Origin of the sequence: Kutzneria kofuensis (assembly GCF_014203355.1) — a bacterium.
GTDB lineage: Bacteria > Actinomycetota > Actinomycetes > Mycobacteriales > Pseudonocardiaceae > Kutzneria > Kutzneria kofuensis.
Genome location: NZ_JACHIR010000001.1, coordinates 1,029,252 through 1,144,196 on the forward strand (window position 1 = coordinate 1,029,252; position 114,945 = coordinate 1,144,196).

At 70.9% G+C, this 114,945-nt stretch carries 107 protein-coding genes and 2 riboswitches (2 of these 109 running past the window's edge); of the genes, 51 read left to right on the forward strand and 56 right to left on the reverse strand.

Going from position 1 to position 114,945, the window contains the following annotated elements:
* Positions 1-964 carry the 3' portion of a phospholipase C gene (locus BJ998_RS04670; RefSeq protein ID WP_246488518.1) on the forward strand. Its footprint begins 641 nt before the window's first position, so 964 of the gene's 1,605 nt are visible here — the last part of the coding sequence; its start codon lies beyond the left edge, outside the window; its stop codon occupies positions 962-964.
* A 90-nt stretch (positions 965-1,054) separates the two neighbouring features.
* On the opposite strand, the gene BJ998_RS04675 is transcribed toward BJ998_RS04670, so the two are convergent.
* Positions 1,055-1,939, reverse strand: coding sequence for an N-acetylglucosamine kinase (locus BJ998_RS04675; RefSeq protein ID WP_184858797.1), 885 nt, complete (start codon positions 1,937-1,939; stop codon positions 1,055-1,057).
* A 60-nt stretch (positions 1,940-1,999) separates the two neighbouring features.
* Between BJ998_RS04675 and BJ998_RS04680 the strand changes: the two genes are divergently transcribed.
* Positions 2,000-3,862 carry an ABC transporter ATP-binding protein gene (locus BJ998_RS04680; RefSeq protein ID WP_184858799.1) on the forward strand — a complete coding sequence of 621 codons (1,863 nt, stop codon included), beginning with the start codon at positions 2,000-2,002 and terminating at the stop codon, positions 3,860-3,862.
* Here BJ998_RS04680 and BJ998_RS04685 read toward each other — a convergent pair.
* Positions 3,859-4,002: a hypothetical protein gene (locus tag BJ998_RS04685; RefSeq protein ID WP_184858801.1), complete on the reverse strand. Its 144-nt coding sequence runs from the start codon at positions 4,000-4,002 to the stop codon at positions 3,859-3,861. The two genes, BJ998_RS04680 and BJ998_RS04685, sit on opposite strands and share 4 nt — an antisense overlap.
* A gap of 29 nt (positions 4,003-4,031) precedes the next feature.
* On the opposite strand from BJ998_RS04685, the gene BJ998_RS04690 reads away from it, so the two are divergent.
* The 3 genes from BJ998_RS04690 to BJ998_RS04700 all read left to right on the forward strand — a co-directional run bounded on the left by BJ998_RS04690 (position 4,032) and on the right by BJ998_RS04700 (position 5,743).
* Positions 4,032-4,322 carry a hypothetical protein gene (locus tag BJ998_RS04690; RefSeq protein WP_184858803.1) on the forward strand — a complete coding sequence of 97 codons (291 nt, stop codon included), beginning with the start codon at positions 4,032-4,034 and terminating at the stop codon, positions 4,320-4,322.
* 241 nt (positions 4,323-4,563) lie between these two features.
* Positions 4,564-5,187 (forward strand): hypothetical protein, encoded by a 624-nt coding sequence (locus BJ998_RS04695; RefSeq protein WP_184858805.1) that lies wholly within the window; start codon positions 4,564-4,566, stop codon positions 5,185-5,187.
* Between the two features lie 145 nt (positions 5,188-5,332).
* The gene (locus BJ998_RS04700; RefSeq protein WP_184858807.1) at positions 5,333-5,743 is read left to right on the forward strand and encodes a glyoxalase superfamily protein; all 411 of its coding nucleotides are present in this window, start codon (positions 5,333-5,335) and stop codon (positions 5,741-5,743) included.
* Here BJ998_RS04700 and BJ998_RS04705 read toward each other — a convergent pair whose 3' ends face one another.
* Together BJ998_RS04705 and BJ998_RS04710 are read right to left on the reverse strand one after the other, a co-directional pair.
* Positions 5,744-6,907 carry a serine hydrolase domain-containing protein gene (locus BJ998_RS04705; RefSeq protein WP_184858809.1) on the reverse strand — a complete coding sequence of 388 codons (1,164 nt, stop codon included), beginning with the start codon at positions 6,905-6,907 and terminating at the stop codon, positions 5,744-5,746.
* Positions 6,904-8,331: an alpha/beta fold hydrolase gene (locus BJ998_RS04710; RefSeq protein WP_184858811.1), complete on the reverse strand. Its 1,428-nt coding sequence runs from the start codon at positions 8,329-8,331 to the stop codon at positions 6,904-6,906. The genes BJ998_RS04705 and BJ998_RS04710 overlap by 4 nt, the downstream gene beginning before the upstream one ends.
* A 221-nt stretch (positions 8,332-8,552) precedes the next feature.
* Between BJ998_RS04710 and BJ998_RS04715 the strand changes: the two genes are divergently transcribed.
* Positions 8,553-8,882: a MazG nucleotide pyrophosphohydrolase domain-containing protein gene (locus BJ998_RS04715; protein ID WP_184858812.1), complete on the forward strand. Its 330-nt coding sequence runs from the start codon at positions 8,553-8,555 to the stop codon at positions 8,880-8,882.
* 524 nt (positions 8,883-9,406) lie between these two features.
* Here BJ998_RS04715 and BJ998_RS04720 read toward each other — a convergent pair.
* Both BJ998_RS04720 and BJ998_RS04725 read right to left on the reverse strand, forming a co-directional pair.
* Complete coding sequence (locus tag BJ998_RS04720; protein ID WP_184858814.1) at positions 9,407-9,967, reverse strand: CGNR zinc finger domain-containing protein; 561 nt, start codon at positions 9,965-9,967, stop codon at positions 9,407-9,409.
* Positions 9,968-10,123: 156 nt separating this feature from the next.
* Positions 10,124-11,965: a pectate lyase-like domain-containing protein gene (locus BJ998_RS04725; RefSeq protein WP_184858816.1), complete on the reverse strand. Its 1,842-nt coding sequence runs from the start codon at positions 11,963-11,965 to the stop codon at positions 10,124-10,126.
* A 283-nt stretch (positions 11,966-12,248) separates the two neighbouring features.
* On the opposite strand from BJ998_RS04725, the gene BJ998_RS04730 reads away from it, so the two are divergent.
* Positions 12,249-12,959, forward strand: a complete 711-nt coding sequence (locus BJ998_RS04730) for an alpha/beta fold hydrolase (protein WP_312889927.1) — start codon at positions 12,249-12,251, stop codon at positions 12,957-12,959.
* Here BJ998_RS04730 and BJ998_RS04735 read toward each other — a convergent pair.
* The gene (locus tag BJ998_RS04735) at positions 12,938-13,264 is read right to left on the reverse strand and encodes a nuclear transport factor 2 family protein (RefSeq protein WP_246488520.1); all 327 of its coding nucleotides are present in this window, start codon (positions 13,262-13,264) and stop codon (positions 12,938-12,940) included. The genes BJ998_RS04730 and BJ998_RS04735 overlap by 22 nt on opposite strands.
* 22 nt (positions 13,265-13,286) lie before the next feature.
* Entirely contained in the window at positions 13,287-13,997 is a 711-nt protein-coding gene (locus BJ998_RS04740) for an SDR family NAD(P)-dependent oxidoreductase (RefSeq protein ID WP_184858822.1), read from the reverse strand.
* A gap of 260 nt (positions 13,998-14,257) precedes the next feature.
* Between BJ998_RS04740 and BJ998_RS04745 the strand changes: the two genes are divergently transcribed.
* The 4 genes from BJ998_RS04745 to BJ998_RS04760 all read left to right on the forward strand — a co-directional run bounded on the left by BJ998_RS04745 (position 14,258) and on the right by BJ998_RS04760 (position 16,896).
* Positions 14,258-15,349 (forward strand): IS701 family transposase, encoded by a 1,092-nt coding sequence (locus tag BJ998_RS04745; protein WP_184860234.1) that lies wholly within the window; start codon positions 14,258-14,260, stop codon positions 15,347-15,349.
* Between the two features lie 259 nt (positions 15,350-15,608).
* Complete coding sequence (locus BJ998_RS04750) at positions 15,609-16,085, forward strand: nuclear transport factor 2 family protein (RefSeq protein WP_184858824.1); 477 nt, start codon at positions 15,609-15,611, stop codon at positions 16,083-16,085.
* Positions 16,082-16,600, forward strand: coding sequence for a mycothiol transferase (locus tag BJ998_RS04755; RefSeq protein WP_184858826.1), 519 nt, complete (start codon positions 16,082-16,084; stop codon positions 16,598-16,600). The genes BJ998_RS04750 and BJ998_RS04755 overlap by 4 nt, the downstream gene beginning before the upstream one ends.
* A complete protein-coding gene (locus BJ998_RS04760; protein WP_184868430.1) occupies positions 16,600-16,896 on the forward strand; it encodes a DUF1905 domain-containing protein in 297 nt (98 codons plus the stop codon). Before BJ998_RS04755 ends, BJ998_RS04760 begins: the two co-directional genes overlap by 1 nt.
* Here BJ998_RS04760 and BJ998_RS04765 read toward each other — a convergent pair.
* The gene (locus BJ998_RS04765) at positions 16,893-17,780 is read right to left on the reverse strand and encodes an NmrA family NAD(P)-binding protein (protein ID WP_184858828.1); all 888 of its coding nucleotides are present in this window, start codon (positions 17,778-17,780) and stop codon (positions 16,893-16,895) included. The two genes, BJ998_RS04760 and BJ998_RS04765, sit on opposite strands and share 4 nt — an antisense overlap.
* Before the next feature lie 70 nt (positions 17,781-17,850).
* Between BJ998_RS04765 and BJ998_RS04770 the strand changes: the two genes are divergently transcribed.
* Positions 17,851-18,690: a LysR family transcriptional regulator gene (locus BJ998_RS04770; protein ID WP_184858830.1), complete on the forward strand. Its 840-nt coding sequence runs from the start codon at positions 17,851-17,853 to the stop codon at positions 18,688-18,690.
* 79 nt (positions 18,691-18,769) lie between these two features.
* Here the strand turns inward: BJ998_RS04770 and BJ998_RS04775 are convergent, their stop codons facing one another.
* Complete coding sequence (locus BJ998_RS04775; protein ID WP_184858831.1) at positions 18,770-19,135, reverse strand: YciI family protein; 366 nt, start codon at positions 19,133-19,135, stop codon at positions 18,770-18,772.
* Positions 19,136-19,357: 222 nt separating this feature from the next.
* Between BJ998_RS04775 and BJ998_RS49015 the strand changes: the two genes are divergently transcribed.
* Positions 19,358-19,771, forward strand: a complete 414-nt coding sequence (locus BJ998_RS49015) for a nuclear transport factor 2 family protein (protein WP_184858833.1) — start codon at positions 19,358-19,360, stop codon at positions 19,769-19,771.
* Here BJ998_RS49015 and BJ998_RS04785 read toward each other — a convergent pair.
* Complete coding sequence (locus BJ998_RS04785; protein WP_184858835.1) at positions 19,746-20,441, reverse strand: alpha/beta fold hydrolase; 696 nt, start codon at positions 20,439-20,441, stop codon at positions 19,746-19,748. The two genes, BJ998_RS49015 and BJ998_RS04785, sit on opposite strands and share 26 nt — an antisense overlap.
* Positions 20,442-20,500: 59 nt before the next feature.
* Between BJ998_RS04785 and BJ998_RS04790 the strand changes: the two genes are divergently transcribed.
* Positions 20,501-21,445, forward strand: coding sequence for a helix-turn-helix transcriptional regulator (locus BJ998_RS04790; RefSeq protein WP_184858837.1), 945 nt, complete (start codon positions 20,501-20,503; stop codon positions 21,443-21,445).
* A gap of 108 nt (positions 21,446-21,553) precedes the next feature.
* Positions 21,554-22,405, forward strand: coding sequence for an LLM class flavin-dependent oxidoreductase (locus tag BJ998_RS04795; protein WP_184858839.1), 852 nt, complete (start codon positions 21,554-21,556; stop codon positions 22,403-22,405).
* An 18-nt stretch (positions 22,406-22,423) separates the two neighbouring features.
* Here BJ998_RS04795 and BJ998_RS04800 read toward each other — a convergent pair whose 3' ends face one another.
* Entirely contained in the window at positions 22,424-23,119 is a 696-nt protein-coding gene (locus tag BJ998_RS04800; RefSeq protein WP_184858841.1) for a class I SAM-dependent methyltransferase, read from the reverse strand.
* Positions 23,120-23,176: 57 nt separating this feature from the next.
* On the opposite strand from BJ998_RS04800, the gene BJ998_RS04805 reads away from it, so the two are divergent.
* Positions 23,177-24,220 carry a Gfo/Idh/MocA family protein gene (locus tag BJ998_RS04805; protein WP_221337874.1) on the forward strand — a complete coding sequence of 348 codons (1,044 nt, stop codon included), beginning with the start codon at positions 23,177-23,179 and terminating at the stop codon, positions 24,218-24,220.
* A gap of 46 nt (positions 24,221-24,266) precedes the next feature.
* On the opposite strand, the gene BJ998_RS04810 is transcribed toward BJ998_RS04805, so the two are convergent.
* Positions 24,267-24,680, reverse strand: coding sequence for a helix-turn-helix domain-containing protein (locus tag BJ998_RS04810; protein ID WP_184858845.1), 414 nt, complete (start codon positions 24,678-24,680; stop codon positions 24,267-24,269).
* Positions 24,681-24,764: 84 nt separating this feature from the next.
* On the opposite strand from BJ998_RS04810, the gene BJ998_RS04815 reads away from it, so the two are divergent.
* Complete coding sequence (locus BJ998_RS04815) at positions 24,765-25,220, forward strand: MarR family winged helix-turn-helix transcriptional regulator (RefSeq protein ID WP_312889929.1); 456 nt, start codon at positions 24,765-24,767, stop codon at positions 25,218-25,220.
* Between the two features lie 698 nt (positions 25,221-25,918).
* Positions 25,919-27,061 carry an oxygenase MpaB family protein gene (locus BJ998_RS04820; protein ID WP_184858846.1) on the forward strand — a complete coding sequence of 381 codons (1,143 nt, stop codon included), beginning with the start codon at positions 25,919-25,921 and terminating at the stop codon, positions 27,059-27,061.
* 154 nt (positions 27,062-27,215) lie between these two features.
* On the opposite strand, the gene BJ998_RS04825 is transcribed toward BJ998_RS04820, so the two are convergent.
* From BJ998_RS04825 to BJ998_RS04865, 9 genes are all read right to left on the reverse strand, one after another.
* On the reverse strand, positions 27,216-28,322 hold the full coding sequence (locus BJ998_RS04825; RefSeq protein WP_184858848.1) for an NAD(P)-dependent alcohol dehydrogenase: 1,107 nt from the start codon (positions 28,320-28,322) through the stop codon (positions 27,216-27,218).
* Positions 28,319-29,161 carry an SIR2 family NAD-dependent protein deacylase gene (locus tag BJ998_RS04830; protein WP_184858850.1) on the reverse strand — a complete coding sequence of 281 codons (843 nt, stop codon included), beginning with the start codon at positions 29,159-29,161 and terminating at the stop codon, positions 28,319-28,321. The genes BJ998_RS04825 and BJ998_RS04830 overlap by 4 nt, the downstream gene beginning before the upstream one ends.
* Positions 29,149-29,991, reverse strand: coding sequence for a protein-ADP-ribose hydrolase (locus BJ998_RS04835; protein WP_221337875.1), 843 nt, complete (start codon positions 29,989-29,991; stop codon positions 29,149-29,151). Before BJ998_RS04835 ends, BJ998_RS04830 begins: the two co-directional genes overlap by 13 nt.
* 2 nt (positions 29,992-29,993) lie before the next feature.
* Complete coding sequence (locus tag BJ998_RS04840; RefSeq protein WP_184858852.1) at positions 29,994-30,749, reverse strand: nuclear transport factor 2 family protein; 756 nt, start codon at positions 30,747-30,749, stop codon at positions 29,994-29,996.
* A gap of 170 nt (positions 30,750-30,919) precedes the next feature.
* Complete coding sequence (locus BJ998_RS04845) at positions 30,920-31,300, reverse strand: hypothetical protein (RefSeq protein WP_184858854.1); 381 nt, start codon at positions 31,298-31,300, stop codon at positions 30,920-30,922.
* Positions 31,297-32,247 carry a metallophosphoesterase family protein gene (locus BJ998_RS04850; RefSeq protein WP_312889930.1) on the reverse strand — a complete coding sequence of 317 codons (951 nt, stop codon included), beginning with the start codon at positions 32,245-32,247 and terminating at the stop codon, positions 31,297-31,299. Before BJ998_RS04850 ends, BJ998_RS04845 begins: the two co-directional genes overlap by 4 nt.
* Entirely contained in the window at positions 32,244-32,657 is a 414-nt protein-coding gene (locus BJ998_RS04855; protein WP_221337876.1) for a cupredoxin domain-containing protein, read from the reverse strand. The genes BJ998_RS04850 and BJ998_RS04855 overlap by 4 nt, the downstream gene beginning before the upstream one ends.
* A gap of 21 nt (positions 32,658-32,678) precedes the next feature.
* Positions 32,679-33,338 carry a QcrA and Rieske domain-containing protein gene (locus BJ998_RS04860; protein ID WP_184858856.1) on the reverse strand — a complete coding sequence of 220 codons (660 nt, stop codon included), beginning with the start codon at positions 33,336-33,338 and terminating at the stop codon, positions 32,679-32,681.
* Entirely contained in the window at positions 33,335-33,877 is a 543-nt protein-coding gene (locus BJ998_RS04865) for an RNA polymerase sigma factor (protein WP_312889931.1), read from the reverse strand. Before BJ998_RS04865 ends, BJ998_RS04860 begins: the two co-directional genes overlap by 4 nt.
* Positions 33,878-33,989: 112 nt before the next feature.
* On the opposite strand from BJ998_RS04865, the gene BJ998_RS04870 reads away from it, so the two are divergent.
* The 3 genes from BJ998_RS04870 (at position 33,990) to BJ998_RS04880 (ending at position 37,807) form a co-directional block, all read left to right on the forward strand.
* Positions 33,990-35,165 (forward strand): MFS transporter, encoded by a 1,176-nt coding sequence (locus BJ998_RS04870; protein ID WP_312889932.1) that lies wholly within the window; start codon positions 33,990-33,992, stop codon positions 35,163-35,165.
* 189 nt (positions 35,166-35,354) lie between these two features.
* The gene (locus BJ998_RS04875; protein ID WP_312889934.1) at positions 35,355-36,587 is read left to right on the forward strand and encodes a GGDEF domain-containing protein; all 1,233 of its coding nucleotides are present in this window, start codon (positions 35,355-35,357) and stop codon (positions 36,585-36,587) included.
* A gap of 95 nt (positions 36,588-36,682) precedes the next feature.
* A complete protein-coding gene (locus BJ998_RS04880; RefSeq protein WP_312889935.1) occupies positions 36,683-37,807 on the forward strand; it encodes a DUF3500 domain-containing protein in 1,125 nt (374 codons plus the stop codon).
* Positions 37,808-37,892: 85 nt separating this feature from the next.
* Here BJ998_RS04880 and BJ998_RS04885 read toward each other — a convergent pair whose 3' ends face one another.
* Positions 37,893-38,645, reverse strand: a complete 753-nt coding sequence (locus BJ998_RS04885) for an SDR family oxidoreductase (protein ID WP_184858860.1) — start codon at positions 38,643-38,645, stop codon at positions 37,893-37,895.
* A gap of 179 nt (positions 38,646-38,824) precedes the next feature.
* Here BJ998_RS04885 and BJ998_RS04890 point away from each other — a divergent pair, with 179 nt between their 5' ends.
* The 3 genes from BJ998_RS04890 (at position 38,825) to BJ998_RS04900 (ending at position 40,594) form a co-directional block, all read left to right on the forward strand.
* On the forward strand, positions 38,825-39,259 hold the full coding sequence (locus BJ998_RS04890; RefSeq protein ID WP_312889936.1) for a cupin domain-containing protein: 435 nt from the start codon (positions 38,825-38,827) through the stop codon (positions 39,257-39,259).
* Entirely contained in the window at positions 39,256-39,615 is a 360-nt protein-coding gene (locus BJ998_RS04895; RefSeq protein ID WP_184858861.1) for a cupin domain-containing protein, read from the forward strand. Before BJ998_RS04890 ends, BJ998_RS04895 begins: the two co-directional genes overlap by 4 nt.
* A gap of 109 nt (positions 39,616-39,724) precedes the next feature.
* Positions 39,725-40,594 (forward strand): sigma-70 family RNA polymerase sigma factor, encoded by an 870-nt coding sequence (locus tag BJ998_RS04900; protein WP_184858863.1) that lies wholly within the window; start codon positions 39,725-39,727, stop codon positions 40,592-40,594.
* Between the two features lie 30 nt (positions 40,595-40,624).
* Here the strand turns inward: BJ998_RS04900 and BJ998_RS04905 are convergent, their stop codons facing one another.
* Entirely contained in the window at positions 40,625-41,515 is an 891-nt protein-coding gene (locus BJ998_RS04905; RefSeq protein WP_221338455.1) for a methylenetetrahydrofolate reductase, read from the reverse strand.
* A gap of 32 nt (positions 41,516-41,547) precedes the next feature.
* Positions 41,548-41,689: riboswitch (cobalamin riboswitch) on the reverse strand.
* A 92-nt stretch (positions 41,690-41,781) separates the two neighbouring features.
* On the reverse strand, positions 41,782-44,094 hold the full coding sequence (gene metE / locus BJ998_RS04910) for a 5-methyltetrahydropteroyltriglutamate--homocysteine S-methyltransferase (protein ID WP_184858866.1): 2,313 nt from the start codon (positions 44,092-44,094) through the stop codon (positions 41,782-41,784).
* Positions 44,095-44,213: 119 nt separating this feature from the next.
* Positions 44,214-44,436, reverse strand: a riboswitch (cobalamin riboswitch).
* A 61-nt stretch (positions 44,437-44,497) separates the two neighbouring features.
* Between metE and BJ998_RS04915 the strand changes: the two genes are divergently transcribed.
* Complete coding sequence (locus BJ998_RS04915; RefSeq protein WP_184858867.1) at positions 44,498-45,385, forward strand: TIGR01777 family oxidoreductase; 888 nt, start codon at positions 44,498-44,500, stop codon at positions 45,383-45,385.
* On the opposite strand, the gene BJ998_RS04920 is transcribed toward BJ998_RS04915, so the two are convergent.
* Both BJ998_RS04920 and BJ998_RS04925 read right to left on the reverse strand, forming a co-directional pair.
* Complete coding sequence (locus tag BJ998_RS04920) at positions 45,282-45,746, reverse strand: hypothetical protein (protein WP_184858869.1); 465 nt, start codon at positions 45,744-45,746, stop codon at positions 45,282-45,284. The two genes, BJ998_RS04915 and BJ998_RS04920, sit on opposite strands and share 104 nt — an antisense overlap.
* A 374-nt stretch (positions 45,747-46,120) precedes the next feature.
* Positions 46,121-46,876: an enoyl-CoA hydratase/isomerase family protein gene (locus BJ998_RS04925; RefSeq protein WP_184858871.1), complete on the reverse strand. Its 756-nt coding sequence runs from the start codon at positions 46,874-46,876 to the stop codon at positions 46,121-46,123.
* A 168-nt stretch (positions 46,877-47,044) separates the two neighbouring features.
* On the opposite strand from BJ998_RS04925, the gene BJ998_RS04930 reads away from it, so the two are divergent.
* Positions 47,045-47,473, forward strand: coding sequence for an SRPBCC family protein (locus BJ998_RS04930; protein WP_184858873.1), 429 nt, complete (start codon positions 47,045-47,047; stop codon positions 47,471-47,473).
* Here the strand turns inward: BJ998_RS04930 and BJ998_RS04935 are convergent.
* The 4 genes from BJ998_RS04935 to BJ998_RS04950 form a co-directional block, all read right to left on the reverse strand.
* A complete protein-coding gene (locus BJ998_RS04935; protein WP_184858875.1) occupies positions 47,466-50,159 on the reverse strand; it encodes an AAA family ATPase in 2,694 nt (897 codons plus the stop codon). The genes BJ998_RS04930 and BJ998_RS04935 overlap by 8 nt on opposite strands.
* Positions 50,160-50,239: 80 nt before the next feature.
* A complete protein-coding gene (locus BJ998_RS04940) occupies positions 50,240-50,848 on the reverse strand; it encodes a TetR/AcrR family transcriptional regulator (protein ID WP_184858877.1) in 609 nt (202 codons plus the stop codon).
* 28 nt (positions 50,849-50,876) lie between these two features.
* Positions 50,877-51,410 (reverse strand): DUF308 domain-containing protein, encoded by a 534-nt coding sequence (locus tag BJ998_RS04945; RefSeq protein ID WP_184858880.1) that lies wholly within the window; start codon positions 51,408-51,410, stop codon positions 50,877-50,879.
* A gap of 80 nt (positions 51,411-51,490) precedes the next feature.
* Entirely contained in the window at positions 51,491-53,191 is a 1,701-nt protein-coding gene (locus tag BJ998_RS04950) for an ABC transporter ATP-binding protein (RefSeq protein ID WP_184858882.1), read from the reverse strand.
* Positions 53,192-53,532: 341 nt separating this feature from the next.
* On the opposite strand from BJ998_RS04950, the gene BJ998_RS04955 reads away from it, so the two are divergent.
* Together BJ998_RS04955 and BJ998_RS04960 are read left to right on the forward strand one after the other, a co-directional pair.
* Positions 53,533-54,201, forward strand: coding sequence for a response regulator transcription factor (locus BJ998_RS04955; RefSeq protein ID WP_184858884.1), 669 nt, complete (start codon positions 53,533-53,535; stop codon positions 54,199-54,201).
* Positions 54,198-55,319, forward strand: a complete 1,122-nt coding sequence (locus BJ998_RS04960; RefSeq protein WP_184858885.1) for a sensor histidine kinase — start codon at positions 54,198-54,200, stop codon at positions 55,317-55,319. The genes BJ998_RS04955 and BJ998_RS04960 overlap by 4 nt, the downstream gene beginning before the upstream one ends.
* Positions 55,320-55,388: 69 nt before the next feature.
* On the opposite strand, the gene BJ998_RS04965 is transcribed toward BJ998_RS04960, so the two are convergent.
* Together BJ998_RS04965 and BJ998_RS04970 are read right to left on the reverse strand one after the other, a co-directional pair.
* Positions 55,389-56,342, reverse strand: a complete 954-nt coding sequence (locus BJ998_RS04965) for a patatin-like phospholipase family protein (protein WP_184858887.1) — start codon at positions 56,340-56,342, stop codon at positions 55,389-55,391.
* A gap of 3 nt (positions 56,343-56,345) precedes the next feature.
* Complete coding sequence (locus tag BJ998_RS04970) at positions 56,346-56,507, reverse strand: hypothetical protein (protein WP_184858889.1); 162 nt, start codon at positions 56,505-56,507, stop codon at positions 56,346-56,348.
* A gap of 220 nt (positions 56,508-56,727) precedes the next feature.
* On the opposite strand from BJ998_RS04970, the gene BJ998_RS04975 reads away from it, so the two are divergent.
* A complete protein-coding gene (locus BJ998_RS04975) occupies positions 56,728-57,132 on the forward strand; it encodes a VOC family protein (RefSeq protein WP_184858891.1) in 405 nt (134 codons plus the stop codon).
* Here BJ998_RS04975 and BJ998_RS04980 read toward each other — a convergent pair.
* Positions 57,104-57,292, reverse strand: coding sequence for a hypothetical protein (locus BJ998_RS04980; protein WP_184858893.1), 189 nt, complete (start codon positions 57,290-57,292; stop codon positions 57,104-57,106). The two genes, BJ998_RS04975 and BJ998_RS04980, sit on opposite strands and share 29 nt — an antisense overlap.
* A 176-nt stretch (positions 57,293-57,468) precedes the next feature.
* On the opposite strand from BJ998_RS04980, the gene BJ998_RS04985 reads away from it, so the two are divergent.
* Complete coding sequence (locus tag BJ998_RS04985) at positions 57,469-57,867, forward strand: thioredoxin family protein (RefSeq protein WP_184858895.1); 399 nt, start codon at positions 57,469-57,471, stop codon at positions 57,865-57,867.
* Positions 57,868-57,869: 2 nt separating this feature from the next.
* On the opposite strand, the gene BJ998_RS04990 is transcribed toward BJ998_RS04985, so the two are convergent.
* Positions 57,870-59,207: an MFS transporter gene (locus BJ998_RS04990; RefSeq protein WP_312889937.1), complete on the reverse strand. Its 1,338-nt coding sequence runs from the start codon at positions 59,205-59,207 to the stop codon at positions 57,870-57,872.
* A 53-nt stretch (positions 59,208-59,260) separates the two neighbouring features.
* Between BJ998_RS04990 and BJ998_RS04995 the strand changes: the two genes are divergently transcribed.
* Entirely contained in the window at positions 59,261-60,091 is an 831-nt protein-coding gene (locus BJ998_RS04995; protein ID WP_184858897.1) for a methyltransferase, read from the forward strand.
* Here the strand turns inward: BJ998_RS04995 and BJ998_RS05000 are convergent.
* The 7 genes from BJ998_RS05000 to BJ998_RS05030 form a co-directional block, all read right to left on the reverse strand.
* On the reverse strand, positions 60,063-62,045 hold the full coding sequence (locus BJ998_RS05000; protein ID WP_184858899.1) for a TOMM precursor leader peptide-binding protein: 1,983 nt from the start codon (positions 62,043-62,045) through the stop codon (positions 60,063-60,065). The genes BJ998_RS04995 and BJ998_RS05000 overlap by 29 nt on opposite strands.
* Positions 62,042-64,072 carry a YcaO-like family protein gene (locus BJ998_RS05005; RefSeq protein WP_184858901.1) on the reverse strand — a complete coding sequence of 677 codons (2,031 nt, stop codon included), beginning with the start codon at positions 64,070-64,072 and terminating at the stop codon, positions 62,042-62,044. Before BJ998_RS05005 ends, BJ998_RS05000 begins: the two co-directional genes overlap by 4 nt.
* Entirely contained in the window at positions 64,072-65,457 is a 1,386-nt protein-coding gene (locus tag BJ998_RS05010; protein ID WP_184858903.1) for a SagB/ThcOx family dehydrogenase, read from the reverse strand. Before BJ998_RS05010 ends, BJ998_RS05005 begins: the two co-directional genes overlap by 1 nt.
* Positions 65,454-66,551 (reverse strand): thiopeptide maturation pyridine synthase, encoded by a 1,098-nt coding sequence (locus tag BJ998_RS05015; RefSeq protein ID WP_184858905.1) that lies wholly within the window; start codon positions 66,549-66,551, stop codon positions 65,454-65,456. Before BJ998_RS05015 ends, BJ998_RS05010 begins: the two co-directional genes overlap by 4 nt.
* 3 nt (positions 66,552-66,554) lie before the next feature.
* Positions 66,555-67,535, reverse strand: a complete 981-nt coding sequence (locus BJ998_RS05020; protein WP_184858907.1) for a lantibiotic dehydratase C-terminal domain-containing protein — start codon at positions 67,533-67,535, stop codon at positions 66,555-66,557.
* Complete coding sequence (locus BJ998_RS05025; protein WP_184858909.1) at positions 67,536-70,226, reverse strand: lantibiotic dehydratase; 2,691 nt, start codon at positions 70,224-70,226, stop codon at positions 67,536-67,538.
* A gap of 119 nt (positions 70,227-70,345) precedes the next feature.
* Positions 70,346-70,591 (reverse strand): thiomuracin/GE37468 family thiazolyl RiPP peptide, encoded by a 246-nt coding sequence (locus tag BJ998_RS05030; RefSeq protein WP_184858911.1) that lies wholly within the window; start codon positions 70,589-70,591, stop codon positions 70,346-70,348.
* Between the two features lie 632 nt (positions 70,592-71,223).
* Between BJ998_RS05030 and BJ998_RS48475 the strand changes: the two genes are divergently transcribed.
* From BJ998_RS48475 to BJ998_RS05045, 3 genes are all read left to right on the forward strand, one after another.
* Entirely contained in the window at positions 71,224-71,739 is a 516-nt protein-coding gene (locus BJ998_RS48475) for a winged helix-turn-helix transcriptional regulator (protein WP_184858914.1), read from the forward strand.
* A gap of 47 nt (positions 71,740-71,786) precedes the next feature.
* Complete coding sequence (locus BJ998_RS05040) at positions 71,787-72,158, forward strand: hypothetical protein (RefSeq protein WP_184858916.1); 372 nt, start codon at positions 71,787-71,789, stop codon at positions 72,156-72,158.
* Positions 72,159-72,629: 471 nt separating this feature from the next.
* Positions 72,630-73,163: a hypothetical protein gene (locus BJ998_RS05045; protein WP_184858917.1), complete on the forward strand. Its 534-nt coding sequence runs from the start codon at positions 72,630-72,632 to the stop codon at positions 73,161-73,163.
* A 118-nt stretch (positions 73,164-73,281) separates the two neighbouring features.
* On the opposite strand, the gene BJ998_RS05050 is transcribed toward BJ998_RS05045, so the two are convergent.
* Complete coding sequence (locus BJ998_RS05050; RefSeq protein ID WP_184858919.1) at positions 73,282-73,725, reverse strand: DUF7144 family membrane protein; 444 nt, start codon at positions 73,723-73,725, stop codon at positions 73,282-73,284.
* A 563-nt stretch (positions 73,726-74,288) separates the two neighbouring features.
* On the opposite strand from BJ998_RS05050, the gene BJ998_RS49020 reads away from it, so the two are divergent.
* On the forward strand, positions 74,289-76,478 hold the full coding sequence (locus tag BJ998_RS49020) for an ATP-binding protein (RefSeq protein WP_221337878.1): 2,190 nt from the start codon (positions 74,289-74,291) through the stop codon (positions 76,476-76,478).
* A gap of 348 nt (positions 76,479-76,826) precedes the next feature.
* Positions 76,827-77,543 (forward strand): ANTAR domain-containing protein, encoded by a 717-nt coding sequence (locus BJ998_RS05060; protein WP_184858923.1) that lies wholly within the window; start codon positions 76,827-76,829, stop codon positions 77,541-77,543.
* An 18-nt stretch (positions 77,544-77,561) separates the two neighbouring features.
* On the opposite strand, the gene BJ998_RS05065 is transcribed toward BJ998_RS05060, so the two are convergent.
* Positions 77,562-78,365 carry an SDR family NAD(P)-dependent oxidoreductase gene (locus BJ998_RS05065; protein WP_184858925.1) on the reverse strand — a complete coding sequence of 268 codons (804 nt, stop codon included), beginning with the start codon at positions 78,363-78,365 and terminating at the stop codon, positions 77,562-77,564.
* Between the two features lie 650 nt (positions 78,366-79,015).
* On the opposite strand from BJ998_RS05065, the gene BJ998_RS05070 reads away from it, so the two are divergent.
* The 3 genes from BJ998_RS05070 to BJ998_RS05080 all read left to right on the forward strand — a co-directional run bounded on the left by BJ998_RS05070 (position 79,016) and on the right by BJ998_RS05080 (position 86,972).
* Positions 79,016-80,188, forward strand: a complete 1,173-nt coding sequence (locus tag BJ998_RS05070) for a methyltransferase domain-containing protein (RefSeq protein WP_184858927.1) — start codon at positions 79,016-79,018, stop codon at positions 80,186-80,188.
* 73 nt (positions 80,189-80,261) lie between these two features.
* A complete protein-coding gene (locus tag BJ998_RS05075; RefSeq protein WP_184858929.1) occupies positions 80,262-82,586 on the forward strand; it encodes an ATP-binding protein in 2,325 nt (774 codons plus the stop codon).
* Positions 82,587-82,934: 348 nt separating this feature from the next.
* Positions 82,935-86,972 (forward strand): S8 family peptidase, encoded by a 4,038-nt coding sequence (locus BJ998_RS05080; RefSeq protein ID WP_184858931.1) that lies wholly within the window; start codon positions 82,935-82,937, stop codon positions 86,970-86,972.
* Positions 86,973-87,112: 140 nt separating this feature from the next.
* Here BJ998_RS05080 and BJ998_RS05085 read toward each other — a convergent pair whose 3' ends face one another.
* Positions 87,113-87,418, reverse strand: a complete 306-nt coding sequence (locus tag BJ998_RS05085) for an SSI family serine proteinase inhibitor (RefSeq protein ID WP_184858933.1) — start codon at positions 87,416-87,418, stop codon at positions 87,113-87,115.
* A gap of 664 nt (positions 87,419-88,082) precedes the next feature.
* Between BJ998_RS05085 and BJ998_RS05090 the strand changes: the two genes are divergently transcribed.
* Positions 88,083-88,577 carry a sigma-70 family RNA polymerase sigma factor gene (locus tag BJ998_RS05090; RefSeq protein WP_184858935.1) on the forward strand — a complete coding sequence of 165 codons (495 nt, stop codon included), beginning with the start codon at positions 88,083-88,085 and terminating at the stop codon, positions 88,575-88,577.
* A 13-nt stretch (positions 88,578-88,590) separates the two neighbouring features.
* On the opposite strand, the gene BJ998_RS05095 is transcribed toward BJ998_RS05090, so the two are convergent.
* Complete coding sequence (locus BJ998_RS05095; RefSeq protein WP_184858937.1) at positions 88,591-89,220, reverse strand: hypothetical protein; 630 nt, start codon at positions 89,218-89,220, stop codon at positions 88,591-88,593.
* Positions 89,221-89,561: 341 nt separating this feature from the next.
* The gene (gene lanKC, locus BJ998_RS05100) at positions 89,562-92,150 is read right to left on the reverse strand and encodes a class III lanthionine synthetase LanKC (protein ID WP_184858939.1); all 2,589 of its coding nucleotides are present in this window, start codon (positions 92,148-92,150) and stop codon (positions 89,562-89,564) included.
* 805 nt (positions 92,151-92,955) lie between these two features.
* Here lanKC and BJ998_RS05105 point away from each other — a divergent pair.
* The 6 genes from BJ998_RS05105 to BJ998_RS05130 all read left to right on the forward strand — a co-directional run bounded on the left by BJ998_RS05105 (position 92,956) and on the right by BJ998_RS05130 (position 98,698).
* Positions 92,956-93,819 (forward strand): SDR family NAD(P)-dependent oxidoreductase, encoded by an 864-nt coding sequence (locus BJ998_RS05105; RefSeq protein ID WP_184858941.1) that lies wholly within the window; start codon positions 92,956-92,958, stop codon positions 93,817-93,819.
* Positions 93,820-94,045: 226 nt separating this feature from the next.
* Positions 94,046-95,074: a helix-turn-helix domain-containing protein gene (locus tag BJ998_RS05110; protein WP_184858943.1), complete on the forward strand. Its 1,029-nt coding sequence runs from the start codon at positions 94,046-94,048 to the stop codon at positions 95,072-95,074.
* A 235-nt stretch (positions 95,075-95,309) separates the two neighbouring features.
* Entirely contained in the window at positions 95,310-96,593 is a 1,284-nt protein-coding gene (locus BJ998_RS05115; RefSeq protein WP_184858945.1) for a beta-ketoacyl-[acyl-carrier-protein] synthase family protein, read from the forward strand.
* Between the two features lie 79 nt (positions 96,594-96,672).
* Entirely contained in the window at positions 96,673-97,884 is a 1,212-nt protein-coding gene (locus BJ998_RS49025) for a beta-ketoacyl synthase N-terminal-like domain-containing protein (RefSeq protein ID WP_184858947.1), read from the forward strand.
* A gap of 67 nt (positions 97,885-97,951) precedes the next feature.
* Positions 97,952-98,215 (forward strand): acyl carrier protein, encoded by a 264-nt coding sequence (locus BJ998_RS05125; protein ID WP_184858949.1) that lies wholly within the window; start codon positions 97,952-97,954, stop codon positions 98,213-98,215.
* A 3-nt stretch (positions 98,216-98,218) separates the two neighbouring features.
* Positions 98,219-98,698 (forward strand): SRPBCC family protein, encoded by a 480-nt coding sequence (locus BJ998_RS05130; protein ID WP_184858951.1) that lies wholly within the window; start codon positions 98,219-98,221, stop codon positions 98,696-98,698.
* Between the two features lie 38 nt (positions 98,699-98,736).
* Here the strand turns inward: BJ998_RS05130 and BJ998_RS05135 are convergent, their stop codons facing one another.
* The 7 genes from BJ998_RS05135 to BJ998_RS05165 all read right to left on the reverse strand — a co-directional run bounded on the left by BJ998_RS05135 (position 98,737) and on the right by BJ998_RS05165 (position 107,240).
* Entirely contained in the window at positions 98,737-99,645 is a 909-nt protein-coding gene (locus tag BJ998_RS05135; protein WP_184858954.1) for an NAD-dependent epimerase/dehydratase family protein, read from the reverse strand.
* 457 nt (positions 99,646-100,102) lie between these two features.
* Positions 100,103-100,684, reverse strand: coding sequence for a hypothetical protein (locus BJ998_RS05140; protein ID WP_184858955.1), 582 nt, complete (start codon positions 100,682-100,684; stop codon positions 100,103-100,105).
* 7 nt (positions 100,685-100,691) lie between these two features.
* Complete coding sequence (locus BJ998_RS05145; protein WP_184858957.1) at positions 100,692-102,632, reverse strand: asparagine synthase-related protein; 1,941 nt, start codon at positions 102,630-102,632, stop codon at positions 100,692-100,694.
* Between the two features lie 254 nt (positions 102,633-102,886).
* Positions 102,887-104,650 (reverse strand): asparagine synthase-related protein, encoded by a 1,764-nt coding sequence (locus tag BJ998_RS05150; protein WP_312889938.1) that lies wholly within the window; start codon positions 104,648-104,650, stop codon positions 102,887-102,889.
* A gap of 625 nt (positions 104,651-105,275) precedes the next feature.
* A complete protein-coding gene (locus BJ998_RS05155) occupies positions 105,276-106,010 on the reverse strand; it encodes a phosphatase PAP2 family protein (protein ID WP_184858960.1) in 735 nt (244 codons plus the stop codon).
* 168 nt (positions 106,011-106,178) lie between these two features.
* Positions 106,179-106,385, reverse strand: coding sequence for a DUF397 domain-containing protein (locus BJ998_RS05160; protein ID WP_184858962.1), 207 nt, complete (start codon positions 106,383-106,385; stop codon positions 106,179-106,181).
* Complete coding sequence (locus BJ998_RS05165) at positions 106,386-107,240, reverse strand: helix-turn-helix domain-containing protein (RefSeq protein ID WP_184858964.1); 855 nt, start codon at positions 107,238-107,240, stop codon at positions 106,386-106,388.
* 712 nt (positions 107,241-107,952) lie between these two features.
* On the opposite strand from BJ998_RS05165, the gene BJ998_RS05170 reads away from it, so the two are divergent.
* The 5 genes from BJ998_RS05170 (at position 107,953) to BJ998_RS05190 (ending at position 111,633) form a co-directional block, all read left to right on the forward strand.
* Entirely contained in the window at positions 107,953-108,444 is a 492-nt protein-coding gene (locus BJ998_RS05170) for a hypothetical protein (protein ID WP_184858966.1), read from the forward strand.
* A gap of 23 nt (positions 108,445-108,467) precedes the next feature.
* Complete coding sequence (locus BJ998_RS05175) at positions 108,468-108,683, forward strand: hypothetical protein (protein WP_184858968.1); 216 nt, start codon at positions 108,468-108,470, stop codon at positions 108,681-108,683.
* A 33-nt stretch (positions 108,684-108,716) separates the two neighbouring features.
* A complete protein-coding gene (wecB, locus tag BJ998_RS05180; RefSeq protein WP_246488522.1) occupies positions 108,717-110,015 on the forward strand; it encodes a non-hydrolyzing UDP-N-acetylglucosamine 2-epimerase in 1,299 nt (432 codons plus the stop codon).
* A 393-nt stretch (positions 110,016-110,408) separates the two neighbouring features.
* Positions 110,409-110,810 carry a helix-turn-helix domain-containing protein gene (locus BJ998_RS05185; protein WP_312889939.1) on the forward strand — a complete coding sequence of 134 codons (402 nt, stop codon included), beginning with the start codon at positions 110,409-110,411 and terminating at the stop codon, positions 110,808-110,810.
* Positions 110,811-111,033: 223 nt separating this feature from the next.
* The gene (locus tag BJ998_RS05190; protein WP_184858970.1) at positions 111,034-111,633 is read left to right on the forward strand and encodes a lamin tail domain-containing protein; all 600 of its coding nucleotides are present in this window, start codon (positions 111,034-111,036) and stop codon (positions 111,631-111,633) included.
* A gap of 136 nt (positions 111,634-111,769) precedes the next feature.
* Here the strand turns inward: BJ998_RS05190 and BJ998_RS05195 are convergent, their stop codons facing one another.
* The gene (locus BJ998_RS05195; RefSeq protein ID WP_184858972.1) at positions 111,770-114,007 is read right to left on the reverse strand and encodes an MMPL family transporter; all 2,238 of its coding nucleotides are present in this window, start codon (positions 114,005-114,007) and stop codon (positions 111,770-111,772) included.
* 143 nt (positions 114,008-114,150) lie between these two features.
* Positions 114,151-114,945, reverse strand: the final stretch of a protein-coding gene (locus BJ998_RS05200) for a type I polyketide synthase (protein WP_221337879.1). Its footprint extends 3,669 nt past the window's final position; 795 of the gene's 4,464 nt are visible here — the last part of the coding sequence; its start codon lies off the right edge, out of view; it ends in the stop codon at positions 114,151-114,153.

Genomic DNA, 114,945 nt, shown 5'->3' on the forward strand with positions numbered 1-114,945 from the left:
GCCCACCACCGACGCGTACACGGTGCAGTCCCCGGACAAGAACGGGATCGGCACCATGACCAACGACCCCGACCCGTTCTACGACGACTGCTCCAACAACAACGGCAAGTCGAGCAACGCCCTGGCCGTCATGCACGGCAAGAACATCGGCGACCTGCTCAACGCCAAGCACGTCACGTGGGGCTGGTTCCAGGGCGGCTTCAAGCCGACCGGCACCGCCAACGGCAAGGCGGTCTGCGGCCAGCAGCACGCCAACGTCGGCGGCAACTCGTCGAACGACTACAGCCCGCACCACGAGCCGTTCATGTACTACCAGTCCACGGCCAACCCGAAGCACCTGCCGCCGTCGTCGGTCGGCGCCATCGGGCACACCGACCAGGCCAACCACCAGTACGACACGTCCGACTTCGACGCGGCGCTGGCGGCGGGCAACCTGCCGTCGGTCAGCTTCCTGAAGGCCGGCGAGTACCAGGACGGCCACGCCGGCTACTCGGACCCGCTGGACGAGCAGCAGTTCATCGTGCGTGAGATCAACCAGCTGCAGAAGTCCAAGGAGTGGTCGTCGACCGCGGTCATCCTGGCCTACGACGACTCCGACGGCTGGTACGACCACGTCAAGCCGCCGGTGGTGAACGGCTCCAAGGACGCGGCGCTCGACCAGTCCGTGCTGTGCGGCCACACCCCGGTGTCCGGTGGTTACGCCGACCGCTGCGGCTACGGCCCGCGCCTGCCGCTGCTGGTGGTGTCGCCGTACGCCAAGACCAACCACGTCGACCACACGCTGACCGACCAGACCTCGGTGCTGCGGTTCATCGAGGAGAACTGGCGGACCGGCCAGATCGGCGACCACTCGTTCGACCAGCGCGCCGGCAGCCTGGTGAACATGTTCAACTTCTGGCAGCACCCGAACGACAAGAAGCTGATCCTCGACCCGAAGACCGGAGCCGTCGTCAGCAACCACTGACCGTGACCGCCTGACGGCTGGCCAGACCTTTGGAAAGGACCATTCCTGACGTTGAACGTCAGGAATGGTCCTTTCACAACATCAGGGCGGTTACAGAAGGTAAGCTAGTTTGGCGGCGCCGCGGGCGCCGTCCTCGGCGGGGCGGGCGGTGAGGCCGAACCGCTCCCGCAGCCCGTCGGTGACCAGGGCCCGCAGCGGGCCCTTGGCCAGGAGCAGGCCGCCGGCCAGCACGGCCTGGCGGTATCCGGCGGCGAGCGGGTCGAGGGCGGCGACCGAGGCCAGCAGCAGGTCGGCGGCCTCGGTGACGATCTCGGCGGCGACCTGGTCCTGCGCGTACAAGGCCGTGACCAGCGGCGCGAGGGTGGACAGCCGCAGCGGCGGCTCGCTGTAGACGGCGGCCTCCAGCGCGGTCACGTCGAGCGGGACGGCCAGCGCGTAGCAGACGACGTCGGCGAGCTTGGTCGGCCGGCCGCGGCCGTCGATCATCCGCAGCACCGCCCGCACCGCCTGCCGGCCGAGCCAGAAGCCGGAGCCGTCGTCGCCGACCAGCCAGCCGTTGCCGTCGACGTGGCGTACGATCCGCCAGTCCCGCAACTCGGCGGCGGCCGCGCCGGTGCCGGACAGCACCAGCACGCCGTCGGGGACGTCGCTGCCGCCGGCGAAGGACACCTCGACGTCGCTGACCAGCCGGGGCGTGACGATGCCCAGCTCGGCGGCCACCCGGGCGACCTCGTCGAGCAGGGGCTGGCCGGCGGTGGGCCCACCGGCGAGCCCGATCACCGCGGCGGTGACCCCGGCGGCAGAATGGTGGCCGAGAGCCTGCCGGAGCGCGGACTCCAGCTGCCGGCCGGCGTTCTCCACGCCGTGCACGACGGGATTGGAGCCGGCGGCCTTGCCGGCGCCGAGCACGACGCCGTCCGCGTCGACCAGCACCGCCCTGGTGTTCGTACCGCCCGCGTCGACGCCGAGATACATGGAATAGAAGAGTAGACGGCCCGGTTCCCCGGTCGTCGGACACACGAGGTCGGGGGGATCATGGATTCCTGGATGTTCATGCGCGGCGCGATGGCTCGGGCGGACGCCCCGAGCCAGGTGCGCCGCGGCACCCTGCGGCGGGTGCTGGAGTTCGCCCGTCCGCACTGGGGCAAGTTGGCGGTGTTCCTCGGGCTGACGGTGGTGGACGCCTTCCTCGCGGTCAGCACGCCGGTGCTGGCCGGCCGGGTGGTGGACTCGATCATCAACCGGGCCGCGCTGGGCGTGGTGGTCGGGCTGGCGGTGCTGATCGCGCTGGTCGCGGTGGTCAGCGCCGGCACCAGCCTGGTGGAGCGCTGGCAGTCGTCGCGGATCGGCGAGGGCCTGATCTACGACCTGCGCCGCGCGGTGTTCGAGCACGTGCAGCGGATGCCGGTCGCGTTCTTCACCCGCACGAGGACCGGCGCCCTGGTCAGCCGGCTCAACAACGACGTGATCGGCGCGCAGCGGGCGTTCACGTCCTCGCTGTCGGGCCTGGTCACGAACGTGATCCAGCTGGCGCTCTCGCTCGGCGTGATGCTGTCGCTGTCGTGGCAGGTCACGCTGCTGGCGCTGGTGCTGCTGCCGGCGTTCCTGCTGCCGGCGCGGCGGATGGGCACCCGGATGGCCGGGCTGGAGCGGGAGGCCGCGGGGCTGAACGCGGCGATGACCAACCAGATGACCGAGCGCTTCTCCGCGCCCGGGGCGACGCTGGTCAAGCTGTTCGGGCGGCCGGCGGCGGAGGCGGCGGAGTTCGGCGACAAGGCGGAGCGGGTGCGGGACATCGGCATCCGGACCGCGATGGCGGCGCGGTGGTTCCTCACCGGCATGTCGCTGCTGCCGACGATGGCGCAGGCCCTGGTGTACGGCGTCGGCGGCTACCTGGCGCTGAGCGGTCAGCTCGCCGCCGGCACGGTCGTGTCGCTGGCGCTGCTGCTGACCCGGCTCTACACGCCGCTGACCGCGCTGGCCAACGCGCGCGTCGACATCATGACCGCCCTGGTGTCGTTCGAGCGGGTCTTCGAGGTGCTGGACGTGCGGCCGATGATCGTGGAGTCGTCGCGCCCGACGCCGCTGCCGGAGGGGCCGGTCTCGGTCGAGTTCGACGACGTCAGGTTCGCCTACCCGTCGGCGGACCAGGTGTCGCTGGCGTCGCTGGAGTCGGTGGCCAACCTGGACACCCGCGGCGGGCAGGAAGTGCTGCACGGCATCAGCTTCCGCGCCGAGGCCGGCCAGCTGGTGGCGCTCGTGGGCTCCTCCGGCGCCGGCAAGTCGACCATGGCGTCGCTGGTCCCGCGGCTCTACGACGTGACCTCCGGCGCGGTGCGGCTGTCCGATGTGGACGTTCGGGAGCTGTCGTTCGACGACGTGCGCGGCGCGGTCGGCGTCGTGACGCAGGACGGGCACCTGTTCCACGACACCATCGAGGCCAACCTGCGGTACGCGCGGCCGGACGCCAGCAGCGAGGAGCTGTGGGACGCCATCGAGCGGGCCCGGCTCGGCGACCTGATCCGGAGCCTGCCCGACGGCCTGGAGACCGTGGTCGGCGAGCGCGGCTATCGCCTCTCCGGCGGCGAGCGGCAGCGGCTGACCATCGCCCGGCTGCTGCTGGCCCGGCCCCGCGTGGTGATCCTCGACGAGGCGACCGCGCACCTGGACTCCGAGTCGGAGGTCGCGGTGCAGGCCGCCCTGACCGAGGCGCTGCAGGGCCGGACCGCGCTGGTGATCGCGCACCGGCTGTCCACCATCCGCGCCGCCGACCAGATCCTCGTCATCGAGGACGGCCAGGTGGTGGAGCGGGGCACGCACGCCGAGCTGATGGCCGCCGACGGCCGTTACGCGGAGTTGCACAACACGCAGTTCCGCGAGCAGCCCTCGGTCGCCTAGGAGCGGGCGCGGTTGTTGGCGTTCGCCAGTAGCCACAGCGCCGCGAAGTTCCCGACCGGCACGGACCCGGCCACGATCAGCGCGGCCGGGTCCGGCCGGTAGAGCGGCATCCGGGCCACGCTGGCGGAGCTGGTGCCCATCGACGAGCACGGGCGCATGGTGTCGCTGGTTGTTCATCGTGTTCTTCGTGCGGGCGTTGAACGACCCGGCGTTGAGCGAGGCGTTCCGCGGCGACGACACCGACGAGCTCGCCGCCTTCTTCACAGGGTTGGACCGGCAGTCCCAGGCCGACGGGACGTCGCCGCCGTGGCCGCATCCCGAGCGGGAGGTGGCGACCCTGATGGCCGTATCAGCAGCCACGAATGTGCGGTTCGGGCGTACTCCATCGGGATTCACCCGATTGCTTTCCATTCGAACCACTCGATTGCATCACTCCGGACGGCCGGATTGGCATTTATAGTGATAGCGGTCGAATATCGGTGAGACCGCAGATTTCGATATGTGGCGCAACGGACGCCCAGCGGCTGCCATAGCCGGGTTGTGGTCGACGCCCGGCATGTCTCGACCAAAAACCAGAAGGAGGACCAAGCGTGCGCGCTACAAGGGCCCTGAAGTCGTGGAGATCCGCCATCGTGACAGTGCTGAGTCTCAGTGCGCTCGCACTGACGACAGCACCTGCCATGGCATCGGGAGACCGGTATGTGAATCTGCACCAGTGCGTGTACAGCAGTGGCACCTACCTCTACACCAACGTGCTGTCCACCACACCCAACACGCCCTTCAACACCGGGACGAACGTCTCGGACACGCGTGACACCGCGGCACAGTGCGGTTCCGCGTCCTCCGGCTGGTCGCTCAACACGGCGAACGTAGCCGTGCAATCCCTGGACCGGGTACGTGGCCGATATCTGAATCTGCACCAGTGCGTGTACAGCAGTGGCACCTACCTCTACACCAACGTGCTGTCCACCACACCCAACACGCCCTTCAACACGGGGACGAACATCTCTCACACACCCGACTCCGCGGTGAAATGCGGTGCCGCGTCCGCTGGTTGGACGCTTAATTCGGCGAACACGGCCGTCCAATCCCTGGATCTGGCCGCCGGGCGGTACCTGAATCTGCATCAGTGCGTGTACAGCAGTGGTAGCTACCTCTACACGAACGTGCTGTCCACCACACCCAACACGCCCTTCAACACCGGGACGAACGTCTCGGACACGCGTGACCCGGTGGCACGGTGCGGTCCCGGGTCCGCCGGCTGGACCCTTAATTCGGCGAATGTGGCCGTGCAATCCCTGGATCTAGCCCCAGGCGCGCCCTGACGAACGAGAGCACACTCCGAAGGGCCGTCGACGGCGTTTGTCGGCAACCCCTTTGTCATCCCCCGCGTCACCGAACGGGCCGCACCTGCCGGGCGCGGCCCGTTCCGGCGCTTCGGCACGGCTACGGTGTGGCAGGGTGGGCGGCGTGGAGCTGAAGCTGGAGCTGGTGTTGCTGCCGGTCACCGACGTGGACCGGGCGAAGGCGTTCTATGCCGACAAGTGCGGCTTCCACGTGCACGTGGACCACCGGGCGGGCGAGAACTTCCGGGTGGTGCAGATGGATCCGCCCGGCTCGGCCTGCTCGATCGCGTTCGGTGTCGGCATCACCGACGCGGCGCCGGGGTCGATCAAGGGTCTGCACCTGGTCGTGACCGACATCGTGGCGGTCCGGGACGAGCTGGCGGCCAAGGGGCTGGAGGTCAGCGAAGTCCGGCACATGAAGGACGGGTGGCAGCCGGGCGTGGACCCCGACCACACCGACTACAACTCCTTCGCGGACTTCGCCGACCCCGACGGCAACACCTGGGTGCTGCAGGAGAAGGGCTACCAGGCGTAGCTACTCGTCCAGCGCCGCGTAGACCCCGTTCCAGAAGTCCAGGTACAGCGGCGAGCTCAGCGGGAACGCCGCCCGCTGCGTCATGAGCACGGCCGTCAGCTCCTCGGCCGGGTCGTTGTGCCACGAGGTGCCGAGCCCGCCGTCCCAGCCGTACCGGCCGGGCGTGGCCCACAGCTGGTCCCGCTTGGTCACGACCTGCACGCCGAAGCCCCAACCACGGTGCTCGCCGAAGAAGCCGGGCCAGAAGCCGTCGTTGGCGTGCTGCTCGGGCGTCAGCTGGTCGGTGGTCATCAGCCGCACGGACGGCCGCGACAGGATCCGCTCCCGGCCGTGCTTTCCGTCGCCCAGCAACATGGTGGCGAAGGCCAGGTAGTCGTCGGCGGTGGAGACCAGCCCGCCGCCGCCCGCCTCGAACGCGGGCGGCTTGCTCCACTGGCCGTCCACGGCGTCGAAGACCTGGCCGTCCGAATAGCTGACGGTGAGCCGGCCGAGGTTCTCGGCCGGCACGTGGAAGCCGGTGTCGATCATGCCGAGCGGCTCGAACAGGTGCTCCCGCATGGCCTCGCCGAGCGTCTTGCCGGTGGCCCGGGCCAGCAGCACGCCCAGGATCTCCGCGCCGACGTGGTACATCCACCGCTCGCCCGGCTGGCTGAGCAGCGGCAGCGTGCCGAACCGGCGCATCCACTCGTCCGGCTCGGGCGGGCCGGCCGGCTGCGGCGGGCCGTCGCCGAGCCCGAGCTGCAACTCCGCCGCCGCGACCTGCACGGGATAGGTGCCGGGCGGCGCGTAGATACCGCCCCAGCCCAGCCGGAACGTCAGCAGGTCCCGCAGGGTGATGGCCCGGTTGGCCGGCACGGTGTCGTCGATCGGGGCGTCGATCGACGTGAGCACGCGGCGGTCGGCCAGCTCCGGCAGCAGCTCGTCGACGGGCTCGTCCAGCCGCAGCCGGCCCTGCTCGACCAGCACCATGGCCAGCGCGGCGGTGATCGGCTTGGTCATGGAGCTGATCCGGAAGATGGTGTCCCGCCGCACGTCCCCGATCACGTCGACGTGTGTCTCGCCGCGCCGGTGGATCACGCTGACCAGGCCGGGGCAGGCGCCGTCCTCGACGTGCCGGCGCAGTGTGTCGTGCAGGCGGGTCAAGCCCGTGCTGGACAGGCTCATCGGGTGAACTCGCCGATCCAGCGTCCGTCCCGCTCCTCGACGGAGACGGCGGAGACGCCGTCGACCGCGAAGCCGTCCATCTGGCTTCGGGTCAGCAGCCATGGCGGCCCGTCCGCGATCGTGCCCTCCTCGCGTGACATCTGGACCACGAACAGCGTGCCGCCGGGCGCGAGCAGGCTGCCGACGGCGGCGCCGGCCTCGGCCCGGACCGACTCGGGCAGAGCCTGCACGGTGAAGATCTCGACGATGAAGTCGAAGGCCCGCAACCATTCCTTCGGCAGGTCGAACAGGTCGGCCACGCGGAAGTCGATGCCGGCGTGCCGCTCGCGGGCCACCTCGATGGCCGTCTCGGAGACGTCGAAACCGGTGGTGGCGAAGCCCTTGCCGGCCAGGAACGCGGCGTCCGCGCCGAGACCGCAGCCGACGACCAGGCCGCGCCTGCCCTCGCCGGAGCGGCCCTCCAGGTACTCGACGAGCATCGGGTGCGGATGCTGCCGGTTCCACGGCATCTCGATCTCGCCGCGCGTGCCCTCGCCGTAGAGACGATCGAACCAGGAGGTGGGCTGACCGTTGGCAATTGCTTGCGCGGCAAGGCGATCGGCGCGGAGGTCCCAGTCCGTCGTGGCCATCTCGGCGATGGCCGCGATCACCTCGTCCCAGGCCCGGGGCGGCATCTCGTGCCCGACCTGCGACAGCGTCCGGAGTTCCGCGCCGGGGATCGCGTCGGCGAGCGCTTTGCCGTGCTCGATCGGGAACAGCGGGTCCTCGTCGCCGTGCAGGACGAGCGTCGGCGCGGTGATCTCACCCAGCCGGTCGGCCCACCGGTCGATGCGCTTGGTCGCGTGGGCGTTGGTGGCGGCCTCGATGTTCTTGGCACGGGCGTGTTCCCGGGCGATGAGCTCGCGCGTGCCGGCTTCGTCGAACGGCACGGACCGCGCGGCGTAGGCCCGCCACGCCGCCACCGCTCGCTCGATCGGATCGGCCGGCTGCTCCGCCGCGAAGTGCGCCCGCAGGGCCTCCGTCGGGCCCGGCAGGTCGTCCGTGCCGGGGCTCGTGGCCAGCAGCGTCAACGAGGCGACCCGGTCGGCGTGGGTGATGCCGATCAGCTGGGCGATCGCGCCGCCCATCGAGATGCCGACCAGGTGCGCCCGCCGCACCCCGAAGTGATCCAGCAGCGCGACGGCGTCGTCGGCCAGGTCGAGCAGCGTGTAGTCCGGCTCACCCACCGGGTAGGTCGTCGACTGGCCGGTGTCCCGCATGTCGTAGCGGATGACGAAGCCAGCGGCCTCGGCCAGCCGCTCGCAGAACTCCGGCTGCCAGAAGTCCTTCGAGCTGCCGGAACCGGACAACAGCAGCACCGCCGGCCGGCCCGGCTCGCCAAAGGTGTCGGCGTCGATCTCGACGCCGTTGACGTTCACGATCATGGTGATCCCCCTTCGTGGCGACCCTATCGCGTGACCCGCGCCACCACATGTCGAACACGTGTTCGAGTTGGTGCTACACTGACGTCGAGGCGGTGATCTGTGAGGGGAAGTCACAGGTCACCGCCTCCCTCATGGGCGAGTCGCGCTCGGAGTGTCTTCTGGGGCCCGGCCCCCAGACCCCCACGCCGCGCCTCCGCCCCGGACTCCGCCAGAATGCGCCGGTGGACATCACTACCGGCAACCTGCGCGACCTGGCCCGCGTGATCGTGGAACACCTGCACACCAACGGTTTCCCGGCCGAGGGCGGTGCGAACCGGCAGGTGCTGGCGCTGGCCGAGGAGTGCGGCGAGTTCGTCGGCGCCTACCGCCGCTGGTCCGGCCAGGCCCGCCGCGGCGGCACCGCCGAGGAGATGCACGCCGAACTGGCCGACGTGGTGATCACGGCCTTCGCCACGGCCGAGGAACTCGGCATCGACCTGGACAAGGTCATCACCGAGAAGGCCAACGTGGTCCTCACCCGCGGCTGGCGCGAGCAGGCGTCGCCTCGGTGACGCCCCACGGCGTGTCGGGGCACCCCCGTCCAGCTCGACGCCGACATGTTCGGCACGGCCCCGCGGGCTATCCGGAACTGAATTTCGACATTTTCGTCACAGCGGGGGCGCACGAAAAAGTTGAATACGCGACGATCAGAAGAGGGAGGGTGACTCACCCCCAGCGGGTCACCCTCCCCCGGCTCGTTTCACCGCAGGGAAACGCTTTTCTGCGATTCGCGAGCCAGTGTAGCCCAGCGCCGAGTCACCGACCACCATCATTCGTCGCACCACTCGCTTCCTGGGACGATGCCAGACCCCGCACCCGACCGGCGCGGCACGACGATTCCACGGCCGCCTTTTGTCGTCACCGGCAATTCGGCAGCTCGAAGCCCATTTCCCGACCGGGTCATCGGGCGCGCCGCAACCATGCGCGACGCGGCACAACACAGGCGTTTTCGTCACACTGGTAAAAAAGGAACGAAGCGTGTCTTACCGCGGCCACCCGGTTCGCGGCGTCGATGAGGGAACCTCCGGAGATCCGGTCACGCGAGCTTGGCGCGTGCCCGGTGGGCCCGCAGGTTCTCCACGTTGCCGCAGACCTTGGTGGCGTGCCAGACGCCGCTGTTGTTCCGGGACCGGTCGAAGAACGCGACCTGGCAGCGGGGATTGCGGCACACCTTGAGCCGCCGCCAGGTGTCGGCCTGCTGCGCGGTCAGCATCTCGATCAGCACCACCGACGACACCAGCCGCGCGCCGGTCCCCCGCGGCTCGACGACCACCCGGCCGTCCTCGTCCAGCCGCAGTGTCGCCGACGACAACTCGCGCGCCGGCTCCGCGCCGGTCACCACGCCCCTGATCTCGTCGCGCAGTGCCCTGACCTGGTCGAGGTCGCGTTCCGTCAGCGTCACCTCGGGCCGCTGCCGGCCCGTCTCCGCCGCCCACGCCGCCAGGGCCCCGTCCAGCCACCCCTGCGCGTCGCCCAGCTCCGCCAGCAGATCCGCCTCGCGCGGCTTGCCCGCCGGAATCGTGTTCAGCAGATCGTGCACGAACCCGAGACCTGCCGGGGCGACGTCCATCTCGTAGCGCCCGTTCGCCGGCCACATGACGACCACCCTCCCACGACGAAATACCCGTCAAGCATACAGTTATTTCGCCGGGCGTTTCGGCGCCACGACGCGGCATCGGTGAGGCCGGGAACGACACGACCGCGCGGGAGAGGACCTCTCCCGCGCGGTCGGCTTTCTCGCGTCAGTGTCGGTTCACGGGTAGTCGGTCACGAAGACCGGCTGGCCGACCTTGGTGGTGTCGGCGGGGCCGCCGACGCCGTTGACGACGTGGTCGATGGTGCCGGCGCTGAGGTTGACGGTCATGATGTGGTGCAGCTTCACCCCCGGCTGGTTCGGGACCTCGAAGCCGTTGGCGGTGTGGATGGTCGGGTTGTTCTGGTTGAACACGTAGACACCGCCGCCGTAGAGGTGGTGGGTCTTCACGTTGTCGCCAACCCTGTAGCCGCCGTAGCCCGGCACGCTGCCGTGCATCCAGTCGGCCTGCGTGGGCGGGTCGTACGGGAGCTCGTTCTGGTACATGATCGTCGTGCCGTCGTTGCCGTTCCAGACGGTGTTGTACGTCTGGAAGTGCTCGACGAACATGCCGGTGGCCGTGACGTGGTCACCGTTGATCACGGCCCCGAGCCGGCCGATGTTGGTGTTCCACCGCTCGGTGTCGGTCAGGTTCTCCACGCCGTGGTCGGCCCGCCACACCCAGGTGTTGTCGATGATCACGTTGTCGCTGTTGACCTGCAGCGCGGTGTCGGCGCTGCCGACGTGCGGACCGCCGACCCGGAAGTACACATCGGACAGTGTCGTGGGGTCGTCGGCGGAGCTGAAGCCGAAGCCGTGCTGCAGGCCGACCCGCAGCAGCACCGGGGACTTCTGGGCGCCGGCGTCGAAGGTCACGCCGGCGACGATCACGCCGGGCACGCCGGCGATGTCCAGCGGAATCGCGCCGCGGTCGGCGGTGAGCGTGGCGTGGCCGAGCCCGAGCACGACGGTGTCGGGCCGGAACACGTGGATGCTCTGGGCGACGTCGTACACGCCGGGCGTGAGCAGAAGGTTCTTGCCCAGCGCCAGTTCCGCGTTGATCAGCCACACCGGGTCGGAGGGCTTGGCGACGAAGAAGTCGGACAGCGGGACGGTCCGCCCGGGCGTCAGACCGTTGGCCCAGGTGACGCCCTTGCTGTTGTGCTGCACGGACGGCACCCGCACGTTGTACTTGCCGTGCGAGTCGACGAAGAGGTACGACTTCTCCCGGCTGGCCGGGGTGGTGTCGAGCGTGGTGTACGGCGGGTTGGGGAATCCGGTCTCGGCCGGCGCGCCGACCACACCGGAGAAGACCTGGTTCCACACGCCGTTGGACCAGCCGGCGATCTCGCTGTTGCGGATCAGCCACTGCTGCTGCGAGCCGTTGGTCACCGACGGCAGCTTGGAGTCGGCGATGAAGCCGCCGCTGGCGTACTGCGGGCCGGCGGTGCAGTAGTCCATCAGCGACAGCCCGCCGCCGGTGACGTCGACCCGCCGCACGGACGCCGCCTGCGACACCGCCCAGAAGTTGGCGGTGGCGCGGCAGCCGTCCTGGCCGGTGGCGTTGATGTTGAGCGAAAGATTGGCCACGGTGCGCCAGAAGTTCACCAGCGCCAGGCAGTTGCTGGTGCCGCCGCCCTCGAGGCACCGGTTGTACGTCTCGATCTTGCCGTTGATCACGACGTCGGTCGGGGACGCGCCGAGGCCGGCGATCTCGGTGTAGTAGCCGACCTTGATCTGCAGCGGTTGGGTAGCGGTGCCGTAGGTCCCCGGCTTGAACAGGAAGGCGTAGCGCTGCGTGCCCATCTCGTTGTCGACCTGCGTGGCGTTGGCCGCGTCCAGCGCCGCCTGGATCTGGCTCACCGGCATCGAGGGATCGAACACGGTCACGTTCGGCCCCAGGTCCGGCGCGCCGCCGGGGTGGAACTGCGGCGCGGGGGCCGCCGTCGCGACGGCGGGCAGGGCCGCCACCAGCGCGATGCCGAGCACGAGCGCCCGGCCGAGTCTTCGGGCCATGGTCATGGATGCGTCCTGTCGTCTCGGGGTCCGACTGAGGTTGGGAACGGGCCGTTCCTCCACTCCGAGTAGAGGAATGGTCCGTTCCCAAACTCGAACGGGTCGATGAGAGCGCTCTCTTGCGACCCGGACGGGTCCGGCTTTTGGTGTTGTGATGGGAGGTTGGCTAGTTCTACCCCGTCGATCGGCCCGGCGCTACGGTCGCCGCGGTTTCCGGTCCGGAACGCCCCTCTGCGGCGTTCGAGTGACTACGCACCGCGACGGCGTGATCACGGCTAGGCTTGACCGGGTGCTCGTTGTCGACCTGCCGACCGTGCGAGTCGGGGACGTGACCATCGCCTACCGCGAGACCGGAACCCCGGACGGGCCCCCGGTGGTGCTGCTGCACGCGATGGCCAGCAGCGGCGGAACCTGGCGCCGCCTGGCGGCATGCCTACCGGACCGTCGGGTCATCCTGCCGGATCTGCGCGGCCACGGCCGGAGTTCCCGCGCGGCCGACTACACGCTGGCGGGATTTCGGGACGACATGGTCGGCCTGCTCGACGAACTGGGCCTGGATCGGGTCGACCTGGTCGGCCACTCGCTCGGCGGCCGCATCGCGTCGATGATCGCGCTGGACAGCCCGGCCCGGGTGCGGCGGCTGGTCCTGGAGGACACTCCCCCGCCACCCCACGAGCCCGGCCCGCCGCCGACCAGGTCGCTGGCCGAACTGGTCACGTGGCGCGCCTTCGACCGGTCGATGGTCCGGCCGGTGATCACGCAGTTGCGCACGCCCGACCCGTACTGGTGGTCGCGGCTGCCGGCGGTCGCGGCGCCGACACTGCTCGTCCACGGCGGCCCCACCAGCCACGTCCGACTGGACCACCTCACCGAGATGACGCGCCGGCTGCCGAACGGCCGGTTGGTCGCCATCGCGGCCGGGCATCGCGTGCACAGCAGATGCCCGGCCCAGTTCCGCGACCTCGTCGTGCCGTTCCTTCAGAGCCGCGACACCTGGTAGTGCCGAATCTTCTCCCCCTCGACCACGACACCGAGCTGCACACTCAAGGTCGGTCGATCGGTGAAGGCGAAGTCGACGCGCAGGTATCCGAGTACCAGGTTCTCGCCGAGCCGGCGCGTCTGGAGGATTTCGTACTCGGCGGTCATGCCGAGCGGTTGGGAACCGTAGTACTCGGCGACTCCCTTGGGCCCGACCGTGTACGGGTGCAGGCCCTGGAAAATGGCGTCCTCGGTGAAGTTCTCGGCCACGCGCTCCGGTTCGTGCGCGTCCACCGCGTTCTTCCACCGGCCCAGGACCGTCGTCAAAACCTTCTCTTCGGCATTCATCTCAGTGCCCCGCGCTCTGGCCGCCGTCGACGTGCAGGATCTCGCCGGTGACGAACCGGTTGTTCTCCAGGTACAGAATGGCGTCGACCACCTCGTCGATCTCGCCCAGCCTACCGATCGGGTGCAGACCGGCGAGGAACTCGTGCGTTTCCGGCGCGTGCATCGGCGTGCGGATGATGCCCAGCGAGACGGCGTTGACCCGGATGTCGCGCGCCGCGTACTCGATGGCCAGGGCCTTCGTCACGGCGTTCAGGCCGCCCTTGGTCAGCGACGCCAGCGCCGAGGGAACCTGCGCGAGGGCATGGTCGACCAGCGTGGTCGACACCGTCACCACGTGTCCGCCGCCCTGCTCCACCATCGCCGCCACCGCCCCGCGGGAAACGTCGAAGAATCCGCGCAGGTTGATGCCGGTGACCGCGTCGTAGTCCTCGTCGGTGTACTCGGTGAACGGCTTGGCCACGAATATGCCGGCGTTGTTCACCAGCGTGTCGATCCGACCGAACCGGGCCAGCGCCTGCTCGACGACCTCGCCGCCAGAACCCGGCCGGGAGAGGTCGGCCTGGATCGCGAACACCTCGGGGTCGTCGGATTCCCCGATGCTCCGGGAAACGGCGACGACCCGGTAGCCGAGCTTCCGATAGGCCGTGACCAGAGCAGCTCCGATACCCTGGGACGCGCCGGTGACAATCGCGACCTTCTGTGCTGTGGTCATTGTTCTGCTCGCTCTCCCTGTCGTTCCACCACCTGACGAGTTCGATGTTGCTCCAACAAGAGAGCGGTTACCACGACCGCTTTTCTAGGCTGTGCTAGTACTACAGCCGCACGGTGTGATACTTGTCGGCGTGTCGTGTTCACGGAGACCGCCGATGCGTGATCGACTTGGGTGTGCCGGACATGGAGCAGGACCTCACGGCCCTACCGGAGACGAACGCGGACGATCGCCTGGCGCGGTGGCGGGCAGGGTTCGAGGACATGTTCGCGCTGGTCGCAGGCCGGTTCGCACAGGCAGACTCACGCCACCGGGCCAGGATGTACCTGCTGGGCTTGCTGTCGGGCGCCGAGCGCAAGAACTCCTGGACGATCGCCGAGCAGGCCGGTGACCTGGCCCCTGACGGCATGCAGCGCCTGCTGAACTTCTACCGCTGGGACGCCGACGCGGTCCGAGACGACCTGCGGGACTACGTGCTGGACCAGATCACTGATCCCACCGGGGTCGTGGTCGCCGACGAGACCGGATTCCTCAAGAAAGGCACCAAATCCGCCGGTGTCCAACGGCAGTACTCCGGCACCGCCGGTCGGATCGAGAACTGCCAACTCGGCGTGTTCTTGACCTACGTGTCGGCCCGGGGGCGGGCGTTGATCGACCGCGAGCTCTACCTGCCCGCGTCCTGGACCGACGACCGCGAGCGCTGCGCGGAGGCCGGGATCGACGAGGATGTGGAGTTCGCGACCAAGCCCGTGCTGGCCCAACACATGCTGGCTCGCCTGCTGGAGGCGGGAAGGGACATCGACTGGTTCACCGCGGACGAGGCATACGGCGACAATCCCGGCCTGCGAACCTGGCTAGAAGACAACGACATCGACTACGTCATGGCCGTTTCCTGCGATCAGCGCTTCACCACCCCGAAAGGCGCTGTGCGGGCGGATGCGTTGGCTCGCAGCGCACCGCGCAAGGGCTGGCAACGCCTGTCGGCCGGTGAGGGCAGCAAGGGGCGCCGGCTGTATGACTGGCTGCTGCTGGACCCGGGCGCGGACGAGCACCTTCTCGTGGTGCGCCGGTCGATCAGCAAGCCGGACGAGTTGGCGTACTACATCTGCCACACCCGCCGTCCCGTGCCGTTGGCAGAACTTGTCCGGGTCGCCGGCAGTCGTTGGGGTGTCGAGGAAACCTTCCAGTTCGCCAAGAACGAGACCGGCTTGGACCACTACCAGGTCCGCAAGTATCAGGCGTGGTACCGACATGTCACGCTGTCGATGCTGGCCGCCGCGTTCCTGGCCGTGACCGCGTCCGCTGAACGCGACCGCGACGCAAAGGGGGCGTCACAGCCGGCCACGAGTGTTTGATCCCGTTGTCGTGCAACGAGATCAGACGTTTGTGGGCCATCCTGACGCGACCGACGCACCCCCGAGCGCACACTGATCGATGGTCGGACTGGCGGCGACTTCATCAGACCCACGCCCGGCGATGCCACTACCAGCGGCAACACCGCAAACATCACAGCCTGCGGCTGTAGTACTAGGCAGAGCCTCCCAACCCACTCACATCCCGCCAACTTCGCGCTCCGGGAAGCCGGGAATGCCCGGTCGCGACGATGATGGACACATGTCCGACGATCACGTGGCGATCCAGAACCTGGTCGCCCGGTACGCGCTCCTCGTCGACACCGGCGACTTCGCCGGCGTCGGTGACCTGCTCGCCGACGCCACCTTCATCGGCGCCAACGGCGACTTCACCGGCCGTGCGGAGATCGCGGCGATGCTCGACGACACCGTCATCCGCTACGAGGACGGCACGCCGCGCACCCAGCACGCCACCAGCAACCTGGCCGTCGAGGTCGGCGGCGACACGGCCATAGCCCGCTCGTACGTGACGATTTTCCAGGCGCTGCCGGACTTCCCGCTGCAGTGCATCGCCGCCGGCCGCTACCGGGACACCTTCGCCCGCCGGAACGGCGACTGGCGGTTCGTCGAGCGACGGGTGACCATCCACCTGGTCGGCGACGTCAGCCGGCACCTGAAGACCGCCCTGGCGGGTTCCGGAAGCGGATCGTCCGGAACTGGTCCTACCGTGTCGCCATGACCGAGGAAGTCCTCACCGAGCCGCCGGTCGCCGGCGACGAGCTCACCACGCTGCTCGGCACCCTGGAACGCAACCGCAAGGTGCTGGCGTGGAAGTGTGCCGACCTGGACGCCGCCGCGATGGCGACGACGATCGGCAGGTCGGCGATCACTCTCGGCGGGCTGCTGCGCCACCTGACCCGCTGCGAGGCGTCGTCCTTCGTGTGGAAGCTCAACGGCGGCCCCGGTTTCACGCGGGCGGAGTGGGACTCCGACTGGGAGTGGTCCGCCGACAGCGACGTCGAGCAGACGTGGCGGGACTGGCGCGCGGCCGTCGAGCGATCACGGCGGCTGGTCGCCGAGGCGATGGCCGACGGCGGCCTCGACCGGGCCAAGGGGCACGAGTCCCCCGGCTGGGGCACGCCCAGCCTGCGCCGGATCCTGACCGACATGATCGAGGAGTACGCCCGGCACACCGGGCACGCCGACCTGATCCGCGAGGCGATCGACGGCCGCGTCGGGGAGGACGCCCCGTGATGGAGTTCAGCTTCAGCGGCGAGATCTGGTACTGGCGCGGGCCGTCGCCGTTCTACTTCGTCACCATGCCCGAGGACCAGTGCCGCGAGCTGCACGAGGTGTCCGCGGCGGTCAGCTACGGCTGGGGCTGCGTGCCGGTGACCGTCACCCTCGGCGACACCACGTGGCGGACGTCCATGTTCCCCAAGGACGGCCGCTACATCGTGCCGCTGAAGGCGAAGGTGCGCCGGGCCGAGGACGTCGACGAGGGCATGGTCGTCGATCTCCAGCTGGAGGTCGACGCCGTGCCGGCCTAGCGCGCGTCCACCGCCGGCTTGAGCACCTCGGCGCACCACTGCCGGAAACTGGTGGGGCTGCTGGATTCGGGGGTGCGCGGCTCGGCGTTGTCCAGGCCCTGGCTCTTGGCCATCGTCATGTCGTAGAAGGCCTGGACCATCGCCTCGGACGCGCCGGAGGCCCGCAGGCCGGCCAGGAAGGCGTCCGGCGGGGTGTGCTCGAAGCGGACGGGCCGGCCGAGCACCTCGGACATGATCGCCACCTTGTCGTTGCCGGACAGGTCTTCCGGGCCGAGCACGGCGACACTGCCCCGGCCCGTCCAGGTGTCGTCGAGCAGCAGCCGGGACGCCGCGGCGGCGATGTCCGCGGTGGCGCAGGTCGGTTCCTTGTGGTCGGCGGCGAGCGGCTCGCGGTACACACCGTCGTCGGCGATGCTGTCGACCTGGCGGAGGACGTTGTCCATGAACGACGGCAGCGCCAGCGACCGGAGATGCACGCCGGTGCTGGCGATGAGGTCGTCCATCGCCAGCGACGCCGTGACGAGGCCGGCCTTGTCGGCATAGGGCGTGCCGCGGCCGAGGGCCGACACGTCGACCACGCGCCGAACGCCTTGGCTGACGATCGCTTCGCAGGCGGGACGGGTGAAGTCGAGGTAGGCGGCGTCGAGGTTCTCCATGCGCCAGTTCGGCGGCGCGAGCCAGAACACCGCGTCGGCGCCGGCGAAGGCCGTGGTGACGACGTCGAGGTCGCCGTGCGTGCCGGGCACGACTTCGACGCGTTCGCGCACGTCGTCGGCGAGTCGGGCGGGGTCGCGCACGATCACGCGGACCTTGGCGTCGCGGTCGAGGAGGTTCCGGACGAGCTTGCTGCCGATGGAACCGGTCGGTGTGGTCACAACGATCATGTCGGCAAGTCAACTGCGCTTGCCGGTTAAACGGAATGACCAATCCGGTTCCGATTGATACCGTGGTGGTATGAGTGATCTGGAGGTGCGGCAGCTCCGGTACTTCGTCGCCGTCGCCGAGGAGCTGCACTTCGGGCGGGCGGCCGAGCGGCTCGGCATGGCGCAGCCGCCGCTGTCCCGCGCCATCCGCGAGCTGGAGCGGCAGCTGGGCGTGCAGCTGCTGGTGCGGACCACCCGACAGGTCGCGCTCACCCCGGCCGGCGAGGTGCTGCTGCGCGACGGCCGCGCCGCGCTCGACGCCGTCGCCGCGGCCGGGCGGCGGGCCCAGCACGCCGGCACCCCGGAGCCGGGGCTGCGGCTGACGCTCAAGGCCGACTACGACGCCGGGCTGCTGCCGCAGATCTTGGCTCTGTACGAGCAGGATCCGGCCGCGATCCCGGTGTCGGTGCACCTCGGCGGCCGTAACGACCAAGCGCCCGCGTTGCGGCAGGGCCGGGCCGACGTCGCCCTGTTCCCGGCCCCGTTCGACGACCGGGACCTCGACTTCGAGCCGCTGCGGACCGAGCCGTGTGTCGTCGCCCTGGCGGCGACGGATCCGTTGGCGGCACGGGAAACGCTGTGCCTCGCCGACCTGGCCGGGCGCCCCGGGCCGGGCGACGTCGACGCCCGCCGGCAGCTGGATCTCGCGCAGATCTTCAGCCTGGTCGAGCTGGGCAAGATCGTCTGGTTCCCGCCGCTGTCGGTCTCGCGGCGGCATGCCCGGCCCGGCATCGTCTACCGGCCGGTCCGCGACCTCGACCCGGTCACGATCACCGTGGCCTGGCCGCGCGAAGCCCGCTCGCCGGCCGTCGCCGCGTTCGTGCGCGCCGCAACGACCGTGGCAAGTCTTGAGGTGGCACACGCGGGCTAGGCACCCGCGCCTGGGAGGAACTGGCCGTCGCCGCGCCGTGAGCTGCGGGCCGGCCGGCGACCGGCCGGCCCACTGACGGTCAGCCCTGCTGGAAGTCCTCGAACTCGACGACCTGCCGCACCTCGACCTCGATCTCGGTGAACAGCGCCGCGTACTCCTGCGCGTAGGCCACGGCCTGCTCGCGGTTGTCGGCGTTGATCAGCGCGAAACCGCCGATGACCTCCTTGGCCTCGGTGAACGGGCCGTCGGTCGCCGTGGTGTCGCCGCTGCGGCTCTTGCGGACCAGCGCGCCCTTCTCGGACGGGTGCACACCCTCGGCGGTGATGAGGATGCCTCGCTCCGTCCAGTCCTGGATCTTCGCGCCCATCTGCTCGATGAACTCCGGGCTGGGGTTCCATGCCTCGGGCAGGCTCTCGTCCATCCGGTGCATCATGAGGAACCGCATGTCGTGCTCCCTGTCGTCAGGTGGCCGGTCGTTCCCGGCCGCTCACATCCGCGTCGAACGGCCCCGCGCCCGATCGACACGTTTCCGCCAAGCACATTCGGACGGGTCCGCCCACCCCCGAGATCCCAGCAGACGACGCCCCGAAAGCCCACATTTCGGACCGCCGCGAGCCCGCGTCAACACGAAGCGGTACCATTCGGCTACCGAGCGTCAGGGGAGATCGTGACTACGACTGATCATGACCGGATCGCCCGCCGGTTCTACGAGCTGCTCGCGGCCAAGGACATCGACGCGTGGATCGAGCTCTGGCACGACGAGGGGCGGATCATCGTGCCCTACCCGCCGGAGGGCTTCGACTCCAGCATCGACGGCCGGGAGCAGATCCTGGCCGCGTTCAAGGGCCTGTTCGCCAACTACGAGTCGTTCCGGTCGACACTGACCGCCGTCTACCCGGCGGCGGACTCCGACGCGGTGTGCGTGGAGTACACCAACCACGCGGTGGTGGCCGGCGGGGTCGAGTACACCAACACCAACATCGCGGTGTTCCGGTTCCGTGACGGCCTGATCATCGCCTACCACGACTACTTCGACCCGCGCCGGTTCCAGGTGGTCATCGACGCGCTGCCGACCGGCTGACCTCGTCGAGCAGCCGGGCGAGCTCCCGGGGCCGGGTGACCATGGGCCAGTGCCCGGAGTCGATGTCCACGTACTCCAGGTGCTCGGCCGCGGCCAGCTCGGCGACCTCGCCGCCGTCGATCCACTTCCTGGCGTCGTCGGGGCTGAACTCCGGGCACACGAGCGTCACCGGCACGTCGAAGCGGCGGTCGTCGCCGTAGCGGACCACGCCGGTGGCCACGCCCTCCGGGACGGGGATCGCGGCGGCGGCCATGCGCTGCCTGGTCTCCTCGTCGAGGTCGACGACGTCCGGCCCCTCGAACGGACCCCAGCCGGGGAAGGGCATCGCGCCGTCGCGGATCTCGAAGAAGCTGGCGTACGGCTGCCCGGCGGAGCTCGGGAAACCGCCGATGAGCACGACCCGGTTCAGCCGCTCCGGCCGCGCGTCGGCGGCGAGCCAGGCCAGCGTGCAGGCGGCGGAATGCCCCACCAGCACGGGATTCTCGGCATCGTCCACAGCGGACAGCACGGCCGCGAGCTGGTCGTCGAGGGTGGCGGCGGTGTTGCCGTCGCCCTGGCCGGGCAGGGGGATGGGCACGGCTCGGTGGCCGAGCGGCTCCAGCGCGGACACGACGTCGTCCCAGACGGTCGACCCGTCCAGCCACAGGCCGGCGGCGAGCAGAATTTCCATGCGCCGCACCCTAGGAGCAATTCCGGACGTTCCGCTTCCGGTTCACCTAGCCTGCTGACGTGACGACCGAACTCAGCCCCACCGCGCGGGCGCTGCGGACCCTGGAGATCCTGCAGAACCGGCCCGGCACCACCGCCGACGAACTCGCCGCGCGGCTCGGCGTGACCGAACGCGCCGCCCGTCGCTACGTCGGCATCCTGCGCGAGGCCGGCATCCCCGTCGAGTCGGTCCGCGGCCCGCACGGCGGCTACCGCCTCGGGCGCGGGATGAAGCTGCCGCCGATCGTCTTCACCCAGGCGGAGGCGTTGGTGCTGGTCATGGCCGTGCTCGACGGACAGCCGCCCGGCGACGACCTCCTCGGCGGGGCGCTGGGCAAGGTCATCCGGGCGTTGCCCGACAGCGTCGGCCGGCAGGCCGCCGCGCTGCGTGACCATGCCTCCGCCGCGCCGGACCGGGGCCGCGCTCGGCCGGATCCCGCCACCACCAGCGCGCTCGTCGCCGCCGTCGCGGCGAGCCGGCGGGTGGTGATCACGTACCGCAGCGAGGTCGGCAACGAGTGGTGCACCGAGGTGGACCCGTGGGCGGTGGTCGTCCGGCACGGGCGCTGGTACCTGCTGTGCCATTCCCATCGGGCCGACGCCGTGCGCACGTATCGGATCGACCGCGTCCTGGCCCTGGAGCAGACCCCGCACGCGTTCGAGCCGCCCGAGGGCCTCGATCCCGTCGCCTCGTTGGAGGAGAACCTCGGCGCCGGCTGGCAGTTCCCGACTCGCGTCGTCTTCGACCTGCCGCCGGAGAAGGTCGCGCCGTGGATCGGCGGGCCGATGGGACGGCTGGAGCCGCTGGGCGACGGCTGCGTGCTCATCGGCAGCACCAACAACCCGACCATGTACGCCCAGGAGTGGCTGGCGAACGTGTCCATCCCGTTCCGCGTCGAGGGCGGGCCGGAGCTGCGCGCCGCCATGGCGACGCTCGTCGCACGGTTGGCCACCTCTCTCCGATGACGTCCGCACAGGCCGCGGAAGGCGGCGATCCCGAGTACTGTTACCCTGTCAAAACAGTCACTAATATTTACCATTGAGCTCTCAACTTTTGCTGAGGAGCATGGCGCGATGAAGATCGGCATCGGACTCCCGAACCAGGTGCGCGACGTCGACCCGACGGTGATTCCGACCTGGGCGGCGCGCGCGGAGCGGGCGGGCTTCTCGTCGGTGGGCACGATCGGCAGGATCGCCTACCCGGGCGTGATCGACACCGTGGCGCTGGCCGCGGCGGCCGGCGCGACCAGCACGATCGGCCTGATCAGCAACATCATGGTGGCCACGGTGTGGCCCGGGACGCTGCTGGCCAAGGAGCTCGCCGGCATCGACGGAGTTTCGGGCGGCCGGCTCACGGTCGGCATCGGCGTCGGCGGCCGACCGGACGACTTCGTCGTCGACGGCCTCGGCCCGAAGGGCCTCGGCAAGCGCATCGACAAGGACCTGGAGGCCTACCGCGCGCTGTGGACGGGACAGCCGGTCGGCGGCGGGGACAACCCCGGCGTGCCGGCCGGCACCCGCGAAGTGCCCATGCTGCTCGGCGGCACGGCGCCGGTCTCGTTCACCCGGATGGCCAAGTGGGGCCGGGGTTACATCGCCGGCGGGGTGCCGGCCGCGTATGCCGCCGGCTTGTTCGACCAGGCCCGCGCCGCGTGGCGGGAAGCCGGCCGGGAGGGTGACCCGCGCCTGGTCGCGATCGGCTACTTCGCGCTCGGCGATCCCGACAGGGGCCGCACGAACCTGCGCGACTACTACGCCTTCGCGGACGACTACGCCGAGCAGGTCGCGACCGGCATGAGCGACAGCGCCGAGGCGCTGCGGGCGGTCGTCGCCTCGTTCTCCGACCTCGGCACCGACGAGTTCATCTTCAACCCGGGCACCGACGACCTCGACGAGATCGAGCGCCTCGCGGAAATCGTGCTGTGACAACGAAGGCCGGGGGCACTACGCCTCCGGCCTTCTCCGGAACAGCGCCGTCCACAGGAACGGCGCGCCGAAGTGCGGGGAGTCGGCGGGCTGTTCCCGCATCAGCCGGAGCTCGACCTCGTCGAGATCGGCGAAGATCCAGCGCAGCGACTCGGGTGTGTAGCCGATGCCGCCGTCCAACACCGGGGTTCGGTAGAAGTCGTCGTCGGGACGGCTGGAGCCCTCGTCGGTGGTGAAGCACGTGAGGGCGAAATGGCCACCGGGGGCCAGCGCGCGGTCGAGCAGCGCCAGGTAGCTGATCCGCCGGTGCGGCGGCAGGTGGTGGAAACAGCCGGAGTCGTAGATCAGGTCGTACGGGCCGTTCGCGGCAAACGCGTCACCGCAACGGAAATCCACCGCCACCCCGGCCTCGCGCGCCCGGTCCCTCGCCCAGGCGATGGCCGTGGACGACAGGTCGACGGCGTCCACGTCGAAGCCTTTCGCGGCGAGGTGGACGGCGTTGCGGCCCGGCCCGCAGCCGACGTCCAGGGCCCTACCGGGACTGATGAGCCCGCGGTCCAGGTACGACACCAGGTTTTCGTCGGGCTTGGCGGCGAAGAACGGCACCGGCCGCGACCGGTCCGCGTAGAAGCGGTCCCACCAGGCGGCGTCGGTGCTGAACATGCCGTCCAGCAGGCGCAGAACGTCCTCGACGGCACGAATGTGGCGATCCACGAAAAGCTCCCTCCCCCGGGCCTTGATCCTACCGTTTCCGCTGGTTGGATGGGGTCCGTGAGTGGATTCGCGATTGTGGGGACCGGCTGGCGGGCGGAGTTCTTCTGGCGGCTGGCGGCGGAGCTGGACGACCTGGACTGCGTCGGCGTGGTGTCCCGGAGCAAGAAGGACCTGCCGGTGCCGGTGTTCGGTTCGCTGGACGAGTGCCTGGCCCGGCGGCCCGACTTCGTGGTGACGGCGACGCCGTGGGCGGTGACGCCGTCGCTGGTCACGGAGCTGGCCGAGCGCGGGGTGCCGGTGCTGGCCGAGACACCGCCGGCGCCGGACCTGGCCGGGCTCCGGGCGTTGTGGGCTGCGGTCGGGGCCACCGGCAAGGTGCAGGTGGCGGAGCAGTACACCAGGATGCCCGCCCACGCGGCGCGGGTTGCGTTGGTGCGTAAGGGCGTGCTGGGCGAGCCGACTCGGGTGGACGTGTCCTCGACGCACCAGTACCACGCCGTGTCGTTGATCAGGACGTTGCTGGGCGTCGGCCGTGGTCGGGCCGATGTGCGGGCCGTGCGGACCATCGCCCGCCTGACCGATCCGCTGACGCGCGACGGCTGGGCCGACCCCGCCGAGGTCAAGGACGCCGCGACCGTGATCGCCACCGTCGAGTTCGACGGCGGCGGCCTCGGGCTGTACGACTTCACCGACAACCAGTGGCACAACCAGTTGCTGATGCGCCGGATTCTCGTCCGCGGCACCCTCGGCGAGTTGCGGGACAACGACGTTGTCCGGTTGGCCGCCCCGAAGACCATTGTGCGCACCGAGATCGTGCGCCGTCAGACCGGCTACGACCTCGACCTCGACGGCTTCGACACCGATCACATCACCTTCGGCGACGAGGTCCTGTACCGCAACCCGTACCAGGGAAAGCGGTGGAACGACGAGGAGATCGCCATCGCGACCCTGCTGCGGGACATGGGGAAATGGGTCCGAGGCGAAGGACCGGAGCCGTATCCGCTGGCCGACGGCATCCAGGACCACCGGATCGCCCTGGCCATCGAGGAGGCGGCGAACAGCGGGCTCACCGTCCGCGTGGACGACGAGCCCTGGCACTAAAGGCGTTTGAGATCGGGCACCGACGCTGTGATGCCGTGGTCAGAAGTCAGCGCCAGTTGACGCCGGCGGCGATGAGGATCTTGCGGAGTTGGCCCGCGCTGAGGCGGATGCCTTCGGCGCGGACCGCTTCCGCCAGCGCCTGCAGTGTCCAGCGGCCCGTGCTGGCGACGGCGACGATCCGGTCCCGGTCGCTCTCGGTGATCCGGGAGCGGCGGCCGGAACCCGGCTGCGCCATCAGGCCGGGCACGCCTTGCTCGTCGAAGGTGGCCAGCCAGCGCTTGACCGTGTGCGGGGTGAGGCCGGCGTCGGTGGCGATCGAGGTGACGGAGTCGCCGCGCCAGGCCGCCAGCACCAGCTGGGCCCGGCGGGCCCAGGCGTTCGCGCCCGCGCCGTCGGCGAGCGAGCGGATGGCGTGCTCCTCCCAGGCCCCGGCGGGCGGCCGGACCGCGGACAGTGGCATGTCATCACCCACGAGTTACTTGAAATTTCACGTGAACGTAGCAACGAACACGTGAACATTCAAGTGATCGGATAGGGTCTGCCCGTGACTCCCACGCGCGGCTGGCTGAACGAACAGCAGCTGGCCACCTGGATCGCGTTCAACCGCGTGCTGTCCCGGCTGCCCGCCGCGCTGGAGTCGCAGCTGCAGCAGGACGCGCGGGTCAGCTACATGGAGTACCACGTGCTGGCGCGGCTGTCCGACCAGCCGTCGCGGACGTGCCGGATGAGCGCCCTGGCCGATCTCGCCAACTCCGAGCTGTCCCGGCTCTCGCACCTGGTGCGGCGGCTGGAGAAGCGGGGGCTCGTGCGACGGGAGCCCGATCCGAGCGATGGCCGCTACACCAACGCGATCCTCACCGACGCCGGCCAGCAGTTGCTCGTCGAGATCGCGCCCGCGCACGTGGACCGGGTCCGCGACCTGGTGATCGACTCCGTCGAGGATTTCGCCGCGCTGGAACGGGTCTGCCTGCGAATCCTGGACCGGATCACAGCGCGCTGATCTCGTCGACCATCCGGGACCACTGAAATTGAACCGTCTGGGGCCTGTCGGTCTCCAAGACCCACAAACCCAGGGCAGGCCCGTCTCAAACCGCTACACACCCGCTGGCGGCAACCGGGTTTGTAGCGGTCCAAGACCCGCGCGGACGGGGTTTGCAGGTCTTGGAGACACCCAAACCCTGACGGCCTTGGTCTAGAGGTCGATGACAACCGCGAGGCGGTGTGCCCGGCGGGCACACCCGTCGCAGGAACGGTTCGCGACCGGCGCGCGGCGATCCCTGGAGGAGGCGGCGACTCCCGAGGCCGAGCCGTGGTTTCGGGCCGTGTACACCGGTGGACGCGCCGGTGGGGTTCGTGATGCTCAGCTGGAACGTTCCGCCGGGGCGGCCGGGCATCCTCGGACCGTGTTACCTGTGGCGGCTGCTGGTGGACGGCCGGCACCAGGGCCGTGGTCACGGCACGGCGAGCCGGTGCTGCGACTGGAGCTCACGGTCTGACAACTCCAAGGATCGCGTCGATGGGCTCGGTGGAGCTGGGGTGTTGCCCATCGCGTCTTCGATGCCATGGCCGGCATAGGCCGTTCGGTTGGTGTTGGACGTCCGTTCGGGCGGTCGGCGTGCGGAGGTCTGGCGGAGTTCTCGGGCGGTGGCACTGTGGACGAGACGGACAGGTCGCGCGGCGAGCGAGGACGGGACCGACATGATCGACATGGCTTCCGTGGAAGCGTTGATGTTCCAGGGCGATCCGCTGGCCGACGCGGTGATCGCCGACCTCGTCGCGACCGGTCGGGTCGATGCCGTGAACGAGGTTCTGAGCCAGTTCCGCGACAACGACCAGCCCATTCCGGAGAATCTGCCCGAATCGGTGCGTGCCTATCTCATCGCCACAGACGATCCTCCGCCGTGGGCCGATCTCGACCGAGTGGCGCAAGCGTACGAGTTCTTCATCGATGACGGAGTGCACGTCGCCTCCGTGCTGTCGTTCGGCGCGATGGTCAACTGCTACGCCCAGCCCCGCCCGTCGCGAGTGCTGACACTGACGCATCGGCTCAACCAACCACATCGGCGCCTGTCGGAGACATCGCAGTTCGTGCTCAACATGATGGGCCGGCAGCCGTTCGGCGCCGAAGGTTCGTTCGTGCCCACGATCCAGAAAACGCGGCTCATCCACGCCGCCGTGCGGTACTTCGTCACGCGTTCGGGCCGCTGGGACATCGAGGCGGACGGGGTCCCGCTGTGCCAGCAGGACATGCTCGGCGCTCTGCTGATCTTCTCGGTGCAGGTGATCGACGGCATGCGCCGCATAGGGATCTCGGTGACCGAGAAGGAAGCGGCGAGTTACTACTACGTCTGGCGGGTGACTGGCGCGATGCTCGGCATTCCCGCCGAAGCCATGCCCGAGTCCCTCGACGAGGCGCGGGAGCTCAACGCCGTCATCGTCGATGCCACCTACGGGCCGTCGCCCGAAGGCGTAACCCTCACCCGCGACCTCATACAGTTGTACGAGGACATGGTGCCCGGCAGGGCGTTCGACGGTGTCGTGTCGGCAATGGTCCGCCAGACGGTCGATCGGCGAGTCGCCGACTGGATGGAGGTCCCGAACTCGCGGACCTGGAACCGTGCGGTGCGCGCCGGCACATGGTTGATGCGCGTGCTCGAACGCGCCGAGGACCGCAGCACAGTGGCGACGACCATCCTGGACAAGGCGGGCAGTCTGCTGCTGGGCGGCAGCGTCCGCACACTGACCAACGGCCAGTCGACCGCCCTGAACATCCCGGACGACCTGCGTGAGAAGTGGCTGGACGCGGGCATCTGCCCGGCGAGGCCGGCGACCGGGGCATGACCCATCGACGTCAGGCGAGCACCGCTGGAACAGTGGTGGACCCGGCCAAGGTTGCGTGACGGGCGTCAGGCCAGGGCCTGGGCGATGAGGTCGTGGATCAGGTGCTCGCCGGGGCGGGGCACGGGGAGCTCGAAGGGGTGCACGGGGACAGGGTTCACCCGGCGGCGAAGGTGAGGACGGGTTTGAGGACCTCGCCGGACTCGGCGGCGGCGAGGGCGTCGGCGATGTGCTCGAACGGGAAACGGGTGACGAGCTCGTGAAAAGGGAAGCGGCCCTGGCGGTGTAGGTCCAGCAGGGTGTGGATGAGGGTGGTGCTGCGGCCTTCGCCGCCGAGGATGCCGACGATCCGCTTGCCCCACAGGGTGGAGAGGTGATCAAGCTGCACCTCGGCACGGGCGGGGGCGCCGCCGATGAGGGCGCACAGCCCGCGCATGCCGACGGAATCGGCGGCCTGCCGGCAGACGGACGGGTTGCCGGTGCACTCGAGGCTGAAGTCGGCGGGACCGTCACAGATCTCGTGCACGGCGGAGACGGGATCGGTGTCCAAGGCGTTCACGGTGTCGGTGGCGCCGAACCGCTGCGCCAAGGCGAGACGGGAGGGGTGACGGTCGACGGCGATGATGCGGGTGGCGCCGGAGTTGCGGGCGGCCATGACGGCGGCGAGGCCGACGGAGCCGACACCGTAGACGACAAGGCTGGCGCCGGCGTGGGGACGGAGCACGTTGAGCACGGCGCCGGCGCCGGTGGAGAGGCCGCAAGCCAAGGGGCCCAACAACTCCAGCGGCAAGGTCGGGTCGACGGGGACCAGGCCCCGGTACGGCACGACGGCATGGGTGGCGAACGAGGACTGGCCGAAGAAGTGGCTGGCCAAGGGCGTTCCGTCGAGGTCGCGCATTGCGGTGGAGCCGTCCGAGCGGCCGCCGCCGACGAGAAGATCGCCCAACCGCAGGCAATAGCGAGGCTGGCCGTCGAGGCAGTTACGGCAGGAGCCGCACCACGGCCAGCCCAGCACGACATGATCACCCTCGCGAACACCCTCGACGCCGGGGCCGAGGGCCTCGACCACGCCGGCGCCCTCGTGGCCGAGCACGCCGGGAAGGGGGAACGGGAGGTCACCATGGCGGGTGATGGAGTCGGTGTGGCAGATGCCGGCGGCGACGATCCGCACCAGCACCTCGCCCCGGCGGGGCTCGTCGAGCAGGACGTCCCGGACGGTGAACGGACCGTGGCGTTCGTCGACGACGGCAGCGGTGATCTTCATCGGGGGCCTTTCCGCAGAGCGTCCGTGTCGGCGCACAAAGAAAAGAACTTTCCCGCGTCGTAAGGGATGGCGAGGCCGTTCACGTCGGGCGGAAGCTGGGCGTGGTCCGGGTTGACGCGGATCAGCCGCGCGCCGGGGGTGCGACGCACGATGGTCTCGGCGGGCCAACGGATGACGGACGGCGTGCTCAGGCCGGCGCCGATCTCCAGGACGACGAGTCCGGGCACGTCGAGCAGCCAGTCGGCGAGGCGGCGGCCGGCGGCTGCATACGGGTCGTCGACGAACTCGGGTCCCTTGTGGACGTTGAGGAAGACACGGCCGCCGCAGTTGGGACAGGCGGGGATGTCGAGGACCGTGCCGGAATCGGGGTCGTAGCCGGCCAGAGCGGCCTCGACGACGGGACGACTGGGCCAGGTTTCGTTGGTACAGGGCAGCTCGCACTGGTAGCGGGCATAGTCGCCCTGGGGCGTCCAGATCCGCTCCGCGGCGAAGCCGTTGCGTTCGAATAGACCGTCCACATTGGATGTCATGACGAAGTGCGGGCGGTCGCCGACGATGTCGCGGAGCCGGCGGTAGAGCGGGTTGCCGCCGGCGCCGAAACGGATGTCGTTGACGTGCACGGACCAGTAGCCCCACAGCAGCGGCTGGGGCAGCGGCAGGCCGATGAGCTGGTAGCGGGCCCGGAGGCCGAGGCGGTGCAGGGCGGGGAAGAGCTCGGCGAAGCGGGCGGTGTCGGCGTAGTCGTAGCCGGCGGCGGCGGAAAGTCCGGCGCCGGCGGCGATCAGGATGTGCTCGGCCTCGTCCAGCCACCGGCGACAGGTGTCGATCAGCGGGTCCATGCGGTCAGGTGCTCCTGGTAGGCGGCGTGGTCGTGCGCGCCGAAGGTGTCGAAGACGACGCGGTCGAAGCGGCCGGGATTGGCGTCCAGCCAGTCGGACACGGTGGACAGTGCGATGCCGGCGGCGCGGATCGAGGGGAAGCCGAAGACGCCGGTGCTGATCCCGCAGAAGGCGATCGTGCGGATCGGCTCCACCTCGGCGGCCAGGTCGAGGCACGCCCGGTAGCACGAGGCCAGGGCGTGATCGTGCACGGGCAGTGCCACATCGTCCACGATCGGTCCTACGGTGTGCAGGACATAGCGTGCCGGCAGGTGGTAACCCCGAGTGATCTTGGCGGTGCCGGTCGGTTCGGGAGCGCCCTGGGCGGTGACGATGGTGTGGCAGTCGGCGCGCAGCTGCGGACCGGCGACGGCGTGGATGGCGTTGTCGACGCAGCTGTGCATCGGCCGGAAGCAACCGAGCAGGGCACTGTTGGCGGCGTTCACGATCGCGTCGGCGGCCAGGGTGGTGATGTCACCGCGCCACAACGAGATCCCCGGTCCGACGAGCGGAAGCCGATACGGGTCGGTGACCGTCCGCAGTCGGTTCTCCCCACCCAGCAACGAATCCAGCACCGCGCTGAGCTCGGCCGACAGTGGCCGCGGCTCACGGAAGGTGAGAGCGGCCCGCAGCGCCTCACGTGGCGACGCCCCGAGCCAGGAGACGTCGCCGCCGAGCAACCGCAGCGCGGTCTCGGTGAGCTCGGCGAACCGGTGCGGCGACGCGGCCGGGGCGGCCGGACGGAACGGCTCGTCCAGGCCGACCGCGTCCCGATAGGCGCGCAACAGCACGGTCAGAACAGGCCGTTGCGGTGGGGCAGCTCGGCCGGGATCGGCGCGATCACGTCCCAGTGCTCGACGATCTTGTCGTCCTGCACCCGGAACAGGTCCCAGTACGCCACCGGCTCGCCGAACTCGCCCTCGGACTGCACGAGCACCAGGTCGCCGTCGGCGATGATCCGGTGGATCGTCTTGTACGCCAGGTGCTTGCCCTGCTTGGCCCACTCCGCCGCGGCCGCGCCGAAGCCGTCCAGCCCGTCGGCGGCCTCCGGGTTGTGCTGGTGGTAGGTCTCGGTGGAGATGAAGTCGGTCAGCACCGAGTAGTCCGCGCCCTGCAACACCTTCTGCGCGAAGTCGGCGACGACGGCCCGGTTGCGCTCGGTCAGGCCGGAGGCGAACGGCGCCGCCGGGCCGTCGGTCTGCGACCGGCCGCTCGCGGTGTTCTCCACCAGCGGGGTCAGCGCGTCCCAGTGCTCGGCGAGCTTGCCGTTCGCCACCCGGAACAGGTCGAAGGCGACCAGCGGCGTCGGGCCGAAGCCGTGGTAGACGCCGTGCAGCGCGACCAGGTCGCCGTCGGCCAGCACGCGGGCCAGTTCGTAGCGGAAACCGCTGGGCAGCTGGGAAACCAGGCTGCGCAGGCCCTCAGGGCCGTCGGCGGCCAGGGCGCTGTGCTGGCGGTAGTCCGGCGCCACCCAGCGGTCCACCGCGCTGGGATCCTTGTCGCCGAACAGTTCGCCGGCGGCCTGCAGCACGAGATCCTTGGTGCTCACGGGAGTGTCCTCATCGGGTCGGGCCGGCGGGCGGGGCGCCCGCCGATCACCGCTTCACCCTCTCCCGCGGCACGCGTCCGGACGAGGTCGGATCGCGCAGCGACATGGTCAAAAGTGGACATCAAATGGAGCCGGAACGGCCCCTGATCGAACAACTGGTGGTCGATTCCTCACCGGCCGGCCAGCTCCGGCCTCGCCCGGAGACGCCTGGACAGGACCGGCGTCGCCAGCAGAACCAGCACGCCGACCTCCAGGAGCACGCTGATCAGCGCCTGCGGCGCGGGATCGAAGCCGCGCTCGACGAAGCCGCCGATGCCGATCGTGCGGGACAGCACGAAACCCCCGAGCGCGCCGGCCGCGAGTCCGGCGGCGGCCAGCCGCAGGATCAGCACGTCGCCCGCCAGCAACAGGGCGGCGATCGCGAACGAGCCGCTGGCCTGGAGCAGAAACGCCGGTCCGACAAGGGGAATCGCCCGATAGCCGTGCAGGTACAGGTCCGCGTGGATGAATCCGGCGGCACCGAGCAGCACCGCGGTGACATACCTGGTCATGCCAGCTTCACGTCCTTCACGGCCAGCCCCGGATTCCCGGGCCGGTAGGCGACTTCGCGGATGCCGAGCGCGTCGGCGAGCTTGCCGGCCGGCAGCGTGACGGGGGTCGGCGCGGGCGCGGCGCCGGGCTTGGGCAGCGGATACGCCGTGGTGGTCGCGCTGTGGAAGGTGATGTTGCCCTCGGTCTTGGTGAACAGCTGGTGCACGTGCCCGTTGAGACACGTCACCGAGGAGAACCGGCGCAGGTAGGACAGCGCCTGCACGGCGTCGTCGGTGCCCCAGCCCCAGGCCGGGTACATGGCGAACAGCGGGATGTGGCTGAACACCACGATCGGCGTGTCGGAGGACAGCTTGGCCACGTCCTTGCGGATGAACTCCAACTGGTCGGCGCCGAGGTGCCCCAGCTTCTCCAGGCTCAACGTGTTGACCAGCGCGAGGAAGTGCACGCCCTTCAGGTCGAAGCTGTACCACCCGTCGCCCGCGGTGCCGGCGCCGAAGGCCGCCCGGTACTTCTGCCCCGCGTCGTCCACGGAGTCGTGCTCGCCGGGCACGGTCAGCGTCTGGGCGGTGTTCAGATGGCTCATCATCTGCTTGACCTGGTCGAACTGGGCCGGTGTCGACAGGTGCGTCAGATCTCCGGTGTGCATCACGAAGTCCGGCCGGAACGGCAGCGCGTTGACCTGGTTCACGGCGTGCGTGAAGGACTGTTCGACGGCGGTGTTGGCCGTGCCCTTGAAACCGATGTGGCTGTCGCTGACCTGTACGAACCGCAGCGCGTGCGGATCGGCGAACGGGTCGGGGGCGGCCGCGTCGGCCGGGCCCGAGGAGATGTGGCTGATCACCTCGCCGCCGGCGACCGTCAGCACCACGGCCGCCCCGAACCACGCGGTGTGGCGCATCAGCTGCCGGCGGGTCATGCCGTGTTCGTCCACTGTGGATTCACTCACGGCGTCACCGTCACGGTCGCGGTCATGAACGGGTGGATGGTGCAGAGATAGGAGAACGTGCCGGCCTGGGTGAAGGTGTACTGGTAGGTGTCGCCCTGGTTGAGGGGCTTGGAGTTGAGCGGACCGGACTTGCCGTCGCTGGTGACGGTGTGCGGGTCCTGGTCGGAGTTGGTCCAGGTGACGGTGGTGCCGACCTTGACCGTGATCGTCGTCGGAGCGAAGGCGAAGTTCTTGATGGACACGGTGTTCGTCGCCACCGGAGCGTCCGGGGCGGACTGCGAGCTGGACGGCATGTCCATGCCGGGCATCGAGCTCGGCGCGGTCGACGACTGGGCCGGGCTGCACGCGGCGAGCGCGACGGCCGCCAGCCCGACGACCGCGATCTCCCATATCCCACGAGGTTTCCTCATGCCATGGGATACGGGCGGGGGTTACGCGGGCGGTGGCACGAACACCTCGACGTGACCGTTGGACTCGCGGGCGAGCAGGTGCGGCAGCGGCGGCGGGGCGACCGGAAGCTCGTGCGTCGCCAACGATCCGTCCACATTGAACGACGTCCGGTGGCACGGGCAGTTCAGCTTGCGCTCCGGGGCGTCCAGCCGCAGCCGACAGCCGAGATGGGTGCAGACGGCCGACACCGCGGACACCTCCGCCCCGGTGCGCCGCAGGAATCCCGCCACCGCGCCGAGATCGAACGGCCGGACGCTGCCGTCGGGCAGGTCCGCGGACGCCACCACGGCCCGCCATTCCCCGTTGTCCGGCACCAGGTTCTGGTCCTTCGGCGCGGCGGCCGTGGCGGCATCGGTGATCACGTGGTCGATGCCCGCGCCGACCGCGGCGGCGGCCGCGGCGGCGGCCGTCGTGATCTTGACGAAGCGACGGCGGTTTCCCGGCCTGTCCTCCCCCAGCTCGGCCGCCAGCCGATCCCGCAGGCCGTCGACGAACTCCGCCGTCGGCTCCCCCGGATCCTCCGCCGCCCGCAACAGGATCGCCGCCCGCACCTCGGCGGCGTCGTCCTCGGACGCCCGGAACGGGCGGGGCCGGCGCTGCCGCAGCAGGTCCTCGACGTAACGCCACACTGGAGTCTTCACGACAGCATCCTTTCCGCCACCGTCGCGGCCTGCCGGAGCGCCCGGTGTTGCAGCACCTTCGCGTTGCCGACGGAGACCCCCAGCTCGGCGGCGGCCTCCCGGATCGAGCAGGCGCCGAGGAACCGCAGCTCGAGGATCCGCCGGTAGCGCTCGGGCAGCTCGGCCAGGATCGCCGCCGCCCGGGCCGGCGCGGTCGGGTCCGCCGGCGCCGGCTCCGGCGCCGACATGCCCAGCTCCTCGTCGAGGGTGGTGATCTCCCGGCCGAGGGTGCGCCGCCAGTAGTCCGCCAGCACGGTGCGGGCCGTGGCCAGCAGGTAGGACCGGACCTCACCGACGCTGGCCGAGATGCGCAGCGGCTTCAGCGCGGTCAGGAACACCTCGGTCGTCAGGTCCTCCGCGTCCGGCCGGTTGCCGACCTTGGCGTACATCAGCCGGTGGATCCGGCCGATGTTGTCCCGGTAGACCGCCTCCCAGTCGGCGTAGACCTCCTCGCCCACCAGGTGCAGCCCCCTCGGCTCGGCCCGTTGCCGCTCGCCCACGCCGCCCACCATCCTCCACCCGTCCCCGAGAACGGGTACGGGGCGGGGTTACACGGGGAACCGCCGATGACTGCTGCGTGACCGAGCGGCTACTTCGTGCGATGGTGTCGGCGTGGCGGCGGCACGGTTCCGGGATGTGGCGGCGGTGGGCCAGTTCCGGGCGTTGTGGCTCGCCCACGCGCAGTCGAGGGTCGGCGACCAGCTGGCGCGGGTGGCGTTGTCGGTGCTGGTGTTCGAACGCACGCGGTCGCCGGCGTGGACGGCGTTGACGTACGCGATGACGATCCTGCCGAACCTGGCGGGCGGGACGCTGCTGGCGGGGTTGGCGGACCGCTTCGACCGGCGCACGGTGATGGTGGTGGCGGACGTGGTCCGCGCCGGGCTGGTGGCGGTGATGGTGATCCCGGGCCAGCCGATCGCGGTGCTGGTGGTGCTGTTGTGCCTGGTGCAACTGCCGTTCGCCCCGTTCTCCGCCGCACGCAACGCGATCCTCCCGAGGGTGCTGCACGGCGACCGGTACATGGTCGGGCTGGCGGTGATGCGCACGACGGACCAGCTCGGGCTGGTCGGCGGCATCGCGGTGGGCGCGGCGCTGGTGACCTGTCTGGGCACGTCGACGACGCTGCTGATCGACGCGGCGACGTTCGCGGCGTCGGCGATGCTGATCGGACTGGGCGTCGGCAGGCACCGGCCGCCGCGGGCGGGGCACAAGACCAGGCTGAGCGGGGGGCTGCAAACAGTCGCCGGGAATCCGCAGCTCCGGGCACTGACGGCGATCGCCTGCGTGAACGGCTTCTACGTGGTGCCGGAGTCGCTGGCGGTGCCGTACGCGGCGCAGCTGGACCAGGGCACTGGGGCGGTGGGCTGGCTGCTCGCGGCAGTCCCGGCGGGCTCGATCGTGGGCATGATCTGGCTCAAGGGCCTGCGCCCCGACCTGCGGCTACGGCTGATGGCGCCGCTGACGGTCGCGACGTGCGCGATCCTCGTGCCGAGTGCCTGGGCCCCGGTGCTGGCGGTGTCGGTGGTGCTGTGGGCGGCGTCCGGGCTGGCCAGCGCGCACGACATGGTGGTGCAGGGGGCCTTCGTGCAGCGCGCACCGGACGAGTCGAGGGGGCAGGCGATCGGCCTGGCCGGGGCGGCGATGCAGGCGGCGCAGGGCCTGGGCATCGTGCTGGCGGGTCTGCTGGCGCAGGTCCTCACGCCGGCCGCCGTGGTCGGACTCGCGGGGGCGGCCGGCGTGGTCGCCGCGGTCGGCGCCGCAGCACTGTGGCGACGGGCGGCGATCTGAGACTGCGCCGAACGGGTCACTTCCAGGTGTTCTCGCGCCAGGTGTTCTCACGCATCGCAGCTCACCTCCTCGCGCGCCTTGGCGGCCCACCTGCGGATGCCCTAGCAGACGTTGGGCCAACCGGGTGTGGTTCACATGGTCTCCTACCAGCGCAGACGCCGAATGCGCCAGTTCGGTTACGCTCGTCGCGTGGGATGGGTCCGCGGCTTCGAGGTGTGGACCACGCCTCGGCACGTGCTGGCGTACGTGCTGGTGGTCGACGCCCTGGCGGTGCTCGCCACCGGCGCGACCGCCGCGCTGCTGCCCGTCACCGGCACCGACTGGACACGGCTGGGGATCCTCGCCGCCTGCGTCCTCGCCCACGTGGAGCTGTCCCGGTCCATCGAACGCACCCGCAAGCTGGCCTCCGGCGCTGGGCCGTTCGTCGACGGGCTGACGGTCTGGCACTTCACCGCCGTGCTGATCCTGCCCGCGCCGCTGGCGACCGCGCTGGTCGTGTTCACGCAGACCTACGTGTGGCTCCGTGTCTGGCGGGGCCGGCGGCCGCTGTACAAGTGGGTGTTCAGCGCGGCGACCGTGCTGCTGGCCACGCAGGCGTCGGCCGTCCTCCTGCTCGCCGCCCCCGGGCCGCATCCCGGCCTGCCCAGCGGCTGGATCGGCCTCGCCTTCGTGCTGGCCGCCGCCGTGCTCAGGTGGCTGATCAACTACTCGCTCATCCTCGGCGCGATCCTCGTGTCCTCCCCCGACCTGCGCGCCGGCCAGATCGTCGGCGAGTTCGGCGAGCAGGTCCTCGAAGCCGGGGCCATGGGCATCGGACTGGCCGCCGCCGGCCTCGTCGAGTACGACCCGAGGCTGCTGGTCGGCGTGGTCGTCGGTCTCTACGCCCTGCACCGCAGCGTGCTGCTGCCGCAGTTCCGCCGCGCCTCGCGGACCGACGGCAAGACCGGCCTGTACACCCCGAACTGGTGGCACCAGATCGCCGAGGGGGCCTTCACCCGGGCCGTGGCCGCCCGCACCTCGCTCGGCGTGCTGATGCTGGACCTCGACCACTTCAAGCGGCTCAACGACACCCACGGGCACCTCGCCGGCGACCAGGTGCTGCGGGCGGTCGCCGACGCCATCACCGACGCCGTCCGCAGCTACGACGCCGCATGCCGGTGGGGCGGCGAGGAATTCGCCATCCTGCTGCCCGATGTCGGCGCCGCCGAGCTCCGGGAGATCGCCGAGCGCCTCCGGAACCAGATCCGCTCGCTGGCCGTCGACATCCCCGACGAGCAGATCACCGTGTCCATCGGCGGGGCCCTCTACCCCAGCCCCGCCATCGCCAGCCTCGACGACCTGCAACTGGCCGCCGACGCCGCCCTCTACGCCGCCAAGGCCGCCGGGCGCGACCGGGTGCACCTCGCGCCGCCGGCGAACTGACGGCGCGGAAAAGCCGCTAGTGACCGGCTGAGTGATCAACAGGATGGCGGACGGCTCACTGGTGCTGGTGGTGAGCGAGCCGTAACGTCGAAACCGTGACAGACCGCAATCCGGCCGAGCGCATGGTGGACGCGGCATCGGCCTGGCTCGACAGTCTCGACGACGAGCAGCGTGCCGCGGCGGCGTGGCCGTGGCCGGCGGAGGATGAGCGGCATCGCTGGTACTACACCCCGACGGATCACGGCGGCCTGCCGCTGACGCTGATGAGGCCGGCTCAGCAGCAGTTGGCGATGCGGCTGGTGGCGACGGGCCTGTCCCGGGCCGGTTTCGTGACGGTGTCGACGATCCTGGGCCTGGAGAACGTGCTGGACCAGCTGGAGGGCTGGCAGGTCGACTGGGGCCGGGAGCGGGGCCGCGACCCGCAGCTGTACTGGCTGCGGCTGTTCGGCGAGCCGTCGACCGAGGGCCCCTGGTCGTGGCGGTTCGGCGGGCACCACGTCTCCGTACACCATCTTGTACTGAACGGGACAGTACAAGCCAGCACGCCGTGCTTCCTCGGCGCCGACCCGGCGGCGTCACCGCTGCTCGGCGGACATCTGCTGCGCCCGCTCGAGGCCGTCGAGGACCTCGCCCGGGACCTGGTCCGCTCCTTCGACGACGAGCAGACCGCGCGAGCGGTGATCAGCGCGGTGGCGCCGACGGACATCGTGACCGGCAACCGGCCCCGCGTCGGCGCCGGCGACGCCGCGCTGGGGCTGCCGGAGGTCTGGCGCGGGCGGTTCACCGATCCCCGGCTGGCCGACTCCGTCGAGGAGTTCCAGCGCCAGGCCGACGCCAAGGCCGGCATCCAGCAGTCGCACCACGATCAGTTGAGCCTGACGGCGACGCCGAAGGGCGTGCCGGCCGCCGCCATGTCGGCCGAGCAGCGGGATCAGCTGCGAGCAGTGCTCATGACCTTCGTCGGCCGTGTTCCGGACGAGCTCGCCGAGCGGGAGGCGGCGAAGTTCGCCGGCGACCGGCTGCTCGACGTGCACTTCGCCTGGGCGGGCGGGACCGAGCCCGGCCAGCCGCACTACTACCGGCTGCAGGGCCCGCACCTGCTGGCCGAGTACGACAACACCCAGCGCGACGTCAACCACGTGCACTCGGTATGGCGGGACCCCGAGAACGACTTCGGCGACGACGTCCTGGCCAGGCACATCGCCGCCCACCACCGCTGAGGCCGCGCGGGCGGCGCATGGAGGAACGCCACCCGCGCGGGTCACTTCGCACGGGCGGCGCCATCGCCGCCCGTGCCGGCGCAGCTCACTTCTCGCGTTCAGCCGTGAGCCAGGCGGCGAGCCGCGTCTGCGCCAGGCGGACGTCCGGGCCGGGCAGCAGGGCGGTCTGCCCGGGGACGCCGCCGAAGAACTTGGCCTGCGGGTCGGTGACCACCGCGCGCGGGTCCTGCCGCGAGTCGAGCACCGTGCGGACCCACTCCTCCAGGGTGAACACCTCCGGTCCGGCGATCTCGAAGATGCCGTTGAACGGGTCGCCGGCGGCGGTGCGGGCGACCGCGGTGGACACGTCGGCGGCGGCCATCGGCTGCGCCTTCGCGGCCGGCAGCCGCACCGTGCCGTCGACCGTGCACATGTCGGCGATGCCACCGGCGAACTCGAAGAACTGGGTGGCGCGGATGATCGTGTGCGGCAGGCCGGCGGCCCGCAGCGCGCTCTCCTGCGCGACCTTGGCCCGGTAGTAGCCGATGTCCGGCGCCCGGTCGATGCCGACGATGGACAGCGCCACGTAGTGCCCGACGCCGGCCTCCTCGGCCGCCTCGGTCAGGTTGCCGGTCGAGGTGGTGAAGAAGTCCATCACGTCGTCGTCGGCGAACGACGGCGAGTTGGACACGTCCACCAGCACGTCCGCGCCCTGCAGCACCTCCTTCAGGCCCTCGCCGGTGAGGGTGTTCACGCCGGTGCTCGGCGCGGCCGGCACCGCCTCGTGGCCCTCCGCCCGCAGTTTCGCCACGGCGTTCGAGCCGATCAGCCCGGTGCCCCCGATGACCACGATCTTCATGGTTGTTCCCTTCGTCTTGGCTCACCAGCTAGGACAGGACGGGCGCCCGGTTTGTGACAGCCGGGGCGTCACCGTCTCGGCGGAACGCGTCTCGCCGGCTGCTCGACGCGGGGAGCTGTCACAGATCTCGGGGCTGTCCTGTCCTAGCTGTCGGACCAGTCCGCGAAAGGGAGGCAGCAGTGAGCACGCTGCATGATCACAACCTGGGAAACCCGTACGCCGACGGGCCGCCGCCGCAGCTGGACGTGATCTCGACGGTGCCCGGCGCACCGCAGATCCCCGAGAACGCCGAGGCCATGACCATCCACGTCACGCTGCCGCCGGGCAGCCCGGGCGCGCCGCCGCACCGCCACTCCGGGCCCGCCTACGGCTACGTGCTCAAGGGCGAGATGGTCTTCGAGCTGGAGGGCGAGCCGGCCCGCGTGGTCAAGGCCGGCGAGACGTTCTGGGAGCCGGGCGGCGACGTCATCCACTACCAGGACGGCAACAACCTGGCCGACCAGGAGTCCGCGTTCGTCGTCACCATGTTCTGCGTGCCCGGCCAGCCGATGCTGGTCCCGGTCAGCGCGGAGGAGCTGGAGGCGCGCAAGGACCGACGGGCGCCGCGTACATGACGACGGCCCCGAAGACGTCGCTGACGGTGGTGGCGCAGGGCCAGCTCGACACGGCCCGCAACTGCCCGCAGAAGCGCAGCGCCCACACCGTGCACGGCGGGCCCGAGCACTCGCTGCGCCAGACGGTGATCGCGTTGCTGGCCAACGAACATCTGCACGAGCAGGAGCACCGCAGCGAGACCACGGTGCACGTGCTGCAGGGGCGGGTGCGGTTGGTCGCCGGGCGCGACTCGTGGGAGGCCGTGCCGGGCGACCTGCTGGCGCTGCCGGACCGGCGGCACCGCGTCGAGGCCGTGACGGACGCGGTTTTCCTGTTCACGAACGCGGTTTCCGTTGGCGTTCAACCCGACGGATGATGCCCGACTGATCCGTCGGGCCGGGGAAGGCGGCCGGGCCGGCGTACGCTGCGAAGGACAGCGCGCCGCCCGGCCCGGCCACGTTCCCCGTCGAAAGGGATCAGCAACCATGGAGACCACGACCCTGGACGACGCGGCCGCGGTCTTCGCCGAGGTGCGGCCCCGCCTGTTCGGCATCGCCTACCGCATGCTGGGCAGCGCGGTCGACGCCGAGGACCTGGTACAGGAGGTCTGGATCCGCTGGCAGACCTGCGACCGGTCCGTGGTCGAGAACCCGGCCGCCTACCTGGCCACCACGGCCACGCGGCTGGCCATCAACGCGACGCAGACCGCCTACGCGCGGCGGGAGAGCTACGTGGGCCCGTGGCTGCCCGAACCCGTGGACACCTCGGCCGACCCGCAGCTGGGGGCCGAGCGGGCGGCCGCGCTGGAGCTGGGTGTGTTGCTGCTGCTGGAAAAGCTCACGCCGACCGAGCGGGCCGCGTACGTGCTGCGGGAGGCGTTCGACTACCCGTACCAGCAGATCGCCGAGATCGTGCAGACCACCGAGGTGACCGCCCGGCAGTACGTGAGCCGTGCGCGCAAGCACCTGGCCGCCGAGCGGCGGGCCCCGGTGGATCCGGCCGAGCAGCAGCGCCTGCTGACCGCGTTCGTACAGGCCGCGCAGGCCGGGGACCTGTCGGCGCTGGAGGACCTGTTCGCCGAGGACGTGGTCAGCTACTCGGACGGCGGCGGCGTGGCCCGCGCGACCAAGGTCGTGGTCACCGGGGCCGAGCAGGTGGCCAAGCTCATCCGCGCCTGGGGGTCCGGCCCCTTTTGGACCGGCCTGGACACGGTGCTCGCGACCCTCAACGGCGCGCCCGCCATGGTGCTCAAGCGAGCCGGCGAGACGATCGGCGTGGTCACGGTCACCGGCTCGGCCGACGGCATAGACCAGGTGATGTGGGTGATCAACCCGGCCAAGCTCACCGCGGTGTAAGGCCGTCCACTGTGGACCGCGGCCGGCCCGCTACGCGCGGGCCGGCACCAGTCCGAGGCGTTCGACCACCTCGGTGGTCGCCTTGGACATGTTGAACGTGTAGAAGTGCACGCCCGGCACGCCCTCGTCGATCAGCCGCTGCGCCAGTTCCGTGACGATGTCGATGCCCTCGGCGCGGAACGCCTTCGGGTCGTCCACCAGCGGATCCAGCCGGCGGGCCAGCGACGGCGGCACCGGGGCGCCGGACAGCTCGACCGTCTTGCGCAGCGTCCGGACCGTGGTCAGCGGCAGGATCCCGGGCAGCAGCGGGGCGTCACAGCCCCGCTTGGCCAGCCGGTCCCGCAACCGCAGGAAGTCCTCGGCCTCGAAGAACAGCTGCGCGATGGCGAAGTCCGCGCCGGCCCGGAACTTCCGCACCAGGTACTTGGTGTCGGTGTCGAGATCCTCCGACCTCGGGTGCCCGTACGGGAAGGCGGAGACGCCGACACAGAAGTCGCCCAGGCCCTTGACCAGGGCGACCAGCTCCTCGGCGTAGGACAACCCCTGTGGGTGCTTGACCCACTCCCCCATCGGGTCGCCGGGCGGGTCGCCGCGCACGGCGAGGATGTTGCGCACGCCCACCGCGGCGTACCAGCCGATGACGTTGCGCAGCTCCGCCACCGAGTGGTCCACGGCCGTCAGGTGTGCCATCGGCAACAGCGACGTCTCCTGCACCACACGACCGGTGGTCCGGATCGTCCGGTCGCGGCTGGACCCGCCGGCCCCGTAGGTGACCGACATGAACGCCGGCTCCAGGCCCTCCAACTGCCGGATCGCCAGCCAGAGCCGCTGCTCATCGGCCTCGTCGCGGGGCGGGAAGAACTCCACCGAGAACACGGGTCCCGGCCCCGTCAGGCGGTCCAGCACATGCGCGCACGACAACTCCACCGCGTGTCAGCTCCATCCTCGTGGACAACACAGCCGGGCCCGCGGCCGGTGTCTGACTCCCGACCCGCCGCCGCTCCCACCAGGTGGACGCCGCGACGCGCCGGTCACAGTGGCGGGACCGCGCCGGACTCGCACCGGCTTCCCTGCACCGCGGGCCGGAAACCGATCTTACTGGGTCGGCCTCGAGAAGCCCTCGACCGGCGTCCACCATGTGGACCGCCGGTGCCGTGTCCACTGTGGACACGGCACCGGCGGCGCCGCTAGCGCGACCGCAACCGGCCGGTGGCGGCGACCAGGTTGGCCAGGGTGGCCCGGACCTCGGGGTAGCCACGGGTCTTGAGGCCGCAGTCGGGGTTCACCCACAGCCGCTCGGCCGGGAACGCCGCCGTGGCGGTGCGCAGGTGGCCGACGATCTCCTCGACCGACGGGACGCGCGGCGAGTGGATGTCCCACACGCCCGGTCCGGCCTCGTTGGGGTAGCCGGCGCGGGCCAGGTCGGCGACGACGGCCATGTTCGACCGGGCCGCCTCCAGGCTGATCACGTCGGCGTCCATGTCGATGATGGCCTGCAGCACGTCACCGAACTCCGCGTAGCACATGTGGGTGTGGACCTGGGTGTCGTCCCGCACGCCCGAGGTGGCCAGCCGGAACGAGGCGACGGCCCAGTCCAGGTACGCGGCGCGGTCGGCGGTGCGCAGCGGCAGGGTCTCCCGCAGCGCCGGCTCGTCCACCTGGATGACCTTGATGCCGGCGGCCTCCAGGTCGACGACCTCGTCGCGCAGGGCGAGGGCGACCTGGCGGGCGGTGTCGCCCGCCGGCTGGTCGTCCCGCACGAACGACCAGGCCAGCATGGTGACCGGGCCGGTCAGCATGCCCTTGACCGGGCGTTCGGTCAGGCTCTGCGCGTAGGTGGCCCACTCGACGGTCATCGGCGCCGGCCGCGCCACGTCGCCGACGATGATCGGCGGCCGGACGTAGCGGGTGCCGTACGACTGGACCCAGCCGTGCTGCGTGGCCAGGAAGCCGGTGAGCTGCTCGCCGAAGTACTGGACCATGTCGTTGCGCTCCGGCTCGCCGTGCACCAGCACGTCCAGGCCGATCCGCTCCTGCTCGGCGACGACCGAGCGGATCTCGGCGCGCATCGCCTCCCGGTAGGCGTCCTGGTCGAGCCGGCCGGCCCGCAGCGCGGCGCGGGCCTTGCGCAGCTCGGCGGTCTGCGGGAACGAGCCGATGGTGGTGGTCGGCAGCTCCGGCAGCCGCAGCCGGTCCCGCTGGGCCTTCGTCCGCTCCCCGTACGGGCTCGTGCGGTGCAGGTCGGCGTCGGTGACGGCGGCGACACGCTCCCGCACGGCCGGCACCTTGACGATCGGCGAGGCCGCACGGGAGGCCAGCCGGCTGGCGTTGACGTGCAAGGTGTTGCTGATGGCGTTGCGGCCCTCGGTCAGGCCCCGGCGCAGCGTGACGATCTCGTCCAGCTTCTGCCGCGCGAACGACAGCCAGCCGGCGATCTCCGGGTCCAGGTCGGTGTCGAGGGTGACGTCGAGCGGCACGTGCAGCAGCGAGCAGGACGCCGCCACGTCCACCGAGCCGGCCAGCCCGAGCAGCGTGCCCAGCGTGCCGAGGGCGTCGGCCAGGTCAACGGCCCAGACGTTGCGGCCGTTGACGACGCCGGCGACCAGCCGCTTGTCCTGGACGCCGCCGATCTTGGCCAGGCCGTCGAGGTTGGCCGCGGCGTTGCCGGTGAAGTCCAGCGCCAGGCCCTCGACCGGCGCGGACGCCAGCACCGGCAGCGCGTCGCCGAGGCGGTCGAAGTAGGAGGCGACGAGGATCTTCGGGCGCGCCGGCTCGGCCGCCAGGGCCGCGTAGGTCTCGGCGACCTTGCCCAGCACGTCGGCCGGCTGGTCGGTGACGAGCGCCGGCTCGTCCAGCTGGACCCACTCCGCGCCGGCCGCGCGCAGTTGCCGCAGCAGGTCCACGTACAGCGGGACGACCCGGTCGAGCAGGTCCAGCGGCCGGAAGCCGTCGGCGCCGGTCGGGTCCTTGGCCAACAGCAGGAAGCTGACCGGGCCGACGAGCACCGGCCGGGTTCGCACGCCCTGGTCGAGGGCCTCGGCGAACTCCGCCAGCGGCTTGCCGGCGTCCAGCGTGAACCGGGTGTCCGGCCCGAGCTCCGGCACGAGGTAGTGGTAGTTGGTGTCGAACCACTTGGTCATCTCCATCGGCGGCGCGTCCGCGGTGCCGCGCGCCATGGCGAAGTAGCGGTCCAGCCGGCCGGCCGGGGTCGTCGCGTCCGGCACGGCGGCGAGGTGCCGCTCGGGGATCGCGCCGAGCAGCCACGCCGTGTCCAGGACATGGTCGTAGAACGAGAAATAGTTGCTCGGGATCTCGTCGATGCCGGCGTCGCGCAGCTCGGCCAGGTTCTGCCGGCGCAGCTCACGCGCCGTGCCGAGCAGGGCATCGGCGTCGACACGGCCCGCCCAGTACGACTCGATCGACTTCTTCAGCCGGCGGTCGGCGCCCTGGCGAGGATAGCCGTACACGGTGGCACGGCTGGCGGTGCTTGTCGGGGTCACGGGGCTCTCCTTCGCGAGTCCACGTGGACCCGCGGGCGCGCGCGTGACCGGCCTCGACCGGCATCCGGTCGGGACTGGAGCGACGACCCACCCGCGAGGTCTCGGCCAGCACCCCACGGTCGTGGGATGCACAGCGGGCAGGTCTTCGGACTCGTGGGCGGTCCGGCGCTCGCCGGGTTTCCTACTGGCCGTCGCTTCCCAGGCCGGGTGGCCCAGTGCCGTCTGACGGCGGTCGTTCCCACTCACCGCTGCGGGGCAGTCCCGGATTCGCACCGGGTTCCCTCTTGCCTCGGTCGCCGTCGTGTAGCCCACGGCGCCCGAACCAGCTGCGCTGCCCACTGTAGCGCCGGGGTGGTGGACCACCGCTAGAGTTAACGCCGTTAACCCGACCTTGGGAGGACCGATGCGCGTTGTCGTGGCCGGCGCGTCCGGCGTGATCGGGACCGCGCTGACGCCGGTCCTGCGGGCCGCCGGGCACGAGGTGATCCGGCTGGTCCGCCGCCCGGCCGCGGCCGCCGACGAGCGGTCGTGGGATCCCGACGCGGGCGTCATCGCCGACGGGGCGCTGGACGGGGTCGACGCCGTGATCAACCTCTGCGCGGTCGACACCACCGCCGAGCGGTGGACCCCGTCGTTCAAAGCCGCACTGCTCTCCAGCCGCGTGGTTCCGACCCGGGTACTGGCCGACGCCGTCGCCGCGCACGGCGTTCCCGCGCTGCTCAACAGCTCCTCCGTCGCGTACTACGGCGACACCGGGGACCGCGTCATCGACGAGTCCGCGCCGGCCGGCGCCGGGTTCCTGGCCGAGATGGACCGTGACCGCGAGGAGGCGTGCAAGCCGGCCTCCGACGCACGGGTTGTGTTGCTGCGCACCGGAATCGTGCTCTCCCCCACCGGCGGCCTGCTCGGCCAGCTGCGCCCCATGGTCGCCTGGGGCGCCGGCGGTCGGATGGGCACCGGTCGCCAGTACCTGTCGTGGATCTCCCTCGCCGACGAGGTCGCCGCCATCCGGTTCGCCCTGGAACAGCAGGACATCAGCGGCCCCCTCAACCTCTCCGGCCCGCAACCCGTCACCAACGCCGAGATGGTCCGCTCACTCGGCCAACTCCTGCGCCGCCCCACCCCCTGGGTCTATCCCGCCTGGCTGCTCCGCCTCTTCGCCGGCGAACTCGCCGACGCCGGCGCCCTCACCGGCCAACGCGCCGTACCCGATGCCCTGATGCGCCACGGCTTCGAGTTCCAGCACCCGACCGTCGCGGAGGCGCTGGCCGCCGCGGTGCGGGGCAGTTGATGTCCTTGGGGGCGTCGAGGAGCAGTGAGACGGCGATGGTGACGACGTTGTCGCGGGTGAAGACGTCGACGCCGCCGAGCTTGTCGGCCCAGCGCTGGACGATCTCCGGCTCGACCTGGTCGGCGATGGCGTCGTAGTAGAGCTGGAAGCCGGCCCAGCTGTTGCCGGGCTCGACCTGGCTCGTGTAGTCGGCGAGCCTGGTCCGGCCGACGACTCGGTTGGTGGTGTTCCACAGGTCGTAGGTGAAGTCGCGGGAGTCGCGGATGTCCTTCGGCGTGCCGAGGCGGTGGACGTGGCCGCCGACGAAGGTGTCGATGTCGAGCTTGGCCAGGACGTCGTGGGCACGGAGCACGCCGGGCACGGAGTCGGCGGTGCCCCAGGCCTTGAACGGGGACGCGGCCGCGCGGTGACGGGCAGCGCCGCGAAGGTCTTCTTCGGGGCGGCGGCGGCCCGGCCGGTCGAGTTCGTCGCTCCGAGGCCCGCAGCCGCGCCCGGACCGGCCGCCGCGGCACCGAACGCCAGCGCTCCCCGTCGAGTCATCTGTCCTGCCGTCACCTTCCCCTCTCTCAATACATATATCTGTATATCTATTGCGAGGCTAGCAGGCGACCGGGCATCGCCGGTCGATCGAGTGAGGACATGGCCGGACGGACGGATTCGGTTGCGCGTTCGTCCCCCGGACACAGGTCGGCCCGGCACGAACGACTGTTCATGCCGGGCCGAACGTGATTTCCGCTACTCCGCGGCGATCTGCCGGATGCGGGCGTCCATGGCCGGGCTGTTGCCGGTGATCTGCTTGAACTCCGCCAGTTCCAGCGCGAGCCCCTCGTCCAGGGAAAGCTCGGCCGACCGCACGAGGACCCGCTTAGTCGCGTAGACGGCCTCGGTCGGCAGCTCCACCAGCTTGCGGCACCACTCGACGGCGGCGTCGACGAAGCCCTCGTTCGGCAGCACGGCGTTGACCCAGCCGACCCGCAGCGCCTCCTCGGCGCGGAACACCCGGCCGCGCAGCAGGACCTCGGCGGCCAGGCCCGGCCCGATCAGCCGGAGCAGGCGCGGCGTGCCGCCACCGCCGGTGGTGATGCCGACGTTCACCTCGGGATTGCCCAGGTGCGACCGCTCCGAGGCGACCCGCAGCTGGCAGGCGATGGCCAGCTCGTTGCCGGCGCCCCAGGCCTGGCCGTCGATGGCGGCGACCACCGGCTGCGGGATGTCCCGCACCAGGTCGGTGACCCGCCGCCAGGCCGGCGGCCCGTCCTCGCCCTCGCCGCGGCCGAGGCGCTGCAGGTCCTCCAGGTCGCCGTGCGCGATGAAGTAGCCGTCCACGCCGCCGGTCAGCATCACGGCCTTCAGCTCGTCGGAATCCTTCCCGACCCGCTCCAGCAGATCGCCGAGCTCGGCGATGGAGGCGAAGTCGAGATAGTTCCGCGGCGGCCGCGTGTACGTCAGAACCGCGATGCCATCGCGGTTTTCCAGAGCCCAGTTACCCACTCGGCCCATTATCCGAGAACGGCGTCACCAGCGGCAACGGCACGTTCGGGCATCGACCCCGGTCCGAATTGACGCCACCAGGGTGTCGGCCGGTGACTCACCCTGGGGCGAGCGACCCGGGTCCGGGGCGACGATTTTCCCGTCACACCGACCAGGGAAGGAAATCCGATGTCCGTCACCCGTTTTCACCTCGTCTCCACGCTCAGCCCGGCCGAGGCGCTGGCCGTGCTCACCGACTTCGGCCCGGCCCGCGCGCAGAACTGGCCGTCGATCGACACCGACCACTTCCAGGTGCACGCGGTCGGCGACACCTGGGCCGAGGTCACCGAAGGCACCGCCGCCGCCTGGGAGCGGGCCCGGTACGAATGGGACGCCGCCAAGGGGCGGGTCACCGTGTCCACGCACGAGTCGAAGCTGTTCGGGGCCGGCGGCGGCTGGGTGTTCCAGCTCAGCGCGGACGGCGACGGCACGCGGGTCGACGTCGAGCTGACCCGGGAGCCGCACAACTTCAAGCAGCGCCTGCTCGCCGCCGCGCTGCCGATCGTGGGGCCGGCGAGCCTGCGGAAGTCCTTCGCGGCGGCGTTGAAGGCTAGGTAGCCAACGCCCCTTCCAGCTCGCGGCGGGACGTGATGCCCAGCTTGGTGAAGACCTTGCGCAGGTGCCACTCGACCGTGCGCGGGCTGAGGAACAACACCGCCGCGATCTCGGGATTCGTCTTGCCGGCCACGGCCAGACGGGCGATCTGGGACTCCTGCGGGGTGAGCTCCTCCTCGTTGACGGGGCCGGTGCGTTTGCGGACGGTCTCGCCGGTGGCGGTGAGCTCACGGGCGGCGCGGGCGGCGAAGGACGCGGCGCCGCAGGCCTGAAACAGCTCGTGGGCGGGGCGGAGGTACGTGCGGGCGTCGGAGCGGCGGTTGCAGCGACGGAGCCACTCGCCGTAGAGGAGTTGGGCGCGGGCGACGAGAAAGCCGAGGCGGCCGGTGGAAAGGCGGGAGATGGCCTCCTCGTACTTGTCATCGGACGGGGAAACGAGCGCATCGGCGAGGGCCTGGGTGCCCAGGGCCCAGTCGGTGCCGGCGGAAAGGGTGTGTTCGGCGAGACGGTCGCGAGCCTCGGCGGCGACGGCGGTTTCGCCGGCGTGGGCGGCGGCCTCGACGAGCTCGCGGAGCGCCCAGTGGGTGACGGCGAGGTGCCCGGTGGCCTGCTGGGCGGCGGAGGCTGCGGCCGAGTAGCGGCCGAGGCCGTTGTTGAGCAGGGCACGGGCGTGGTGGGCCATGGCCGTCACGCGAGCCTCGCCACGCTCACCGGCATCCCGGCTGACGGATTCGATCAGCTCCAGCGCCGGCTTTTCCTCGCCCCGCAAGGAAACCAGGGTGAGGGCGGCGAACGGATCGCCGGCGAGGCCGGTGGCCTCCTGCATGGACCGGGCCTCGTCCAGCAACGCGGAGGCGTCGGCCAACCGAGCGTCGGCCAGCAGCGCGCCGGCGCGCAGGGTCAGCGTCGTCGGCAGGACGAAAAGCGCGCCGGCGCTACGAGCGGCGCCGACCGCCCACGCGGTGAGCCGATGCCACACGGCGTCGTCCCACACCTCCTGCGCCACCGGCACGGTCAGCCACAGCAGGCCAAGGTCCTCGGTCAAAGCGCGGGTGAGCTGCGGCAACGCCGGCTCGTAGCCGTCCAGCGCCCACGTCGACAACCCGGTCAGCAGCAACCCGGCCGGATCGTCACCGGCGGGCAAGGCCCGGCCGGCTTCGGCGGCCGGGCGCAGGTCGTCGCCAGCATGCAGAGCAGCACCGAGCGCAGTCAGATACGTCTCCCGAGCGGCGACCAGATCGAGCCCTTCCAACCGCTGCGCGGCGGCGAGCAGCGGCGGTCCGGCGGCACGCCCCCGGTTGACGGCGAACGCGACCTGGGCCCGCAGCCGCTCCACGCCGGCCTGGTGCAGCGGCTCCAACGGCCCGAGTTCCGCAGCTGCCAACAACTCCGGCACCTTGCCCGGTTCCCCGGCGGCGAACCGGGCCTGCGCGGCGGCCAAGGCGCGGGCGGCGCGCGGCTTCGGGTCGGCGGTCAGCTCGGCGGCCCGTTCGAGGAACGCGGCGGCAGCGGCATGCCCGCCGCGAGCGCGGGCCCGATCGGCCGACTGCTCCAGCTCGGCGGCAACCTCCTCGTCCAGTCCGACCGCGGCGTGCGCCCGATGCCAGGCCCGCCGGTCGGGATCCTGCCGCGGATCGGTGACGTCGGCGAAGGCCTGATGCACCTCGCGCAGCTGGGCCGGTGTGGCGGACCGCCAGCTGGCCGACCGCACGAGCGGATGCCGGAACCGAACCCGGGCGCCGAGTTGGATCAGCTCGGCGGACTCGGCCGGCGCGGCGGCGTCCGGCCCGACCTTCAGTCGCTCCAACGCCCGCCACAGCAGCGGCACGTCACCGAGCGGCTCGACAGCGGCGGCGAGCAACAACATCTGCGTGTCCGCCGGCAGCTCCGCGATGCGCCGCTGGAAGCCCTGCTCGATCCGGTTGGCGATCGGCGACGCATTCCGCCCACCGAAGCCGAAGGCCAGCTCCGCCGGCGAGAGGCCGCGCGGAAGTTCCAGTAGCGCCAACGGGTTTCCGTGCGTATCGGCGACGATCCGGTCCCGGACCCGCGCGTCCACCGGCCCCGGCAGCACCGAGTCGAGCAGCACGCGGGCGTCCCCGTCCGGCAGCCCGTCGACCCGCAGTTCCGGCAACCCGCCGAGGAGTTCCTCGTCGCCGGGGCTGCGCGCGGCGAACACCAGGGCGACGGATTCGGCGTCGAGTCGCCGCGCGACGAAGGTCAGGATCACCTCGGACATCCGGTCCAGCCACTGCACGTCGTCCACCACGCACAGCAGCGGCCGCTCCGCCGCCGCCTCGGCGAACAGGCCCAGCACCGCGAGCCCGATCAGCAGCACGTCCGGCGCGGGGCCGGAGCGCAGCCCGAAGCCGATCTCCAGCGCCTGCCGCTGCGGCTCGGGCAGCCGGTCGACGTGCCCCATCAGCGGCGCGCACAGCCGTTGCAGCGTGGCGTAGGCGATCTCGCTCTCGGGTTCGACGCCGATCGCCCGCGAGACGCTGTCGCCGGGCATGGTGTCGGCCAGGTAGTCCAGCAGCGCGGTCTTGCCCGCGCCGGCCTCGCCCCGCAGCACCAGCACCCGGCTCCGCCCGCCGCGGACGTCCCGCAGCAGTCGGTCGAGGGTTTCCTGCTCGCGTCGTCGTCCCAGCAGCACGTCGGCGAGCCTACCCGGGCCCAGCACCGTCCACATGCGACCGAAAACTGGCGGGATCCGTGGGATCTTCTGTACTTGCGGGTCCATTTTTCGCGACGTTGGCCGGAGGCATGGATTCAGTGCTTTCCGCTCGGCCGCAACTGGGCCCCGCGCAGGTGATCGAGGCAGAAGTCCAGCGCCGCCTCGAGATGTCGCGCCGAGCCCGTCGTCATCAGGATCACCACGCCGCCCTGGATCGCGGCGATCACGGCGGACGCCGCGGATGGGGCGTCGAGTTCCGGGTCGATCTCGCCGAGGTCCTGCATCTGTCGGATGCCGATCTCGACCTGGCGCTGCCACTGCACGAACAGCTGCCGGGTCACCTCCTGCGCGGCCGGGGTGCGCCGGTCGATCTCCGTGATCAACGCCCCCAGGGGGCAGTTCACCCCCAGCCGGCGGTAGCGGTCGACAACGACGTCGCGCCACCGCCGCCAGGCCTCCCATGACGTCAGTTCGCTCAGGTAGGGCTGCTGGTCCTCGATCACGCGGTCGGCTTCGCGCTGGGCCACCGCGAGCAGCAGTTGCTCCCGCCCCTCGGGGAAGTAGTGGAACAGCTGGCTCTTGCCGGTGTTGCTGCGGCGGCCGATGTCGTCCAGGGTCACGTTGCCGATGCCGCGCTCACGGATCTCCGTGGCCGCGGCCTCGATGATCCGCTGCCTCGTCGCGGAGCCCTTTTTCGTCAGCACGGTATCGAATGTACCGCTCGGTCCAGTCTCAGGCGGCCACACGGGCCCGGCGGGCCTTCCAGGCCAGGATGCCGGCCTGGACCACGAAGAACGTGCCGCCGGCGGCGGTGTACATGATCAGCGCGGTCAGCGAGGGGTTGTCGCCGAGGGCGACCGGCAGATAGCTCCCGCCGGCGATCACCGACAGCGTGCCGGCGATGAGCAGCGGCCACTGCCGTCCCAGCTCCGGGCCTCGGCGGCGCAGGGCGGCGACGAGCTGCGCGAGGCCGGACACGATCGCCCACAGGCCGAAGACGAACAGCACCGGGCCGACGCCGCTGAGGGCAGCGAACCCCAACCCGACCGCCGCCGCGCCGCTCAACGCGGTGTTGAACACCTGCAGTTTGCGGCCCAGGGTGCCGGCGCGGACGTCAAGCAGCGTGGCCACGACGTCGATCAGCGGGTAGATCACCAGCAGCGCGATGACGAGACTGCTCAGCGGCGTGTGCACCAGGGCGAACGCGGCGGACCAGGCCAGCGCGACCAGGCCGCGGACGAGGTAGATGCGACGGAGGGAGGACATCGGTAGGACCCCTTTCGACCAGGCGATCGGTTACGGGAACCACCTTCGCCGCCAAAGTGGCCCGCTCGCCCCCGGGACGGTCACTGGTGCGCCCCCTGGGGTTGCGCCAGCCGGCCGTCGGCCACCACCAGCACCCGGTCGGCGATGGCCGTCAGCCGTGGGTCGTGGGTGATCAAGATAGTCGTCCTCCCGGCGGTCAGCCGCCGCAGCGGCTTGATCAGGCGGTCGACGGCCTCGGCGTCGAGGCCGGCCGTCGGCTCGTCGAGCACGAGCACCGGGGCGTTGGCCACCATGGCCCGGGCGATCGCGACCCGCTGCCGCTGCCCGCCGGACAGGCCGTGGCCGTGTTGCCCGATGACGGTGTCGTAACCGTTCGCCAGCTCGGTGACGAACCCGTGCGCGTCGGCGGCGATCGCCGCGTCGACGATGTCCCGGTCGGTGGCCGTGGCCGAGCCGTAGGCGATGTTGTCCCGGATCGTGCCGTGGAACATCAGGGTCTCCTGTTGCACCAGGGCGACGTTGCGGCGCAACGACTCCAGGGTCAGCCGACGCAGATCCACGCCGTCGAGGGAGATCGTGCCGGTGTCGGGGTCGTAGAAGCGCAACAGCAGCTTGGCGATGGTGGACTTGCCGGCCCCACTGGCGCCGGTGACCGCCACCAGCTCGCCGGGCCGGACGTCCACTGTGAACTGGTCGATTGCCGGCCGGATCGCTTCCGGGTAGGCAAAACTCACTGATCGCAGCCGCACGTGTCCCGTGGCCCGGGCCAGCGCACAAGCATCCGGGGCATCGGCCAGCGGCGGTTCCGCGTCCAGCAGCTCGACGATCCGCTCCGAGCCGGTGGTGGCCGCGGACACCATCACCCGCAGCTGGCCGAGTTGTTGCAGCGGCCCGTAGATGTACGTGAGGATCGCGGCGAACCCCAGCACGCCGCCCAGGCTGAGCCGGCCGGTGGCGACCTCCCAGGTGCCCAGCGCGACGACGCCGAGCACGCACGCCGTCTCCGCGATGTGCACGACCGGCGCGTAACACGCGCCCAGCCGGGCGATCGACAGGTTGGCCCCGAGCATCCGGGTTCCGGCCGCGAGCAGGCGCTTCTCCTCGGTCTCCTGCCGGTTGTACGCCTGCACCACGGCGACATTGGCGAGGTTCTCCTCGATGATCGCCGTGATGTCGCCGTTCAGGGCACGCCGCTCCCGCGACCGGTCGTTGATGCGACGGGCGAACCGTCGGGTGATCGCCGCGAAGATCGGCGCGACGACGAAGGCCGCCAGCGCGAGCTCCCAGTTCAGGTAGAGCGCATAGCCGGCGAAGAACACCGCGCTGAACAGCGCGGTCACCGCCTGCACCAGGCCGGAGCTGACGAACCGCTCCACGGTGTCGATGTCGTCGGTGAGCCGGGCGATCAGGTCGCCGAGCCGGCGCCGCTCGAAGAAGTCCGGCGTCAACCGCTGGAGGTGCCCGAAGACCTTGGTACGCAACCGAAGCAGGAACCGCTCGCCGGACCTGGCGGTCAGGTACTCGCCGCCGAACACGAACAGGCCGGACAGCACCGCGACCCCGGCCCAGACGCCCGCGGGCAGCCAGAACGCCGCGAGGTCACCCGACTTGAGCGAACTGTCCACAATGGTCGCGAACATGGTGACCGCGACCGAGTCGCAGGCGGCCGCGCCGACCAGCAGCAGGCCGCCGGCCGCGAGCCACCGCCGGTCGTGCCGGGTGAGCGGCCAGAACCGGCGGAACACCGCCCGCGTCGACAGCACCGGCGTGGTGGAATCCACTGTGCACACTCCGTTTCGGACGGGCGACGGGCCCGCGGCGGTGTGCCGCGGGCCCGTCGGCCAGGTCAGCGCTGGTAGTTGCGCGGCCGGACCTCGACACGCGGGGTGACGCGGGGCACGACCACGATGCGCGGCGTGACCCACTGGCGCGGGATGTCGTACTGGCGGGGAGTGGTGTCAGCCATGACTACACCTCTTTCTTGTCGGTTCGCCCACCGGCGGCGGGCACGGGGACAACGTTAGGGAAGCTCCCGTTTCACCGGCGTCTCTCCGCGTCGATATGCGGATGAAACAAGTGTTGTGCGAGGGTGAGTCCGAAAACGACGGTGCGGAGGTCGAAGATGCGCGTGCTCGTGGCCGAGGACGAACCCGTGCTGGCGGCCTTCATCGCCGAGGGCCTGAGACAGCAGGCGATGGCGGTCGACATCGCCCACGACGGGCTGACCGCGGCGCAGAAGCTGGCCGCCGACGAGTACGACGTGGTCGTGCTGGACCGGGACCTGCCCGGCCAGCACGGCGACGACGTGTGTCGGGAGATCGTCGCCGACGGGCTGCGGGCCCGGGTCCTGATGCTCACGGCGATGGGTGACGTGCGGGAACGTGTTGCCGGGCTTCGGCTCGGCGCCGACGACTACCTGGCCAAACCGTTCGACTTCGACGAGCTCGTGGCCCGCATCGACGCCCTCGGCCGGCGCGCCCGGCCGGCCGTGCCGCCGGTGATGCGGCACGGCGACATCGAGCTGAACACCGCGCTGCGCCAGGTTCTCCAGAACGGCCGCTACGTTTCGTTGTCCGGCAAGGAGTTCGGCGTCCTGCACGCGCTGATGGCCGCCGACGGAGCCGTGGTCAGCGCCGAGGAGCTGCTCAGCGGCGTGTGGGACGAGAACGCCGACCCGTTCACCAACGCCGTCCGCATCACCATGTCGCGGCTGCGGGCCAAGCTCGACGACCCGCAGGTGATCGAGACCGTCGCCGGCGCGGGATATCGGCTGCGCAGGGAAACCCCATGAGACGTATCGCGCTGCGGACCCGGCTGACGATCATCCACACCGGACTGTTCCTGCTCGCCAGCCTGATCGTCGTCGGCCTGATCTACTGGCAGAACCGGCAGCGCATCCTGGGGCTGCGCGACCAGGTGTCCCCACGGATCATCTCGGCCCCGAACGCCGTGCCGCGGATGTACACCGACCAGGTCTTCGGTGACGTGCTGGCCGGCCTGCTCCTGCAGTCCCTGCTGACGTTCCTGGCGCTGGGCGCGGTCGCCGGGGTGCTCGGCTGGTGGCTGAGCGGGCGGGTGCTGCGCCGCGTGCACGCGATGACCGCGCAGGCGCAGCGGATCTCCACCGCCAACCTGCACGAGCGGATCGCGCTGGACGGGCCGCAGGACGAGCTCAAGGAGCTCGCGGACACGTTCAACGGGCTGCTGGCCCGGCTCGACGACGCGTTCCAGGTGCAGGGCCGCTTCATCGCCAACGCCTCGCACGAGCTGCGCACTCCGCTGGCCGTGACGCGTACCGTGATCCAGGTCGGGCTCTCGTCCACGGAGCCGGACCGGGTGCGGCGGGCGAAGGAGGAGTTGTTGCGCAGCAACGACCGTTCCATCGCGTTGATCAACGGCCTGCTCCAGCTCGCCCGCGGCGAGCGGGAACTCGAACGCCACGACCGGGTCCGGCTGGACACCGTCGTCGAGAACGCCGTCGAGGAAACCGATGCTCCGTCCGATGTGACGATCGACGTGCACACCGAGCCGTGTGAGGTGCTGGGCGACGAGTTGCTGCTGAGCCAGGTTTTCCGCAACCTGCTCGACAACGCCGCCCGCTACAACGTTCCCGGCGGCAGCGTGTCGATCCGGGTGACCGCCCATGGGCAGTTGACCGTTTCCAACACCGGTCCGGTCGTGCCGGCCGACGAGGTGGCGCTGCTGTTCGAGCCGTTCCACCGGGCGACGGACGCCAAGGACGGCGTCGGGCTCGGTCTGTCCATCGTGCGGGCCATCGCCGCCGCCCACGGCGGGCGAGTCGCCGCCCGGCCCCGACCGGACGGCGGACTCGTCGTCACCGTGGAGATCCCGCTCAGTGGAACAGCGACTGGCCGGAGACCGACCGCGTCGAGCCGTCCTTCAACGTGATCGTGGTGTTGCCGGCCGCCGTCGACCAGGCCTCGGTGGTCGGCTTCGACGCCGGCCCCGGCTCGACGATCACCCGTTCATCTTGTCCAGGAAGGCTTTCCCCGCGGCCAGGCCGCGGTCGAACAACAGCTGCGCCTGCTCCCTGGTCATGCCGAAATCCATCGACGAGACCTCGGTGGTGTCCACGGCGATCGTGCGCCGGCCGATGCCCTCGTCGTCGAGGTGGTACTGGTTGTTCGACACCGACAGGAACGTGTCGATCATGCCCTTGGCCTCCCCGAGCGCGGAGGTGATCGGCTTGTCCACGAACGGCGGCGTGGCGCTGATCCGGACCGCCCAGGTCGGCCAGCGGGGAGCGCGGCCGTCGTTGCGGTCGAACAGGGTCACCGGGAAGTTGGCCAGCAGCCCGCCGTCCACCCACGTGACCTGATCGCCCTTGCCGGTGGTGAACTGGTAGGGCCGGAAGAAGAACGGGTACGACATCGAGGCCCGCACGGCGTCGACGATCCGCTGCTCGCCGGCCGGCTGGTCGTACTGGTCGTAGTCCCACGGCAGCCGCACCAGCACCTGACGGGACAGGTCGGTCGCCGCGACGACCAGCGAATAGGCCTGGTACTCGTACATCGAGCCGTCCGGGTCGTCGAGCCGGAGATCGCCGAAGGTCGTCACGCCGACGGCCTGCAGCAGCGGTTCGAGCCACTCGTACAGGTAGTCCCCGCTGTACATCCCGTCGTGCAGCAGGAGTTCGATGCCGCGCCCCACGTTTCCGGCGACTCGCTCCAGCACCGTGTCGTCCTTGAACGCGGCGTACTCCATCTCCCGCATCACGGGCTCCAGCTTGTGCAGGTCCTCCCCCGCCCGCTGGTACGCCGCGACCAGCGCGGCGACGATCGCCCCCGCGCTGGTGCCGGCGATCCGGTGGAACCGGTATCCCGCGTCGTACAACGGAAGTATCGCGCCGAGCGCCGCGATTCCCTTGACGCCACCGCCCTGGACGACCAGGTCGACGTTCTTGGTCGCCATGGCTCAGCCCACCGCGCAGCGGTAGGGGATCCGGGCGAGAACCTCACCGGTTCCCTGCATGGGTAGGGAATTCGTGGTGCCGGTGGTGTTCGGGTCGGGCACGGTGACCAGATTGAGGTGCCCGGCGACGAACGCCAGGCGCGAGCTCTCAGCGGGTAGTCGCATGCGCGCAATCGCACAGACCGGCGCGGCGGCCGGTCAAGGATCGCCGTGATCGGTCGCGGAAACAGACCGGAAACCGTGCGCGTTCGGTCCGGGTGCGTGCCCCGGCCGGCCGGTATCCCCGAGACCCGTGCCCCGCACCGGCCTAGACTGTCGTACCGGATCGTCGACATCGTGGCCAGGACGGATCCGGCCGCTGACCGGACGCGAGGGAGGACGCGGGATGGCTTGCCGCATCAGCGAAATCGTGGTCGAGGCGCGTGATCCCGAGCGGCTCGCGGCGTTCTGGGCCGAGGTGCTCGGCTACGTCGTGATCGGCCGGGAGGGCAACGCCGTGGAGATCGGGCCGCCGGACACGGGGTTCGGCGGCCCGCAGCCGACGCTGGTCTTCGACCGGACCAACGACGCCCCACGGGTGAAGCTGCCGCTGCACCTCGACGTCAACCCGACCGACCGTGACCAGGAGGACGAACTGGCGCGGCTGCTCGCCATCGGGGCGCGCCACGCCGACGTCGGACAGACCGGCGACGAGAGCTGGTACGTGCTGGCCGACCCCGAGGGCAACGAGTTCTGCCTGCTCCGCCGCAGGATCGACCCCGTCAGTCAGCGGGCGCGGGGCCCGCGGTGACGGCGCCGACGATCAGCCCGTGCGGCTGAGCGGAGTCGTCCACCGCCCCCAGGTTCCACGGCAGCGTGATGTTCGGGTCGCTGGTCACGCCACGGGGATCGGTGTCGTTCGGCGCGACGACGGTGAGGCCGGCCGGCTGGCAGATTCGAGGTACACTCATCAGTGCCGAATCGTGACGTCACGAGGCCGCCGGCGCACCCTCCGCGATGGCCGTCCGCGGCCTGTTCGAACTCCCGGCCAGCGGCTCGGCGACCGGGCACGAATTCGGGGGGTGAACGGGCACCGTCGAGGCGTGGAAGCGTCCGATGTGGAGCGATGGGTCGTACGGTGGGCGGCATGATGAAGCCACTGTCCGCCGACCAGCACGACGCCGTTCTCGCCGAGGGCCTTGCGGTGCTGGTGTTCCGGGTCGCCGAGAGCCCGGCCTGCCAGAACTTCCAGCCGGAGCTGGACGCGTTCGTGGCGAAGCGGCCGGAGATCGCGGTGTGGACCGTGGAGGCGATGGAGCAGCGGGACCTGGCGGAGCGGCACGGCCTGCGGGCGCTGCCGACGATCGTGGTCTACCGGGACGGCCTGCCGGCGCGCCGGTACGCGGGGGCGATGTCGGCGGCGGACCTCGAGGAGGAGGTGGACGAGCTGGCCGAGGCGGACATGCAGGAGGAGTACAACGACTGGATGGTGGAGATGCTGGAGACCGGCGAGGCCGGGTCGCCGCACGTGGGCACCCGCCGCTGAGCCTATCCGGCGGCCCGCCGGCTGAGCACCAGCCCGCCGAGCAGCGTCGACACGACGAGCACGGCGTTCAGGGGCGTCCAGCCGGCGGTCGGCCCGAGCAGGGCCACGAGCACACCGCCGAGGCCGATGAGCACGGACTGCCCGAACAGGTCGGACATCTGCAACGCGGCCGTGTTGAAGCCGCGTTCCGTCTCCGGTGACAGGCGCAGCACCAGCACGGACACGCTCGACGTGGCCAGGCCCATGCCGATGCCGGAGACAGCCCACGCCGGTCCCGCCAGCCACGCCGGCCCCCATGCGGGCGCGACCAGCGTCACCAGCGCCACTCCGGACGTGATGCCGAGAAAGCCCCATCGCATGAGCAGGGCTTCGCTCACGCCCGGACGCCGCGCCTGCAGCCACGAGCCGATCGCCCAGCCCACCGCGGCGGTGGTCAGCGGCACCCCGGCCAACGCCGGCGGGTAGCCGTGCACCTGCTGCAACACCAGCGGCAGGAACGCCTCGCTGCCCATGAACGCCCCGGACATCAGGCTTCGGGCCAGCACCGCGCTGGGCAGTCCGACCCGCGCGGTCACCGTGCCCTTCGGCAGCAGCACCAGCACGGCCGGCGCCAGCAGGGCCAACCCCGCCGCGACGACCGCGATGCCGACGGCGTCCGGGTGATCACCGGCCCAGCCCAGCACCGCCAGCCCGACCGCGGCCGCCACGGCGGCGACGACCTGCCCTCGGCGGCGCTGTCCGTCCGTCGGCTCGAACGCCGGCAGCCGGCGGGCCACGAGCACCACCAGCGCCCACCCGGTCAGCACGAACGGGACCAGGCCGAGGAAGATCCAGTGCCAGTTGAGGTACTGCGTGACCAGGCCGGCGATGGTCGGCCCGACCAGCGACGGCACCACCCAGGCCGCCGACATCGCCCCGATGACGACCGGCCGGTCCCGCTCCGGGTACACCCTCGCGATCGCCACGTACACCGCGACAACCTCCGCGCCACCGCCGAGACCCTGTAGCGCGCGGCCGACCAGCAGCTGCGTCATGTCGCCGGCGGTGCCCGCGACCAGCAGCCCGAGGGCGAACAGCAACGGCCCGACGATCAGCATCGGCGCCGGCCCGCGGCGGTCGCACACCCGGCCGCCCAGCACGTTGCCGACCACCTGCGTCGCCAGGAACATCGTGAACGGCCACGAGTACAGCGACTCGCCGCGCAGGTCGTGCACCAGGGTCGGCAGCGCCGTGGTCACGCCCATCGACTCGAACGCCGCCAGCGTCACCAGCATCAGCAGGCCGGTGGTCGCCGCGCGGCGGTCCGGCGCCCAGAGCGCGCTCCCCGTAGCCACAGTCACCCCACGACTGTGCAGTATCCAGCGCGCTGGAGGTCCAGTGCCACGATCGTGGGGTGAACGATGACACCTGGGCCGAGCTGGCCGACCAGTTCGCCGACGAGGCCTACGCCTCCGTGAAGGGGTATGTGCGGACCTACGTGCTGCACCGGCAGCTGCTCGATCACCTGCCGCCCCCTCCCGCCCCTGTTCTCGACGTCGGCGGCGGGGCCGGCCACCAGTCGTTTCCGCTGGCCCAGGCCGGTTACGACGTGACACTCCTCGACCCTTCCGAGGCGATGCTGGCCAAGGCCCGCGAGCGCCTCGCCCGACTGCCGTCCGAGGTCCGGCAGCGGGTCACCTTCGTGCACGCCGACGGCGAGAACGCGGTTCAGGCCGTCGACGGCCGCCGCTTCGCCGCCGTCCTGTGCCACGGCGTGCTGGGCTACCTCGATCACCCGGAGCCCCTCATCAACCAGCTGTGCCTCTGCGCCGCCGACGGCGGCATCGTCTCCATCATGACCGCCAACGCCCACGCCATGGCCGTCCGCCCCGCCATGGAACGCCGCTGGGCCGACGCCCTCGCCGCCTTCGACTCCCGTACCGAGATCGGCGTCCTCGGCGTCCCCGGCCGCGCCGACACCGTCGAGGAACTCAGCTCCGTCCTCCGGAGCCAGGGTGTCGAACCCCTTGGCTGGTACGGGGTCTGGCTGTTCGTCGACTGGTTCGAGTTCAGCGGCACCGACCTCGACCCCGCCGACGCACCGCGGATAGCCGCCGTCGAACTCGAAGCCAGCCGCCGCGACCCGTACCGGGGACTCAGCCGCGTCTTCCACCTCGTGGGCCGGAAAGCAGGGCCGCCAGAGCCCGGGCCGGCCGCTAGGGGAACGGATGCGGATACGGGTTGATCTCCTCCGGCCGCAGCGGCATATCGCGGTAGCCGAGCGCCTGCGGGACACGGTGCAGCCGGGGCAGGCCGTGCACCCGCCGGAACTCGTGCCCGAAGGTCATCGGCAGCGTCCCCGGGATGATCACCTTGACGCAGCTGAACCCGCCGACCCGGTGTTCCGGCGTGGTCTGGTCCACGACGACGACATCGAGCCCGGTGTCGAGGTAGCGCCCGACCATGTCGATCAGGTCGCTGGTCAGGTCGAGATTGTCGGCGGGCGGGCGGGCGGCGGCCATCTCCGCCAGCGTGCGCCGGCCGGCGGAGGCGATCAGGAAGTCGAAGCGGTCGAACACCGCCGGGCTGGCGTACAGCAGCGAATGGTCGGGCATCCGGTGGACCAGCGACGAGTCCTCGGCCATCCGCCGCGCGCGGTCGGCGTTCTCGAGATACGTCCGGTTGAGGCCGCTCATGACCGGCCCCAGCTCGAACAGGGCATTGCGCAGCGCGTGCTCCGGGTCCAGGTGCGCCCCGCCGGTGGACACCGTCCTGGCCACGTCGCCGCCACCCGGCGAGTTCACCGCCAGCAGCCACACGCACGGGATCCGCTGCTCGACGGTGGTGTCGAAGGCGAGGATCCGCCACCCGGTCTCGTCCTCGATCCGCTGGCGCAGCAACGGGATCCGGCGGTCACGGGCCGAGTCCAGGTCGATCCGGGGCACCGCCATCCGGGCGTACCAGGTCATCAGGAAGGCGTCGCGTTCGGCCACCTCAAGGATCCCGTGCAGGATGGCCTCCTCCAGGCAGCCACCCAGCGCGCACCCGTTGGAGGTCTCGAAGGCGATCTTGGGTTCGCGCGGCTTGGTGCGGTGCAGGCCGTAGTACGCACAGCTCTCGGGCACCAGCACGGGACGACGGTGGGCGAAGGAATAGCCCCACACCCAGTCCAGTTCCAGGTCGTCGTCGAACCGGGCGAACGGGAACGACGGCCCGTAGCGCTCCGGCGGGTACAGCCCGAGCGAACGCGGGTCGATCGCCTCCCCGCGAACCTCCGCGTACCGGGCGCGCACGGTGGTCCGCTTCCCCCCGGGCTGCATTCCGCCCCAGCGCTCGATCGATTCGAGGACCGCGGTCAACTCGCTGGTCCGATAGCTGTCGCTGCGCCCCCAACTCCACTCCACGCCGTTCCCGCCGCCGCGCAGGCCCATCGACGCCACCGCGACCGCGATCCCGGCCTCGTCCCCCATGTCCACCGCCCGGATCAGGCCGGTCTCGCCGTCGACGTACGTCCGGATCAGCTCGTCACGCTCGTCGGCGACCGACCGCAGCCGGTAGGTGTCCGGCGCCGGCTTCGGTCGCGGGGACAGGGTGATCTCGGCTCCCTCCGCCGTGTCGTCGGGCAGGGAGCCGCACGCCGGGCACAGCGGATCGGGCAGGAACGTGTGCGTGGTGACGGTGACGTCGGCCAGGTGCAGATGCAGCACGGCCTTGTCGGTGCGGGGCAGGGTGGAGCCGTCGACCAGCCGCCGGACCTCCTCGACCGCCAGGGCGGCGACGGCGTGACAGCCGAGGGCCGTGAGCCAGGAGGACGGACGGCTCACGAAGGCGTCGGCGTTGCGCTCCCACACCGCGTCGAGTTCCGCCCCTCGCTGCCGGGCCCTGGCGGCGCGCAGGTCGGCGCAGCTCGCGCAGCCCGCCACGCCGGGCCGCGTCACGGGCCCGATCACCGCGTGCCCGAGCCTGGTGAAGACCGGAAGCCAGGGAATTCCCGCCTCGGCGCAGGCGGTCCGGGCAGCGGCGTGGGCCCGGGTGTCCCAGGCGTCGCTGGCCAGCACGAGTGCCCGGACCCGGTCGAGCCCGTCGGCCGGGTCGTCGACGGTGACGGGCACGAGCCCGGCCTGGTCGGCCAGGAGTTTCCCGATCACGGCGTGCAACGCGCCGGAACCGCTGAGACCGACGCGCGCCCGGGGGCTCATCGCAGCACCACCTGTACGGCGTAGGGCATGACCTCACTCATCTCGGGATCGTGGTCGAGGGGCACCGCGACCGGGACCCGGCCGTTGCTGCACAGCGCTTCGACCATGTTGCGCAGCCCGGTGTCCGGTCGTTGGCGGGCGGGCTCGTCACCGCGCAGCCGCGGCGGCAGTTGTGGCACCGGCGGCGGCGCGTAGGCGTTCTGGCCGTGCATGCGGGCCTGGCAGGCCAGCAGGACCTGTTCGAGGCCGTCGCGCAGCGCGTCGGTCACCCGGGGAGCGCTGGTGTAGCACACGGTCTCGGTGCCGAGGCAGAACGCGTACGTGGGGACATCGAGCGATCCGGTGGCGTCGTAGACCCACACGGCCGCGTCGAGCGCCGCCAGCAGCCGACGGTAGCGCTGGCCGATCTCGTCGAGGAACGTGTACCGAATGTCCACAACGGACAGTGGCTGCCGGCCGGCTCCGGCGAGTTCGGCGACGGTCAGGTCGAGGCAGCGCCCGGCGACGCCAGCGGTCACGGCCTCGGCCCAGTCGTACCCCGCGGTGGCCCCGGCGGACAAGGCGGCCCGGACCGATCGGGAACGCAGCACCGGAAACACGGTTTCGACGGGCACCTCGCACGGTTCGCCGTCGGTCAGGCGCGTTCCCCACACCCGGCCCCTCGGCTCGCCGGCGGTGAGAGCGACGAGGCCCTCGGCCGGGTCGTCCCCGCCGGTCGGCTCGTCGGACGCGGCCAGCAGCCGACGGGGATCGACGAACAGTGACCCGTGGACGGCGAACGCCCGCACCGCCGCACGGTGGCGAGCGGCGGCGAAGTCCGGGCCGGCGGCGATCACCGGGACCGGTGCGCGCCGCTCGCCCAGCAGGCCGAGCGGGTCCGCGACGGTCACCTCGGACACGTGCAGCGGAAGCTGGGCGAAGTCCCGCTCGCCGATCGCCCGGAACGGCCCGAGACGGTCGTCGACGAGCTCGGCGGCCCGGCGCGAGAACGTCTCCTCGTCCAGCCGGGGCCCACGGCTCAACTGGTTGACGGTGTGCCGGAACTCGTCGGCCGTCTGCGGCCGCGCCGAACCGGCGAACGGATGCGGCAGCACCCTGTGGTACGTCGTGCTCAGGGTCCGCAGGTCGAACCGAGCCAGCCGGGGGCCGACATCGTCGGTGTCGACGAGACCGGTCACCTCGCGGAACACCCGGTGGACCACGTGATCGGCCAGCACGGCGGCGACGTCCGGCGGCGCCGGCTCGGCGCTGTCCTCCCGCTCCGGCAGCGAAAGCCGCAGCCGCGCGTCGTCCCAACCGGCCCGGCCCGTCGACGGCAGCGGACCGATCCACGCCTCAGCGCCGGTCATGACCACCTGCACCAGCCGGGTCCCGCTGTGCCGGCAGATTCGCGTCAGCAGCCGGGTCCGGGCCGGCGATTCGCTGTCCGAGACATGCACGACCACGGTGGCGTCGGCGACCATTCGCTCCAGCCGGTCCGGCTCGGGCTCGCCGACCACCAGCCGGTCGGCCCCGCGGCGCCGGGAACCCCCGAGCACGCCCGTGAGCTCGTCCAGATCGGTCGCGCAGTCGTCCGTCACCACCACCGTCACGTTGTCCATGCCCGACCGCGGCCCGGCGGCCGCGCAGGCGACCAGGCTCCGGCCGGCGCCGATCAACACCGTCGGGCAGTTGCGGTACTGGACGAACCGCACGACGGCGGTGTCGACGAAGTCGTCGATGAAGTGCACCTCGGCCGCGTGCGGCGCGAGCACCTGGTCCGGCGGCAGGCCGCGCGCCGAGACGTCCTTCACGAGCCCGCGCTCGTGCAGGGTGCGCACGACGTCGCTGACGAAGGCGCCCCGGTCCACCGGCAGGTGCGCGACGAGTTCGTCCAGGGACCGCTGCCCGTCGAGGAACGGGGCCAGCCGGTCGATCCACGCGGCGATGGTCTTGCCGGTCAGCGTGACCGGTCCCTTGTTGGTGAGCCAGTACACCCCGTCGGGGACCGGCGCGAAGTACGCGTCCCGGGCGAGTTGGGGTTTCATCAGGGCCTGCCTTCCCGGTCGGCGCCGGTGGACGGCGACGGCCGCCGGCTGCCCAACGTGAACGCGCCCACGCTCGATTCGGTCATCGGGTCCAGGCCGGTCGCCTCGGCGAAGAAATCGGCGGCTCCCACCGCGATCGCGCACGGAGCCAGCCCCATCGCGGTCGCGACGAGGTACATGTTCTGGTACAGCACGCCGACGTGCTTGAGCATCAGGGCGTACCCCGTGCCCTCGTACTTCCACATCAACCGGCCGAACCGGGCGGTGACCACGAGCAGCACCTGCGGCAGGCCGGCCCACTTCAGCAGTGCCCGCACCGGGGCCGGATGGGCCGGCCCACGGGTGAGCCGGTGGGAGTGGGCGTCGTAGTGGTAGAGCCCGGCGTGCAGCCCGGTGACCGAGCGCACCACGGGATAGATCTCGAGTTCGTGCAGGCCGCCACCGGCCGGATAGGGCCGGTCGGAGATCTCCTGGCCGCCGTGCACGCCGACGCCGCGCACCCTCGCGCAGCGGAAGAGGAACTCGCCGAGCTGGTCGAGCGTGAGCGGGTTGTCCTCGTCGCCTTCCCGCACCGAACCGCGGTCCTCGATCACCGCCGTGAGCGTGGGGTCGGTCGTGCGCAGCCGGTCCAGGTCCGGTTTCGCCAGGGGGACGTCCGGCCCGTCGAAGGGGCGGTGGCGTCCGGCCAGCGGGGCGAACCGCCCCTTCGCCCAGTAGGTGCCGCCGGTGCCGTCGATCTTGCTGCTGTGGTGGTGGAACCACAGTTCGTGCGCGCTCCACTGAGCCAGGCGCAGCTCCTCGGTCTCGGCGTCCGGCTGGTGCGTGAGGAAACCCTCCCGCCACAGGTCCACGACCAGCCTTCGGCCGACCTCCGCGGAGAGCTGGTCGGGGGCGTCGACGCGGGACATCGGGGTCAGCGTTGCGGCCACGAACGCCAGCACCCGGGGATCGTGGATGTGCACGTCGCAGGTGGCCGCCGCCGACTCGACGAGAATGTCCGCGCCGTCGCGGCGCAGCACGGCGAAGCGGGACAGCAGGACGCGGGCCGGCACCGGATCCTGCCCGGCGCCGCGCCGCCGGCGGCGTGGCCGCAACGTGTACAGCGGCAGGTTCTCGTTGCCCCAGACCGTGGTCGTGAGCCATCCCCCCGACCGCAACCGTTCCAGCAGCGGCATGGTGAGCCCGTCGTCCAGCAGGTCGTCCACGGTGCAGGCGGTGGCCAGCCGGCGCAGGGTCACGAGCTGGTCGGCGGTCAGCCGTCCCAGCGACTCGCTGCGCGGACGGGCGACCAGGAACACCTCGCCGCCCTCGCCCACGGCGCAGTGCACGCCGGGGAGCAGCCGCACGGTCTCGGACAACGTCATGTGGGTGGGGCCGTCGATCACGTCGTACCACGCAGAACGAGCTCACGGGGGTCGGCCGCGTCGCCCGGCGCCGGGAGCGACACTTCGGCCGCCGGTCGCCCGAAGAGGTCCTCCGCCGCGTTGGCCGCGAGATGGCACAGCAGGAAACGCTCGGCCGGGGCCAGCCCCAGCCTGGTCAGGTGCAGGTAGGTGTAGTTGAGCATCAGTCGGAACTTGGCGAACCAGACCGGGTCCACCACGACGTCCTTGCGAGCCCGGTGCAGCGGGCTGCGGCGCATTCGCTCGGCGTACTCGGCGCTGTCCGAACGCGGGCCGGCCGCGAACCTGAGCAGGTCGGATTCGATGAGTTCCGCCCCACGCCGCCAGTACGGCGTCATCACCTCCACCCACGGCCGGACGAACGGCACGCACGGCCCGGCGGCGTCGACGGTGGCGAGCACCGCCTGGACCCTGCCGGTCAGCGCTTCCGCATGCTGCTCGTAGTGCCGCTGCCAGGCCGGGCGCAGGCCCTCACCCTCGGGCATCCACGACAGGAACGCCTCGGCGTGCGAACGGAACGACACGAACCCCCGCGCGAAGCCGATACCGGACAGGGCGTGCGCGGTGGCCACCATCAGGTCGAAGCCCAGTCGCAGCAGCTGCCGGCCGCCCCGCAGGGCTTCGGTCATGTCGAAGGCCAGCGGCGTGGTGTCGACGTAGAAGTCGGCGAGCAGGTCGGCCGCGGCCGTGGTGCCGAGCACGTGCAGCCGCTGGTCGTAGTCCGCCTCGTGGATGGAGTTGTCCGGCCGCAGCGGCACCAGGTCGCCGCGTTCCTGTTCCAGTTCGGCCAGCCGCGCGTGCTGGGCGTGCAACTGCCGCGGGTCGACGATCGCGGTGGACGGCTGGTCACGGAGATAGCCGCCCACCACCTCACGCACCGCCGGCAGCACGAACTCGTCGTACATCCGTTGGCCGGCCTCGAAATTGAGCCGCAGATGCGGTCCCTTCAGCCAGTGTGGCACGTAGTAGGCCCGCACGCCGGCGGGCAGCTGCCGGAACAGCGGCCGCACCGCGTCCAGGACGAGGCCGGTCTTGTCGTCGTCGTAGTAGTAGACGTGCACGCTGCGCCACCGCACGGCTCAGCTCTCCTTGGTCAGGTCGTGGATGGTCCGGCCGGCCAGGTACCGCAGCGCGCTTTCGCCGCCGATGGACAGGCCGATCCGGTTGCACATCAGGTGTGCGCACTGGTCGAGCACCCGCAGCACCGCGGCCTGGGTGTCGACGGCCCCGGCGCGGTTCGGCCGCCGCGGCACGAACCGGCCGTGCGCGATCTCGTCCGCGACCACGTCCCGGGCCCGCGTCACCGACCGTGCCCACAGGGTGTTCGTGCCCTTGTGCGGCAACAGGTGCAGCACCGAGGTGGCGGCCCGCATCCGCTCGGCGATCGCGTGCAGCCGCTCGTACTGCCGGCGGTACCGCTCCTCCATCTCGCTCACGGCCTGCTTGTCCCATCCCGGGGGCAGCGTCGCGAGCCCCGCGGAGGACACGCCCAGATACGTCCGCAGCTGGGCCGATTCCGGCACGCACAGGAACCACGTCAGCAGGATCAGGCAGAACGCGAGGGTGGCTCGCTGATCGGGGGACGGCCGCGCGGCCAGCATCTCCAGCGCGATCTGGCTGGACTCGCCGAAATGCCGTTCGATGGCCAGAATGGACTTGCCGTCGCCGAACCGGTGACCCTCCCGCACGTACGGGATGAACACCACCGAGTTGTTCGGGTACATGCGGGGCAGCGGCGTCGTCGCCTCCCACTGCGCCATGTGGGCGGCGGAGCGGGCGTACTCCTTCTCGTCGAGGCGGTCCGGCGCCGGGCGTCGTCGCAGGTACTCGTCGCAGCGTCGCTCGACCAGTTCCCGCACCTCGACGCCGGACCGGCCCCGCGCGGGGCGCACCCGCAGGCGAACGTGCGGGCCGCCGTCCCAGTAGCGCAGGAAGAAGAACTGCCGTGCCAGTCTTCGCCGCGTCAGTTCCCTGGTCAGCGGGGAGATCAACTCCCCGACCAGGACGTCAAGATCTCCGTGGTAGAACACGTGGGCGCTGACCCAGTCATGCCCGCTCACTCACACCTCACTCGCGGACAACTCGATGATGAACTCCGTCACGCGCGGGTCGGCGGGATCGAGCCCGCACCCGCCCTCGGGTGGCGGCAATGCCTCGTCGAAGATCACCAGCCCGCCGCGGTCCTTCAGCATGTGCTCGAAGGCCGCGCCGAGGAAGAAGTTCGCGAAGTCCACGAACATCGGCTTGCGGGCCTTGGAGAAGAACTGGCTGCGCCAGTCCGCGTCGGGATCCATCACGCGCACATAGCAGCGTTGCGGGATGCCGGACGCGCGCAGCCAGGCGACCATGCGGAGCAGGAGACTCGCGTCGTCCTCGCCGGCGGCCCGAGCCGGCACCTCGGCGACGGGAACGAACCAGCGGGCCCGTTGGAGGGTGACCCGGCCGACCTCGACCCGGGGCAGATGGCGGGGAACGACGTCCGGCGCGTCGAGCGGATAGACGGGCGAGTAGGCGGCGTGCACCAGGTGCGACGGGCCGAACGCCGACAACAGCAGGAGGGCGGCCGGCGGCAGCAACGTGTCCCCGAGCATGCCCAGGTGGGCCGGCAACACGTGGACGCCGAGCCGGTTGGAGCGCAGCCGAATCAGGTCGGTCTCGGCGTCGTGCACCACGGTGAGGTCGGACAACGGGATCCGCTCACCGTCGGGCCGGTCGCTCGTGGTGAACGGGTAGTCGATCTCGTAGGGGGCCATCGGCGCCCGCAGGTTGACCGAGTAGTCGAAGACGCCGGATATCTCGACCACCACCGGATCCGTGCCCCGCATCCGCGACGGCGCCGGGGCTTGGCGGGCCGGGGTCGGCTGGTCCGCGCCGGCCTGGGCGGCCAGCCGCAGCCATCGGCTGCGGCCCCGCCCGTAGCCGCCGCCCACCATGTTGACCGCGAGCCTCAGGTCGTCACCGGTCAGGTACGGCTGCACGTAGCAGGCGACCGAGCCCGGCGCACGGACCCACGAGGGCCAGCTGTCGACGAGCCGGGCCAGAGCCTGCGGAGCGACCCGGGCCACGCCGGTGTCGTCCGTCGCCGACAGCATGAAGTCGAAGGACCGCACCCGCAGCCGGTGCAGTTCCTCGATCCGGGGCACGCCGGACCGCTCCAGGTAGGCGGGCGGCGCCGGAATGCTGAGCCGGATCAGGGGACGCAGCTCGGCCAGCCACGGCTCGCACTCGTCGTCGGGGCGGCGGAGATCTTGCTGGATCGCCTGGTGCAGAACGAGGAACGGCACTCTCGCGCCCGGGCCGAACCGGCGGCCGACATAGCTGGCGATGGACAGCCGGGTCGGCAGCAGCCAGTCGTGCAGCGCCAGCCAGCGCCGCACGACATCCAGGTCGTCCAACGCCGGCCGCCACCGTGGCAGGGCACACTCCAGCCGGGCGTGCGGGAACATCGACGTCTCGTGGGTGGCGCCCTTGCGCATCCGCTCGATCGTCGGCTCCGGCAGGTCGAGGCGGGCCGCGACGGCGCTCACCTGCTCCGCGGGCACGTCCCGGCTGGTCGGCTGGACGTCCAATGCGAACGGACGGTTCAGCTCGGCCCGCAGCTGCTCCACCAGGTCCACGACCTCCGGGCCGACGGCGTCGTCGGCGCCCGCCGACCGCAGCCAGGCGAGCAGTTCCGCCAGCGGCCGCTCGGACTGGTCGACGACCGGGAGCCGCCGTTCGAGTAGCCCGATCTCCACCAGCCGGTCGAGGAACGGGCGCAGTTGCGCCGGGTCGGCGCCGGTCTGCGCGGCCAGCAGCGCCACCAGCTCGGCCACCGTCCGGCGGTCGCCCTCCTGGCGGGCGGTCCGCAGGCACTCGGCGAGCGCGGGCGACATCGGCACCCTCATGATCGACTCATCCGGGCGGGGCCCGATGAAGCTCACGGAGTCGTCGGTGACCAGCGTGCTCGGGTTGAGGCGGACGGGCAGGCCGTCCCCGAGGGCCGGTCGGCCGGCCAACTCGCGGACCAGTCGGCCGAGCACCCCGCGGTCGAGTTCGAGCACCCCTCGCACCGCCAGGTCTCCGGTGACACCGACCGCGGGCCCCCGGTCGGTCCAGTCGCCGAGCACGCTCGTGGTGAACGTGCTGTACGGACTGGTCTTGGCCGCCGCCCGGGACAGATAGCGCGCCACACCCACGATGGTGCGTCGCCGCAGCCTGCGTCCGTCGTCGGCGAGCCACTTGTGGATCTCCGCGAACAACGCCGGGCTGGCCCGGCGCAACGCGTTCTGGAACAGCGGGTGAGCGCAGGCGCGGCGCAGCGGCTCCTGCTTGCGCTCGACGTCGTCGGCAAGCGCTTGCGGCAGCCTCGCGCGGCACCGGTCCCGATCCCCCAGCAGGGCCAGCCAGCGCTCGAGGTCCAGGACGAGGTCGGCCGGCAGCGCCTGCGTCACCTCCTCGTTCCACTCCCCCTTGCGCGGCGCCCGAACCTGGTGGATCGCCCGGCGTAACGCCACGACCCGCGGCTTGACGGGGGACTCCGACAGGGTCCCGATGACGTCGAACAGCGCCTGCTCGAGCACTTCCGCCGCGACGGCCAGGCCCCGGTCGAGGTCGATGATCTTCTCGACCAGCTCCCACGACTCCTCCAGGCGCAGTTCCTGGAGCACCGACGCCGGCAGTCCCGTGACCCGGGCGACGAGCGGAGTCTCCAGCCGGTATCGGCTCAGTGCCTGGACCCTTCCGTTCAGCGGACCCGCGGCCAGCACCACGGCTGTGTTCCTCCATCTCTGTGTGACCCCGGTTCCCGGGGAAAGCCGCGGGTGTCGACGACGCGCCACCGCCGTCGACACCCGCGGATCTAGTGAGCAGTCCTAGCGACGACTAGTCGTCACCAGCCGCCGTGACCGCCGTGGCCACCGTGGCCACCGTCCCAGCCGCCGTCCCAGCAGCTGCAGCTACCGCAGCTGCAGCTACCGCCACCGCAGCTGCAGCTACCCGAACAGTGCGACGAGCTGGACGCCTCGTTCTCGGCCATACCGTGACCGGCCGTCAGCGACTCGACGGTCAGACCACGGTCGGTCAGGGTGAACACGTCCATCGACAGGTCGCCGAGGGCGTACTGAACCTTTTCCATTGAGAACCACTCCTCTCTTTCCAGAATTCAACGGTCACCACAACGTTCATCCCGAATACCCGTGGGACGGATACACGTGAACGAACAATCAGCGTCCGCCCAGAACAGGTCGGCCAATAATCAAAGGCGCCCTACCGGGTACGCCCGCTCGCCCGACAACGTCGCAGATCGGCTGTCGATCGGACCATCCATCCCATGCACACGAACGGCGACGACGCCGATGGGGAATGCGAAGCGGTCAAAACAAGGGCGTGTCACACCTTTCGTTTGACCACTGGGCGAACGGGATCGACTGTAACGAAGAAGATCACGGCCAGAGAGAGGCCAACTGGCTGGCCCCCGGGCCGTGGGCCGCCGACGCCCGACCGGGCCTGCCCGCCATCACTCGGCGCCGGCTCGGCCGAGACGCCGACGCCCGTGCGCCGCCGGCATCGATTGCGCGGGCCCCACGGGACGCAGCCGGGACAACGGGCTCGATGCCGCGGCGCGCGGCCACCCCGCCGCAGATCCGTGACGGCACGACAGCGCCGGGCTTCGCAGGGCCAAGCGCCTGGCCTCTTGTTGACCGGGGAAGCACCGAAGACAATCCTTGGGCATCTCTCGCCGAATTGACAGCAGAGGACCGAAGTGCCGTGAAATCGACCGACGCCACCGAGCCGCCCTTGGACTCGGAATGGCGGGACGACGCCGCGGTTCCAATCCCGGCGACACACCTCGCGAATTGGAGCGAAGTCGCCGAGGTGATCGAAACCATCGCTCTCAGGTCGGCACTGCCCGTTCTGGTTGCGCTGGGCCACGGCTCGATGCGTTACAGCGAGCTGTCCCGCTCGCTGCACATGGACAACAAACAGCTGAGCCGGGTTCTCCGGCGCCTGCGGGAAGCGCACATCGTGGCCAGGCAGGTGAACGGGGCACAGCGGCCGGTTCAGGTGCGATACCACCTGACCCCGTCCGGCCAGAACCTCGTGGCGATCCTCGCCGAGCTCGAGTCCTGGCGCCTGCCCGAGGATGACCGGCACACCCGCCGCGCCGCACGCCAGGCACGCCCCGACGACGGCGAGGGCTCGCCCTCGACCCTCATCGGGGGACACCACGCGGGGGCCAGCCGCATGGCCCCTTCCGCCGCCGAAAACCCGTCAGCAAACTGATCATCGCAAATACGCCGACAGTGATTGTCGACAAGGGAGTCACAAGGTTGTTCGACCAGGCCCGGGTCTCACGCGACGACAACACCCGGCATCGCGCGAGAACGAAAATCGGAGCGCCAGGCAACGGGCGAAAGGAAATGAACCGCATCCGCGCGGCGGCGGGCGCTTTTCTCCGCCAACTCACGGGGACGAACTCGGACCGTGACCGTCTCGCGATTCTCACACGCGGCGTCGTCACGGAAATCGTGGAAATCCCCAGAAAGGCCTCGCACGCGGTCGCCCTGTCCGGTGTCGACGCCCATCTCGTCTCGATCAGCACACGCCGGCCGGCGGTTCGCCCGGCCGGCGGGAGCGCCGTGGCCCGCGACGACGGCCGCCCGGCGGACACCACCGCCTCCGGCGAATCCCCAACCCGGTGATTGCCGGGCGGCCACGGACCTCCGCACCGGTCTCCGACGAGGAACAGCCCGCGGCGACGTTCGCAACCCGATATACATTCCGCCCGGCCAGTTTACCGACCCGCTCTCACCGACAAAAGGGGCCAGATTCGGGCGGACGCCACAAGAAATCCATTGTCGCGACAACTAAACAAACCTGGCCGCGTCATCGGCCAAATTTGGACAGAAAACCACTCCACAGCCCTCTTGCGATCATCGGCGCGACGCGACAGTGTGAATCACGATCACCATGAATGACATCCGAATCGGGCGTGGTCGACCACGTATCACCTCGATTCGGGTCGATTCGCCCCGCACGATTACGGCAGTGGAGGTGATTGGATCGCACGACGCGACTCACCACGCATTCCGCACCGTTTCACAGCAAGGGACAGGACCGACAACCGCCGATCGCAGGGCGACCGTCGAAGCCGCCCACAGAGGAGCCCCACCATGAACTCAACGCATCCGACTCGCCGCCGCAGGCTTTCCGCCGTCACGTGGTCAGTGCTCGTAGCGGCACTCACCATGGGGAGCCTGGCCCTGGTGCCCGGCCAGGCATCGGCCGCGCAGGAGCCGCCCGCCGCGCCGGCGGCGGCCCGCTCCACCACCGTCGCCCTGAACAGCAACGTGGACTGCACACTGGTGCGGACCGAGGCGCGGCTGGACAGCGGCACGTGGACCAACGAGCCGCCACTGGTCATCAACCAGCGGGGCCGCGGCGAATGGGGGTCGGAGTCGAACCAGTTCCTCAGGGGAACCGAAGGAGCCGCCAGCTACTTCACCGTGGGCTGCACGGATCCGAGCCTCAACTTCAAGACGGTCAAGGTTCACTGGAAGAACCCGTACTTCGGCAAGAACGACTATGACGCGGCCGGCACCGACCCCGCGTTCCAGGTGTCGTGGCTCGCGTCGGGCAGCAACGCCGATCGCGTGACGTTCACCCTCGACTACGCCCGCGCCGGCGGCGACGCCCGCACCAGCTAGTTCCGGTCACACCCGGGTCGATCCCCTCGGTCGTCGAGCCGAGGTCGACCTCGCACTGCTCCCGCTGTGGCCTCGGGGACTCTCATCAGGATCGAGTCCCCGAGGCCACAGCCGCGTCTCACCGGGGTTCACTCGCGGACCGGTCGGCGTCGACCCGGAGGTGGTGCGCCGACGTCTCGCGGTTCGTCCGCGACCAGCGGGCGGTCAACCCGAACAACAGCACCGTGTCGAGTGCGATCATCAGCACGGCCCAGACCGGATACGCGCCGATCCAGAAGACCTGCGAGACGGCGTGCAGGGCCACGAGCACGATCGCGGCCATCCGCGCCCACGCCGCCAGTGTGAGCAGGCCGACTCCGACGACGACCAGGACCGCGCCGAACACCAGCAGCACCAGTCCCCAGGTGGTCATGTCGACCAGGTAGAACCGGTCCTGGACGGCAACCACCTGGGCGCGCCGGCCCAGCACCACGAGTCCTTCGACGACATTGACCGCACCGGTCACGATGAGCAGCACGCTCGCGAACACCGCCCACCCCGACCCGATCTCTCTGGTGGTCATCTCCGCCTCTTCCCGCCAGGCGCCCGTTTCCACCGGACGCGTCACCTGTGCGGGCACGGCCCCGGTGGTCGCCCGGGGTCCGCGCCGCACCTGCCGCCAGACGAACGTAGGACACGAAAACCGTTGCCAAATGGCGCATGTGCGTCAGCGACACGGATGCCCACGGCGTCAGGATGCCGCGGCCGGCCCGTTCGGACGCCGAATTCGAGGATCGTTCACCATCGTCACGGCGATCGCGGAATTCGCCGCACGGCGCCGGGCCGGCGTTGGACGAGCGCCCGCACAACCGGGTGAGTGTCCGATTCCGCCGTCATCACCTCGATGACACGCCGGGCCGATCGGAAGTCCTTGCCAGAGCACGGTTTCTCGTGGCGCGCAATGCCTCGCCCGGCCCCACCCGATTATGGCAGTATGGCCTGATTATGGCCCGTTGCCCAGCAGGCGCGTCCCCGACGAACCTCCCCGCGGATCTGGGCGGCTTCATCGGTCGCCGACGCGAACTTGCGCAGATCAAACAGTTGTTGTCCGCCTCACGGTTGGTCACGCTGACCGGGGTCGGCGGAGTGGGTAAATCCCGGTTGGCCGTGCAGGCGGCCGCCGGCATGCGGCGCGCCTTCCCGGACGGGGTGTGGCTGGTCGACCTGGCCGAGTTGCGCGACGCCGCGCTGTTGGCGCAGACGGCGGCGAGCGCCTTCGGCTTGGGCGATCGATCGTTCCGGCCGCCCCTGGTCACGTTGACCGAGCATCTGGCCGATCGGCGCCTTCTGCTGGTATTGGACAACTGCGAGCACCTGCTGGCCGCGTGTGGCCAGCTGGCGTACGCGTTGCTCGGCGACTGCCCGAAACTCCGCGTCCTGGCCACCAGCCGCGAACCGCTGGGCATCTCCGGCGAGGCGATCCGGCCGGTGCCGCCGCTGTCCGTGCCGGACCTGTCCCAACCGAGCGGGAAGCGGGAAGGGCACCGCTACGAGGCCGTGGCGTTGTTCACCGATCGCGCTGCCGCGACGGTTCCGGAGTTCCGTCTCACCGAGGACAACTACGTTTCGGTGGTCGGCATCTGCCGCCAGCTCGACGGGATCCCGCTGGCTATAGAACTGGCCGCGGTGCGGCTGCGGGTGCTCTCGCCGCAACAGATCCTGGACCGGCTGGCCGACCGTTACACCCTGCTGGCCCAGGACAGCGGGAGCGAGCAGACGCGGCACCAGACGTTGCGCGGCTGCATCGAATGGAGCTTCGAGCTCTGCTCGCCGGACGAGCAGCTGCTGTGGGCCCGGTCGTCGGTCTTCGCGGGCAGCTTCAACCTGGAGGCGGTGGAAGCGGTCTGCGCCGGCGAGGGCCTGCCCGAGGACGACATGCTCGAACTGGTCACCGGACTGGTCGACAAGTCGGTTCTGGTGACCGACAAGCACGGATCGGAACTGCGCTACCGACTGCTCGACACGCTCCGGGAATTCGGACTGACGAAACTGCGCGACCGCGGCGAGGAGACGCGACTGCGCCGGCGGCACCGCGACTTCTACGAGCAATTGCTGCTGCGGGCCGAACGGGAGTGGATCAGCCCGCTGCAGGAGTACTGGCTTGCCCGGTTGGACCTGGTGCACGCCAACATCCGTGCCGCACTGCGGTTCTGCCTCACCGAACCGGGCGAGGCGGAGTCCGCGTTGCGGATGGCGGTGAGCCCCTGGCACTTCTACTGGTGGTCCCCCGGCCGGTTCAGCGAGGGCAGGCGCTGGCTGGACCGGGCCCTGTCCCAGGCCCGGCAACCGTGCGTTTGTCGCGCACGGGCACTGCTGCTCGGCAGCCAGCTGGCTGTCGTCCAGGGCGACTTCGACTCCGGCCGGTCGCTGCTGGCCGAGGGCCGGGCGCTCGCACAACGGCTGGGCGACGCCGACAGCCTCGGCCGGCTCGGTTACGCCACCGGCCATCTCGCGCTCTGGGCCGGCGACGTGCCGGCCGCGATCGTGGCCTACGAAGAGGCGCTCGCGGCCGGGTCACCGGATCTGAACCTGCGGGTCGACACCCTGCACGCGCTCCTGGTGGCCGTGGCCGTCGCCGGTGACGCGCGGCGCGCGCGGACGTGCCACCAGGAAGTCATGGCGATCACCCAGCCCAACGGGGAACGCCGCCACCAGTCCCACGCGCGGTGGGCGTTCGGATTGTCCGCGTGGCAGCAGGGCGACCTGCGGCGGGCCACCGATCTGCAACACCAGAGCCTGCGGCTCAAGCGCGGGTTGAACGACGTCCAGGGCACGGCGTTCTGCCTGGAAGCGCTGGCCTGCGTCGCGACCTCGGACCACCGGGAGAGCAGGGCCGCGACGCTGCTCGGCGCGGCCGAGGCGCTCTGGCAGTCGATGGGAACCTCGGTGGCGCCGTTGAAGCCCGTCTTCGACTACCACCGGGACTGCGAGCGGCAGGCCCGCAGCGCGCTCGGCGGGAAGAAGTACGAGGCCGCCTTCCGCGAGGGCGGCAGGCTCACGTTCGACGAGATGGTGGCCTACGCCCTCGAGACGGAGCCGGGCGCGACGGCGACGCCGTCCGCGGCGGGTTCGACACCGCTGACCCTGCGCGAGCGGCAGGTGGCCAGGCTCGTCGCCCGGGGGGCGAGCAACGAGGACATCGCGGGCGCGCTCATCATCAGCCAGCGCACGGCCGAGGACCACGTCGAGCACATCCTGGCCAAACTCGGGTTCGCCTCGCGTATTCAGATCATTTCCTGGTACCTCGAACACCAGGCGTGTTTCCTCCCGGACTAGGGCGACGCCGGTTCGACCGGATCCCCTTCTCGAACCGGTTGGAGCAGCGCGCGACGCACGGTGTCGGATCGTCGGCGTCCGGTCAGCGGATCATCGGTCGTGCCGGCCACGCCCTGTAGTGACACCCGTCCGTTCGGCGACAACAGGTAGTTCTCCCGTGTTGTCGCTCGGCCAGGTCGGGCACGCTCCATTCCACGCGACGGTCGCCAGACACGCCCCGTGACGTCATCAGGCACGCGGGCGTTCACCGCGGCATCACTTCCACTGGGTGGCCGCCCGCGCGGCCCGACGGGCCGCCGGGCAGGGAAAACGGAAGGTGTGGACTGTCCGATGAAGGACCCGAACACGATGACAGCGAGGGACGACGATCGCCTCGCTCGGGTGATGGAGGCCGTCCGGGCGCTCGCCCGCACCGAGGGCCGGCCGGTCGGGATCCGACACGTCTGCCAGGCGTGCGCGACGATGGTGCGTGCTGGCGGGGTCGGGCTGTACCTGATCGGGGATCTGGGGTCGGGCGAGCCGATCTACGCCACCGACGTGGTCAGCGAGCAGATCATGGACATGCAGATCACGGTCGGCGAAGGGCCGGGGGTGTACGCCCTCGACGGGCTCAGCCCGGTCCTGGCGCCCGAGCTGACGAGCATGTCCAGCCTCCGCCGCTGGCCGCTGTTCGCCCCGGCCGCGGTCGAGGCCGGGGCGCCCGCGGTGTTCGCGTTCCCGTTGGTCCAGCACATGATCTCGGTCGGAGTCCTGGAGATCCACCGCACGGCCGAGGGCGACCTGTCCGACGACGAGATCTCCGACGCGCTGTTGTTCGCCGACGTGGCGGTGTCCCTGTTGGCCGATCTGGTCGAGGCCGGCCCCGACGACGCCGACGAGTTCGAGTGCGGCGTCGGCGCGCGCTGGGGCGAGATACACCGGGCCATCGGCGTGGTGTCGATACAGCTGGAATCCGGCCTGACCGAGGCGTTCCTCCGGCTCCGTGCCCGGGCCTTCGCCACCGGCCGGCCGCTGTCGGAGATAGCCGAGGACGTGCTCACGCAGCGCATGCGGTTCAACCCGTGACGGCGGCCGGCGAGGCGCTCACACGCCCATGCCGCCGTCGACCGGCAGCGCGGCGCCGGTGATGAAACGGGCAGCGTCGGAGGCGAGGAACACCACGGCGTCCGCCACGTCGGCCGGCTCGCCCAGCCGGCCCAGCGGCGTCCGCCCGACCACCGCCCCGACCGCCTCCCGCACACTGGCGAACAGGCCGAACGCCACCACGTCCCGGGTGAGCCGCTCGCCCATCCGCGTCGGCACCAGTCCGGGTTGGACGCAGTTCACGCGCACGCCGTAGCCGAGCCTGCCCGCCTCCACCGCCGCCACCCGGGTCAGCCGGTCGACACCCGACTTCGTCGCGGAGTACGCGGCAATGCCGGGAAAGGCGATGCTCGCCGCGACCGACGCGACGTTGACGACCGCGCCGCCGTCACCGGCCGGCCCGCCCGGGCGCATGGCCCGAAAGGCGTGCTTGATGCCGAGCGCGGTGCCCAGCACGTTCACGTCGAGCATCCGTCGCACGGCTCGCGGATCGAGGTCGACGACGAGACCGGACACCTCGACCCCGGCGTTGTTGACCACGATGTCGAGGCCGCCCATGGCGGTGATCGTGTTGATCACCGCCTCGCCCCAGCTCGCCTCGTCGGTCACGTCGAGCCGCTCGAACCGGGCCGCCGCCCCGGACCGCGCGAGCGCGTCGACGCATCCGCGGCCGAGTTCCTCCCGGACATCGCCGATGACCACCGCGGCCCCGGCGCGGGCGAGCGCCTCGGCCATGCTCGCGCCCAGTCCCCGCGCGCCACCGGTCACCAGCGCGGTTCGGCCGGTGAGGTCGTAGCACCCCATGGCGCCTACCTCCTCCACACAAGGCGAGCATCGATCACTTCCGCCGCACCGTCGTCGACCATGTCACCGCTCGGCCGACGACGGTCGGGAAGCGCATTCCACCAGGAACATGAGGACATGTCGGTCTCCGAAATTCGTGGCCAGTATGCGGCAGGGACCACTACGCGCCTTGCCGACTCGGTTGTCTTCTGCTGCCGGTCCGATAGCGTCGCAGCGGTGGCGAAAAGGAGGTGGTCCCAACAGATCGCGCGCCCGCGCCGCGATCTCAGGATCGCACACCACGCCTGGAACGTCGCACGGACACATGGCCGCCGAGCGCGCACGGGGACACGATGGGAACTGCTGGACTTCCCGTAGTTGAAACAGATCCGCTACACCGGACGGGTGTCGTCGGCGCTGGGCCGCCCGGCGGAAAGCGATAAGCGGCTGAGCGGGTGAGCTGCCGGCACGGCGACGGTGTGGAGTTGCACACCCTCTCCGGCCAGGTCCATTCTGGCTTCAGCTGGTGACACCCACCACGTCGCAGGTCGATGAAACACCATGGTGGAGCCAGGAGCGCGAGTCCGCCGCCGCAACCGTGCGACTCCCCCGCCATGACGCCGGCAATCGACTACGCAAAGCAATTCATCCAGCCGAGGATCAGCAACGACATGACCGTCCCCAACGTGGCCGACCCACGCAAACGGTTCGCGTACGACCTCACCCAGCGAGGACTGCTGCGGGACCCGAAGCTGCACGCGGCGTTCGACCAGGTGCCGCGCGAAGCCTTCCTCCGCCACTTCTTCCGGCCGGCGCTGGACGGAACGTCCTACGACACGGTCGACTTCCGGCACCCCGCGTGGCTGGACATGGTGTACAGCGACGGCGCCTGGCCCATCCAGCTCGACGGTCGCAGCTGCGCGTGGGAGCTTCCGCACGGCTGCCGGTCGCTCAAGGGCTCGCCCACCAGCACGAGCACGTCGCCGAGCCTGGCCGCGCTGATGCTCGAGCAGCTCGATCTGCGTTGCGGGCACCGGGTTCTGGAGATCGGGACCGGCAGCGGCTACACGACGGCCCTGCTCTGCCACCGGCTCGGCTCTCCGCTGGTGACGTCCATCGACATCGACCCGACGCTGGTCGACCGGGCCCGGACCCAGCTGGACAGCTGTGGCTACTACCCGGCCGTCGGCATCTCCGACCACGTCAGCGGCGACCCGGGCAACGACCCCTACGACCGCCTGATCGCCACCTGCGGCGTGCCGGCGATACCGCCCGACTGGCTCCGGCAGGTCCGCCCGGCCGGCGTGATCCTCGCGCAGATCTACCGGGAACTCGGCGTCAACGCGCTGATCCGGCTCACCGTCGACCCCGACCACTCGGCGCAGGGTTTCTTCCTGCCGTACCAGGGCGGTTTCGCCCCGACCCGGTCGTACCGGCCGATCGACCCCGGCCAGCGCTTCCGGCGCGCCATCCACGAACACGGCGCGGTCCGCCCCACCGAGCCCGGACTGGCGCTGGCCCTGCCCAACCAGACGTCGTCCCTGGTCATGTTCGCCGGCCTGCTGATGCCCGGGGTGGCGCGGTTGGACCTTCGGCCGCTGTCCCGCGAGCCGCAGACCTGGCTGTTCCACCCCGACGGCTCGTGGGCGTGCCACAACACCAGGAGCCACACGGTCGAACAACACGGTCCCCGCCTGCTGTGGGACCACGTCGAACGCCTCTACCGCGAGTGGTGTGCCCTCGGCCGGCCGTCGCGCGAGCGGTTCGGGCTCACGGTCACCGCCGAGATGCAGTGGCTCTGGCTGGACTCTCCCCGCGGCGATCACCAGTGGGTGTTGAGCTGAGTGGGACCGCACGCGTGACGCGGCGCCGACGTCGCCCGCCGACAACCAACCATCGTCCTGGGGGAGGGAACCGATGCCACCGCAGTGGAAGGGCCGGCTGCCCGGCAGCGCGACGAACTTCGTGAGCCGTCGACGAGAGCTGGCCGCCGCCCGCAAGTTGCTCTCGACCAGTCGGCTGATCACGATGACGGGGGTTTCGGGCATCGGCAAGTCCCGGTTGGCGCTGCGCCTGGCGATGGACGTGCGACCCGCTTTCCCCGACGGCGTCTGGCTGGTCGAGCTCGCCGGCTGTGACAACGCCGACCTGCTCGCCGAGACCGTCGCGGTCGATCTCGACGTGGACCACCGGTGCGGGTCGCCCGTCGTGAAAACGCTCTCCGCGTTCCTCGCCGACAAGATGCTGTTGCTGGTGCTGGATCACTGCGACGGGTTGACCGACGCGTGCACGCGGCTGATCCGAGCATTGCTCGCGGCCGCGCCGCGGCTGCACGTCCTCGTCACGAGCAGGAACGCGTTGCGGCTGGGCGGTGAGCGCGTCTTCCCGTTGCCCCCCTTGACGGTTCCGCACCTGGACCGGCTGCCGCCGGCGACGGGGCTGAATCACTACGGCGCGGTTCGCCTGTTCGCGGCGCGGGCGGCCGCCGCCCATCCCGGCTTCGTCGTCGACGAGAGCAACTGGGCCGACGTCGCCTGGATCTGCCGCCGGGTGGACGGAATCCCGCTGGCCATCGAGCTCGTGGCCGCGCAGTTGCGCACGATGCCGTTGCGCCGGTTGGTCGACCTGCTCGACGCGCACTTCCGCGAGCGGACCAAGGCGGTCGAACTGGCGGCGCCGCACCGGTTGCGGCCGCAGCCGGTGATCGACTGGCACTTCGACCTGTGTTCGCCGGCGGAACGCCAGGTGTGGAAGCGGTTGTCGGTCTTCACCGGCAGCTGTGACCTCGCCGCCGCCGAGGCCGTCTGCGGCGGCGAGGACGTCCGCGCCGACGAGGTGGCCGGCATCGTGACGACCCTGCTGGACAAGGGAATCGTGCACCGCCGCCAGGACGGCACCGCGGACGAGGGGATCCGCTACCAGCTGCTCGCCCCGATGCGCCAGCACGGCCTGGAGCAGCGGTCCCGGTCCACCCGGCGGACGGATCCGAGGATCCGCCACCGCGACCACTACCTGAGCCTGGTGGCCGTCGCCGGCACCGACTGGTTCAGTTCGCGCCAGGCGCTGTGGGCCGAGCGACTGCGCAAGGAGCGCGACAACCTGCGGACCGCGATCGCGTCCTGCCTGGACGAGCGGGGCAAGTCCCCGCTCGCGCTGCGGATCACCTCGACCCTGCTGCACTTCTGGCTGGCCACCGGCGAACTGCACGAGGGCCGCTACTGGCTCGACCGGGCGATCGCGGCCGACTCCTCCCCCACCGTCGAGCGCGCCGATGCCCTGTCGGCCCGCGCCATTCTCACGACGCTGATGGGCGACGTGGCCCACGCCGGGTCGTCGCTCGCGGAGGCGGACGAACTGGCGCGGCGACTGAACGACCGGCGTTCGCAGGCGTACACGCGGCTGGGCCTGTCGATGTTGACCACGCACCGGGGCGACCTCGCCGGCGCCGTGATCCTCGCCGAGCAGGCAGTCGCCGGCTTCCGCGACACCGGCGACCTCGCCGGGGCGCACGCCGCCCTCTCACAGTGGGCCATCGACGCGGCACTGCTCGGCGACTCCACGGCAGCCAGCCGGGCCGAGGACGGTCTCGTGCTGTGCATGACACGGCAGGCCAGCCGATCCATGCCACACGCCCTGTGGGTTGCGGCATTCGCCGCCTGGCGGCGCGACGAGTTGCGGCGCGCCACCGCGCTGGCCCAGAGCGCGCTGCGACTGCTCCGCCCGAGCAATGACCGGCTGGCCGTCGCGCTGACGCTGAAGCTGTTGGCCTGGACGGCGATCGGGCAGAACCAGCACACGAAGGCGGCCCGGCTGCTCGGCGCCAGCGCCTCGCGATGGCTGCCGTCCGAACTGGCGGTGGTGCAGTCGCAGCACTACGCGGCGTTCGACCACCGATGTGAGAACGGTTCCCGCCAGAGTCTCGGCGACCACCAGTTCGCCACCGCGTACCACCAGGGCGCCCAACTCGGCGTCGATCAGGCGATCGGCTACGGCCTGGGCATGCCGGCGGCCGACCGGCCGCCCACCGAGTGGACGCGCCAGCACGGAGCACGCTCGCTGACCCCGAGGGAGCAACAGGTCGCCGAGCTGATCGCGCAGGGCATGCGGAACAAGGACATCGCGGCCACCCTGCTCATCGCCCGACGCACGGCCGAGACCCACGTCGAGAGCATCCTCACCAAGTTGGGCTTCACCACGAGGGCCGAGATCACGGCCTGGATCGCCGGCACCGGACAATCCTGACATTCCCTCGTTTTCTCACCGGCACGGGCGGAGCTACACCGCGGCCGGGTAGGTAGTTCTCCCGTAGCCCGCCCGGGGCAACGCGGGCCACACTCACACTCCGTTCGTCCCCGCGTGTTCACACGGTATTCAGCAGTCAGCGAACGAGGTGATGAGGCTTGACACTCGACAGCAGCGGTCTGGCCGACGTCGTCGACATGACGACGAATCCATGGCGGGTAATGGTCCCTGACGCGTTCACGCCATCAAACGTCATTCCGAGGACGGTCATGTCCCCGTCACGATCTCGCTTACCACTGTCCATCCAACCGATGAGGCCACCGTTTCATCCTGTAGAGACGAGGGACCATGACGGCTGAACAACACCGCGGCCACCGTCGGCCACAGTCCGGCGGGCGCGCCACGCTGATGATCACCCTCGGCGCGCTGACCGCCTCCCTGCTGACAACGGTCGTCCCGGCGACCGCGTCGGCCGCCCCCGCCGCGTCACACGGCGCCGCAGCGCCTGCCAGCCGGCCGGCGCCATCCTACCGGGTCACGCTGGTGACCGGCGATGTGGTGACCTACACCGCACCCGCCAACGCCGCGCCCTCGGCCACGGTCGAGCCGGCGGCCAGGTCCGGGCCGGCTCCGGTGTTCTCCATCGGCTCCGGACCCGACGGCTACTACGTGATCCCGTCCGACGCGTCCCCGTACGTGGCCTCGGGCTTGCTCGACCGCGAGCTGTTCGACGTCAAGGAACTCGTGGCCGAGGGACTCGACGACTCCTCGGCCCGGACGCTGCCGCTGATCCTCGGGTACAGCGACCGTCCGTCCGGTGACACCCTCTCCCGCCGGGCGCACGCCCTGCCCTCGGCGGACAAGGAGCTGTCGCTTCCGGCCGCGTCGGCGGCCGCGGTCCGGGTCGACCGGGGCGGTCTCACCGGCTTCTGGCAGGCACTCGTCGGCAAGCAGAGCGACCCTCGGTTCAGCCCGCACACGCCGTCCAGCCACATCAGCGCCGACCACATCAGCAAGGTGTCGCTGGACCGCCGGGTCCGAGCCAGCTCGGAGCAGCAACAGCAAGGCACGCAGCAGATCGGCGCGCCCGCCGCATGGGCGGCCGGACTGGACGGCACCGGGGTGAAGGTCGCCGTGCTCGACACCGGCATCGACACCAGCCATCCCGACCTGGCCGGCCGGGTCGTCGACGCCGCCAACTTCACCTCGGACCCCGACACCGGCGACGGTTTCGGCCACGGCACGCACGTCGCCTCCATCCTCGCCGGCTCGGGGGCGGCCTCCGGCGGCCGGTACCGCGGTGTGGCCGACGGTGTGCAGCTGCTCAACGGCAAGGTGCTCGACAGCTCCGGCTACGGCACGGAATCCACCGTGATGGCCGGCATGCAGTGGGCGGTCCAGGCCGGTGCGCGGATCGTCAACATGAGCCTCGGCGCCGGCGTCACTGACGGCACCGACCCGCTCAGCGCGTTGGTGGACAGCCTGACCGCACAGACCGGGGTGCTGTTCGTGGTCGCCGCCGGCAACGACGGCGCCGCCATGCAGGTGGAAACGCCGGCGGCGGCGGCCTCGGCGCTGTCGGTCGGCGCGGTCGACTCCTCCTACCACATGGCCAGCTTCTCCAGCGCCGGACCTCGCCTGCGGGACGCGGCGGTCAAGCCGGAGGTGACCGCGCCGGGCGTCGGCATCATCGCCGCCCGCGCGCGCAACACCTCGCTGGGCACCCCCGTCGACGACCTGTACACCAGGATGTCCGGCACCTCCATGGCCACCCCGCACGTGGCCGGCACGGCGGCGTTGTTCGCGCAGTCCCATCCGAACTGGCACGCCGCCGAACTGAAGGCGCTGATCACCTCCAGTGCGAAGGACACCGGCGCGCCGTGGTACCAGCAGGGCACCGGCTGCGTCGACGTGCCCAGCGCGATGGGCAGCGCGGCGCTCGGCCCACCCTCGGTCTCCCTGGGACGACTGTCCGATCAGGACGGCAAGACGACCCGCGCGGTGACGTACACCAATCTCACTGACAAGCCCGTCGAGCTGTCCCTGGCCGTGGGCATGAACGAATGGGACGGCAAACCCGCTCCCGCCGGATCCGCCCGGCTGGACAAGTCGTCCGTCGCCGTGCCGGCCAACGGCCAGGCGACCGTCAACCTCGCCGTGGACTCCACGGCCGGCCCCACCGGTCCGTACGGCGGCGCGATCACCGCGACCACCCGCGGCGGCACGTCGATCCGCAGTGGCGTCAGCTTCTACGCCGAGTCCCGGATGTTCCCGCTGACGGCCACCGTGACCGACTCGCGCGGTGCCCCGGCGACACCGTCCGGCGGCGAGCTGACCATCACGCGCGACGACTACGACTGGGCCCATCCCAACTCCAACGACCCGTTCATCCCACCGGTGCTGACGATGCCGCTGGCGAACGGCACGGGCACCATCCAGGTGCCCGCCGGCCGGTACTCGACATCGGCGGTCACGGTGGAGCAGGACACGACCATCCGGCGGGCCAACCTGCTGGTCGCCGCGGCGACCACTGTGGACGGACCGACGACGATCTCGCTCGACGCGCGCAAGGCCGTGCCCGTCGGCGCCTCGACGGGGCAGCCGACGGACCTGCGGGAGCAGTTCGTCTCGGTGCAGCGTGACCTGCCCGACGACCCGCTGCCCACGTCCAGCGCCTTCCTCGCTCCCGCGGCGGGATGGCAGGCCTACGTGACGCCCACCGCCCCGACCCGGCGCGGGTCGATCTCGGCGGCGGACCGGTTGACCCTGAGCCGGTCGGTGGTGGACCTGGAGGTGCGCGGACCGAACCGGGCGACCCTGCACCCGCTCTACGACCCCGCCGCCGTCGCGGGCAAACTCCCCAAGGAGGCGGCCGTTTCGCCGGCGCTCGTCGGATCCGCGAACGCGGCGGACTTCGACGCGGCCGCGGTCAAGGACAAGCTCGCCGTGGTGGGCTTCGCCGTGCCACCGGGCACGCAGAATCCGACCGGCTACCTGTGGCAGGCGGTGCAGCAGGCGGCGACGGCGGCGAGCCAGCGCGGTGCTGTCGCCCTCGTTCCGTACGTCGACGCCGCGGACGCGTTGCCGATCACTGGCCTGACCGGCACCGCGCTCCCCGTGTTGTCGCTCAGCGGCAAGGAGGGGCGGCAGCTGGCCGACCTCGCCCGGAGCGGCGGCACGTTGTCGCTGCGCGCCGAGGCGCAGCCCGAGTACATGGACAACCTGTTCTTCCGCGACCGCAACGGCATCTCGGCGGACCAGGTTCGCAAGGTCGACCACGCGGACCTGGTGCAGGTGCCGACCCGGTACCACGGTGACCGGCCCGACCTGCTGTTCAAGAAGCAGTGGTTCGCGTTCCCGACCGACAGCCCGTTCGGCATGGCACTGACCGGAACGCTGCTGCGCGGCCCCGCCTCGCTGGTCGAGTACATCGGGCCGGCGGACGACCACGTGTACTGGAAGCGGGCCGTGTCGGAGTTCGCCCCCGACGCCGCCGGGAACCCGGACCGGTCGACGATGTTCAGCCTGTACTCGAACGACGTGTACCGCGGCGCCGGACTGCGGCCGGTGGAGAACTGGTTCGAGGCGCCGATCCACGGCGGCGGTGCGCAGCAGAGCACGTCCCCCGCCGACGGCACGGCGCCGGTGCTGTGCGCGTTCTGCCTCAGCGACACCGGGCGGTTCGTGCCGGCGTTGCAGTGGATGGACTCCACACCCGGGCACACGGTCGACCCCTGGCAGAGCGGCCAGTACCTGCCCGTGGTGCACATGTTCCAGGACGACAAGGAGATCTCGGCCATCGGCGGCTTACCCATCGCCGTACCCGAGTTCGCGCTGCCGAGCACGAACGCGACCTACCGCCTGCAGACCGTGGACAGCCTGCCCTCGACGCCGGCGTTCGGCTGGCCTAGCGCGGCGGTCCAGCACACGGCCACCCAGACCAGCACGTCGTGGACCTTCCGGCCGCGACAGCCGGCCGGCCCGCTGGCGCCCGGCTACCACTGCCTGCAGGACTGGACGGCATGCGCCTACCAGCCGCTGCTCCAGGTCAGCTACAACCTCGGCCTGGACCTGCTCAACCAAGCTCCGGCCGGCCGGCTGCACACCTTCGAGGTCACCGTCGGCTACCACTCGGCGGCCCAGCCGCCGGCCCAGGTCAGCCAGGTGCGGCTGTGGTACTCGACCAACGACGGCGCCAGCTGGCAGCAGGCGGCCGTGAGCGGCGCCGGCGGTCACTACCAGGTTCGCGTCGCCGATCCGGCCCGGGGCGCTCTCGGGACGACCGGGTTCGTGTCGCTCCGGGTGGAGGCGTCGGACCTGGCGGGCAACCGGATGAACCAGACCGTGCTGCGCGCCTACGCGCTCACCGACAAGCCGGTCGAATGACACGGCTCGACCGGGACAACATGTCTCGGTCGAGACGGCGGGCCTAGCGACGAGCGTGACGGGTGGTGCCACCCCTGCCAGGCACCACCCGTCCGCACCCCGTCACCTGCCGGGGTTCGTCGTCCCCGATCCGCGAGGGCTCACAGATCGAAGACGCTGCCGGTGCGCAGGCGCAGCTTGCACTGGTTCGGGAACGTCTTCCGGTAGTCCACGGTCACCCCGTCCCACACCCCGGTGGCGCTGACGGTCACCGGGTCGTACAGGTCGCTTCCGGCCCCGCACACCCCCTTCGCCGCGTCGCCGGGCAACCGGTCGAAGTCGCCCGCCGCGGCGGTGATGTCGCGGCATGCCGCCTCACCGTGCGGATGGTCCCCTCCGACGGGATCGCACCGGAGCGTGCGAGCCTGTTTCCGCTCCTTGTCCCCGGCGCTCGTGACCGCCGTCAACTGCACATACTCCGTAAGGCTCTCCGTAAGGCTCTGTCCGACCGCGAGCGGAACCGCACCAGCCGGCTGCTCCGCCATTACTCCACTCATGAGCACGATTGACGCAAACAAGAGTCGACACACCATGCCAAAACTCCCCAAACCTGTTCACCATCACGCCGGTATCCACGCCAGGAGCATCCGGAGCATCACCTCTTCGGCTGAGGTCCGCGCCTCTCGCACATCTTCACCTGAACGGCCGGTCGAGGACCGCGGACGTCCACAGATCTGGTCACCGGGCGACTCGCGCACGCGGCTCACATGGCGCTTCCGCGCCACGTGTCAAATAATGGCATCCGCCGTCTATCACGGTGTGGCAACTGCCACCGCAAACGATCCGGCACCACCAGCCGCCGAACGGATGAACAATCGAAGCCGACGCGGTGACGGCCCGACATCGAACCACTACACCATTTCAGTGACAAATGCCCGACGTCATCACGACTTTCCGACATTCAACCACGTAGAATCGATTCAGCATGCGAACGTGACACCCAATCGCGTGGCGGCCCCCTGGTTAGTGGAGCGTGGACAGGGCAGCCTCATTTCCGTGACGACTCCAACGCTCAGCCGACCGCTCGGAGAGGACGCGCCAGGAGTACCCAGGCCGTCGGCGGATGCGAGCATGCCCACCCAGAAGCCTCCATCCTCCGCATACTGGATGGAATGCGCCCGAATACGTCAACAACTGGTCCGAGTGGCGGCACGACGATGCGTCGCACCCACCGAACCCGAGGACATCGTGCAGGAGGCGATCATCCGAGGCGCCGAGTTCGATCGACTGGACATGGACCGTGTCCCCCAGTTCCTGACCAGACTGGTGACCCGCCTGTGCGTCGACGAGGCCCGTCACAATGCGGTCGTCAAGAAGATGGCAAGCCATCCCCGGCTCGTTCCGCAAAGCGCGGACGATCTCGTGGACGTCGTGTGCGACCACGCGGAGGCCCAGTGGCTCGCCTCCCGCCTGGAGGCATTTTCGCCGAAGGACCGGAAACTGGTTCTGATGTTGACGAGCGGATTCACCCGGAAGGAGATCGCCGAAGAACTCGGCACGACACCGCAGGGCACGCACTCCGCCCTCTACCGCATCCGCAAGAAGATGGTCGAGCGCTATGGCTGAGGCGCCGCCGGCACTACCCCTGACCCGGCGGGCCGGCGACCCGCAGCCCACGCAGGCCGTCGAGCAGCCACGCCGCCAGTTCCCCGGCCACCACGACCGAGTTTCCGTGATCGCCCAGGCCGGACACGCAGGTCGCGGCGGCCACCCCCGACAGCGGCGCGCTCACAGTCAGGATAAGGGCGAGATGCCAACCGCGGGAGGCCAATCTGACCACGGCGCCCATCGACGCCGCGCCGGCCAGCAGGAGCTCGATCAGCAGCAGCGCGGAGCCCGTGTGCCCCATCGGCGTCCAGGTCCCCGGGTCGGGCGGCATGAGCCGCCGTTGCTCGGCGACCCCCAGTTCGAGCATCTCCCGAACCGGGCGGTCGCCCCGCCCCGGCAGGCCGTCGCCGTCGCGGTGGGCCAGCGTGAAGTCCCGGACGGCGTCCGCGGCCAGCGACAGCACGGCCGCGGCCAGCATCGAGACGATCGCGAACGCGGTGCCACGACCGATGAGCGCGGCGTCGAGACCGCCGACGAGCATCGCGGGCGACACCGCCGCGGCGACGGCCGGGAGCGCGTCACCGACACGGACGATCAGCGGCAGGCCAGGGGCCGACAGTGCCAAGGGACCGAGCAGACCGCCAAGCGGTCGGCGGAACATCGTTGTCCTCCAGGGAATGTCCGAGTGACCAACGGGGTGGGAGCGGCGCGGTCGGTGCGCGCCGCTCCCAGCCCCTACTGCGTCAGCTTCCGGGTGAGGTCATCGGCCTACAGGCACACCCCGCCACCCAGGATCACCGAGATCCAGATGTGGTCGCACCCATGGCCGCACCCGTGGTCGCACGGGTCGCCGCAGCACCCCGGCGCCGACTCGAGCCCCTGAAGGGCGAGCACGTTCTCCATCTGTTGTCTCCTTCGTCGAATCGGAAATCCGCCAGCGTCACGCGCTGGAGGTCGGTGGGCCGGCGCGATCCGCGCCGGGCCGTCGGGCGCCGATCGCGCCTAGAGGAACGGCAGCAGCGTGCCTTCGCCGCCGCCGGCCAGGGTCATCGCGCGCAGCACGCCCGCTCCGCCCGTCGCGAAGTCCATCGACAGGCGCAGCGAGTGGCTGCCCGGAAACGCCAGCGCGCCCAGGTAGTGGGTGCCGTGCAGGGAGAGCAGGAGGGTCCGATGGCGGTGCAGGGCCCGCTCGGTGTCGGCGTCCGCGCCACGGCGCAGCAGAACCGCCAACGCGCCGAGCATGCCGGCCCGTCCCGAGAACAGCCCGGCCTCGGACACGAACTCGGCCCCGCACGACCGTTCCAGCACCGGCAGGTCCGGCGCGCACGCCGCCTCGGGCAGGTAGCTGACGATCATGTCGCCGACGAGTGCGAAGCCGGCCGAGCCCGCGGCGAGGCTCGACGACGGGCGCCGGCCCACCGGCACGGGCGCCGATCCGTCGGATCCGTAGCCGCAGATGGCGAGATCACGGCACAGCGCCTGTTCCGCCAGCCGCAGCCAGGACCGGTCCAGCGTGTACTCGTACAGGCGCAGGAAGAACAACGCCGGTCCGGTCCAGCCGCGCAGCAGCCCGACGGCGGCGTGCGGGCGCGGCCTCGTCTCGGCGAGCTGCTCCGCCAGCCGCTCGCCGATGGCCATCGCGTCGGCGGCGAGCGCCGCGTCCCGCCAGGTCCGGCCCAGGTGCAGAAGGTTGAGGCCGATGCCGGCGAGCCCGCCGCCGAGCCCGTGGTCGCGGCCGGCGAGGACCAGCGGCACCGCCGCCTCCACCAGCGCCGCCGCCTCCGTCCGGTGACCGAGGAAGTCCAGCACGAAGGCGACGCCGTGGGCACCGTCGTAGAAGCCCGCACGCCGAACCGGTTCCCGGCGCACCGCGTCCAGCAGCCACTGCTCGTACTGGGGATGACGGCCGCCGCCGCTGACCGCGATCGTGTGCAGCACGCCGGCCGCGCCGTAGGCGAAGCACGTGCCGCCGAGCGAGAACTGCTCGATGTCGCCGGGGAACAACCGGTCCTGCCGCTCCGGCGTCGCACTCGCCCTGATCGCCTCGACCACGGAGTCGCGCAGCGCCGTCCAGCAGAATTCGGGCAGGGCGGCGCCGCCCTGCACGGCCTCGGCCACCATGCAACCGGGGTCGTTCGGTTCGCACGCGTCCGCGACCGGCGCCGGGGGCAGCGCGGCCTGGTTCGGGTCGAGTTCGGCGAGTATCTCCTCGACGTAGCCCGCGGGCACCGGAAACCGTCGCCGGACGAAGTCACCGTGGGTTCGCAGCTTCGCGGGAGCCAGCGCGGTCAGGGTGGTCATCGGCAGGAACATCCACAGCCGCAACGCCGCGAGCGCGTAGTCGTCGATGGCGAAACCCGTGCGGTCGGCCGGGGCGCCGAAGCCGGGCGCCCCGAACGCCGGCCGGCGTTGCCGGACGCCGATGTCGAAGGCCAGCTCGAAGTCCACCAGCGACACGGAGTCGTCGATGTCGACCAGGATGTTGCCCGGATGCAGGTCGGCGAAGACGATGCCCCGGTCGTGGATGTCGGACAGCAGCCGCGCGACTCCCGACAGCACGTGCAGTGCCCGCCGGGTGTACGAGCGCAGCTCGTGTGAGGATGCCTCACGTTGTTGGCACGGGTACTCGTCGACCAGCCACTGGGCCAGGCTCCGCCCCGGTATGTGCTGCATCACCAGGAAGTCGTGCTCCCACATGGCCAGGTAGTCCCGCAGCTCCGGCACGCCGTCGATGCCCGCGAGGCGCTCGAGCATCCGGCCCTCGTGGTAGAGCCGGTGCACCGCGTCCGTGCCGTCCCACTCCATGGCGGCCAGTGGCCGCGCCTCCTTCAGCACGACCAGGTCGCCGCCGTCGGCCGGCCGGGCCAGGTAGACGCCGCCGGCGTTGGAGAAGTGCAGTGCCTGCTCCACGTGGTACGGGTAGTCGACCGTCGCCGCCCCCCGGCGCACATCGAGCTGGGGTAACAGGATCGCGGGCAGCGGCACCCAGTCCGGGGGGCGGAACAGGGGTTCACGCCGGTCGGGCACCAGCCTTCCGTCGGGTCTGCGCAGGGCCGGCACCGGCCGGCCCGACTCGTCGGACGTCCACAGCTCGACGAAGGCTCCGTAGCGCACGTACAGCGGCCCCTCGCCGTAACGCAGGTCGGACAGGATGTACGGGCCGCGTTCCCCGACCAGCGCCAGCGAGAGATCGACGAGGATCCGGCCCAGCTCCCGCTCGTCGACCGGGTAGATCGTGATGAACTTCCCGCTCGAGGAGCGCGGCGCGTACTTCGAGTTCCGCGCCACCAAGGCGTTCTTGCTGGTGATGAACTTGAACGGCACGCCACGCGGCAGGCAGTAGTCCGCCACCGTCGCGAGCACTCGCGCCGCGTTCTTGGGCACGGCCGAGACGTGCACCTTCCAGCCCTGCTCGGGCCCGCTGTGCTCGGCGGGGCGCAGGACGGACCAGACACCGGATCGAGAACGCTCCCATCCGGGCGGGCAGGAACCCGCCGGCACATCGAACGAGTCGCCGTCACCACCCCAGTTCGCCGGGGTTTCGTAGAACTGCGGATCCTCAAGGCAGAAAGCCTCGTAGCGCATATCCATCCAAAAACCTTCTCTTCAACGGTGAATGCCCCGACAAGGTTCCGGGCGCCACCGCGCGAGCAGTTCCACAAGAACGCGTGCCGCAACCGACCTCGGCAGGCGAGGACATGCCCCCGCGACCCACCGCGCCCTTCGTTTCCCCACGAAGCACAACGGGTGCAACTCTCGCAGATAAAATTCGTTTCACACGCCTGCCATGCGGGTGAACCGGCGCTCTCGGCCACACGGGGGACACCCGCTCGCCCTAAACCCGGACGCGACCGTCACTCGGCGGTAACCCAAAGGAAACGCCCGGAGCACCGCAAACGCGGCGCGAGTCGCCACAATTCGGCAATTACATGAGAAATATTCGCGTCTAACATGAGCGGATTTCGTGTTATCCGGCCGGACCGGCGCGGACATTGACCCGAACAGCAGTTGACCAATCACCCTCGCGGCCGTTGCCCCGCACCCGGAGTACCGCCAACATGAACGAGGCTCGATTTGATCGACCAGACGGAGCAACCGGCTGACGCCATCTGGCCCCTACCCGTGGCGTGGCGTTCACCGGGAACGGGTGAACCTCCAACCGGAATTCACCGCGCCGAGTACCGCAGGTCAACGGGCACGGCACCGTCTTTCCATCGGGCGCAGCGGGGATCGGCCGCTCACCTCCGAACAACGAGCGGCGGCGAACCCCGCGCATGCGAAAACATGACAGGCGAAGTGGATACATGAGCAAAACAACACTCGAAGCCCACACCATTCAATCCGCGACATCACCATCGAGGAGGTGCCAGCAGGAAGGCCGAGGTGGCATACACACATGAACAAGAAATGGGCGGCGGCCCTGGTCACGGGCGCCACCGACGGCATCGGCTGCGCCGTGGCGCACCGACTGGCGGGTCTGGTCGACACCCTCCTGATACACGGCCGGTACCCGACCAGCCTGATGGAGCTGGCGGCGTCGCTGGCGCCCGCCAACCCGGGGACGACGATCATCCCGCTCAAGGCCGACCTGGCCAGCCTCGCCGAGGTCCGCTACATGATCAATCGGGTGTGCGGCAGCCTGGACCGGCTCGACATCCTCGTCAACAACGCGGCCACCGCCGGCATCTACCCGAGAACGCTGTCCGGTGACGGGCACGAGATGACGCTCCAGGTGAACTACCTCGCCCCGGTGATGCTCACCGCCGGCCTGTTCCCACTGCTCACCACCCCCGCGCCGAGCCGGATCGTCAACGTGGTCTGCAGTCCCCAGCGCAACGTCAAGCTGCGCTGGCACGACATGTCGCTGGAACACCGCTACCACCCGGTGACGGCCTACGCCCAGTCCAAGCTGGCGCTCACGCTGCACACCGCCGGCCTGGCCGACATCCTGGCCGACAGTTCGTGCAGCGCCGTGTCCGTCGACCCCGGAACGGCGGACACGAAGCTGCACCGCCGGGCGTTCGGCTGGCCGGCCGGGCCCGTCGCGGCCGCCGCGGACTGCGTGCTGTACGCCATCACGGCGTCCACCGGCGTCAAGGGTTCCTACTTCGAACAAAAGCTGCGGACCGAGCCTCCGGCCGAACACTCGAGTCCGCATGTCCAGCGGCACCTTGACCGGATCACGGCTAACATGCTGAACATCCACCTGCCTTGGGTCGACATGGTCTACAGCCCCTTGACGAAGACATCCGCGAGCTGACCGGGCGAGCCCTGCCCGCCGAACACCACACCAGCGGGAGTCGACAGGGAGGGTCGACTCCCGCCTGGACGGTGTCCTTGCCACCCGTCCACCGGGGTGCGGCACGCCTACCTTGTCGGATGACCCACCGGTTGGGAATAGCAGCCCGTGGCGCAAGGACGTCAGATGCGACTTTTCGCCTCCGGTGACCGCCCTGCCGGGCCACACGTACCCCGAGGATCAATGCATGCTCGAGATTGTTGGCCTCGATGCCACCGCCGAGGCGGTGTACGAAGCACTCGTAGACAACCCACCGCTGACGGTTGAAGAGGTGAGCGGCACTACCACCCTGGACCGAACACGCGTCCACGACGCGCTGAACACGTTGGAGGACAATGGACTGGTCATGCGCACCGAGGGGAACTCACAGGTGTTCACCGCGACTCCCCCCGACGTCGCGCTCGAGGTGCTGCTGCTGGAACAGCAGGAGCGGATCAAGCGCACCCGGCTGTTCATGGAGCAGCTGGCCGCCCGGTACCGCCGCGCGGCGGCCGGCCGCAATCCCGCCGACCTGATCGAGGTGATCTCCGGCCGGCACGCGGTCGCCCAGCGCGTCGAGCAGATCCTGCGCAGCACCAGCACCGAGGTCCGCTTCATCGACAAGCAGCCCTATGTGATAGCCCCGGAGATGCTGGCTCCCGTCGAGGCGGAGATGCTGCGCCGGGGCGTTCCCTACCGCGGCCTCTACGATCCGGTCGGACTGTCCACTCGCGACATCCAGACCGAGATCGAACCCGCGATCGCCCAGGGGGAGCAGGCGCGGGTACTGGCGGAGGCGCCCATCAAGCTGATCCTGGCCGACCGGCGGCTCGCGCTGCTGCCGCTGCGATCCGATCCGCACGCGATCGAGTCGGTGCTGGTCGTGCACCCGTCCGCGCTGCTGGAGGCGTTGGACGCGCTGTTCGAGACCCTCTGGCGCACCGCACTGCCGCTGCCGCCGGTCGGCGGCAAGGTCGCCGACGAGGCCCACGGGCTGCCGCAGGAGGACGCCCGCCTCGTCGCCCTGCTGACCGCGGGCCTGCCGGACCGGATCATCGCCCGCCAGCTGGGCCTGTCCTACCGGACCTTCCAGCGCCGGATCGGCGGTCTGCTGGAACGGCTGGGGGTTCGCACCCGTTTCCAGGCCGGCCTGCAGGCGTCCTTCCGCGGGCTGGTCCCGCCGCCGGACGAGCACGCCGACCCGAAGCCGACGCCGCAGGAATCGCCCCGGCAGTGACGGCGGTGGCGAGCATCGCTCATGATCGGCGGCGGGGCCGGGGGCCACCCAGATGGCCACCTGTGCCGGCCGGCGCGCCGATGCAGACTTGCTCCATCACGACCGGCATGCGGTCGCTTCTTCAGCAGAACTCGTCCGGCTCCTCCAGGCACTGGAACGCGTGGCCGGACGCCGACATGAGTCAGGACGACGAGTTGACCGTGCGCGCAACGGACACCGCGCGAGGTGATGCCGCGTGACGAGGCGAGTGGTGATCACCGGCATGGGAGTGACCGCTCCCGGCGGTGTCGGGGTTCCCGCGTTCTGGGAACTGTTGACCACCGGGCGGCCGATGACCCGGGCGATCACCCTGTTCGATGCCACGCCGTTCCGGTCCCGCATCGCGGCGGAGTGCGACCTGCACCCGGCCGCGCATGGCGTGAACAGCCGGGACACCCGCTGGCTGGACCGCTACCTCCAGTTCGCCACCACCGCCACCACCGAGGCGCTGCGCGGTTCGGGGCTCAACGCGGTCGAGGAGGACGAGTGGCGGGTCGGCGTGGTGATGGGCACCGCGCTGGGCTCGGCGGCCCTGCTGGAGCAGAACTACGTGGTGATGAGCGACGGTGGCGCCAAATGGGAACTGGACCACCAGTACGGCTCGCCGCATCTGCACCTGGCGTGGACGCCGAGCATGCTCGGCGCGGAGATCGCCCGGCTCTGCGGCGCCCGCGGCCCGGTGCACACGGTGTCGAGCGGCTGCACGGCCGGGATCGACGCGGTCGGCTACGCCGCCCAGCTCATCCTGGACGGCGACGCCGACGTGGTGGTGGCCGGCGGCGCCGAGGCGCCGATATCGCCCGCGACCGTCGGCAGCTTCGACGCGATCGGGGTGACGTCGTCGCGCAACGACGATCCCGAGCACTCCTGCCGCCCGTTCGACCGGGACCGCGACGGCTTCGTCCTCGGTGAGGGCGCCGCCGTCCTGGTCCTCGAGGAGCTCCGGCACGCGATCCGGCGCGGCGCGACCGTGCTGTGCGAGGTCGCCGGCTACGCCACGCTGAGCAGCGCGCACCACATGACCGGGTTGACCACCGACGGCCGGGTGCTCGCGGTGGCCATCACGCAGGTGCTCAACCAGGCCCGCCTGGGCCCCACGGAGATCGACTACATCAGCGCGAACGGCACCGGGACCCGGCAGAACGACCGGCACGAGACCAACGCGGTCAAGCTGGCCCTCGGGCAGAGCGCGTACTCGGTGCCCATGAGCTCGATCAAGTCCATGGTCGGGCACTCGCTCGGCGCCAGCGGGGCGATCGAGCTGGTCGCGTCCGCGCTGGCCATCGAACGCGGCGCGGTGCCGCCGACGGCCAACCTCACGGCGCCCGACCCCGAGTGCGATCTGGACTACGTCCCCGACACGGCCCGCGAGCACCGCGTCGACGTCGCGCTGTCGCTGGGCAGCGGGTTCGGCGGGTTCCAGTCCGCGATGGCCTTGCGCCGCCTCGATTCGGGCCTCGTGGAAACGAGCAGGCCGTGACCGAGCTTGCGAGGGAACCATTCAGCACTGCGACCGTGGTCGCGGACCTTCGTGCTCCGAGCGTTAGCGAGGAAGGTCCGTGACCTCTGCGGCCGTGATCACCGGGGTCGGCCCGGTCGCGCCGGGCGGCGTCGGCACGACGGAGTTCTGGCGGGCCATCTGCGCGGGCCGCAACCAGTTGGCCCGGATCACCCGGTTCGACCCCGAGAACAACCCGGTCACCGTCGCCGGCGAGGTCGGGTTCGACCCCGGCGAGCTGATCGAGAACCGGTACCTGGTGCAGACCGACCGGGCCACCCAGCTCGGTCTGGCCGCCGCCGACCTCGCGATGGCCGACGCCCTGTTCTCGCCGCCGGCGCTCAATCCCTTCGCCGCCGGCGTGATCACCAGCAGCTGCGTCGGCGGCGCCGAGTCCGCGCAGCGCGCGCTGGGCACGCTGTGGAACTGCGGCCCGCACCACGTCAGCCCGTACCAGTCGTTCGCGCCGAGCCATGCGGCGACGACCGGACAGGTGTCGGTCCGCGACACCATGAAGGGGCCGTGCGGAGTCCTCGTCACCGACGAGGCCGGCGGGCTCGACGCGCTGGCGCACGCCCGGCGGGCCATCCGGCGCGGCGCCCGGATCATGATCGCGGGCGCTGCCGAGGCGCCGCTGTGTCCGTACGCGTTGGCGCCGCAGTACTCCGCGCGGATGCTCAGCGAGTCGGCCGATCCCGACGCCGCCTATCTCCCGTTCTCCCACGGCGCGAGCGGTTACGCGCCGGCCGAGGGAGCCGCCATGTTCGTGGTGGAGTCGGCGGCCGACGCGGCCGAGCGGGGCAGCCGGCCCCGGGCCGTGATCGCCGGGCACGGCTCGACCTTCAGCGCGGTCGCCGCCTTCGACCCGTCGGGCGAGGGGCTGGCGATGGCCTGCCGCAAGGCCCTCGCGGCGGCCGGCCGCCGGCCGGAGGACATCGACGTCGTCTTCGCCGACGCGACCGCCGTCCCCACGGCCGACCGCGCCGAGGTCACCGTGATCAAGTCGCTGGTCGGCACGAAGGTCCCGGTGACCGCGCCCAAGGCCGGCTTCGGCCGGGCCTACGCCGGCGCCTCCGCGCTGGACGCCGCGGCCGCCGTGCTCAGCCTCGACCACGGGATCATCCCGCCGATCCCGGTGCTCGCCGAGCCGATCGACGACCTCGACTTCGTCGTCGGCGCCCCGCGCCGGGCCGAGTTGCGCACCGCGCTCGTGCTCGCCCGCGGGTACGGCGGCATGAACTCCGCACTCGTCTTGCACCGCCCGGATCACTGACGTCGTCGGCGACCTCCGGTCGCGTCCACCCGCGGTGCCCGCAACCCACCTGCGAAGGCGTTGAACCATGTCCTCGATCCCCGAGCTGACCTACCAGGAACTCGCGTCGGTCATCCTCAAGCGCGTCGGCATCACGGTGAACGTGCACCGGTTGAGCCACCGCCTGACGACGTTCGCGGACATCGGGGTGGATTCCCTCGGCCTGCTCGCCGTCGTCCGCGAGCTGGAGCACCGCCGCCGGGTCGACCTGGGCGCGACGGCGGCGCAGGACTGCCTGACACCCCGCCAGCTCATGACGCGCCTGCGCGAGGCCCAGAACGGCATGGTGTGACCGGTGGCGGCGCACGTCGAGACCGAGGTCCTGATCGGCGCGCCGGTGGACCTCACCTGGCGGCTGGCCAACGACATCGGGCACTGGCCCGACCTGTTCGGCGAGTACGCGTCGGTGCGACTGCTGCACCGCGACGGCGCCGCGTCCCGGTTCCGGCTCACCGCACCGCCCGACGCCCGGGGCCGGGTGCTCACCTGGATCCTCGAGCAGATCAGCGACCCGACGCGCCGGACGGTGCACGCCCGGCGCGTCGGGCCGGGGCCGCTCGGGCAGCTGTCGGTCCGGTGGTGCTGCATTGGCATCGGCGGTATGGCGACACGCCTGCGTTGGATCCAGGACTTCGCGACGCGGCCGGACAGCCCGATCGACGACGCGGCGATGATGTCGCACCTGGACTTCGGCTCGAGCACGCGGCTGGATCGGCTGCGCCGCCGGGTCGAGTCGGTGGCTCGCGCCGAGCGGCTGGCCGGGGGCGCCGGGTGAGGACACCGGCGGGACCGCGGTGTTCTCCCGTCGCGGGGTCACATGGTGGAGCACCATAAATCGGCCAGGGAGGTCGCCAGCGCGATCCGGGGGCGCCAGCCCAGCGACCGCTCCGCGATGGTGACGTCCGCCTGCTGCCACGGGATCTCCGGAGCCGGCCCGGGCGTGGCGTCGCTTTCCCTTATCTGGCCCGGGAGTCCGACGATGCGCGTCATGGTGTCGGCGAGCGTGCGCAGCGGGACGCCGTGGCCGCTGCCCACGTTCACCACCGGCCAGTCCAGCGAGACCGCCGTGACCGCCGCCTCGACCGCGCCCGCGACGTCCCGGGCGTCGACGAAGTCCCGGACGACGTCCAGCGGTCCGAGCACGACATCGCCGTCCGTCCCGGCCGCCCGCCTGATCTCCGCCACGACCGGCCCGACGACGCTGTCCACCGACATCCCCGGCCCGATGGCGCTGAACACCCGGAGCACGGTCGCCTCGAGGCCCGCGGTCCGCGCCGTCACGACCAGCCTGGTCGCGGCGAGCTTGGTGACGCCGTAGGGGCCCTCCGGGCGGACCGGAGCGTCCTCGTTGATCGGCCGTCCCACGTCGGCCACGCCGTACTCGGCCGAACATCCCAGGTGCACAAGGCGAATCGGCAGGTCGCTGTCCAGCAACGCCTCCACGAGGGACGATGTGGCCGTGACGTTGCCGGCGACCATCGTCGCCGGATCCCCGTTGGTGACGCCGGCGCAGTTGACCACGACGTCCGGCATCACGGCCTGGAGCATCGAGCCGATCGCGTCCGGCCCGCACACGCCGAGGTCGAGCGAGACGTGCCAGGGGGACGCGGCCAGCGGCGACCGGCCGGAGGTGATCACGGTGAGGTCCCGGTCGTGCGCGAGTCTCCGAAAGACATGGCGGCCGAGGAATCCGGCGGCGCCAAGGACCAGAACACGTCGCATGCCGTTCTGCACCTCTTTCGCTAATCGGATCGGCACCGCCGGACAAGTCTCCGCAGGAGCGATCCACTACCACACAAGCGCGCGAGCACGGCCTCGATCTCATACGCGCCCCGGTTCGACATCGAGCCGGAACCGTTGACGGTTGCCGGATCGCGTAACCGAGACGATCAAGCTCGCTACCGCTGGTCGATTATGGCCAAAACTCGTTATTTGTCCTACAAAGAACGGTATTCTTCACCCGTCCGATAACAACGGCCGGCCGGCCGCGCCGAGCGGCCCGACACCCTTCAACCGGTCGCGCGGCCACCATCACCCGAGTGCCGCAAGTTGCACATCTCAACGTGACGGCAGGTAGTCGCTCGTCGTCTGACGCCGAACAGCGCCCGAAGAACCTGACATAACAGACAGAAGTGGTCGCTTTCGCTACTCTGCGTAGTCAATCGAGCAACACTCGCATTCACCCACCTGAACCAGGTTCCGTTTCCCCCAGCTCAGCCGGGGAATGAAGCCGAACCATAGTGAGCGCCGCCGGGACGAATTCGTACACACCAGATCCGCGCAGGCGGCTATCGGTGAACTTGTTTCGGTCGTCAAGCACCGCGACGTGATCGATGGTCCGGACCGCGGCCATGTGGTGGGCCGCGACAAGAGGCCCACACTCCCGCACGCCCTTCCCCACGGTGTTCGTCAACACCAATTCGGCGAATTCGTCCAGATCGGCGGTCCGCGCGTCGACGAGCGGCGCGGCTGGACGCGTCGACAGCGGGCATCTGATCACGATCCGCGACCGCGGGCCACCGGCCCGGAAACGCGCCCGGATCGCTGCGGCCCTCGCACCGAACTGCCCGAACGGGCGGACGGCGCCCGGCCCCCGTTCGAGGTCGGCGGTCGGTGGCCCGGCGAACACACCTCGGCCGGTGACCGAGGACGTGGGGCCCGCGTCGTCCGGCTCGCGCTCCGGCTTCGGTTCCTGCTCGTCATCGTCGCCGCGGTCAGCGCGGTGCCGGTCCGACGGGGCGAGCAGGTTCAGGTGCAACACGATGTGGTCATTCCTTCGCTTCCGATGGTTCGATGGCATCCGCCACGCCGTCCAGACCCACCTCGGCCAGATCCACCTCGGACGGATCCGCCTCGGCCAGGTCCGCGTAGCCCGGATCCGCCTCGGCCAGATCGCGCAGCCACCGTTCGCAACCGAACGTTCGGGACAGCGCCACGCGCTCCGGCTCGGACTCCGGCATCCGGTCGCAGGCCGACCGCAACCGATCGGCGTCGACGAGCCCCAACCGGGCCAGCGCTGAGTCCTCGCACAACGCGAGGAGGTCGGAACGGGCCCGGTCGGGTGGGGCGGGCTCCGGGGCCGACAGCGCCGGCTCGATGGGACGACGCACCGTCGCGCCCGGGACGACGCCGCGCATCGCCTCGACCAGCAGCGCCCGGTCCCGTCCGGGGCCCGTGCGCTCGTGCGGGCGGACGGCCAGGCACGCCTCCACCACCCGGTCGTCGAGGAACGGAGCCGCGAGCGCGACGCCGGCCGACGCGACCAGGGCGGCGAGACCGCGCACGCGGTAGGCCACCTGCCGGACGGCCCACAGCGCGTCGTGCCGGCCGCGGGTCCGGGCCAGTGGACGCACGTCCGCCGCCACTTCCGCGATCAGCTCGCGCACCGCGTCCGCGGCCTCGGCGGTCGCCCAGGCGGGCAGTCGAAAGGCGGATCCCCAGCCCGTCGGCGCGTTGTCGCCCGCCGGCAGGCCCGCCGTGAGCGCACCCCCCATGTCGACGAGCCAGTCACCGTAGTCGCGGCGGTCGGTCCAGATCTGCGCCACCGACCTCCGCGACCACCGCTGCGCCCCCCGATGGCCGCGGGCCCGGGACAACGCGAGGAACGGTCGGGTCAGCGCGAGGTCGCAGAGGTAGGCCGACCCACCTTGCAACACCTCGGACGCACCGCTGTCGGTCAGGTGCGCCCGGCAGCCCGCCACCGCCAGTTTGCGGGCCGTGGCAAGCATGTTCGCCCGGTTCTCGATGCCGGTGAGCGGCTCGTCCCAGCCGGGTCCCGGCCCGGCCACGTCCGCGTACGGCGGCCGCACCTCCCAGGGCGACACCGCCAGCCGCCGAACGTCCGGAAGTCCCCGGGCCGCGCGCTCCACCGCGGGCGAGCCGTTGTCGCCGGCGGCGATCAGGACGGTGAGCTGCCGGCCGCTGCCGGCGGCCAGGTAGCAGATCGAGGCCGAGTCGATGCCGCCGGCGAGATCGCAACTCAGCGTCGGCTCCGTGTAGGCGCGGCCCCACACCGCGGTCTCCAGGGCCAGCCGCACCGCGCTCGCCCCCGAACGCAGCCCGAGGTTCGGCTCCGGTGGCTCCCACCATCGCACCACCTCGCCGGCTCCCGTGTCCGACACGCACAGGTAGCTGTCCCCCGGAACCGCGAAGACTCCTTGCCACAGCGCGGCATCCGCCAACGGGTACGGCGCGTTCGGCACGAGCAGCCGCGCGGCCAGCCACCTCCGGTCCACCGCGGCGCCGGTCATCCGGGCCAGCACGTCACCCCGGTCCGTCGCCACCGTGACGCCGTCGACCACGGCGTGGAACACCCTCCGCAGGCCGGAAACGCTGCCCTGGACCCGCGATCGGCCGTTCACCGACGCGATGAGGTGGAAACTGCCGGGAAGCGAGGCCGCGACCGCGTCGACGTCGGCCACGTCGCGGATCCGCGAGGCCCACTGCGCAAGCGCGGCGCCGCCGACCGGGCAGTGCCCCAGCACGGCCAGCCGCGTCGTGCCGGCCTCCGCGAGCAGGAACTCACCGTCCGGCCACCGACCCACCAGCCACGGCCGTCCCGAGCAGTGGTCGATCCGCGTGGCCGGTGTCGGGGCCGCGGCCTCGGCCGCGGTGGCTCGTTCGGTGTCGGGCAGCACGACGAACCACGCCGCGCCGGCCCGCGTCGCGGGCCGGCGCCGGTCCGGTCGCACGTCCCTGGTTGCGCCCACCGCGTCCCCTAGTTCGATCGAAAGACGTCAACGACTTCCACGCCCATCCGCGCCTCGCTCCCGCCGGCGGTCCCGGGCATCCCCGACCGATGCCCGGAACCACCGATGCCCGCAACCGCCCGCCTCAGGCCATCTCAGGACGTGAGCGCACCGATCGCCCAGACGACCTCCGGCCAGCGACGCGAATCGGCCACGCCACGCGAACGGGCCGATCGCCCGCCACCCACCGCGGTCCGGGTGAACGGCGGGCGCGGTCAGCCCGCCACGGACGTCCGCAGCCACAGTTCGCAGGCGACGGTCTGCTGCAGCGGCTCGTGCAACCGGTCCGGTGAGATCGAATACCGGCACGCGGCCCGCAGCTGGCCGGTGTCGACGAATCCGAGGTCGGCCAGGCGCGAGCCCTCACACAGCACGAGCAGGTGGCCGCGGTTGGCCCGGATGCCGGCCTCCTCCTCGGCCGAGCGGTCCACCTTGCCGTTCCTGCCCTGCAACCGCGTCGGGACGATGCCCCGCATCGCCTCCGAGAGCAGCGGCTTGTGCCGCCAGGGGTTGGCCCGCTCGTGCGGCCGCACCGACTGGCACGCCTCGATCACCCGGTCGTCGAGGAACGGAGCGGCCATGGCGGTCCCGGTGGGAGCGACCAGCTGGGCCAGGGAGCGGACGAGCCGGGCGCGGCCGCGGATCGCCGCGAGGTCCGCATGCCGCCCGCGGGTGCCGGCCAGCGGAGCGGCCGAGCCCGCGACTGCGGCGAAGCTCTCCCTGATCAGCGCGTGGGCGTCCGGCGTCACCCACGGCGGCAGCGTCGGCGGGATGCCCCACTCCAGGTCGACCAGGCGCAGCCGGGAGCCGCCGCCGGCCAGTTGGACGCCCGAGGAACTCAGCCAGGACGAGTACGGCTGCGTGCGCAGCGCGGTCAGCACGGTCGGCAGCACAGGCCAGTGCGTCCGGGCGCGGAATCCACGGAACATGTCCACCGCGCGCAGCGGGTGGGTGCGCAGCATCGAGTGCAGGTGACTGGGCGCCCCCTCGAGAACCTCGTCGCCACCGTGCCCGGTCAGGTGCAGCTGCGATCCGTTCGCGGCCATCCGCCGGTAGCCGGTGAGCAGCTTCGCCCGGTCGATCACGCCGACGGAGGGTTCGTCCAACGTGTCGTCGGCGCCGGCGATGCCGTCGTAGACGAGGGGAATCTGGTCACGCGGCAGGACATCGTGCACCACGCCCGGCAGTTCGACCACCGCCCGGTCGGCCCAGGCCAGGTCGTCGTCCGCCGAGTCGAGGGCGCACGCGGTGTAGGCGACGAGCTTGCCCTGCCCTCGTGCGGCCAGAAACGTCACCGCCATGGAGTCCAGCCCGCCGGACAGGTCGCAGCTGACCGTCTCCGCTCCCCGGAGCCGACACCGCACGGCGTCCGACAGCGCCGTCGCCAGGCGCCGGGCGCCCTCACGCAACGGCAGCACCGGTGCGGGCGGCTGCCACCACCGGATCGTGCTGGCGCGTCCGCTGGCCTCGACGAGCAGGAAACGGTCGGCCGGCAGCGCCGTCACGCCGTGCCACATCGGCACGTCGTCCAGCGGGTGCGGGCGCATCGGATCGAGCAGCGACAACGCGACCGCGTGCTGGTTCAGCTCGGCACCGATGAGCCAGCCGAGCACGTCGGCGCGGTCGGCCGCGACCGCGTTGCCGTCCAGCTCGGCGTGGAAGACCCGCCGAACGCCCGACACCGTGCCCTGCACCCGCTGCCGGCCGCCCAGGTCCGCGATCACGTGACAGCTGCCCGCCATGTCCGCCAGCGGGGTGTCCAGCGCGGACACGTCCCCGGTCCGCTCCACCAGCCGGGCCAGGTGGTCCGTCGAGACCGAGGTGTGCCCGATCAGCGCGACCCGCGAGCGGCCCGCCACGTGGAGCATGATCTGGTCGTCCGGCCAGCTGCCCACCAGCCACGGTCTCCCCGACGGATAGGCCACCGAGCGGGTCGCGTGGTGAAGCAGCGCGAGAACGGCCTCGGCTCGTGTGGGCACGTCCGGCAGAACGACGAACCACGGTGTCCCGGGCGTCAGGTTGGGAAATCGCATTATCCCTCGGCAGCATCGGATTCTTGCGTTTGTTGCGGGGCAGCGGCGGCGGCCGCGCGAATCGAGGAGAGCGCCGCCGCGGAAATCGAGCCTCACCGGCCGGGCGGCGGCGCCGATGACGTGTGCGGCAACCACCGCCGTGGTCCTCGGGCGCGCGTGGACGACCGCGCCGGGCCGCGGCGGTTCACCGCGTCCGGCGGGTCGTCCGCGCGTCCGACCCCAGGCCGGCGCGGCCTCCTGCCACGCTCGCCGACCCGCCGGAACGGCGGGATGGCGACGACGAGTGGAGCGCGCGGCAGTACGAGCATGAACGGAATCAACTCCCTGGTGAATCTCCGCGACCGCGGGCACGAAAAAGACACCGACACAATCCGCGCGCCATGGCGCCGCCATGCCTGTATCTGTCAAGAGATCACGGTCAACACCGTAACAACGACCCGACCATCACGGGAGGGGCCATTCGACTGGCCCCGGAAACGAGGAACGCGAAAAGAGACGACCAATCCGGCCGACATCCTTCGGGCACGGAAATGTTCACCCGACCCACCGCCCGGCGACCGGGCCGGTCCGGTCACCGGCGAGGCGGCTCCCACCGGTCCCGACGCCCGGCGCGGGCGATCTCGTGCCGGCCGGAGTCGGGTCGCTCGGCCGGCACCAGACCCCGCAGCGGCCGGCCGGCCGCTGCGGGGGACAACCCGCGACCGCCACGCTCCGGCGGACCGTAGGGCCCGCCCCCGACCTTGTCGATCACGAGCGCGACGACGAGCACCGACGCCACGGCGACGCAGATGCCGCCCAGCGTGTCCGTGGCGTAGTGCCAGTTCCGACCCACGAGCGCGACGGACACCGCCACGGACACGCCGAACCCGAGCAGGGCCAGCAGTGCCTTCACCATGGGCGAGGTCAGCCACGCGCTGCCGAGAAACAGCACGAGGACCACCATGGCCACGGCGGCCGTGCCCGTGGTGTGGCCGCTGGGAAACGCCAGCTGTCCGTAACGGGTCCGACCGACCATCGGCTTGAGCAGAAGTTCGGTGACGAGCACCGCCGCGGTCGGGCCGACGACGGCGAACAGCGCCGTCCGCCACCGGCCCAGCGCGACGCTCCCCAGGGCCAGGCCGACGACGAGCGCGGCGACGGGCAGCGGATCGCCGATCCTGATCACGTGTTCCATCAGGGCGGCGTGCTGTCCGGCGAGCCGGTGCACCCAGTCGGCGACCAACCGGTCCACGCCGGCGGGCGAATTTCTCTGGTGGAACCACGCACCGAGCCCGGCCACGATGACGACGCACGACAGCGCGATCATCGTGGCGGGGTAACGCAGCCGTATGGGAACCAATAACTCCATGTCGCGACGGAAATTTTCAGCGAGCACAATTCACACTAGGTCGACGAGGACGTGACCGGGGCCACGTCACTCGGATGGGCGTCGACCATTCGGCTAGCGGCGAACCACCGACGTGGCCGCATACCGTCACTCGTGTTCGGGGCAGACTTGCTTCAGCGCACGAAGAAACGTCGCCACCGATCCCTGGGGGAACGCCAGGACCGGCCCGGTCGGATTCTTGGAGTCGCGCACCAGGGTGCGGTCCACACGTACTGCCATCTCAACACACGCGCCCTGCCCGACACTCCGGCTGCTCTTGCGCCAGGTCAGGTTCGCCAGATCAAGATTGTGCAACTACAGCTCCTCAGCGATTCGGTGGATCAGTTGGATCGTTCCCCGCGGATCGACCGCCTTGCGGCACAGATGGTCGAACACCCGCGAGTAGTCGGCGATCTCCTCGGACTTCTCCAGGTACAGACCGCCGACCTGGGTTTCAAGATAGACGACGTCCCGGTCGCTCGCCTCCGGAAACCGGAGCATCACGAACGGACCGAGCATGGCCGGATGTGCTCCGGCGGAAATCGGTAGCACCCGCAAGGTGACGTTCGGGAGCTCGGCGAGCTGGGCGAGGTGGCGCAACTGCGCGCCCATCACCGCCCGCCCGCCCACGGGACGCCGCAGAGCGGCCTCGCTGTGCACGACGTGCAGCTCGAGCGGCTGTTCGTCGTGCAGCCGGCGTTGCCGCTTCAGCCGCAGCTCCACTCGCCGGTCGACCTCCTCGACGGACGGAGCGTCCACTGTGGCCAGTGTGACGGCAGTAGCGTACTCCTGTGTTTGCAGCAGTCCGTTGACCACCTCGCCTTCGTATGTGCGGCATTCCGCCGCCTCGGCCTCCAACCCGACGTAGGTGGCCAACCAGTCGGGGAGCACGTCACTATAACTGTGCCACCAGCTCTTCTTTCCGGAATCCCTGGCCAGCTGGATGAGGCGGTCGGCCTCGACCCCGGTGACACCGTAGAAATCCAGCATGAGGCGCACATCACCGACGCTGACCGCGCCCCGGCCCTTCTCAATGCGAGAAATCTTCGGATGCCGGCAGTCGAGGTACGCGGCGACGTCCTCGAGCTTCAGACCTGAAATCTCTCGTAGTCGCCGCAACTCGGCCGCCAGGCGCCTGCGGCGGACTGTCGGACTGTAGTCAAGGGCCATCGACACTCCTCAGATTGCCGACACGACCCCCACAGACTCCCGCTTATCAGGAGTATGGGGCTGGAGCGGGGCCAGTACACAAGCTGGATCGAACTCTCGGGTTCCGCCGAAGGTGTTCTCTTGTGGAGAGGCCGTTCGGCGCAACCACCGGAAAACCTCGATGGCCGATGTACAACCCTGTACGTACACGGCAGGCTCTAGCCACACAAGACGTACAGCCCAGGAGATGACCGAACGTGAACCGTGTTCATTCACTGGGCATCATTTCAGGAGCCGGCGGACGGCGGGACGGGATGCTCGAGGAAGCAACCGGTCGACGCCGCGGATCACCGGTCACGCCCGCCGTGCGGCCGGCTCCTGTCACCGGCACCGGGAACACGTTGTCGTGCCCCCGCCCGGTGCCACCCCCGCCGGGTGGCGGTGTGGCAGCTCACCGCCGCGGCGCCCGCCGCCATCCGGCCTTCTGCTGCGGTGGGGGCGGGTTGTCCCCGTACCCGTCCTCACCGCACCCCACCGGCGCCGGCCCGACCCGGCCGGCGCCCGCGAGACGTCGTGCGACGCAGGGCCCGCCCCGTGGCTGGCAGGCCGCCTAACTCGTCGCACGGCACACCGCGGTGGGGCCGGAACCCGTACGCCCCTCCCCACACGGCCCCACCGCGCCTCCATCCATCCACCGCGATGCCGGTGGCAGAACGAATTCAGGTGACCCATCGTGCTGAACGTCGTGGTGCCCGCGGACCGTCCGCCCGAACAGATGGCGGCCAGGGCGCAGGCATACCAGCAGCTCTACGAGTGGCCGGTGTGCGTGTCCCCGGACACGGGTGATCTCGTGCTCGCCGTGCGCGCCGGTGTCGACGCCATCGCCGTCCGCGGCGAGCTCGGCATCCAGGCCCAGCGCCTGCTGTGCACCCGCCTGCTTGCGGGACCGGTGCTGCTGCTGCCGAAGGACGATCCGGAGCAGCTCCCGGACTGGGTGTTCGTCACCGGTCCGGCGCAGAGCCTGTCCCGGCAGACGGTGGCCGACATCGGGCGCGCCGGCGTCCGGCTCTGGCCGCACGACGAATTCGTCCCGCTGCCGCCGACGCGGCTGCCCGGCGGCGAGGTCCGCTGGTCCACCAGTCCCGTCCTGGGGCGTCCACTGCCCCCGTGGATCAGCGTGATCGGCGCGATGCGCTGGGTCGCCGCCAACGGCGGCGCACCGTGACCTGCGCCTGCTGCGCGCATTGCATGTGCGCGGTCGAGCTCGTGCTCGCCGTGCTGGGTGTGTTCCCCGACATCGTGATGGCGGTGCGGGACTGGCCCGGGCGGTCCACCCGGTCGGCGGGTGCGCACACCGGGCGGCGCCCGGCGGGCGCACCCGCCGGGCGGCTGGACCTCGCCCACCCCGAAGGCGTCGGTTCGGTGCACCGACGCCGCATGAAGCACGTTCGCCATCACCCGTAGTCGTCCACCGGCAAGCCGATTCGGCTCAGACCAATGTTGATCACCCAGTGGGGGCAGTACATGGATCAGTCCAGCCGGAGCCACGGATCCACCAACGGCTGGGCGCCAAGCACGGCGCTGTTGCCCCGTGGTCTCTATCTTCCCGAGGTGCACCTCGTCGGTGGCACCCGGGCGGAGGCCGTCAAGCTCGCGCCGGTCGCCGAGGCGATCCGCGGCCGGGGCCGAATGGGCTGCCTGATGGTGGCCACCGGCGAGCAGGAGCTCGTGTTCGACCAGGCGCTGGAGGTGTTCGGGATGCGGCCGGACATCCGGCTGCCGGTCGAACCGCGCGGCGGCCGGCCCGAACTGCTCGGCTCGCTCACCCGGCTGCTGGACGAGCACTTCGCCCGGCGGCGGCCGGCGGCGGTCGTGGTCCAGGGCGACACCACGACCGCCCTCGCCGGCGCGCTCGCGGCGTTCTGGCGCGGGATTCCCGTCGTCCATCTGGAAGCCGGCCTGCGCACCCACGACCTGCGCGCGCCGTTCCCGGAGGAGGCCAACCGGCGCCTGGTCGCGCGCGTCAGCTCGCTGCACCTGGCTCCGACGGCCGGCGCCGCGGCCAACCTGCACGCGGAGGGCATCAGCGGTCCCGGCGTGCTGGTGGTGGGCAACACCGTCGTGGACGCGCTGACGCGGGTCGCCGGCCGGCCGGTCAACTACCACGATCCGCGCCTGGCGGCGGTGGAATGGCGGGCGCGCAGCGGGCAGACCCGGCTGGTGCTGGTGACCGTGCACCGCACCGAGTCCCTGGGCGCCCCGCTGACGCGGATCATGAGCGCGCTGCGCACGCTGCTCGAGCGCCACCGGGACGTGGAGATCGTGCTGCCGATCCACCCCAACGACGCCGCGCGCAAGCAGCTCATGACCGGGTTGTTCGGGGTCGAACGAGTGCACTTCACCGCGCCGCTGCCCTACGACGAGTTCTGCCGGTTGCTCGCGACCGCACGGCTGGTGCTGTCGGATTCCGGTGGCGTGCAGGAGGAAGCGCCCACGTTCGGGGTGCCCGTGCTGGTGCTGCGCGACCTGACCGAGCGGCTGGAGGCGCTGGAGAGCGGCGACTCCCGGCTGGTGGGCTCCGATCCGCAGGTGATCGTGGACCTGGCCGCGCGCGTCCTCGACGAGCCGGCCGAGCGCGGCGCCGCCGGCAACCCGTTCGGGGACGGCTACGCCGCGCCGCGGGTCGAGCACGGCATCGCCTGGCTGCTCGGGCTGGAGCAGCTGCCGCCGTCCGCTCCCTCGACGGTGCGGTACACGCACTCGGAGCGCGTCCGGGCGCAGCCGGCCAGGACCTGACGCCCGCGGCGATTTCCGCAGTGGGCTCTCCCGATGTCCCGGGCCGGCGGGTTCTTGGCGATCGTTCGCACAGCGCCTAGTCTGGCGTGCACACGCCGGCCGCGGACACCATTCCCATGATCGCTCGATCAGTCTAGGGATCATGAGCAACCGGGCTAGCTACTCCCGTCACACTGCCGGCAGGCGAAAATCGGCATCCCGCACGCTACCTTGGCACAGCGTTCGCCGAGGCCGTTTGTCGCGAATGACGAATGCTCCGGACGGCGCATCCTCGTGCGGAATACCACAGTTCGCACATGCCGCGTGTCGACGGCACATGGAAGAAGTCACGAGCACGATCCCCGGCCTCGCACCGCGAGCACATCATCGGATCATCGCGACAGGAGACCGGAAGTGGAGGATCGGCCAATACCTGAGTTGATTTCCGACCTGATCAAGCGCGCCAGGATGGAGCGCGGCCTGAGTCAGACCGGCCTCGCCATGACCCTGGCCGACGTGTCGGGTCAGGACACCGTGACCCGCTCCGAGGTGTCCCGGTGGGAGCGCGGCAAGCGCATCCCCACCCGGCACTGGCTGCGCTGGCTCGCCGTGGTCCTCGGGGTTCCGCTGGAGCGTCTCGAATGCGCGGCGACGTTCTCGAGGAGGTTTCGGACCGTGAAATCGGTTGCGGACGTGCTTCCCATGGTCGGCCATGGAAGCGCCGAACCGGGCGCAATACCGCGCCAGACCGCGAACGACGACGCGATAAACCTCGAACACGACCGCGGCACATTCCCCACACCGGGGGCCAAATAGTTGGCCTCTTACCGGGGCGCAGTCCCGCCGGCAAGCTTTGCGACAGGGTCGACCGGCTTCCAGACGCATCACGTCACAGTGCGCAGAAAACAGCCTTCAGACCCTGTTGCAGCAGATCGTTCGGGAGGGCAATTCGCGACGTTCACCGCGGCCCATCGGATCGGGCAGCCCTCCTGACAAAAACCAAGCGCTTCACACTATTCGCCAGAAGGAGACATCACACATGAGGCGTTCTCTCGCGGCCATCGTCGCAGCGGGTATCGCTGCGCTCTCGCTGATCACCGGCGCCGCCACCGCGTCCGCGGCGCCGCAGACGGCGGCGAGCGTGCAGAAGTCCTTCACCTTCGTGATCGACCAGTTCGCCACCCGCGGCCCCAACGGCCCGGCCGACCAGTACATCCAGATCAAGAACCTCAGCCAGATCCCGCAGGACCTGAGCAACTTCCGGGTCGAGGTCGCGCCGAGCCTGTCCCAGCGGTTCGCCGTGGCCACGATCCCCCAGGGCACGATCATCCAGCCCGGTCAGGTCTACGTGATCGCCAACCCGCAGGGCTACAGCGGCCCGGTGGTCGACCAGTTCTTCACCGGCAACTTCCCGCTGACCGACCGGCTCGGCGTCGCCCTGTTGTCCCCGTCCGGCATCACCGTCGACTCGGTGGCCACCCTCGGGACCTCGCCGTTCGTGATGGGCGCCCCGGCGTCCCCGCTGACCACCAACCAGCCGCTCGCCCTCGTGCGCTTCACCAACACCGAGAACAACGCCATCGACTTCCACATCGCGCCGCGGACCCCGGGTCTGCCCAGCCCGGTGTCGATCTTCTGAACCGGAAGCTGACAGCCTTCTCCACCGCGGCGCGGTGACCCGGCCGGGATGACCCGGCCGAGCCGACCGTCGTCACGAAACAAGGGGCCTACCGAGACTGATGTCTCGGTAGGCCCCCGTCGTTCGCCGGCCGGGCCTACCGGCCGCTCTCGCTCAGGCCGTACCGCTGGTGCAGCGCGCGCAGCGGCGCCGGCGCCCACCAGGTCCACCGGCCCGTCAGCCCGATGAAGGCCGGCACCAGGATCGGCCGCACGAGGTAGGCGTCCAGAAGGACGGCCAGGCCGGCACCCAGTCCCATGTACTGGATGAACGACACCCGCGAGGTCAGCAGGCCGAGGAACGACACGCACAGCACCGCCGCGGCCGCGCTGATCACCCGCGCGCTGTGGGACATGCCCTGGATCACCGCGGGCCCCACGGCCATCCCGGCGTTGTGCTGCTCGGTGATCCGGGCCAGCACGAACACCTCGTAGTCCATCGAGAGCCCGAAGGTGATGCAGAAGACCAGGATCGGGAACACCACGGACTGCGTGGACGGGGTGAACCCGAGCAGCGTCTGCAGGTGGCCGTCCTGGAAGACCCACACCATCGCGCCGAACACCGAGACGAGCGTCAGCAGGTTCAACACCAGCGCCTGCAGGGGCAGCACGACACTGCCGGTGAGCAGGAACAGCAGGAACAGCGACGACAGCGCGATCAGCGCGAACGCGAGCGGTGCTCGGTCGGTGACCGACGCCGTGACGTCGACGAGCTGTGCGGACTGCCCGGTCACCAGCACCGTGCGCCCGGCGGGCACCGGCAGTGCCCGAACCGCGCGGGCGAGGTCGGCCCCACGGGCCGAGTACGGTTCGGCGTCGGTGAGCACCGACAACCACGTCGCGTCCGCGTACTGGAACCGCGTGCCGCCCGCGCCCAGTCGCTCGACCGGCGCGCCGTGGACGAAGGACCCGGCGGCGCTGTCCACCCGACGGACGCCCGCCACCCCGGACAGCCGTTGCGCGTAGTCGGCCAGCTCGTAGGTCGCCTCCCGGCTCGACCCCCACTGCTTCGCCACGACGGACAGGGAACCGTCGGCGGTCGCCGGGAACTGCTCGCGCAACTGGTCGGCGACCTGCCTGCTCTCCGCCTGCGCGGGCAGCACCCGCTCGTCGGCGAGACCGAACCGGACGTGCAGCAGCGGCGCGCCGAGCACCAGCAGGACCATGACCACCGGCATGGCGGTCGCGACGGGATAGCGCAGCACGACCGCGGCCAGGCGGCCCCACCGGCCCACCGCGTGACCGCTGCGAGCCCGACGTCCCGGCAACGGCCACTTCTCGATGCGGTCGCCGAGAAGCACCAGCAGCGCCGGTACCACGACCGTGGCGCCGAGCACCGTCACGCCGACCACGGCGACACCGGCGTAGGCGAACGAGCGCAACAGGTACTGGTCGAACACCAGCAGGCAGGACAGCGCGACGGCCACCGTCGCGGCGCTGAACAGGATCGTCCGGCCGGCGGTGCGCATGGTCACGGTGAGCGCGGCCGCGATGTCGGGCCGACGGCGGCGCTCGTCGCGGTAGCGCGAGACGAACAGCAGGCTGTAGTCGACAGCGAGGCCGAGCCCGAGAGCGGTGGCCAGGTTGACCGAGAACACCGAGACGTCGGTGAGCACGCTCAACACGCGCAACACGCCCAGCGCGCCGATGATGGCGGAGACGCCGATCAGCAGCGGGACACCGGCCGCGACGACGGTGCCGAACACGAACAGCAGCAATCCCAGCGTCAGCGGGATCACCACCGTCTCCGACGTGGTGAGATCGGCCTTGACCTGAGCGTCCATGTCGTTGTTCGCCTGCAACAGGCCGCCGAATCGCACCCGGACGCCGCCGCCGTCAGCGGCCAGCGTGTCGTGCAGTTCGCGGATCCGCTTGGCCTTCTGGTCGTCGTTCCCGGTCACCCGCACCAGGATCATCCCGGATCCGCCGTCCTTGGCGCGCAGCTCGGCCACCGGTGTGTCCCAATAGGACCCGACGAGGATCACGCCGGCGGCCAGCGCGAACCGCCGGGTCAGCGATCGGCCGGCCGCCGTCACGTCGGGATCGTCGACGCGGCCGCCCGGCCGGTCCACGAGCACGACCAGATTCGGGTTGCTGTTGGGGAACTTCTCGGCCAGCACCTCCCGGCCGCGGATCGACTCGGACTGCTCGACGTCGTACCCGCCCACCTTGAGGTGCGCGACGGCGCCGACGCCGAGCACACCGGCGATCACGGTGAGCAGGACCGCCGCGGCGATGACCGCCCTGGGCTGGTGGAGAATCAGGCGCAGCAGCCTGTTCCCGCCCACGGACGTCGTCGCGGACCGGGGGACCGTCTTGTTCGTGCGGTTGACCAAGTCATTCACCTGTCGTGTCGAAGAACGGGACCGGGACGGGGCTCGCTCCGCCGGCGGCGGCGCGCCGAACGAGCCCGACATGGGACAACGTTCGTGCGTCGGCGGCGCACGAACGTTGTCGGGACGAGGCGATGGCCGCTCGCTCAGCCGAGCCGGGCGAGCTCGTCGGCCAGCACGCCGACGGTGTAGGCGATTTCCTCGGAGGTGTGCTCGGCCGTCACGAAGAACCGCAGTCGGGCCTGCTGCTCCTCGACGGCCGGGTGGACGATCGGGCACACGCTGACACCGCGGTCGTACAAGGCGTTGGCCAGCACGAGGCTGCGCATGGAGGAGCCGACGATGCACGGGATCACCGGGGTGTCCCGGCTGGCGCCGATGTTGACGCCGGCGTCCGAGGCGAGCATGGCGAACAACTTCGAGCGCTGCCGCAGCACGGCCAGCCGGTCGGGCTCGGCCCGCAGCTGCCGCATCGCGGCGAGCGCGGCGACCGCGTTGGCCGGCGTCATACCCACGCTGTACACGAAACCCGGTAGCGTGTAACGGAAGTAGTCGATGAGCGCGCGGCTGCCGGCCACGTATCCGCCGCAGCTGGCGAACGCCTTGGACAGCGTGCCCATCCAGATGTCGACGCCGGCGCGGTCCACCCCGAAGTGCTCGCCGATGCCCCCGCCGCCGGCGCCCAGCACGCCGATGCTGTGCGCCTCGTCGACCATCAACATCGCGCCGTGCCGCTTCTTGATCTGGATGAGCTCCGGCAGGTCGGCGATGTCGCCGTCCATGCTGTAGATGCCCTCGACGACGACGAGCACCCGGCGGAACTTCCGGCGCACGTGGCCGAGCAGCTCATCCAGTGCGGCCAGGTCGCCGTGGGGGAAGGGCCGGCGGGTGGCGCCGGACAGCCGGCAGCCCTGGAGCACGCTGTCGTGGGCCAGCGCGTC

Bases quoted from the DNA above. Each gene is read 5' to 3' on its own strand.
- BJ998_RS04785 (WP_184858835.1), bottom strand. From the start codon at position 20,441: ATGGAAATTCTGCTCGCCGCCGGCCTGTGGCTGGACGGGTCGACCGTC.
- BJ998_RS04740 (WP_184858822.1), bottom strand. From the start codon at position 13,997: ATGACCACAGCACAGAAGGTCGCGATTGTCACCGGCGCGTCCCAGGGT.
- BJ998_RS04755 (WP_184858826.1), top strand. From the start codon at position 16,082: ATGACCGAGGAAGTCCTCACCGAGCCGCCGGTCGCCGGCGACGAGCTC.
- wecB (WP_246488522.1), top strand. From the start codon at position 108,717: ATGTTGATCACCCAGTGGGGGCAGTACATGGATCAGTCCAGCCGGAGC.
- BJ998_RS04820 (WP_184858846.1), top strand. From the start codon at position 25,919: ATGATCGACATGGCTTCCGTGGAAGCGTTGATGTTCCAGGGCGATCCG.
- BJ998_RS05000 (WP_184858899.1), bottom strand. From the start codon at position 62,045: ATGAGCCCCCGGGCGCGCGTCGGTCTCAGCGGTTCCGGCGCGTTGCAC.
- BJ998_RS04885 (WP_184858860.1), bottom strand. From the start codon at position 38,645: ATGAAGATCGTGGTCATCGGGGGCACCGGGCTGATCGGCTCGAACGCC.
- BJ998_RS05065 (WP_184858925.1), bottom strand. From the start codon at position 78,365: ATGGGGTGCTACGACCTCACCGGCCGAACCGCGCTGGTGACCGGTGGC.
- BJ998_RS05175 (WP_184858968.1), top strand. From the start codon at position 108,468: ATGTGCGCGGTCGAGCTCGTGCTCGCCGTGCTGGGTGTGTTCCCCGAC.
- BJ998_RS04725 (WP_184858816.1), bottom strand. From the start codon at position 11,965: ATGACCATGGCCCGAAGACTCGGCCGGGCGCTCGTGCTCGGCATCGCG.
- BJ998_RS05075 (WP_184858929.1), top strand. From the start codon at position 80,262: ATGCCACCGCAGTGGAAGGGCCGGCTGCCCGGCAGCGCGACGAACTTC.
- BJ998_RS04935 (WP_184858875.1), bottom strand. From the start codon at position 50,159: ATGTGGACGGTGCTGGGCCCGGGTAGGCTCGCCGACGTGCTGCTGGGA.
- BJ998_RS04770 (WP_184858830.1), top strand. From the start codon at position 17,851: ATGAGTGATCTGGAGGTGCGGCAGCTCCGGTACTTCGTCGCCGTCGCC.
- BJ998_RS04710 (WP_184858811.1), bottom strand. From the start codon at position 8,331: ATGATCGTGAACGTCAACGGCGTCGAGATCGACGCCGACACCTTTGGC.
- BJ998_RS04900 (WP_184858863.1), top strand. From the start codon at position 39,725: ATGGAGACCACGACCCTGGACGACGCGGCCGCGGTCTTCGCCGAGGTG.
- BJ998_RS04775 (WP_184858831.1), bottom strand. From the start codon at position 19,135: ATGCGGTTCCTCATGATGCACCGGATGGACGAGAGCCTGCCCGAGGCA.
- BJ998_RS05165 (WP_184858964.1), bottom strand. From the start codon at position 107,240: ATGGCCCTTGACTACAGTCCGACAGTCCGCCGCAGGCGCCTGGCGGCC.
- BJ998_RS05190 (WP_184858970.1), top strand. From the start codon at position 111,034: ATGAGGCGTTCTCTCGCGGCCATCGTCGCAGCGGGTATCGCTGCGCTC.
- BJ998_RS05095 (WP_184858937.1), bottom strand. From the start codon at position 89,220: ATGTTCCGCCGACCGCTTGGCGGTCTGCTCGGTCCCTTGGCACTGTCG.
- BJ998_RS04745 (WP_184860234.1), top strand. From the start codon at position 14,258: ATGTTCGCGCTGGTCGCAGGCCGGTTCGCACAGGCAGACTCACGCCAC.
- BJ998_RS04705 (WP_184858809.1), bottom strand. From the start codon at position 6,907: ATGAGCCTGTCCAGCACGGGCTTGACCCGCCTGCACGACACACTGCGC.
- BJ998_RS05110 (WP_184858943.1), top strand. From the start codon at position 94,046: ATGCTCGAGATTGTTGGCCTCGATGCCACCGCCGAGGCGGTGTACGAA.
- BJ998_RS04970 (WP_184858889.1), bottom strand. From the start codon at position 56,507: ATGCGACTACCCGCTGAGAGCTCGCGCCTGGCGTTCGTCGCCGGGCAC.
- BJ998_RS04855 (WP_221337876.1), bottom strand. From the start codon at position 32,657: ATGAGGAAACCTCGTGGGATATGGGAGATCGCGGTCGTCGGGCTGGCG.
- BJ998_RS04930 (WP_184858873.1), top strand. From the start codon at position 47,045: ATGTCCGTCACCCGTTTTCACCTCGTCTCCACGCTCAGCCCGGCCGAG.
- BJ998_RS04675 (WP_184858797.1), bottom strand. From the start codon at position 1,939: ATGTATCTCGGCGTCGACGCGGGCGGTACGAACACCAGGGCGGTGCTG.
- BJ998_RS04895 (WP_184858861.1), top strand. From the start codon at position 39,256: ATGACGACGGCCCCGAAGACGTCGCTGACGGTGGTGGCGCAGGGCCAG.
- BJ998_RS04845 (WP_184858854.1), bottom strand. From the start codon at position 31,300: ATGACCAGGTATGTCACCGCGGTGCTGCTCGGTGCCGCCGGATTCATC.
- BJ998_RS04720 (WP_184858814.1), bottom strand. From the start codon at position 9,967: ATGTGGCCGGCGAACGGGCGCTACGAGATGGACGTCGCCCCGGCAGGT.
- BJ998_RS05105 (WP_184858941.1), top strand. From the start codon at position 92,956: ATGAACAAGAAATGGGCGGCGGCCCTGGTCACGGGCGCCACCGACGGC.
- BJ998_RS04985 (WP_184858895.1), top strand. From the start codon at position 57,469: ATGATGAAGCCACTGTCCGCCGACCAGCACGACGCCGTTCTCGCCGAG.
- BJ998_RS04750 (WP_184858824.1), top strand. From the start codon at position 15,609: ATGTCCGACGATCACGTGGCGATCCAGAACCTGGTCGCCCGGTACGCG.
- BJ998_RS04680 (WP_184858799.1), top strand. From the start codon at position 2,000: ATGGATTCCTGGATGTTCATGCGCGGCGCGATGGCTCGGGCGGACGCC.
- BJ998_RS04980 (WP_184858893.1), bottom strand. From the start codon at position 57,292: ATGAGTGTACCTCGAATCTGCCAGCCGGCCGGCCTCACCGTCGTCGCG.
- BJ998_RS04955 (WP_184858884.1), top strand. From the start codon at position 53,533: ATGCGCGTGCTCGTGGCCGAGGACGAACCCGTGCTGGCGGCCTTCATC.
- BJ998_RS05135 (WP_184858954.1), bottom strand. From the start codon at position 99,645: ATGCGACGTGTTCTGGTCCTTGGCGCCGCCGGATTCCTCGGCCGCCAT.
- BJ998_RS05050 (WP_184858919.1), bottom strand. From the start codon at position 73,725: ATGACCACCAGAGAGATCGGGTCGGGGTGGGCGGTGTTCGCGAGCGTG.
- BJ998_RS05030 (WP_184858911.1), bottom strand. From the start codon at position 70,591: ATGGAAAAGGTTCAGTACGCCCTCGGCGACCTGTCGATGGACGTGTTC.
- BJ998_RS05005 (WP_184858901.1), bottom strand. From the start codon at position 64,072: ATGAAACCCCAACTCGCCCGGGACGCGTACTTCGCGCCGGTCCCCGAC.
- BJ998_RS05060 (WP_184858923.1), top strand. From the start codon at position 76,827: ATGACAGCGAGGGACGACGATCGCCTCGCTCGGGTGATGGAGGCCGTC.
- BJ998_RS04975 (WP_184858891.1), top strand. From the start codon at position 56,728: ATGGCTTGCCGCATCAGCGAAATCGTGGTCGAGGCGCGTGATCCCGAG.
- lanKC (WP_184858939.1), bottom strand. From the start codon at position 92,150: ATGGATATGCGCTACGAGGCTTTCTGCCTTGAGGATCCGCAGTTCTAC.
- BJ998_RS04915 (WP_184858867.1), top strand. From the start codon at position 44,498: ATGCGCGTTGTCGTGGCCGGCGCGTCCGGCGTGATCGGGACCGCGCTG.
- BJ998_RS04965 (WP_184858887.1), bottom strand. From the start codon at position 56,342: ATGGCGACCAAGAACGTCGACCTGGTCGTCCAGGGCGGTGGCGTCAAG.
- BJ998_RS04685 (WP_184858801.1), bottom strand. From the start codon at position 4,002: ATGGGCACCAGCTCCGCCAGCGTGGCCCGGATGCCGCTCTACCGGCCG.
- BJ998_RS05090 (WP_184858935.1), top strand. From the start codon at position 88,083: ATGCCCACCCAGAAGCCTCCATCCTCCGCATACTGGATGGAATGCGCC.
- BJ998_RS04795 (WP_184858839.1), top strand. From the start codon at position 21,554: ATGAAGATCGGCATCGGACTCCCGAACCAGGTGCGCGACGTCGACCCG.
- BJ998_RS04765 (WP_184858828.1), bottom strand. From the start codon at position 17,780: ATGATCGTTGTGACCACACCGACCGGTTCCATCGGCAGCAAGCTCGTC.
- BJ998_RS04760 (WP_184868430.1), top strand. From the start codon at position 16,600: ATGGAGTTCAGCTTCAGCGGCGAGATCTGGTACTGGCGCGGGCCGTCG.
- BJ998_RS04945 (WP_184858880.1), bottom strand. From the start codon at position 51,410: ATGTCCTCCCTCCGTCGCATCTACCTCGTCCGCGGCCTGGTCGCGCTG.
- BJ998_RS05155 (WP_184858960.1), bottom strand. From the start codon at position 106,010: ATGATCGCGCTGTCGTGCGTCGTCATCGTGGCCGGGCTCGGTGCGTGG.
- BJ998_RS05080 (WP_184858931.1), top strand. From the start codon at position 82,935: ATGACGGCTGAACAACACCGCGGCCACCGTCGGCCACAGTCCGGCGGG.
- BJ998_RS05070 (WP_184858927.1), top strand. From the start codon at position 79,016: ATGACCGTCCCCAACGTGGCCGACCCACGCAAACGGTTCGCGTACGAC.
- BJ998_RS05045 (WP_184858917.1), top strand. From the start codon at position 72,630: ATGAACTCAACGCATCCGACTCGCCGCCGCAGGCTTTCCGCCGTCACG.
- BJ998_RS04810 (WP_184858845.1), bottom strand. From the start codon at position 24,680: ATGCCACTGTCCGCGGTCCGGCCGCCCGCCGGGGCCTGGGAGGAGCAC.
- BJ998_RS05125 (WP_184858949.1), top strand. From the start codon at position 97,952: ATGTCCTCGATCCCCGAGCTGACCTACCAGGAACTCGCGTCGGTCATC.
- BJ998_RS04830 (WP_184858850.1), bottom strand. From the start codon at position 29,161: ATGGACCCGCTGATCGACACCTGTCGCCGGTGGCTGGACGAGGCCGAG.
- BJ998_RS04960 (WP_184858885.1), top strand. From the start codon at position 54,198: ATGAGACGTATCGCGCTGCGGACCCGGCTGACGATCATCCACACCGGA.
- BJ998_RS04825 (WP_184858848.1), bottom strand. From the start codon at position 28,322: ATGAAGATCACCGCTGCCGTCGTCGACGAACGCCACGGTCCGTTCACC.